Origin of the sequence: Nocardia amamiensis, from assembly GCF_015477605.1 — a bacterium.
Taxonomy (GTDB): domain Bacteria; phylum Actinomycetota; class Actinomycetes; order Mycobacteriales; family Mycobacteriaceae; genus Nocardia; species Nocardia amamiensis_A.
In genome coordinates, this window is sequence record NZ_JADLQX010000026.1 from 1 (window position 1) to 84310 (window position 84310).

The 84310-nt window shown below is 69.0% G+C and carries 70 protein-coding genes and 4 pseudogenes; 56 read left to right on the forward strand and 18 right to left on the reverse strand.

Translation table 11 applies throughout. The features are described 5' to 3' along the window. From IU459_RS38775 to IU459_RS27965, 7 genes and pseudogenes are all read left to right on the forward strand, one after another. Positions 1-374 (forward strand): annotated as a pseudogene (locus IU459_RS38775) (lytic transglycosylase); the annotation flags it as partial. 625 nt (positions 375-999) lie between these two features. Then, the gene (locus IU459_RS27940; RefSeq protein WP_195132568.1) at positions 1000-2289 is read left to right on the forward strand and encodes a hypothetical protein; all 1290 of its coding nucleotides are present in this window, start codon (positions 1000-1002) and stop codon (positions 2287-2289) included. 265 nt (positions 2290-2554) lie between these two features. Beyond that, positions 2555-4027: a serine/threonine-protein kinase gene (locus IU459_RS27945; protein ID WP_195132632.1), complete on the forward strand. Its 1473-nt coding sequence runs from the start codon at positions 2555-2557 to the stop codon at positions 4025-4027. Positions 4028-4046: 19 nt separating this feature from the next. Beyond that, positions 4047-5537: a serine/threonine-protein kinase gene (locus IU459_RS27950; protein WP_195132569.1), complete on the forward strand. Its 1491-nt coding sequence runs from the start codon at positions 4047-4049 to the stop codon at positions 5535-5537. 46 nt (positions 5538-5583) lie between these two features. Continuing rightward, positions 5584-6807 carry a serine hydrolase gene (locus IU459_RS27955; RefSeq protein WP_195132570.1) on the forward strand — a complete coding sequence of 408 codons (1224 nt, stop codon included), beginning with the start codon at positions 5584-5586 and terminating at the stop codon, positions 6805-6807. A 167-nt stretch (positions 6808-6974) separates the two neighbouring features. Further along, entirely contained in the window at positions 6975-8216 is a 1242-nt protein-coding gene (gene trpB, locus IU459_RS27960) for a tryptophan synthase subunit beta (RefSeq protein WP_195132571.1), read from the forward strand. Between the two features lie 77 nt (positions 8217-8293). Then, positions 8294-9421: a metallophosphoesterase gene (locus tag IU459_RS27965; protein ID WP_195132572.1), complete on the forward strand. Its 1128-nt coding sequence runs from the start codon at positions 8294-8296 to the stop codon at positions 9419-9421. A 43-nt stretch (positions 9422-9464) separates the two neighbouring features. On the opposite strand, the gene IU459_RS27970 is transcribed toward IU459_RS27965, so the two are convergent. After that, positions 9465-11120 carry an alkaline phosphatase D family protein gene (locus IU459_RS27970; protein WP_195132573.1) on the reverse strand — a complete coding sequence of 552 codons (1656 nt, stop codon included), beginning with the start codon at positions 11118-11120 and terminating at the stop codon, positions 9465-9467. A gap of 53 nt (positions 11121-11173) precedes the next feature. Then, positions 11174-13792 carry a LuxR C-terminal-related transcriptional regulator gene (locus tag IU459_RS27975; protein WP_195132574.1) on the reverse strand — a complete coding sequence of 873 codons (2619 nt, stop codon included), beginning with the start codon at positions 13790-13792 and terminating at the stop codon, positions 11174-11176. A 236-nt stretch (positions 13793-14028) separates the two neighbouring features. On the opposite strand from IU459_RS27975, the gene IU459_RS27980 reads away from it, so the two are divergent. The 3 genes from IU459_RS27980 to IU459_RS27990 all read left to right on the forward strand — a co-directional run bounded on the left by IU459_RS27980 (position 14029) and on the right by IU459_RS27990 (position 16275). Next, positions 14029-14505 carry a DUF7144 family membrane protein gene (locus tag IU459_RS27980; RefSeq protein ID WP_228838635.1) on the forward strand — a complete coding sequence of 159 codons (477 nt, stop codon included), beginning with the start codon at positions 14029-14031 and terminating at the stop codon, positions 14503-14505. Positions 14506-14984: 479 nt separating this feature from the next. Next, on the forward strand, positions 14985-15407 hold the full coding sequence (locus tag IU459_RS27985; protein WP_195132575.1) for a low affinity iron permease family protein: 423 nt from the start codon (positions 14985-14987) through the stop codon (positions 15405-15407). An 88-nt stretch (positions 15408-15495) separates the two neighbouring features. Next, the gene (locus tag IU459_RS27990) at positions 15496-16275 is read left to right on the forward strand and encodes an alpha/beta fold hydrolase (protein WP_195132576.1); all 780 of its coding nucleotides are present in this window, start codon (positions 15496-15498) and stop codon (positions 16273-16275) included. Positions 16276-16659: 384 nt separating this feature from the next. Here IU459_RS27990 and IU459_RS27995 read toward each other — a convergent pair whose 3' ends face one another. Further along, positions 16660-17409: a Mut7-C RNAse domain-containing protein gene (locus IU459_RS27995; protein WP_195132577.1), complete on the reverse strand. Its 750-nt coding sequence runs from the start codon at positions 17407-17409 to the stop codon at positions 16660-16662. Beyond that, a complete protein-coding gene (locus tag IU459_RS28000; RefSeq protein ID WP_195132578.1) occupies positions 17406-18557 on the reverse strand; it encodes an FIST signal transduction protein in 1152 nt (383 codons plus the stop codon). The genes IU459_RS27995 and IU459_RS28000 overlap by 4 nt, the downstream gene beginning before the upstream one ends. A gap of 2156 nt (positions 18558-20713) precedes the next feature. Here IU459_RS28000 and IU459_RS28005 point away from each other — a divergent pair. From IU459_RS28005 to IU459_RS28030, 6 genes are all read left to right on the forward strand, one after another. Beyond that, positions 20714-21295, forward strand: a complete 582-nt coding sequence (locus IU459_RS28005; protein WP_195132579.1) for a hypothetical protein — start codon at positions 20714-20716, stop codon at positions 21293-21295. 300 nt (positions 21296-21595) lie between these two features. Further along, positions 21596-21931, forward strand: a complete 336-nt coding sequence (locus IU459_RS28010) for a histone-like nucleoid-structuring protein Lsr2 (RefSeq protein ID WP_195132580.1) — start codon at positions 21596-21598, stop codon at positions 21929-21931. Between the two features lie 28 nt (positions 21932-21959). Further along, the gene (locus IU459_RS28015; protein WP_195132581.1) at positions 21960-22976 is read left to right on the forward strand and encodes an iron-containing redox enzyme family protein; all 1017 of its coding nucleotides are present in this window, start codon (positions 21960-21962) and stop codon (positions 22974-22976) included. A 31-nt stretch (positions 22977-23007) separates the two neighbouring features. Next, the gene (locus tag IU459_RS28020) at positions 23008-23661 is read left to right on the forward strand and encodes a HemK2/MTQ2 family protein methyltransferase (protein WP_195132633.1); all 654 of its coding nucleotides are present in this window, start codon (positions 23008-23010) and stop codon (positions 23659-23661) included. Continuing rightward, complete coding sequence (locus tag IU459_RS28025; protein ID WP_067474437.1) at positions 23639-23845, forward strand: CDGSH iron-sulfur domain-containing protein; 207 nt, start codon at positions 23639-23641, stop codon at positions 23843-23845. Before IU459_RS28020 ends, IU459_RS28025 begins: the two co-directional genes overlap by 23 nt. 267 nt (positions 23846-24112) lie before the next feature. Next, the gene (locus tag IU459_RS28030; RefSeq protein WP_195132582.1) at positions 24113-24607 is read left to right on the forward strand and encodes a hemerythrin domain-containing protein; all 495 of its coding nucleotides are present in this window, start codon (positions 24113-24115) and stop codon (positions 24605-24607) included. A gap of 41 nt (positions 24608-24648) precedes the next feature. Here the strand turns inward: IU459_RS28030 and IU459_RS28035 are convergent, their stop codons facing one another. Both IU459_RS28035 and IU459_RS28040 read right to left on the reverse strand, forming a co-directional pair. Next, complete coding sequence (locus IU459_RS28035; RefSeq protein WP_195132583.1) at positions 24649-25260, reverse strand: flavodoxin family protein; 612 nt, start codon at positions 25258-25260, stop codon at positions 24649-24651. A 33-nt stretch (positions 25261-25293) separates the two neighbouring features. Then, a complete protein-coding gene (locus IU459_RS28040; protein WP_195132584.1) occupies positions 25294-26757 on the reverse strand; it encodes an aminotransferase class I/II-fold pyridoxal phosphate-dependent enzyme in 1464 nt (487 codons plus the stop codon). 145 nt (positions 26758-26902) lie between these two features. Between IU459_RS28040 and IU459_RS28045 the strand changes: the two genes are divergently transcribed. From IU459_RS28045 to IU459_RS28065, 5 genes are all read left to right on the forward strand, one after another. Next, positions 26903-28096: an alcohol dehydrogenase catalytic domain-containing protein gene (locus tag IU459_RS28045; RefSeq protein ID WP_195132585.1), complete on the forward strand. Its 1194-nt coding sequence runs from the start codon at positions 26903-26905 to the stop codon at positions 28094-28096. An 87-nt stretch (positions 28097-28183) separates the two neighbouring features. Beyond that, positions 28184-32788: a cation-translocating P-type ATPase gene (locus IU459_RS28050; protein WP_195132586.1), complete on the forward strand. Its 4605-nt coding sequence runs from the start codon at positions 28184-28186 to the stop codon at positions 32786-32788. A gap of 102 nt (positions 32789-32890) precedes the next feature. After that, positions 32891-34672, forward strand: a complete 1782-nt coding sequence (locus IU459_RS28055; protein WP_195132587.1) for a thiamine pyrophosphate-requiring protein — start codon at positions 32891-32893, stop codon at positions 34670-34672. A 20-nt stretch (positions 34673-34692) separates the two neighbouring features. Continuing rightward, positions 34693-35253 (forward strand): hemerythrin domain-containing protein, encoded by a 561-nt coding sequence (locus IU459_RS28060; RefSeq protein WP_195132588.1) that lies wholly within the window; start codon positions 34693-34695, stop codon positions 35251-35253. Positions 35254-35309: 56 nt separating this feature from the next. Continuing rightward, the gene (locus IU459_RS28065) at positions 35310-36149 is read left to right on the forward strand and encodes an SDR family oxidoreductase (RefSeq protein ID WP_195132589.1); all 840 of its coding nucleotides are present in this window, start codon (positions 35310-35312) and stop codon (positions 36147-36149) included. Positions 36150-36204: 55 nt separating this feature from the next. Here IU459_RS28065 and IU459_RS28070 read toward each other — a convergent pair whose 3' ends face one another. Next, positions 36205-36435 (reverse strand): DUF6480 family protein, encoded by a 231-nt coding sequence (locus tag IU459_RS28070; RefSeq protein ID WP_195132590.1) that lies wholly within the window; start codon positions 36433-36435, stop codon positions 36205-36207. 136 nt (positions 36436-36571) lie between these two features. Next, positions 36572-37420 carry an ABC transporter permease gene (locus IU459_RS28075; protein WP_195132591.1) on the reverse strand — a complete coding sequence of 283 codons (849 nt, stop codon included), beginning with the start codon at positions 37418-37420 and terminating at the stop codon, positions 36572-36574. A gap of 113 nt (positions 37421-37533) precedes the next feature. Between IU459_RS28075 and IU459_RS28080 the strand changes: the two genes are divergently transcribed. From IU459_RS28080 to IU459_RS28140, 13 genes are all read left to right on the forward strand, one after another. Next, positions 37534-38475 carry an esterase/lipase family protein gene (locus IU459_RS28080; RefSeq protein WP_324199060.1) on the forward strand — a complete coding sequence of 314 codons (942 nt, stop codon included), beginning with the start codon at positions 37534-37536 and terminating at the stop codon, positions 38473-38475. After that, a complete protein-coding gene (locus IU459_RS28085) occupies positions 38472-39047 on the forward strand; it encodes a TetR/AcrR family transcriptional regulator (protein WP_195132592.1) in 576 nt (191 codons plus the stop codon). Before IU459_RS28080 ends, IU459_RS28085 begins: the two co-directional genes overlap by 4 nt. A 278-nt stretch (positions 39048-39325) precedes the next feature. Continuing rightward, positions 39326-39949 (forward strand): hypothetical protein, encoded by a 624-nt coding sequence (locus IU459_RS28090; RefSeq protein ID WP_195132593.1) that lies wholly within the window; start codon positions 39326-39328, stop codon positions 39947-39949. A 543-nt stretch (positions 39950-40492) separates the two neighbouring features. After that, entirely contained in the window at positions 40493-41146 is a 654-nt protein-coding gene (locus tag IU459_RS28095; RefSeq protein ID WP_195132594.1) for a fasciclin domain-containing protein, read from the forward strand. Positions 41147-41394: 248 nt separating this feature from the next. Further along, positions 41395-42711 carry a nucleotide disphospho-sugar-binding domain-containing protein gene (locus tag IU459_RS28100; RefSeq protein WP_195132595.1) on the forward strand — a complete coding sequence of 439 codons (1317 nt, stop codon included), beginning with the start codon at positions 41395-41397 and terminating at the stop codon, positions 42709-42711. A 56-nt stretch (positions 42712-42767) separates the two neighbouring features. Beyond that, positions 42768-43835 carry a polyprenyl synthetase family protein gene (locus IU459_RS28105; protein WP_228838643.1) on the forward strand — a complete coding sequence of 356 codons (1068 nt, stop codon included), beginning with the start codon at positions 42768-42770 and terminating at the stop codon, positions 43833-43835. A gap of 151 nt (positions 43836-43986) precedes the next feature. Beyond that, complete coding sequence (locus tag IU459_RS28110; RefSeq protein WP_195132597.1) at positions 43987-44970, forward strand: phytoene/squalene synthase family protein; 984 nt, start codon at positions 43987-43989, stop codon at positions 44968-44970. A 1-nt stretch (position 44971) separates the two neighbouring features. Next, on the forward strand, positions 44972-45304 hold the full coding sequence (locus tag IU459_RS28115) for a lycopene cyclase domain-containing protein (protein ID WP_195132598.1): 333 nt from the start codon (positions 44972-44974) through the stop codon (positions 45302-45304). Beyond that, positions 45301-45630, forward strand: coding sequence for a lycopene cyclase domain-containing protein (locus IU459_RS28120; RefSeq protein ID WP_195132599.1), 330 nt, complete (start codon positions 45301-45303; stop codon positions 45628-45630). Before IU459_RS28115 ends, IU459_RS28120 begins: the two co-directional genes overlap by 4 nt. Continuing rightward, complete coding sequence (locus tag IU459_RS28125) at positions 45627-47216, forward strand: FAD-dependent oxidoreductase (protein ID WP_195132600.1); 1590 nt, start codon at positions 45627-45629, stop codon at positions 47214-47216. The genes IU459_RS28120 and IU459_RS28125 overlap by 4 nt, the downstream gene beginning before the upstream one ends. Continuing rightward, positions 47213-48259, forward strand: a complete 1047-nt coding sequence (locus IU459_RS28130; protein ID WP_195132601.1) for a DUF5914 domain-containing protein — start codon at positions 47213-47215, stop codon at positions 48257-48259. Before IU459_RS28125 ends, IU459_RS28130 begins: the two co-directional genes overlap by 4 nt. Before the next feature lie 238 nt (positions 48260-48497). Continuing rightward, positions 48498-49277 carry a helix-turn-helix domain-containing protein gene (locus IU459_RS28135; RefSeq protein WP_195132602.1) on the forward strand — a complete coding sequence of 260 codons (780 nt, stop codon included), beginning with the start codon at positions 48498-48500 and terminating at the stop codon, positions 49275-49277. Beyond that, positions 49274-50122 carry a fructosamine kinase family protein gene (locus IU459_RS28140; protein WP_195132603.1) on the forward strand — a complete coding sequence of 283 codons (849 nt, stop codon included), beginning with the start codon at positions 49274-49276 and terminating at the stop codon, positions 50120-50122. Before IU459_RS28135 ends, IU459_RS28140 begins: the two co-directional genes overlap by 4 nt. 4 nt (positions 50123-50126) lie before the next feature. Here IU459_RS28140 and IU459_RS28145 read toward each other — a convergent pair whose 3' ends face one another. From IU459_RS28145 to IU459_RS28155, 3 genes are all read right to left on the reverse strand, one after another. Continuing rightward, positions 50127-51002, reverse strand: coding sequence for a TIGR03619 family F420-dependent LLM class oxidoreductase (locus IU459_RS28145; RefSeq protein WP_195132635.1), 876 nt, complete (start codon positions 51000-51002; stop codon positions 50127-50129). A gap of 149 nt (positions 51003-51151) precedes the next feature. Beyond that, on the reverse strand, positions 51152-51655 hold the full coding sequence (locus tag IU459_RS28150) for a VOC family protein (RefSeq protein ID WP_195132604.1): 504 nt from the start codon (positions 51653-51655) through the stop codon (positions 51152-51154). Next, a complete protein-coding gene (locus IU459_RS28155; RefSeq protein ID WP_195132605.1) occupies positions 51652-52416 on the reverse strand; it encodes an SDR family NAD(P)-dependent oxidoreductase in 765 nt (254 codons plus the stop codon). Before IU459_RS28155 ends, IU459_RS28150 begins: the two co-directional genes overlap by 4 nt. Positions 52417-52477: 61 nt before the next feature. Between IU459_RS28155 and IU459_RS28160 the strand changes: the two genes are divergently transcribed. Then, the gene (locus IU459_RS28160; protein ID WP_195132606.1) at positions 52478-53116 is read left to right on the forward strand and encodes a TetR/AcrR family transcriptional regulator; all 639 of its coding nucleotides are present in this window, start codon (positions 52478-52480) and stop codon (positions 53114-53116) included. 127 nt (positions 53117-53243) lie between these two features. Here IU459_RS28160 and IU459_RS28165 read toward each other — a convergent pair whose 3' ends face one another. Beyond that, positions 53244-53507 carry a hypothetical protein gene (locus IU459_RS28165; RefSeq protein ID WP_195132607.1) on the reverse strand — a complete coding sequence of 88 codons (264 nt, stop codon included), beginning with the start codon at positions 53505-53507 and terminating at the stop codon, positions 53244-53246. Between the two features lie 192 nt (positions 53508-53699). Between IU459_RS28165 and IU459_RS28170 the strand changes: the two genes are divergently transcribed. The 3 genes and pseudogenes from IU459_RS28170 to IU459_RS28180 form a co-directional block, all read left to right on the forward strand. Further along, entirely contained in the window at positions 53700-53870 is a 171-nt protein-coding gene (locus IU459_RS28170; protein ID WP_195132608.1) for a hypothetical protein, read from the forward strand. A 151-nt stretch (positions 53871-54021) separates the two neighbouring features. Next, a pseudogene (locus tag IU459_RS28175) lies at positions 54022-54252 on the forward strand (LLM class flavin-dependent oxidoreductase); the annotation flags it as partial. A gap of 241 nt (positions 54253-54493) precedes the next feature. Then, positions 54494-54655 (forward strand): annotated as a pseudogene (locus tag IU459_RS28180) (TetR/AcrR family transcriptional regulator); the annotation flags it as partial. A gap of 7 nt (positions 54656-54662) precedes the next feature. Here IU459_RS28180 and IU459_RS28185 read toward each other — a convergent pair. Both IU459_RS28185 and IU459_RS28190 read right to left on the reverse strand, forming a co-directional pair. Further along, positions 54663-55727 (reverse strand): alkene reductase, encoded by a 1065-nt coding sequence (locus tag IU459_RS28185; protein WP_195132609.1) that lies wholly within the window; start codon positions 55725-55727, stop codon positions 54663-54665. Between the two features lie 39 nt (positions 55728-55766). Continuing rightward, positions 55767-56702 carry an NADP-dependent oxidoreductase gene (locus IU459_RS28190; protein ID WP_195132610.1) on the reverse strand — a complete coding sequence of 312 codons (936 nt, stop codon included), beginning with the start codon at positions 56700-56702 and terminating at the stop codon, positions 55767-55769. Between the two features lie 107 nt (positions 56703-56809). On the opposite strand from IU459_RS28190, the gene IU459_RS28195 reads away from it, so the two are divergent. From IU459_RS28195 to IU459_RS28205, 3 genes are all read left to right on the forward strand, one after another. Then, complete coding sequence (locus tag IU459_RS28195) at positions 56810-57289, forward strand: MarR family winged helix-turn-helix transcriptional regulator (RefSeq protein ID WP_195132611.1); 480 nt, start codon at positions 56810-56812, stop codon at positions 57287-57289. A 102-nt stretch (positions 57290-57391) separates the two neighbouring features. After that, positions 57392-57976, forward strand: a complete 585-nt coding sequence (locus tag IU459_RS28200) for a TetR/AcrR family transcriptional regulator (RefSeq protein ID WP_195132612.1) — start codon at positions 57392-57394, stop codon at positions 57974-57976. Beyond that, the gene (locus IU459_RS28205; RefSeq protein ID WP_195132613.1) at positions 57973-59199 is read left to right on the forward strand and encodes an NADH:flavin oxidoreductase; all 1227 of its coding nucleotides are present in this window, start codon (positions 57973-57975) and stop codon (positions 59197-59199) included. Before IU459_RS28200 ends, IU459_RS28205 begins: the two co-directional genes overlap by 4 nt. Positions 59200-59233: 34 nt before the next feature. On the opposite strand, the gene yczR is transcribed toward IU459_RS28205, so the two are convergent. After that, a complete protein-coding gene (gene yczR, locus IU459_RS28210; RefSeq protein ID WP_228838636.1) occupies positions 59234-60637 on the reverse strand; it encodes a MocR-like transcription factor YczR in 1404 nt (467 codons plus the stop codon). Positions 60638-60719: 82 nt separating this feature from the next. Here yczR and IU459_RS28215 point away from each other — a divergent pair, with 82 nt between their 5' ends. The 15 genes from IU459_RS28215 to IU459_RS28285 all read left to right on the forward strand — a co-directional run bounded on the left by IU459_RS28215 (position 60720) and on the right by IU459_RS28285 (position 81410). Further along, the gene (locus tag IU459_RS28215; protein ID WP_195132615.1) at positions 60720-61067 is read left to right on the forward strand and encodes a cupin domain-containing protein; all 348 of its coding nucleotides are present in this window, start codon (positions 60720-60722) and stop codon (positions 61065-61067) included. A 717-nt stretch (positions 61068-61784) separates the two neighbouring features. Further along, complete coding sequence (locus IU459_RS28220) at positions 61785-62054, forward strand: acyl carrier protein (protein WP_195132616.1); 270 nt, start codon at positions 61785-61787, stop codon at positions 62052-62054. Then, a complete protein-coding gene (locus IU459_RS28225; RefSeq protein WP_195132617.1) occupies positions 62051-67972 on the forward strand; it encodes an aminotransferase class III-fold pyridoxal phosphate-dependent enzyme in 5922 nt (1973 codons plus the stop codon). The genes IU459_RS28220 and IU459_RS28225 overlap by 4 nt, the downstream gene beginning before the upstream one ends. After that, positions 67969-68826, forward strand: coding sequence for a hypothetical protein (locus IU459_RS28230; protein ID WP_195132618.1), 858 nt, complete (start codon positions 67969-67971; stop codon positions 68824-68826). Before IU459_RS28225 ends, IU459_RS28230 begins: the two co-directional genes overlap by 4 nt. After that, complete coding sequence (locus IU459_RS28235; protein WP_195132619.1) at positions 68823-69077, forward strand: acyl carrier protein; 255 nt, start codon at positions 68823-68825, stop codon at positions 69075-69077. The genes IU459_RS28230 and IU459_RS28235 overlap by 4 nt, the downstream gene beginning before the upstream one ends. Continuing rightward, positions 69074-70822, forward strand: coding sequence for a fatty acyl-AMP ligase (locus IU459_RS28240; protein ID WP_195132620.1), 1749 nt, complete (start codon positions 69074-69076; stop codon positions 70820-70822). Before IU459_RS28235 ends, IU459_RS28240 begins: the two co-directional genes overlap by 4 nt. Beyond that, positions 70819-72228, forward strand: a complete 1410-nt coding sequence (locus tag IU459_RS28245; RefSeq protein ID WP_195132621.1) for a cytochrome P450 — start codon at positions 70819-70821, stop codon at positions 72226-72228. Before IU459_RS28240 ends, IU459_RS28245 begins: the two co-directional genes overlap by 4 nt. After that, positions 72225-74969, forward strand: a complete 2745-nt coding sequence (locus IU459_RS28250) for a PEP/pyruvate-binding domain-containing protein (RefSeq protein ID WP_195132622.1) — start codon at positions 72225-72227, stop codon at positions 74967-74969. Before IU459_RS28245 ends, IU459_RS28250 begins: the two co-directional genes overlap by 4 nt. Then, positions 74966-76258, forward strand: coding sequence for an aminotransferase class I/II-fold pyridoxal phosphate-dependent enzyme (locus IU459_RS28255; RefSeq protein WP_195132623.1), 1293 nt, complete (start codon positions 74966-74968; stop codon positions 76256-76258). The genes IU459_RS28250 and IU459_RS28255 overlap by 4 nt, the downstream gene beginning before the upstream one ends. A 1-nt stretch (position 76259) precedes the next feature. Beyond that, positions 76260-77666, forward strand: coding sequence for a nucleotidyltransferase domain-containing protein (locus IU459_RS28260; protein ID WP_195132624.1), 1407 nt, complete (start codon positions 76260-76262; stop codon positions 77664-77666). Further along, positions 77663-78397, forward strand: coding sequence for an HAD family hydrolase (locus IU459_RS28265; RefSeq protein WP_195132625.1), 735 nt, complete (start codon positions 77663-77665; stop codon positions 78395-78397). Before IU459_RS28260 ends, IU459_RS28265 begins: the two co-directional genes overlap by 4 nt. Continuing rightward, on the forward strand, positions 78382-79323 hold the full coding sequence (locus IU459_RS28270; protein WP_195132626.1) for a diacylglycerol/lipid kinase family protein: 942 nt from the start codon (positions 78382-78384) through the stop codon (positions 79321-79323). The genes IU459_RS28265 and IU459_RS28270 overlap by 16 nt, the downstream gene beginning before the upstream one ends. Then, positions 79320-80099 carry an SDR family NAD(P)-dependent oxidoreductase gene (locus IU459_RS28275; protein ID WP_195132627.1) on the forward strand — a complete coding sequence of 260 codons (780 nt, stop codon included), beginning with the start codon at positions 79320-79322 and terminating at the stop codon, positions 80097-80099. Before IU459_RS28270 ends, IU459_RS28275 begins: the two co-directional genes overlap by 4 nt. Positions 80100-80281: 182 nt before the next feature. Beyond that, a complete protein-coding gene (locus tag IU459_RS28280; RefSeq protein WP_195132628.1) occupies positions 80282-80806 on the forward strand; it encodes a hypothetical protein in 525 nt (174 codons plus the stop codon). A gap of 157 nt (positions 80807-80963) precedes the next feature. Beyond that, positions 80964-81410 (forward strand): DUF6294 family protein, encoded by a 447-nt coding sequence (locus tag IU459_RS28285; RefSeq protein ID WP_195132629.1) that lies wholly within the window; start codon positions 80964-80966, stop codon positions 81408-81410. A gap of 93 nt (positions 81411-81503) precedes the next feature. Here the strand turns inward: IU459_RS28285 and katG are convergent, their stop codons facing one another. The 3 genes and pseudogenes from katG to IU459_RS28300 all read right to left on the reverse strand — a co-directional run. Beyond that, positions 81504-83735 carry a catalase/peroxidase HPI gene (gene katG / locus IU459_RS28290; protein ID WP_195132630.1) on the reverse strand — a complete coding sequence of 744 codons (2232 nt, stop codon included), beginning with the start codon at positions 83733-83735 and terminating at the stop codon, positions 81504-81506. Between the two features lie 40 nt (positions 83736-83775). Continuing rightward, positions 83776-83952 (reverse strand): annotated as a pseudogene (locus tag IU459_RS28295) (transcriptional repressor); the annotation flags it as partial. A 21-nt stretch (positions 83953-83973) separates the two neighbouring features. After that, the coding region (locus IU459_RS28300) for a hypothetical protein (protein ID WP_228838637.1) at positions 83974-84310 on the reverse strand (337 nt) is incomplete at its 5' end.

An 84310-nucleotide genomic window follows, 5' to 3' on the forward strand; every position in this document is an offset into this window, starting at 1 on the left:
GTGCCGGGGCCGGGCAGGCGGCTGGGGGTGACCCGCAGGCGGCTGGGTGCATCCCACCGGGCACCGGCGCACCCGGCGCACCCGGAGTTCCCGCACCCGGCGCACCCGCACCACCCGCACCCGCCGCGCCCGGCGCACCCGCACCCGCCGCGCCGGGCGCATCTACACCCGCGGCGCCGGGCTCGCCTGGACACGAGGCGGCGCCCGGCGGCGATCCCGAATCCGGGATCGGCCCCGAACCCGAACCGGCTACCGAACCCCAGCCCGAACCCGCCGCCGAATCCGCTCCCGCCCCGCCACCGGGCATCACCCTGCCCTTCGGCATCGTCATCCCCATCCCCGGACCACCACCTCCGCCTGCGCCGGCGGGTTGATCGGGTCCGGGCGCAAACCTGCCGACCGCCCGGCTCGCCGAATGCGGGATAGGTGACGTCGCCCGCCACTCGGGAGCACGGATGCGGGTCGATAGCGAATCGTCTGTCCTGTGTTATCTCCGCCTGCGTCGGCGGGTTGGTCGAGGTGAGGCGCGCACCTGCCGACCGCCCGGCTTGCCTGAATGCCGGGTGGGTGACGTCGCGCCGCTGGGCGGCACGGATGCGGGTGGATCCAAATTGTCTTTCCTGTGTTATCTCCGCCTGCGTCGGCGGGTTGGTCGAGCTGAGGCGCGCACCTGCCGACGGCCCGGCTTGCCTGAATGCCGGGTGGGTGACGTCGCGCCGCTGGGCGGCACGGATGCGGGTGGATAGAGAATCGTCTTTCCTGCGTTACTTGCGCCTGCACTGGTGGTTTGATGGAGTCAGGGCGCATACCTGCCGACGGCCCGGCTTGCCCGAATGCGGGATGGGTGATGTGGCGCCGCTCGGCGGATACGGGTGTATAGAGACACCCGCACCAACCATGACGCGTGCCCCCCAATTGGTATACGCGGGGCGACTGGGCCAATCGTTGGCTAACCCCGTAACGAACCTTTATTAAGAGCATTCGATTCGAGGTGAACTCATGGCCACAGTCGGAATATCACCGGAGCAGACCGTGGTGCGGGGGGTCGTGCTCTCGGTGCAGCAAGGTAGGCCGCCGGCCGTGCTGCGGGAGATGGAACGGCCGGTCGAGCAGTCGGCCGCCGCGTCGGTCGCCGCCACCCTCGAGGCGTTGACGGGCACGGACGCCGATATCGAGATCGATGACGTCGCCATCGCGTACCGAACCGTTCCCGAGCGCCGGGCGATCGTGTCGCACCTGTCGTCGGCATCGTGGCATTCGTCGTCACTCGTATCGACCAAAACGGCTCTGCGCGCATTGCTCGACGACTTACCGGAATTGGCGGAGCACAGCACCGTGCTGGTGTTGGAGGTCCTCGGCTACCACACGGCATACCTGGTGGTCGGACCGCGGCGCGACGAGATCCTGGCCTCGGGCTCCTGGTCGTCCGGCGTCGTCGACGCCGATACCGCGAGCCAGGCGATCGGCCGGATTCGGTCGGCGTTGGAGGCGGCCGGATCGCTGCCCGACGTCGTCGTACTCTGCGGCACGTCGGCGGGTAAGCCGGATGTGGTGTCCGCGGTGCGGCTCGGGCTTGCCGCACCCGTGACCATCGCGCCCCACTTCGCCAACGCGGCCGCGTACGGCGCCGCCCTGGTGGCAGCCGCCCCCTTCCGCAGCGTTCCAGCGGTAGCGGTTCCGGCTGGCCGGCGTCAAACCGGGCGAGCGATCCTGGTCGCGGCGGCCATCGCCGCCTTGGCGGGCGGAGCCGCGGCCGCGGTCGTTCAGGCGCCCGAAGACCGACCGGCGAACACCGAAATTCGCGGCCCCGTGGCGGGCCCGGCTCTCGCGCAGGAACCCATGCCGCAGGCCCAGCCGGTCATCCAGATCCCGGCGGCCCCGCCTCCTGCGGTCGATCCCATGCCCGTGGCGACGACGCTTCCGTATCCCGAACCGTCTTTGCCGCCCGCGCCGCCTCCTGTGTCAGCCGAGGCCCAACTGCCCGGTCAGCCCGAGCCGCCCCCGCCGCCCATGCCTCCCGACCTGCTGCCTGGTCAGCCCTATCCGGGGCAGCCCCCGACGCACAGGCCGCACCCGACGACGTCGGCACCCGAATATGCTCGGGCTCCCGCCGAGGCCCAACGACCTGGTGAGCCCGGGCCGCCCCCGCCCATGCCTCCCGACCTGCTGCCGGGTCAGCCCTATCCGGGGCAGCCCCCGACACAACGGCCACATCCGACGACGTCGGCACCCGAACATGCTCCGGCTCCCGCCGGTGCACCCAACGACAGTTTCCGCCTTCCGGGTTAGTCCCGCCGCCCTCGAGGCGCCGACCCAGCGGTCGTACAGGCGGGGTGGGGACAACCACTGGAAGCTGAAGGAACGGTCGCTCGATGGCGGCTGAGCCGAGCCGGAAACGCACCCTGGGGAGCGACCACCGCGTAGCGCTTGGTGGGGGTGGTCGGCCCTGCGCTACACGGGGGCAGGCGGGGCGGCGAGGTGCGCATAACCTACGTCGGCGGACGGCGTGAACCCCGGTATTCTCCTCCGTCAGGGAGGAGGGCGCGTCGTGTCCATGCAGCCTGGCGACGTCTTCGCTGGTTATCGAATCGTGCGCCGGATCGGTGCGGGCGGGATGGGGGCGGTGTATCTCGCCGAGCATCCGCGATTACCACGCAGGGACGCGGTGAAGATCCTCGATCCGGAACTCGGTGCCGACGCGGAGTTCCGCGCCCGGTTCGAGCGGGAGGCCGAACTCGCTGCCCGGCTCGAGCATCCGAACGTGGTCTCCATCTACGACCGCGGCGCGGAAGGCGAGCTGCTCTGGATCGCCATGCGGTACGTCGACGGGCTCGACGCGGCCGAATTGGTGCGCCGCGGCCCCGCCGTGCTGCCCGCCCAGCGGGCGGTGCGGATCGTCGCCGCGGCGGCCCGTGGGCTGGACGCGGCGCATCGCAGCGGACTGCTGCACCGCGACGTGAAACCGGCGAACATCCTGGTTTCGACGGCCGATGACGGCTCGGACGCGGTCCGCATCACCGACTTCGGCATCGCGCGCTCCCTGGACGCCGCCGCGACGCTGACCACGACGGGAGCCGTGCTGGCCAGCTTCGCCTACGCCGCACCCGAGCAGCTGACCGGCGCACCGCTCGACCACCGCGCCGACATCTACTCCCTCGGCTGCACCCTCTACGAAATGCTGACCGGGACAGTCCCTTTCGGTCGGCGCACGCCCGCGGCGACCTTGCAGGCGCATCTCTACGAGCCGCCGCCGCGGCCCTCACAGGCGAACCCGAGGCTGCCCCCGGCGATCGACGAGGTCGTCGCCCGCGCGATGGCGAAGAATCCGGCGTCGCGGTACGCCAGCTGCGGCGAAATGGCGGACGCGGCACTGCGCGCACTGGATGCGCCGTCGAATACCCCGGTCGCCACGGTATTTCAGCAGGCCCCGCCACCGCGAGCGCACAGCGGACTTCTGGCGTTCAGCACGGGGATGGTCGCCCTCGTCATGATCGCGGTGCTCGCCGTGGTGCTGGTCCGTAGCGGCGGACGAACCGGGCAGCCGGTCGCCGCCCCGTCGTCGACCATGTCGCCATCCACGACCGGCCCGGTGCCCACCACACCGACCGCGTCCGCGTGGGGAGCCGCCGCCTACATCGTCGACGCGTTCCCGAATCTGCTTCCGGCGGATCCGGAAGGCGCTGGCTACCAAGGGATGCGCTGCGCCCTCAACGACGACCGCGGCGCGTGGCTGCACTGCCCGGCCGCCACCGCCGACGGGATCAACGTCAACATCCGTTGTGACCCGTCCCGTCGTCCGGTGACCTATACGTCCGACACGCTCGGCCGCACCGATCTGCACGAACAGCCATGGACGCGGCCGTCGGGCAGCGGCACCGTCCGGTGGGCCACCGACGACCTCGCCGGCTTCGGCCTGCTCGACGTGGCCTTCACCGACCCGCACCGCAATTTCTGCACGGTCAGCGCGTCCGGCGGGAACGGCGGCCGGGATGTGTACGACAGATGGTGGATCGGCGCGCCGATCTGAGCTGCAGAACGGGACGGGTATGGCGTTGCGTGTGGGGTCGGTAGTCGCCGGGTATCGGATCGAGCGCACGCTCGGCGCCGGTGGCATGGGGACGGTGTACCTGGCGCGCCATCCCCGGCTGCCGCGCTCGGTGGCGTTGAAGGTGCTCGACGCGTCCGCGGGCTCGGATCCCGAATTCCGCGCTCGGTTCCAGCGTGAAGCCGAACTGGCGGCGCGACTGGATCATCCGAACATCGTGGAGATCTACGACCGCGGCAGCGAGGACGGGCAGCTGTGGATGTCGATGCGCTACGTGGCCGGTTCGGACGTGGCGCGGTTGATCGCGGGGCACGCGCTGCCGCCGAGCCGGGTGGTGGAGATCCTCACTCAGGCCGCGGACGGGCTCGACGCCGCCCATCGGCGCGGCCTGCTGCACCGGGACGTCAAACCGGCGAATCTCCTGGTCGCCCCTGGCGACGACGGTCGCGACCAGGTGTTCGTCACCGATTTCGGCATCGCGCGCAGCCGCGAGGACACCACCGGCTTGACTGCCGCCGGTGCGCTGATCGCCACGCTCGGTTACGTCGCGCCCGAACAGATCAGGGGCGAGCCGCTCGACCACCGCTGCGACGTGTACGCCTTGGGCGCCACGCTGTACCAGATGCTGACCGGCGCCATGCCTTTCGTGCGCAGCACGCCCGCGGCGGTGCTGCGGGCGCATCTGGCCGAACCGCCGCCGCGGCCCTCGGCGGCCGATCCGGCTCTGCCCGTCGCGCTCGACGCCGTCATTGCCACCGCGATGGCGAAGCGCCCCGCCGACCGCTACGACACTTGCGGGGCACTAGCCGCCGCCACGGTCCGGGCACTCGCCCCGCCTCCCGCGCCATCGCGCCAGGAACGCGCCGGCACATCAGAGCCGCCCACACGCCCGGCTCGGCGCCTGCTGGTGGCGGCAGCCGGAGTGCTGCTGCTGGTCACCGCGCTCGCCGTGGCCCTCACCATGGGCGGCAGCACCGTGACGGGCAAGGGAATTCCCGGCAGCGCAACGCTATCCGCTTCCCCGCAGCCCACAACGCCCTCGAGTACCACCGCGGCCGCACCCGCGTGGGGCCGCAATGCCGACCTCGTCGCGCTGTTCCCCGGACTGCTCCCGGAGACTCCGCAAGGGGTGGGCTATCAAGGCGCGCGCTGCACCGACATCAATGTCGTCAACAATGGTGGCGCACCCGCGCTCGAATGCCGGCAGGACAACGGAATCCATTGGTACGTCTGGTCCTTCCGTCGCGGCGACCCCCGACGCGACTCGACCTTCGAGACCAACATCGACAACGACACCACGCGCCAGGACACCTGGCGCAGGACATCCGGATCCGGACGAGTGCGCTGGAGTTATTACCCGGGCGGCAACACGGGACTGCTCACGGTCGGCTTCGACGACCCAGCCCGGGCCTGGGTGGTGCTCGACGTCTCCTGGGATCACCACACCGGCCAGGACCTGGTCGACCAGTGGTGGCAATCGGCGCCGCTGTGAGACATCGCGCACCGGCGGCCCGGCTCGGGGCCGATAAGCTGGCCGGGTGAGCGCACTAACGGCCGGATCGGTGGCGATCGCGGAGGACCTGGACGCCGTGACGAGCCGCGGCCCGGAGGACGATCCCGCGGACGCCGGGCTCACCCGCGCGGACGTCGAGTCGGTGTGGGAATCGGTGCGCGCGTGGTACCGGCTGGGCACCACCCCGGCCATTCAGGTGTGCCTGCGCCGCAACGGCAGAATCGTTGTGAACCGGACCATTGGCCATGGCTGGGGCAACGCCCCCGGCGACGGGCCGGACGCGGTCCGGGTGCTCGCCACGCCGGACACGCCGTTCTGCGGTTTCTCCACGGCGAAGGGCGTCGCCGGTGCGCTGATGTTCATGCTCATCGAACAGGGCGCGTTCGGCCTGGACGATCGGGTGTCCGACCACATCCCCGAGTTCGCGGCGAATGGCAAGGCCGCCATCACGATCGGTGACGTGCTGTCGCACTCCGCTGGGATCCCCTTCGTCACGCCGCCCTATCAGGGCGTCGACCTGGTGCTCGACGAGGACCTGGCCGTGCGCGCGCTGGCCGAGCTGGTCCCGAGCTGGAAGCCGGGACGCTTCCGCGTGTACCACGCGTTGACCAGCGGACTGGTCCTGCGTCTGCTGGTGCGGCGGGCGACGGGAAAGCGCCTGCGGGAGCATCTGGCCGAACAGGTGCTGGAGCCGTTCGGATTCCGCTGGACCAGCTTCGGCGTGCGTGCCGAGGACGTGGACAAGGTGGTGCCGAGCGTCAAGATCGGTCCGGCTCCGTCGCGGGTGGCGACGTACCTGGCCGGCAAGGCGATCGGTGGACGCATGGACCGCGCGTCCCGCTCGGCGACCGACGCCTTCCTGACCGCCGAGCTGCCCTCGGGCAATCTGATCACCACCGCGTCCGAGCTCTCGCGGTTCTACGAGATTCTCACCCGCGGCGCGCCGGACGGCCGCCGGATCATCCGGCCGGAGACGCTGCAGGAGGCGGTGCGGCCGGCGCGGTGGATTCCGGGCGTGGCCGGGCGGGTGAGCCGAGCGGGTTTCGAACTCGGCGGGCGCAGGTCGAAGTTCGGCCGCGACACCGGATCGCACTTCGGGCGCAGCGGATTGACCACCCAGTACGGCTGGGCTGACCCGGCGCGCGGGCTGTCCGGAGCGATCCTCACCAGCGGCAAGGCGACCACCGACACCAAGCGGCCGTGGCAGCTGGTCGCGCAGATCTCCGCGACAGTGCCCGCCGACCAGTAGCACGCGGTACCGGCACGGGCGTCTCGAACGCCTCCACCAGTGAGAAGACCTTAGCCACCCGAAAGATCTAGTCTGTTAACTCGCTTGTTGCCGACCCGTGGGGTCGCGCTAGCGCGAGCGGAACAGACTGACCCGTCGGCTCTGTGGCGGTGAAAGCGTTGGTGGCGATGAGGATTGATCACGACGTGGCGGCGAGCGGGTTCCGGCACGAGCTGCTTCCTGATGAGCACGGACGATTCGGCGTTTTCGGCGGCAGATTCGTGCCCGAAGGACTGATGGCCGCGCTGCTGGATCTCGAGGCGGCCTACCGCCTGGCGCAAGCCGATTCGAGCTTCGTGGTGGAGTACCGGGAACTGCTGCGCGATCGGGTCGGCCGCCCCACGCTGCTGCATCAGGTGCGGCGGTTCGGCGAGTTGCTGGGCGTGCCGGGCGTGCGGGTTTATCTCAAGCGCGAGGACATGGCCCACACCGGCGCTCACAAGATCAACAATGCGCTCGGGCAGGCGCTGCTGGCCCGGCGGATGGGCAAGGGACGGATCGTCGCCGAGACCGGCGCGGGCCAGCACGGCGTGGCAGTGGCGACGGTATGCGCGATGCTCGGCCTGACCTGTGTGGTCTACATGGGTACCGACGACATGCGGCGCCAGGCGTCGAACGTGATCCGGATGAACCTGCTCGGTGCCGAGGTGCGGCCGGTCGACAGCGGATCGCGCCGGCTCAAAGACGCCATCAGCGAGTCGGTCCGCGACTGGGTGGCGAACCTGGACACCACCCACTACTTGTTCGGCACCGCGGCGGGGCCCGCGCCGTACCCGCGGATCGTGCGGGACTTCCAGACGGTGATCGGCGCGGAGACCAGACACCAGATCGCGCGGGTCGAAGGCCGACTGCCCGATTACGTCCTCGCCTGCGTGGGTGGCGGCAGCAACGCGATCGGTGTCTTCCACCCGTTCACCGACGATTCGCAGGTGCGGTTGATCGGTGTCGAGGCCGCCGGGCTCGGGGTCGACACCGGCGCGCACGCGGCGACGCTGAGCATGGGCAGCCCGGGCGAGATCGACGGCTCCTACAGCTACCTGCTGCAGGACGAGGACGGCCAGATCGCGCGGACCCACAGCATCGCGGCCGGACTCGATTATCCAGGCGTCGGCCCCGAACTCAGTCACCTGAAAGACAGTGGCCGGGTGAGCTATCGCGCGGCCACCGACGCCGTGGCGCTGCGCGGGATGCAGGCGCTCAGTCACACCGAAGGCATCCTCGCCGCGCTCGAATCGGCCCACGCCGTCGGGCATCTGCTGGAGATGGCCGACCGCGGCGAGGTTCCCGAGGACTCCGTGGTCGTGCTGTGCCTGTCCGGCCGCGGCGACAAGGATCTCGCCGTCGCCGCCGATCGGCTCGGCGTGGCATAACCGCTGCTATCGTCGAAGGTGTTCATGGCGCCGGGGGAGGGACCGCGCGCTTCACCCGCGCACGAGGACGAGCCCTCTTGAAGTATGTGTCCCGCCTGGTCCTGTTCCTGGCGATTCCCGCCGTGTTGTTCCTGCTGCCGTGGTGGACTTTGGTGGCGGCGCCCACCCAAGGAACCGGTTCGCTGTTCTGGCTCGGTACAGCGCTGTTCGCGGTGGCGTTCGGTTGCCTGCCCGCGTCGATGTATCTCGGCCACGGGCCCGCGCAATCGGATGCCGCCTCGATCGTCGGCGACACGCTGCTCGGCGTGATGTGGGTGGTGTTCAGCTGGTCGGTGCTCGGCAACCTCGCGCGCCTCGGGCTCGCCGTCGCCGGGGTCGGCGATCCGGCCCGCTCCCGGATCGTCGCGGCGGGCGTGCTCGCCGCCGCGGCCGTGCTGGTGGTGTGGGGCGTGGTCGAAGCGCGGCGGGTCCCGCGGGTTCGCGCCGTGGAGGTATCCATCCCCGGACTCGGCCCTGCGCTGGACGGCCTGCGCTTGGTGGTCGTCACCGACACCCATTTCGCCGCACTCGATCGACTGCGCTGGTCGGAGCGCGTGGTCGAGGTGGTCAACGCGCAACGCCCGGATATCGCCTGCCACGCCGGCGACCTGGCGGACGGCTCGGTGGCGAAGCGTCACGCGCAGGTCGATCCGCTCGGCAAGGTCGAGGCCGAACTCGGCCGGTTCTACATCACCGGCAACCACGAGTACTTCGGCGACGCGCCGGGCTGGATCGACCACATGAGGTCCCTGGGCTGGCAACCGCTGCGCAATCAGCACCTGACGGTGCGCCGCGGCGACGATCAACTGGTGATCGCGGGCATCGACGACCCGACGGGCGTCGGCCTGGACGGTCATGGCCCGGACCTTCCCGCAGCACTCGCGGGTGCGGACCCCGGCGCGCCGGTCGTCCTGCTCGCCCACCAACCCAAGCAGATCGCCGATGCCGCGGCCGCCGGTGTCGCACTACAGATCTCCGGCCACACCCACGGCGGCCAGATCTGGCCGTTCCACTATCTCGTTCGGCTCGATCAGCCCGTCGTCGCGGGATTGAGCCGCCACGGCGGTACCCAGCTCTACACCAGCCGGGGAACCGGCTTCTGGGGACCGCAACTGCGGGTCTTCGCGCCGAGCGAAATCACCGTGCTGATCCTGCGTCCGCAGTAGCCGAGCGCTGGGTTCGCCACGGCATACGGCAGCGAACGCCTGGTCAGCGGCCGCCGCGGGTGCCTTCCGCCCGGCTGGTGGCATCGGCCTCGGGCGCGGGCGAGACCGGACCGCCGGGACTCCATGCCTCGGTGACGCCCGGAATCCCGTCTTGGACGACGTAACTGGCGCGGGTGTGGATCGGCGCGCCGGGACGGCGGACATAGGGCACCACGCGGAAGTCGTTGCGCCAGATCCGATGATCGAGTTCCACGCGGACATACCCGCGCTGCGCGTTGAAGAACTTGAGGTCGGGGTTCGCCGCGAGCAGCAGGCGGCCTTTGGCGGTGAGGTCGGCGCCGTCGCCGTTGCTCGTGATCGAGGTTCCGGTGAATTCCGCCGCCACCACCGGTGAGCCGGGATCGGTGTAGTCACGCCGCAGATCGGCGGCATGGTTCTCGTGGCGGTCGCCGGTGATCACCACCAGATTGCCCGCACCGCGGTCCGCGGCGGCGCCGAGCACGGCGTTGCGATCGGCGACGTAGCCGTCCCACGAATCGGTGGACACTCTGACCTCAGGGCCCGGGTCGGTGTCGTTCTGGCTCATGCCAACCTGGTTGCCGATGATCTGCCAGCGGGCGGGCGAGTGGGTGAAGCCCTCGATCAGCCAATCCCGTTGCCGCGCACCCAGAATGGTGCGGCCAGCGGAGAACCGGTCGGCGCAGTCGGCGACCACCGCGCCGTCGCACGCCTGCGCAGTACGGTACTGCCGGGTGTCGAGCATCGTGATGTCCGCGAGATCGCCGAAGCGGAAGCGGCGGTGCAGGCGTATGCCCTGCCCGGACGGCAATGCGGTGCTGCGCAGCGGCTGATGCTCGTACATGGCCTGCAAGGCGGCGGCGCGACGGCGGCGGAACAGGGCAGGGACGCGCCAGATGTCGAGCCCGATGCCGGGCGTGTCGGCCGCCCAGTTGTTGTCGACCTCGTGATCGTCCATCGTGACCAGCCACGGGAACGCGGCATGCGCGGCGCGCAATGGTCGCTCGGCCTTGTACAGCGCGTACCGCAGCCGGTAGCCCGGTAGATCGACGGCTTCGTCGCGCAAGTCCGGACCGATCGCGACGCCTTGGCGTCCGTTCACCCAGGCGCGCTCGTAGATGTAATCGCCCAGATGCACGACCAGGTCCAGGTCTTCCTGGCTCAGGTGTTCGTAGGCGTTGTAGTAGCCCGAACTCCAGGACTGGCACGAGGCGAACGCGAAGCGCAGCCGTGCGAACGGCTGCCCCGGCGGCGGGGCCGTACGGGTCCGCCCGACCGGGGATATGGCCGAGCCGGCCCGAAACCGGTAGAAATACCAGCGATCCGGTGCCAACCCGTGGACCTCCGGATGCACGCTGTGGGCGAGGGCGCGGGTGGCGAGCGCTGTTCCGCGGGCCACCACCTGTCGGAAGTGTTCGTCGTCGGCGACTTCGTACTCGACGGTGACCGGGTCCAGCGGCATGCCGCCGAGCCCGTCGGGCGCCAGCGGATCCGGCGCCAATCGCGTCCACAGCACCACACTGTCGGGAGCGGGATCCCCGGACGCGACGCCCAGCGCGAAGGGATCACCCAGCCAGCGCGGCGCCGGGAACCGGGCACTGCCGGCAGCCGCCGTTCCCACCAGCACCGCGACCGATCCCGCTGCGCCTGCTCGTAACACTTCCCGACGAGAGAGGGCCATACATCAGCGTACGGCCGCTCCGGGTGACGAGACGGATCCGAACCCGGAGCGGGTCAGAGCAGCCCGCCGCGACGGGCGTGCTCGAGCGCGTCGACCCGGGAATTCGATCCCAACTTGCCGTAGATACCGCGCAGGTGGGTTTTCACCGTGTTGACCGAGACGCCGAGGTCGGTGGCGATTTGCTGGGCGGTGCGGCCGGACGGCAACTGTTTGAGCACGGTCATCTCGGTGCGCGTCAGCGCGGGGTAGGCCGACCTGCGGTGTACCGCGGGGTGGCGCCGGATGCCAGCGGCGAAGTTCTCCGACCGGCCGAAACGGCCCGCGTAGCTGTCCAGCAGCGGCATGGCGGCAGGGATGTCGAGGAACGGCCTGATCAGGCGCTGCGGCGCTGCGGCGTTCAGTGCGTTCTCCAGTGCGGCCAAGGCCTTGGCCGCAGCGCCGGCCTCGTGCTGGGCCGAGGAGTACAGCAGCCATCCGGTGATCGCGCTGACCGGACGCAGATGGACGGCATTGTCGAGCAGGGGTTCGAGCATGGCGCAGGTCGTCTTGGGACGATCGGCAGCGGCGCTCAGGGCGGCGTGGGCCATGCGGATCTCGGCCAGGTCGCCGACAATGCCGCGGGCTCGCTCGACCAGCAGTTGCGCGGTTCTGTGATCGTGCACGCGCAGCAGGGCCCAGACCACCGGAAGGATCAGGCTGCCGGTCACCGATGGCCGGGTCCGGTTTTCCACCAGCGTGAGCAGGCTCCGGCGCAGCGCCTCGACCGCGGCCGACGGCTCCTCGGTCCGCTCGAGGTCGAGCAGCCGCCCGATCACGTGGCCGTGCCACCCGGCGACCGGACCGGACGACCCGTCGTGCTCGACGTGCTCGGCGAGGACGGCGCTCACCTGGGCCGGATCGGGCGTTTCGCCTTGCAGGTAGGCGCCGTAGGCGGCGACGGCGGTCGCCTGGACGGCGTCGGTCGCCTCCAGCAGTCCGTGCGCGCCTGCGATGGTCAGGGCGTGGGCGGCGCGGTCACGCATCGCGGTGGCGGCGTCGACGGCGTTCGCGGCGAGCGCGAGCCGGGTGAGCGCCCGCAGCACCAGCCGCGGCCGCCCGGCGTGCTCGGCCAAGGCCAGACCCGCATGCAGCAACTGTTCGCCGCGCGCGACCTCGCCGGAGGCGACCAGGCCGCTGGCGACCTGGATCGCGGTGTACGCGTCGAGATCGGGGTCGCCGGTCGGCGCTATCTCGTCCTGGAATACGCCGAGTGCGATCTCGGTGGTCGCCGCGACATCGATGGTCGCGGCGAGGGCGAGGGTGTCCACCCGTTCGGCGGAGGCGAAGGAAGCCTTGCCCGCACGGCGCGCCATCGCCGTGTCCAGGCACGCGACCGCGGCGGCGGTGCTGCCGTGTACGAGCGCGTCGACAACCCGCACCAACCACAGGAAGGGGTCGTCGAGCAAGGTGGGCGCCGACTGGGCGAGCCCGTCGAACAACGTGTCGCCGGCTCCGTCGAGGACGATCCGCAGCGCATAGTCGGACAGGAACTCGTAAAGGTTCTCCCGATCGGGGTCGGCGAGAAAGTGGGGGAGCGCGGTCGCGGGCAGGCCCGCGGAACGCAGCCAACGGGCGGATTGGCCGTGCAGATCCGCACACAGCTGTGACCCGAGCCGGTGGGCCTCGGCGCGGAAGTACGCGCGAACCATGGGGTGGCAGGAGTACCACACCTGCTCACTACGCGAATCGGCGCTGATCGGAAAATTGATCCGGTCGAGTTCGTGCAGATAGTGTCCCGCGCCGCCGCCGACGAGTTCGTCGGCGAGTTGCTCGGTGAACGACACCGGGATGCTTGTGTAAGTGAGGAATTGGCGCAGCGCGGGCGGCAGGCCCCCGACGAGCTCGCCGACCAGGAACTCCGCGACCGCGCGCGGTGGTCGCGCGAGGATGGCCAGGGCCGCGGCCCGGTCGTCGGCCCGGGCCGCCAGATGGGCCGCGGCGATGCGCACCAGCGCCGCCCAGCCGCGGGTCAGTGTGCCGAGGGTGTCCAGCTCGGTCTCGGTGAGCTCGCAGCCGTGGTCGCGGCACAACGCGTCGATCTGGCCCGGTGTGAAGGCCAGGTCGTCCATGCTCCAGCGGGTCAGGCGCGACTGGAGATCGAGGACATGCCACCGGATCGGAGGAGCGAAGCGGCCGCACAGCACCGTCGTGACGGTCGGCGGCGCATGGTGCAGGAAGTATTCGACTCCGGCGAGCGCGAGTGGATCGGCGATCAGATGAGCGTCGTCGAGTACGACTACCGTCGGCGTCGCCCGTGTCGCCAGCGCGTCGACCAGCGCCGCCGCTCCCGCGCTCGGCGGGCCGCCGTGCTGCGCGGTAGCGACGCCGAATCGGGTGTGCAGTGCGGGCCACAGCGACGCGGGATCGTCGAGTTCATCGGTGATGGTCAGCCACGCCACGTCCGGTTCGCCCGCTGCGTGGCGAGTGGCCCAGTCGGCCAGCAGGACAGTCTTTCCGGTCCCCGCGGGTGCGCAAACCAGGAGCACGCCCCCGTTGTCGGCGTTCGAGACCGCGTCCACGGCGGCGAGCAGATCCGTTCGCGGAATCGGCGTGAAGGGCAACGCCGGTATCTCGGCCGCTGTCTCCGCTGCGGAAGGGATGCGGCGTAGAGCGGGGACGTGCGATGTGGTCACCGTGCCTCCCAGGCCGTGTGCTGACAAATCACTACCGCGCCTAGCTCCCGGAACTTACCCGGCGGAAAGTCCGCTCGATCCGATCGTGTGTGGTCGTTATGGAAAGTTCATCCCGGGCGGGTGTGCCATATCGGAGCCACCCGAAACGGGTGAAGTGCCGAACGGTGTCCGTGGTGGAGATTCGACATGCGTCCATTAATTCCGAGAAAGTCCATGCTTCCCGAAAGGGGCGACCGATGACGCATATGACCGCACCGGAACAACACCCCGTGCGCCGTGGCATCGCGGCGGGCACGTCGATAGCGGCCGCGATTCTGCTGCTGACCGTCGGTGTGCTGTCGATCTTCGAAGGTATTTCCGCCGTCGCCGAGGACGAGCTGTACATCGTGGGCACGGAATACGTCTACAAGTTCGACACCACGGCATGGGGCTGGATCCATATCGTGCTCGGGATCCTGCTGATCATCGCCGCACTGGGCTTGATGACCGGCGCGACCTGGGCCCGGGTTACGGCGATCTGCTTGGCCGCCTTGTCGATCATCGCAAACTTCATGTGGCTGCCGTACTACCCGGCCTGGTCCATTCTCGTCATCGCCATCAACGTCGTGGTGATCTGGGCGATCGCCACCTGGAGGCCGGAAGGCCCGACCGGGCCGGAAGGCCTGTCTGGGCGAGAAGGCGTGGCCGGGCGAACCGCGGCACCGCCCCAGTAGCTGGGCACCCACGGCGCGGGACGCGGTCGAGGTCGGCTCGGTGCAAGTCGAGTCCGACGTCGACCGCGTCGTTGTCTGCCGACGTGCGCCGTCCGGGCTGCCGAGGATTCCTGCCCGGCTCAGGACGGCCGGCGGTACGGAGATCGCCGCATTCGACATCGCCCTGAGCACACCCGCGGCACCGCCGCAGCGAGGAAGACCTGCCGGACACCGGCGAAGGCGGGGGAACGAATCTGAAGCGCCCACGGCTCAGTGAAGTTCGGCGAGCGTCGCCGGGACGGCCGCGCGATTCGCCTGCGAGGGGGACCCAGCCTGCCGCGGCGCGGCACCGAATGTCTTGTGGCGCTTGCCGGAACCCGGCAGGCGCGATCGGGTGCGCGTGCGTGGCGATCGCCCGCGGCTCGGTCGGTTATCGGTGCGGGTGCGGGTGCGAGACAGTGCGGAGATACCGCGGCGTGGCGATGGGAAGGGGTTCTGCGGTGGGCAACCATACCAAGCAGTCCGCGATGCGAGTGGTGATGATCCCGACGGAGGTGGTGCGACCGGCCTCGGTGTTCGATGATGTCGCCGCGGCGGCGGGCACGGTGGTGTCGAAGGGGTTGTTCTTCGTGCTGATCGTCGGGTTGGTGCTGACGGCGGCGGTGAGTCTCCTGTTCGGCCGCGACGTCGACGGCTGGCCGCGGCTGCTCACCACCGCGACGACGATCGTCACATTCGTGCTGGTCGCGCTGCTGCACAACATGCACAGCCGGGCCACCTACGCGATGCAGGTCAAACTCAACGCTCTCGCCCAGGCGCTGTCGGATGTCAAGGTCGAACTGAGCGCCGAGGCCGCCGTGAGCTGTCGCGGTGAGCAGCGCTGTGGGGTGCACGGATTCGCGCACAGCGACAGACCCGCGTGATCCCCCGGCCGAGTCGGGGTTTCCGCTGTCGCGGCTGACTCGGTTGTGGTATCCACCCTTCGTCATCCCTACGAACCGAAGGACGCCAATGGCCGGCAAACCCCCGCTCGTACTTCTGCACGGTGTCACCATGTCGGAGCGGGTGTGGGAGGACGTCACACCTCTGCTGGCAGCACGGCACGAGGTGATCACCCCGACCGCCGTCGGTCATCGGGGTGGACCGCCTGCGTTGCGGCGTCCGGCGCGGGTCGAGCACTTGGTGGACGACATCGAGCGGCGTATGGACGCGCTGGGCCTGCGCCGCGCGCACATCGCGGGCAATTCGCTGGGTGGCTGGATGGCGATCGAACTGGCTCGCCGTGGCCGCGCGGAAACCGTCTGCGCACTGTCGCCCGCGGGATTCTGGGATTCCGGCGCCGAAAGCCAGTCGGTGGCGACCCGTCGGATCGCCCGAGAAGCGGCTACCGGCAGGCTGCTGGGGTTCCTCGCACCGATGGGACTGCGCAGTGCCGTGATCCGGCGAGTGGCGTTGCGCAACATCGCGGTACACGGCGATCGCATCACCCCGGCGCAAGCCATGACCGTCTTACGCGATCTGCTGGGATGCACCGTGACCGCCGACCTGCTCGGCACCGACGAATACGTCGCCTCCCTCGACCCGCTGCCGTGCCCGATCACCGTGGCCTGGTCGGAGAACGACCGAGTCCTTCCCGCGCAGATCCACGCGGCGATCGCCCGAACTCGGTTGCCCGAGGCCGTCTTCTCGCTCCTGCCCGGGGTGGGTCACGTCCCGATGATCGATGACCCTGAGCTGGTCGCTCGCACCATCCTCGCCGCCACGCACACCACAGCAGCCGAGGCGTCATAGCTCATCTCGGGTCTCGAAAGCCAAGCCCGGCCGCGGGATCTCTTGCCGCCGGAACCGCTCGCCGACAGTGATTCCAGCAGGCAGCTCCAATGCGGGGCGCCGCCGGGGCAGCCAGGGCTGGCGACCTGTTCCGACTGCCCGACCGGTTCGGCCGGCTGCAGTGGGATGCCGACGGCCGACGCCGGTGCCGCTGTGACCAAGGGAGCCAGCAGGATTGCGCCGGCCAGCAGTCCGGCGCGAAGGTGCGTATGCACCGAGTTTCCTTTCCAGCGGTGAGGGGAGCCGCCACCAGAGACGCTATTGGGATGGATGACATCGCGAACAGACCTGGGAAGGTGCGCCACTGAAACCGAGGGCTTCCGTCGAAGCGCCCCGCCGCACCTGTCAGACGTGGCCCAGTTCGGCGCGGATCCGCTCCACGGTCGCGCTGAGGCGGGCCTGGTGTGAACCCCGCCAGTAGACCCGCCCGCAGTCGCGGCACTGGCGGAAGGTGTCGTAGTAGCGGCGGGTGAGCGGTTGCAGCCGATCTTCGACATCGGTTTTGGCCACCTCGGCGACCGGCCCGCCGCAGCGCAGGCACCGGGTGAACGGCGCCAGGAACGTGCGGAGATCCAGCCGCCGGACCACCTCGACGATTTGATCGATCGGCTGGTCGGACCGGATGTACACGCCGTGAGTGACGTTGCGCCGCTTCAGCAGCCCGCGGTCGCGGGTCAGCAGGATCCGGTGCTCGGCGGCGGACACCTCGGCGAGCTCGGCGTCCCCGGCGTTCCACCGGCAGTGCACGTCGAGGCCCATCAGCCGCATCAGCTTCGCCAGTCCGCCGAGATTGACGTCGGCGACGAAACGCGGCTCACGCAGCGGGTGCGGGCGGACCCTCGTCACCGCGCCGATGTCGAGGGTCTCGAACACCGGGTACGCGCTGACCCGGTCACCGACCCGCGGGTGATGACCGAAGTCCACCGGCTGCCCGTTGACCAGGACCAGGTCGACCTCGGTGTGTGGGATGCCCGCGGCCTCGATGAGGTCCTTCACGGTCTGGTGGGGTCGGAACGGCCGCCGCAGCACCGCGTATTGCTCGTCGGGCCGGAGGAAGTCGTTCAGCTCGGCGTAGACACGGATCTCGACGCTCATTCGACGAACAGCGCCAGCGAGGCAGTGAAGCCGTGCAGTGCGTTGCGGCCCGCGATCGGTCCGATCTCGCCCGCGGCGAAGAAACCCGCGAGCGGGATTCCGCCCAGCAAATCCTCGATCGTCGCGGCATCATGATCCGCGACCCCGAACATCCGCCGGCCGCGCCCATTGCAGGTGAACAGCAACGCACCGGCCGCAGGCCCGGGCAGGTCCGCGCTGGCCCGCGCCAGGGCGGCTCGCAGGTCCTTGTCCGCTCCGATCGCGTCCCGGACCTGGAACTGGACGGTCGTGCCGACCTCGACGGCCTCGCCGATCTCGATCGCGCCGCTGGACGGGTCGGCGCCGAGGATGCCGCGGATCAGGAAATCGCCCTGCCCGGGCGCGGCCAGATGCTCGTCCACCACGATGCCGATCTGCAAGCCGTTGGCCAGCAGCTCCTGCTGATCCGGAGGCAGCACGTCGACGATCTCCCGCAATCGCACGATCGGCGGCCTGCCGCCGAGCTCGGTGACCAGGTCGCCCTGGGCGGCGGTGACGATGTAGGGGTACCCGATGGGCCGGCAGCCCTGCGACACGATCGGGACTCCGCGCAGGCCGGGCAGCCGCACACCGACCGCGCCGGAGGTCACCACGTCACGGTCGAGGAACAGCCTGCTGCCCGCAGGCAACTGCCCGCCGCTGACCAGCCCGCCCATCACGACGGTGCCGGGCAGGTCGGCGTTCAAGTGCTCGAGCAGCGCGTCGGCCGGGAACGAGTACGGGTCCGGCAGCAGCAGGTGGAAGTCGCGTGCGTCCTTGTCGAAGCGGTAGCCGGCGAGCAGTCCGCCGGTCGCGGTGCGGACGAAGTCCAGCCGGAATGTCTCGGCGGGCAGACCGGAGGCCAGCCACACCGCCACCGCGGGCTCGTCCTCGATCTCGCGGCGCCCCGCGACCACCGCCTGCGCCACGCATCCGACCAGTGCGGGCACCCGGACCGTGCGGTGGACACCGGCCAGCACGGCCGAGGCGTCGTCGGCATGCGCCCGCGACGCGAGCAGCACGGCGAGCGCCGGGGCCTCGCCCGCGAGCTGCTCGCGCGCGTCCGCGGCGGCTTCCACGCCCGCCTGCCGCGCCTCGGGCGCGGTGGAGAGCCCGACTCCGATCCGCACCCTTCCATCGTAGCCAACCTGCGGCGAAGTGTGTTCCCTTGTGGCACAACATTTTTCATATAAGTCCGGAACGTGCCCACGGCTGCGGGATGGTCGGTGGCGGTTGCAGCCCGCTGGCGCAGGCAGTGGAGTGGCTGAGTGCCTGCTGACACCGGGGATTACACCTGTCGGCAGCCCGCTGTGCCCGGCGGAGGCTGTCCTGGGCGCTGCCTTCGAGTAGCAGGGGCCGTTTGACGGTAGCGACTCGGTAGCTGTCAGTGCGTGCACGCCTGGCCCCGCTCGAATCGGGCCTTCCCAATCCGGGGAGGCTCGGCGGATCCGAGCGAAAATAGAACGCACCACACTCCGCCGCACGGCAATCCGAGATCCGGAGTGTCGGCGCAGGCCAGCGCACCGCGACAGGACCTGACCGGTGTAACGACAAGCAGGAGACATCGGTGAGTCAGCCGTCGCGGATCGATACGGGCGAACTCCGCGCGATGGTGTCGACGCTGGAGGAACTCATCGCCGATGCTTCCCGAGTAGTCGGCCAGTTGAAGGCCGCCATCGCATCCGCGGAAGCGTATTCGAGCGAGCTGTACGCCGGGACCACTCACGGGCGCAGCGGCGCGGAGCCCACCCCCACACTAACGCCGGGCCGGATGGACACCAGACAGCCGCTGAGTGGGCCCAGCGGGGCGGAGTCCGTCCTCGATCCTGCCGCGGGGCGAGTCGAGGTGAGTCAGCCGCTGCGCCCGGCGCCGGACGGTGTGGTGGTGGAGGCGGCCGCAGAAGGGGCGCAGCCGGGCGAAGTCCGCCCGCAGATTGCGCCGGGTGATGTGGGGGTGGAGGCGGCCACAGAGAGCACCCGGCGGGACGAGGTCCGCCCTCGGCCTGCGCCGGGCCGATTGGTAGACGCGGCCGCAGATAGGGCGCGGCCGGGCGAAGTCGGGCCCCGGCCCGCGCCGGGCCGAGCGGAGGCGAGGCAGCCGCCAATCTCGACCGATAGGACGGATCACGACCCGCACACCGTGTCAGAACAGCGCTCGGTCTCCGTCCAAAGGGGGACGTCCACCCCATGGTCTCGAAGACCGGCGGACACGCCCTGGTCACAGCGCACCATCAGGCCGCGCCCATCGGCACCCAGCACACCGGTGCGAGTATCCGCGCCCCATATACCCGATTTCAGTCCTTCCACCGCGGTTCCGCCGATCGCTGCCGGTCCACAGCCCGAACCTCAGCCCGCGGACTCGGGGCCTGCTTCGCGGCCCAGCACGGTTCTGGGGCCGGGGTCTGTCCCACAGCCCAGTGCCGTAGTCGAGCCGGGGTCGGTTCTGCCGCCCAGCAGCGTTGTCGATTCAGGGCCTGTTTCCCGGCCTAGCGCCGTGGTGGGGTCGGAACCTGTTTCGCCGCCGAGCCCTGCTGTGGAGTTGGGGTCTGTTCCGCTGCCTGGCAAGGCTGTGGAGTCGGCGTCTGTTTCGCGGCCGCGCACGGTTGTGGGGTCGGGATCTGTTCCACAGCCCGGCGTCGTTGTCGGGTCGGGGTCGGATTTGCCGCCGGGCAGTGTTGTGGGTTCGGGTTCTGTTTCCGGGCCTGGCGCTGTGGTGGGGTCGGAACCTGTTTCGCCGCCGAGCCCTGCTGTGGAGTTGGGGTCTGTTCCGCTGCCTGGCACGGTTGTGGAGTCGGCGTCTGTTTCGCGGCCGAGCGCGTTTGTGGAGTCGGGATCTGTTCCACAGCGCAGCGTCGATGTCGAGTCGGGACCTGTTTCGCGGCCGAACATTGCTGTGGAGTCGGCGTCTGTTCCACCACCTGGCATGGTTGTGGAGGCAGCGTTGGTTCTGCCGCCCGGCAGTCTTGTCGATTCAGGGTCCGTTTCCGGGCCTGGCGCTGTGGTGGGGTCGGGCCTTGTTTCGCGGCCGAGCGCGGTTGTGGAGGGGGGATCTGTTCCACAGCCCGGCGTCGTTGCCGGGTCGGGGTCGGATTTGCCGCCAGCCAGTGTTGTCGATTCGGGTTCTGTTTCCGGGCCTGGCGCTGTGGTGGGGTCGGGGTCTGTTTCGCGGCCGAGCATTGCTGTGGAGTCGGCATCTGTTCCACCGCCCAGCACGGTTGTGGAGTCGGCGTCCGTTTCACCGCCCAGCACCGATTCCGAGTCGGAGGCTGTGCGGGTTGCCCAGGAAATGGCGACCCGGCACGGCCTGGAGGTCATCGGGTTCGAGACGGCGAGTATCGAGGCGCAGGCTGTTCGCGAGGTCGCCTCCGCTCTGGACGAATTGCTCGTGAAGTACCCGATTCCGTTACGCGGCATCGAGATCGCCGAACGACGCGATGAGGCGGACCCTCGCTCGGTGCGGAATCAACCCTCGCAAACCGAGCCACCGGGGGAACCGGCACTGTGGATCGTGCTCGACAGATCCTCCTTGGTCCCGCCGGCAGGATCGGTCCCGAAGGAAGGGCGGCGCCGAGGACTCAGACGTCGGTCCGCCGAGCGGCCGATATACGTGGCGGTCGTGCGTGAATTCGCCGGTGCGCTCGATATCGCGGGCGGCTTCCGGGCTCGTCAAGAGGCTATGCGGGCACTGGTCGCCGAGTCGCTGCGCGGGGGTGGCGGTGGCCAGGGTCTGCTGGACCCGGGCCGGGCGCTGGTCGAGGGCTTCACCGAGGTGGTGTTGCGCGGGGAGCGCGCAGGCGAGCTGGCGAAGGCGCTGCACGGGGCACTGGTGAAAATGGCCCGAGCCGAGTCGGCGGACCTATCGGCTTGACCGTGTGAATGCGGGCACGGCCGTTTTCACCTCGGGGCGTCCGAACCGCAGAGGCTTTGCCGGCCAATGACCCTGAGCGGGTAACCGGAGCTGCACTGCGAACGGGGCTGTTTTGCGGCCGTGCGGGGTAGGCGTGCAATATGAGGAGGCTCGACGGCCATGACGAGGAACTATCGGCTTCGATGTGTCCCTCACCGTGGCGGGGGACCCCGCTGTTCCGGGGCCGGAACTGATCTGTTATCTACTGGCTACGATTATTTTCGACTACACGCGCTCGGTAACCGTGAAGGGATTATCTCTATGGCACGCAAGGTCGTCGTGACACTGGTCGATGACTACGACGGCAAGTCTCAGGCCGAGGAAACGGTGTCTTTCGCCTTGGATGGCGTGGCCTACGAGATGGACTTGTCGGGCGACAATGCCGGTCAGTTGCGCGAATTCTTCGAGCAGTGGGTCCCATACGCGCGCAAGGTGGGTCGTGCGCGCCGCGGCCGCGGGGGTACGCCACGGTCGGCAACCGATCGGGAACAGGCCACGGTCATCCGGGAATGGGCGCGCAAAAACGGCATTGATGTGTCGGCCCGCGGTCGGATAGCCGCCGAAGTGGTCGAGGCCTACAAAAAGGCCAACGCGTAGCTGCGCCGAACCGGGGTACGCGACCACCATGACGGTCACCACGGATGCCCCGTCGCAGGAACTGCCCCGGCCGCGCGGCGAGTTGTCGCACGCGGTCGTGGAGTTGCTGCGCGGGACACCGGGCCGGTCGGTGCCCCGGCTGGGTTCGGCGGACCCGTACGGCGAGGACCTGCACCTGGCCCTGCACACCTGTTACGAGCTGCACTATCACGGCTTCACGGCGGTGGATCCAGGGTGGGAGTGGGACACGGGCCTGCTGGGTTTGCGCGCCGCGATGGAACAGCGGTTCCAGCGCACGCTGAAGGACGATGTGCCCGGCGGGGCGGATCTCGACGCGGAACTCGATCACCTGCTCGTGACACCGGCCGACCCCGCCGGACCCACCCGCTTCCTGCGCGATGAAGGCGATTGGTGGCAGATGCGCGAGTACTTCGTGCACCGCTCGATCTATCACCACAAGGAAGCCGATCCGTACGCGTGGGTGATCCCGCGATTGCGCGGCCAAGCCAAGGCATCGCTGGTGGCGGTCGAATTCGACGAGTTCGGCGGCGGGCGCGGCGAACGCGTGCACGCGCGGCTGTACGCCGATCTGCTGGACGGCGCAGGCTTGAACCCCGGATATCTGCACTACCTGGACGTGGTGCCGGCCCCGATGCTCGCTCTGGTGAACATGATGTCGCTGTTCGGTCTGCATCGATCGCTGCGTGGCGCGTTGGTCGGTCACTTCGCCACTGTGGAGATCACCTCGCCGCCGGGGGCGCAGTACATGGTGGAGGCGTTGCGGCGCCTGGACGCCGACCCGGCGTGCGTGCTGTTCTATCGCGAGCATGTGGAAGCCGACGCCGTGCACGAGCAGGTCATGCGCACCGGCGTGATCGGCAGCCTGCTCGCGGACGAGCCCGGTCTGACCGAGTCGGTGGTGTTCGGTATCCAGGCGACGAATCTGCTCGAGGACCGCTTCGCCGACCACGTTCTGGACTCCTGGCGCGCGAGCCGCACCTCGTTGCGGAATATCGAGGGTGAGCCGCGCGGCTCCCGGGATTAGCCGGCCTGATCCGGGCTATCCGTCGACTGTGATGTTGTTCCGGCCCCCTGGGGTCTATCGGCCGCAGCTGGACACGTGGCTGCTGGTCCGTGCGCTCTCCGAGGCGGGTGTCCCGCGCGGTGCGGAGGCGTTGGACGTGTGCACCGGTACCGGGGCTTTGGCCGTCGCGGCCGCGCGGGCGGGAGCGGCGACGGTGACGGCGGTGGACGTCTCCCGTGCCGCGGTGGTGTCGGCGTGGTTGAACTGCCGCGTCCGCGGGATCGACGTCGAGGTGCTGCGCGGTGATTTCGCCGCGGTACTCGGTCGGCGCAGTTTCGATCTGGTGGTGGCCAACCCGCCCTATGTGCCCGCTCCCGAAAACGCCGCCTACCGCGGCTCGGCGCGGGCGTGGAACGCCGGGGCCCGGGGCCGGGCCGTGCTCGACCAGCTGTGCACGGCGTTGCCTGCGCTGCTGAAACCGCGCGGCATGGCGCTGATCGTGCATTCGGTGCTGTGTGACCCGGATGCGACGCTCGCCCAGTTGCGCGAGAACGAGTTGAAGGCCGCCATCGTGGCCCGGGCGACCGTGCCCTTCGGTCCTGTCCTGCGCCGCCGCGCGGACTGGCTGGCCTCGGCCGGGCTGATCGAGCCCGGCCAGAGAATGGAAGATCTGGTGGTGATCCGTGCCGATCGAATCCGACCATGAGCGGCGGCGGGTGACGCTCACCGCCGACGGCCCCGCGTTGATCGAGGGTCCGGTCGAAGTGGTCACCGCGGACGGTCGAACGATCCGCTCCGACCGGTTCGCGGTCGCGCTGTGCCTGTGCCGGCGTTCGAAGAATTATCCGTTCTGCGACACCAGCCATCGCAAGCACTGCCGTCCGTCGTGACCGGACTGCGGATCCGGTCCCCGACCCCGGTAACGCCCCGCCGCAACGGAGTTCGGCCACGGTGATCCCGGTCTGTCGCGCGAGTTGAGCCAGTTCGTGTACGCACTCCTCGGAGTGTGCCATTGCCGTCCCTGCCGCGGCGGGGTCCAGCGCACGATACGACCCGACCGGGCGACAACCGTAGGACTCGGGCGCGTTTCGCCGCCGCGGCGGCGGGAATGTCGCAGAAGCCAACCCGGAAATCATCCCCACGCAAGGAGAAAGACGATGAGCACCGACGCGATCGTGCTGTTGCGCGACGATCACAAGGCGATTCGCAAGCTTTTCCGCGAGTTCGGGAAGACCGGTTCCGAGGCCGCCAAGGGGCGTGTGGTGGACAAGATCATCGAGGCACTCACGGTGCACACGTATCTGGAGAACGAGTGCATGTACCCCGAGGTCCGCAAACTCGTCCCGGAACTGGAAGAAGACATCCTCCAGTCGTTCGAGGAGCATCATGTCGCCGACCTGCTCGCGGCGGAACTCGCGACGATGAAGCCCGAAGACGAGCATTTCACCGCGAAAGCCACCGTCCTGATCGAGAATGTCGACCACCACATCGATGAGGAAGAGAACGAGTGGTTCCCGACGGTGCGAGAGCGTCTGGGGCGCAAGCAACTACAGGAACTCGGGGCGCGGATGCAAGAACTCAGGAAGAAGGCGCCGACCTCGCCCGCGCAGCCCTCGGCGCTGAAGAAGGCCGTCGACGCGGTCCTGGCCTGAACCGGGCGATCGCGCGCCTGGCACCCGCCGGCTGGAGTGTTTCAGTCGGCGGGCGGATACTGCTGCGCACGCAGAACCCGGGCCAGGTGGGCAGCGTTCCTGGCCAGCGTCGCGGTCGCCGAGGCCACCGCCTTGGGCACCGAGTCGAGTTCTCGGTAGTCGGTGCCACCCATGGCTTGGTCGTTCCAGTAGGTGCAGCCCTGCGCCGGGATGGTGAATCCGATGTCGTTGAGCCCCTGATACAGGTCGGCGACGATCTTGTGCGCGCCGTCCTCGTTGCCGACCACCGCGACCGTGCCGACCTTGCCGGTCATCGCGGGCCTGCCCTGCTCATCGGTCTCGGACAACTCGGCGTCCAACCGCTCCAGCACGCGCTGCGCCACCGAGGACATGTGCCCCAGCCAGGTCGGCGTCGAGACCAGCAGGATGTCGGCCGCGGCGACGCGCTCACGGATCTGCGGCCACTGGTCGCCGGGTCCCTCGTCGGCACGGATTCCGGGAAGCACATCGTGATCCACCACGCGCAGTACCGTGCCCCGCACGCCGTGCTCGGCCAGCGCGTCGAGCACTTGCCGGGCGATCAGGTCGCTGCTGGATTCGGCGGGGGACTTCTTCAACGTGCACACGAGTGCGACGGCGACCGGATCGGCCATGGCGGAACCTCCTGAGAACAGAGCTGATTCGGATCACGCGCGGGCAACGACACGAATCGTGCGCAACCGCGCATCGGCGGCGTCCGGCACGTTCATCCCCGCGTCCAGTCCGGTGCGCAGATAGTCGACGACGGCGCGGTCGATCACCTCGCCGGGAACAACCACCGGAACGCCCGGCGGGTACGGCGTCAGCTGCTCGGCCGCGATCCGGCCCACCGCGTTGTCGGCGGGCACCGTCTCGACGGGCCCGAAGAACGCGTCGCGCGGCAGCATCGCACTCTCCAATTGCAGATCTGCGGGGGAAGGCAATGCGATGCGCGCAGGCGTGGGCTCGGTCAACTGTTCTCGCCAAGCCCTGATTCCGTCGACCAAGGTGTCGATGGTGCCTTTGTCGTCGCCGAGCGACAGCGTGGCGAGCAACCGGCGGTGATCGGCGAGGCCCATGTCGAGGCGGCGGTGTTGCCGCAGCCAGTCCGCCGCCTGATAGCCGCTGGCCCCGGTGCCGGCCAGGTCCATCAGGACCTGCAGGCGATCGAGATCATGGGAAGCTTCGACACCGAGCAGCTCGTCGTCGAGCACCGCGATTCCGGGGATCTCCTCCAGCTGCCGCCTGGCGTGCTCGGCGACCCGCAGGGCTTCGCCGAGCAACTCGTGCCCGTGTTCGACCATCTGCCTGCGCCAGCCGTCCATCGCCGCGTAGATCAGCACGTTCGGGCTGGTGGTCATCAGCAGGTCGGCGCATTCGCTGAGCCGGATCGGATCGACGAGGTCGCCTTGGAGGTGGAACACCGAGCCCTGTTCGAATCCGGCGCCCATCTTATGCACGCTGACCACGCAGACATCCGCGCCGGCGTCCATCGCCCAGGTCGGCAGGTCCTCGTGGAACGGCAGATGCGCGCCCCATGCCTCGTCGACGATCAGTGGCTTACCGCGTTCATGGCAGAGGTCGGCGATGGCCGCGATATCCGCGCAGGTGCCATACGGGCTCGGAGTCACGATCAGCGCGCCCGCGGCGTCGGGGTGTTCCTCCCACGCATTGCGCACCTGCTGCGGCGACGGCGGATGCGAGAAGTGCTGCTCGGCATCCCATCGGGGGGTGATCCAGTGCGGTTGCACACCGGAGAAGATGAGTCCCGCGACGATGGATTTGTGACTGTCCCGCGGCACGAGGAGGCCGCCGTCGTGGCCGCCCGCGACCGCCATCATCGCCGCCTTGACCGACAGCGAACTGCCGCAGGTGGAGAAGAACGCCGTTTCGGCCCGTACCGCGTCGGCCATCAGCGCCTCGGCCCGCGCGAGGTAGCCGTGGCGGGACAAGCGGTCGTCGAGACCGGCGTTGGCCAGCACGTCGGATCCGAAGGCGTCCCGTCCGATCACCTCCAGGACGCGTGCGTCGGTGCCGCGTCCTTGCCGGTGTCCGGGTGGCGTGAACCCGTACCGGCCCAACCGGTGATAGTCGGCCAGCGCTTCCAGCAGTGGAGCTCGTGAATGATCCACGGCTACCGGCTACCCGGAATCGGTGGCGGCACACGTCGGCTGCCCCGCCGACCCGAAACTGTCGCGGCACCCTGGACTGGTCGTTTCGCGCGCGGGCGCGCGGGTAGGTCCGGGAAGATACCGACCCCCGACCGGAGGAGCGCGGATGAAGGCAGTGACATGGCAAGGACGACGCAAAGTCGCCGTGGAAACGGTGCCCGATCCGCGGATCGAGGCGCCGACGGACGCGATCATCGAAGTCACCTCCAGCGGCATCTGCGGATCCGATCTGCATCTGTACGAGGTGATGGGCGCCTACATGAGCAGCGGCGACGTGCTGGGCCACGAAGCGATGGGCCGGGTCGTGGAGACCGGTTCCGACGTCACCGACCTGAAGCGCGGCGACCGTGTCGTGATCCCGTTCCAGATCACCTGCGGAGACTGCTACATGTGCCGGACCGGCCTGACCAGTCAGTGCGAGACCACGCAGGTCCGCAAATACGGCTGCGGCGCAGCCCTATTCGGCTATTCCAAGCTCTACGGGCAGGTACCCGGCGGTCAGGCCGAGTTTCTGCGCGTGCCCTACGCCGACGCCACCCACATCACGGTGCCCGACGGCCCGGACGACGCTCGATTCCTCTACTTGTCCGACGTGCTGCCGACCGCCTGGCAGGCGGTGGAATACGCCGCGGTCCCCGACGGCGGCTCGGTGACGGTACTGGGCCTCGGCCCGATCGGGGACATGGCCTGCCGCATCGCCGCGCAGCGCGGATTGCGTGTGATCGGGGTCGACCGGGTGCCCGAACGCCTCGCCAGGGTGGCCGAGCGTGGCGTCGAGGTCATCGATCTGGACGCCGTGGACGAGCCGATCGGCGACATCATCCGGGGCTGGACCGATGGTCGCGGCACCGACTCGGTGATCGATGCGGTCGGCATGGAGGCCCACGGGTCGCCGTTCGCGTCGGCCGCCCAGCGGTCGGCGGCGTTCCTGCCGGATATCGTCGCGCAGCGGGTGATGGACACCGCAGGCGTCGACCGGCTCGCGGCGCTCAACTCCGCGATCGACATCGTCCGCCGCGGGGGCACGATCTCGGTGAGCGGCGTCTACGGCGGCATGCTCGACCCGCTGCCGATGCGGGTGCTGTTCGACAAGCAGATCCAGGTGCGCATGGGACAGGCCAACGTCCGGCGATGGGTCGACGACATCATGCCGCTGCTGCAGAACGGCGATCCACTGGGCGTGGAAACCTTTGCCACCCATCGGCTTCCGCTGTCGAATGCCGCGCAGGCGTATGACATCTTCCAGCACAAGTCGGACGGAGCGGTGAAGATCGTCCTGGATCCGACTGCCACGAGCTGACCGCACAACCCGCACCGGCCTCGATCACAGTGGTTTCCACCGCGATCGAGGCCGTTTGTCGGTTCCGACCTTGGGTAGCTGCCGAGTATGACTGTTTCACTACGCGGAGTCGTGTCGTCGTGGTGGCTCGAGGCGCCGACCGCCGTGGCGGCGGAGGCGGCACGCGCCGGCGTGGAGATGGCTGTCGATCTGGGTGTCAAGGTGGCGCAGGCGCCCGCGCAGGCGGTCGCCGCGGGCGCCAGGGCGGGCGCGTCACTGCTGAATCTGGGACGCGAGGAGGAACTGCGCGACGAGCTCGCGGCCTTGGTCGACCCGCACGCGCTGCGGTCCCGGCGCCGGGTGGCGGTGCACGACGACCGCGCCACCGTCGAGGTTCGCGGCCTGGACTCCGGCCAGAGCGAGGCCGTCGCGCAGGCACTGCGGCGCACCCTCGATCGCAGCCGCGATGTGCGCTGGTGGCGGGTGAACGCGGTGACCGGACGTGTGGTCGCCGCCCTCGCCCACGGCGCGGCGGACCTGCCCGCCCTCGTCGCTGCCATCGAGTCGGCCGAGGCCGACACGGCGGTCGAGGACATCGGCTGGGGCCGCCACTGCGAATACCCCGACGATCGGGAACCGCTGCTGGCGGCGGGAATTCAGTTCGCGGGCGACGTGTGCGCGATCGGACTGTCGGCGGCGGGTGCGGTGTTGCCGCTGCGCGCACCGGCCCGGCTGTTGCGCGCGGGGTCCGTGCTCGTCGACACCCAGCCCCGGCTGCGCGGACTGCTGGAGGATCGCCTCGGCCGCCCGCGCACGGACATGGTGCTGGTCGCGGCCAACGCCGTCGGCAATGCGCTGGGCAACCGCGCCGCCGAGGGCATCGCGAATCTCGCAGTGGACGCCGTGTACCGCGGCTTCACCCTGGCCGAGGCGCTGACCAGGTATGCGCAATGGCAGCGCTGGGAGCCCGAGGTCGACCGCCGCCCCGCCGAGGTGTGCGATCCGCTGCCGCCGCCTTCCCGGGTAGTCGAGATGCCGCGGGGACCGATCGAACGAGTCGCCGACGAAACCGCCGCGGGTGCGGTCGCGGGTGCGGTCAGCGCCGTCCTGGGCGGGCGTGGCCTGCTCGGCGCGGCCGACGCGCTGGAACTCGGTGCTCCGAAGGCGGCGCGGGCCAGCCGCGAGGCATACGGCGCCATGGTTTCCACACTTCTCGGCCGGGCGGGCGCGCTCACCCTCCACCCCGGGGCCTGGCGGCGGCTGGACCGATTGTCCGCGCTGGTCGTGGACGGGCAGGCGCTGCTGACCTCGCGCCGCATGGTGCTCGACGCCGAGGCCACCGACGAGCGATGGTCGATAGCCGAGGTCTGGAGCGCGAGTCAGCGTTTGCTCTGGGCCGAGGACACCGAGGAAAGCTCGGCCGGCGGCACACGGTCGGCGGACACGGAGCATCGACCGCCGGGCGAGGGGCAACGACTGGTGCACGCCGGAACCGGGAAGCCGGATCGCGGTGTCGCGCGCCGCCCGGTATGGCGGGAACTCCAGGACAACGGCAGGACGGTGGGCCGGGTCCTGATCGGACGCGAACTCGATCGCCGCGCGCACGCGGTACTCGGCCGAGCCCGCAGTGCGGGTTTGCGCGTGATCCTGGTCGCCGACGCCGACGCCGCCGAGTTGCGGTCGATGTCCGACGACTTCTTCGACCCCGCCCGCTCGCTGAGCAAGCTGGTGGGTGATCTGCAGCAGGACGGGCACGTGGTCGCCGTGCTGAGTTCGCGCGCGCACAAGGCACTGGCGACGGCCGACGTGGCGATCGGGTTGGCGGGGCGGGAAGACGGTGTGGTTCGGCTGCCGTGGACCGCGGACGTGGTCTGCCGCGACCTCGCGCAGGTGGACCGGATCCTGGCCACCGTCGCTCCGGCTCGTCAGGTGAGCGAACGCGGCCGCTCGCTGGCTTTGTCGGCGGCCGCCTTGGGCGGCCTGCTGCTCGCCGTCGCCCCGGACGCGCGCGGTACCGCTTCGCCGATGGCCGCCGCGCACTACACGGGATTCTTCACCGGCGCCTACAGCGGGTGGCGCGCGGCGCGGGCCGAGCCACCCGCCGCGCTGGCCCCCCTTTTGCCCTGGCACGCGCTCGAACACGGCGAGGTACTCAGCCGGTTGCCAGAGCCCGTTTCGGTGCAGGAGCGCACCGAGCCGAGCCGAGCGGCCCGCATCCCTGGCATGACCGTCGTCGCATCGGCGGCGTCGTTCGCGCGGCAGCTGCGCCGCGAGCTGGCCGATCCGCTCACCCCGATTCTCGGGGTCGGCGCCGTTGCCACCGCGGTACTCGGCTCGCCGTCGGACGCGGTGCTCCTGTCGTCGGTGCTCGCGGTGAACGCGCTCGTGTCGGCGTGGCAGCGCCAGCGCGCGGAGGGTGCGCTGCACCAGCTGTTCGAGAGCGAGCAGCTCACCGGCCGCGTGATCGATCGCGCCGAACTGGACGCCGATGAGCCGCGGGAACGCCGTCTGCCCGCGAACCTGCTCAGCCTCGGCGACGTGATCGTGTTGCGGGCAGGGGACGTGGTGCCCGCCGACGCACGCCTGCTGCACGCCGACGACTTGGAGATGGACGAATCCGGCCTCACCGGCGAGTCGGTGACCGTCGAAAAGCAGGTCGCCGCGACGCCCGGCGCGGCGGTGGGCGATCGCGCGTGCATGGTCTTCGAAGGCAGCACCGTGGTCAACGGAACGGGTCGCGCGGTGGTCGTCGCGGTCGGCGCCGACACCCAGGCCGGACGCGCCACCGCCGGTGCCATCCCACCCGAAAAGGGCGGCGTGCAAGCGCAATTGCGCCGGTTGACCGACCGCGCGCTACCGCTGACCTTGACCGGCGGCGGCATCGTGACCGGGTTGGGCATGCTGCGCGGCAGGTCGCTGCGGACCGCGATCGCCGACGGCGTGGCCGTCGCGGTCGCCGCGGTGCCCGAGGGGCTGCCGCTGGTGGCCACGGTGGCCCAGCTCGCGGCCGCTCGCAGGCTCTCCCGGCACGGCGTGCTGGTCCGCGCCAGCCGGACCGTCGAGGCGCTGGGCCGGGTGGACACACTGTGCTTCGACAAGACCGGCACCCTCACCGAGGGCCGACTGCGCCTGACCACCCTGGCCGGCCTCGACGAGCAGTGGCCACCGGACGCGGACTCCGAGGCCGCCCGCACGTTGCTGCGTGCGGCGGCCCGCGCCTGCCCCGATCCCGCCGAAGGCCCGATCCTGCATGCCACCGACCGCGCGGTGGTCGAGACCGCGGAGGAGGTACTCGGCGAGGACGCCCACCGCTGGGATCCGATCGAGGAGATCCCGTTCGAGTCCAACCGCGGCTACGCCGCCGCCCTCGGCCACACCTCGCGCAAATTGCGACTGATCGTGAAGGGCGCGCCCGAGGTGGTTCTGTCCCGATGCACCAGCGTGCGGCTGGACGGCACCGACAGCCCCTTGGACGACCGCTTCCACGAGCACGCCGAACAGGCGGTGCGTGATCTCGCCGAGCAGGGCCTGCGCGTGCTGGTGGTGGCGCGCCGCGACCTGCACACCACACCCGAGGACGTCGAAGCCGCCGTCGAACGGCTCACTCTGCTCGGTTTCCTGGGCTTGGCCGACACCCCACGCCCGCAGACCTTTCCGCTCGTCACCGCGCTGCGGCACAACGACATCAGCGTCCGCATGATCACCGGCGACCACCCGGTGACCGCGGCGGCGGTGGCCCGGCAGCTGGGCATCGATGCGGGCGAGGTGGTCACCGGCGCCGATCTGGACGGCTTGGACGAGACCGGGCAGGCCGAGCTGATCGAACGCGGAACCGTCTTCGCCCGTGTCGCCCCGGAACAGAAGGTGCGCATCATCGCCGCGCTGCGCAAGGCGGGCCATGTCGTCGGCATGACCGGCGACGGCAGCAACGACGCCGCCGCGATCCGCACCGCCGACGTCGGAATCGGTTTGGCCGCACAGGGTTCCGCGGCCGCCCGCAACGCCGCCGACATGGTGCTCACCCACCCCGACCCGCTGGCGTTGCTGCACGCCCTCATCGAAGGGCGCGGCATGTGGCAGCGCGTCACCGACGCGGTCGGCGTGCTGGTCGGCGGCAACGCGGGCGAGGTGGCCTTCACGCTGTACGGCACCGCCGTCAGTGGCCACGCCCCGCTGCGCACCCGGCAATTCCTGCTGGTGAACATGCTCACCGATATGTTCCCGGCCATGGCGCTGGCGCTGTCGCGCGATCGGGACACCGCCGATCCGGAGGACGCGGACGATCCGCAGGCTCGAGCGCGGCGGGCGTCCGAGCAGCTCGCCGAGCTCCCGGTCGCGCATCTGGGCCCGGATCTGCTGCGCACCCTGGCCGTCCGCGGCGTCACGACGGCCACCAGCGCATCCGTCGCCTGGACGCTGGGCCGGATGACCGGCACGCAACGCCGCGCCGCCACCATCGGCCTGGTCGCACTCATCGGCACCCAGCTCGGGCAGACGCTGGTATCCGGCTACCGCAGCCCGCTGGTCTGGCTGACCACGGCGGCGAGCGGAGCGGTGCTCGGCGCCGTCGTGATGACTCCAGGATTGTGCACCTACTTCGGATGCCGTCCGCTGGGCCCGGTCGGATGGGGTCTCGCGACAACCTGCGCTGCGACAGCCACCGCCGCGGCCGCGATCCTGCCCCGGCTGCTCCCCGAACCGTTGGCCGAGTAGACGGGCCGTGTCCGGCGCCGGTACGCCCGCTGATTGGCCGGTGACCGCCCGGGTACCCGGCTGGCGACGGAATCCCGCCACCGCCACCCGGAGGAGGAACCCATGGCTCAACAGGTCGGTGACTATGTCGTGCGGCGTCTGCGGGAGTGGGGCGTCGAGCAGGTCTTCGGCTATCCCGGCGACGGGATCAACGGCCTGATCGCCGCATTCGGCCGCGCGGACGACGACCCGGCGTTCATCCAGGCCCGCCACGAAGAGATGGCAGCCTTCCAAGCCACCGGGTACGCCAAGTTCAGCGGCAAGGTCGGCGTGTGCACCGCGACATCCGGGCCGGGGGCGATCCATCTGCTCAATGGTTTGTACGACGCGAAACTCGACCACGTGCCGGTGGTCGCGATCGTCGGGCAGACCGCGCGCAGCGCGATGGGCGGCAGCTACCAGCAGGAAGTCGACCTGCAGAACCTGTTCAAAGACGTCGCCTCCGACTACCTGGTCGAGGTCAACGTGGCGAGCCAGCTACCCAACGCGCTGGACCGAGCGTTCCGTATCGCGGCCGCACGCCGGGCCCCGACGGCGGTGATCCTGCCATCGGATCTGCAGGAGGAGCAGTATCAGCCGCCGCAGCACGCGTTCAAACAAGTGCCCTCCAGCCCGCCGGGGCTGACCTCGCCGGCTGTCGTCCCCGCGCACGAGGACATCCAGCGCGCCGCTGACCTGCTCGACGCCGGATCGCGGGTGGCGATCCTGATCGGTCAGGGCGCCCGCTCGGCCGCCGCGGAAGTCGTCGAGATCGCCGAGCGCACCGGCGCGGGCGTGGCGAAAGCTTTGCTGGGCAAGGACGTCCTATCCGACGACCTGCCCTTCGTCACCGGGCCGATCGGGTTGCTGGGCAGCAGGCCCAGTTACGAGTTGATGCGCGACTGCGACACGCTGCTGATCGTCGGATCGAACTTCCCCTATTCCCAGTTCCTGCCCGAACCGGGGCAGGCGCGTGCGGTGCAGATCGATATCGACGGCACCATGATCGGGATGCGCTATCCGACCGAGGTGAATCTCGTCGGCGACGCCAAATCCACTCTGGCCGAACTGCTTCCGCTGGTCAAACGCAAGGACGACCGAGCATGGCGGGAGACGATCGAGAAGAACGTGGCCCGCTGGTGGCAGACCGTCGAACGGCAATCCATGCTGGCGGCGAGGCCGGTCAATCCGATGCGGGTGGTCTGGGAGCTGTCCGAATGCATCCCCGACAACGCCATCGTGACGGCGGATTCCGGGTCCTCCACCAACTGGTATGCCCGCTGCCTGCGCTTCCGCGGACAGATGCGCGGCTCGCTGTCGGGCACGCTGGCCACCATGGGCCCCGGCGTCCCCTACGCCATCGGCGCGAAGTTCGCCCACCCGGACCGCCCGGTGATCGCGTTGGTCGGCGACGGCGCGATGCAGATGAACGGCTTGGCCGAACTGCTCACCATCGCCCGCTACCGCCGGCGGTGGGCGGATCAGCGACTGGTCGTCTGTGTCTTCCACAACAACGACCTCAACCAGGTCACCTGGGAGTTGCGCGCCATGGGTGGCGCACCGAAATTCGAGGAATCGCAGACACTGCCCGACGTCTCCTACGCCGACATCGCCCGCAGCGCGGGACTGAGCGGGATCACTGTGCGGTCACCCGACGACCTGGCCTCGGCGTGGGACTGCGCCCTGCACGCCGACAGCCCGGTGCTGCTCGACGTCCACTGCGATCCCGAGGTGCCGCCCATCCCGCCGCATGCCACCTGGGACGAGATGAAGGACACCGCCGAAGCGGTGCTGCGCGGTGATCCCGACGCCTGGCACCTGCTGGTCCAAGGCGCCAAAGCCAAAGCTCAGGAGTTCATCCCGTAACGACAGAAACGAGTGCAGTGATGCCCGATCAGGATGTCGTCGACCTGCTCACCGCCCAGCACGAGGAGATCACCTCGCTGTTCGCGCAGTTGAGAGCGGGCCATGAAGCGAAACAAGACGTGTTCACCGACCTGGTGCGGCTGCTGGTGGTGCACGAAAGCGCCGAGGAGGAGGTCGTGCACCCGGTTGCCGGACGTGCCCGGTTCGGAGCCGACGACGAGGTGGTGAAACCGCGGCTTGCGGAGGAGAACGAGGCCAAACGCACGCTCTCGGAACTCTACGACCTCGGCGTGGATCACCCGGACTTCGATGCCAAGCTCGCCGCCTTCGCCGACGCCGTGGCCGAGCACGCCGCACACGAGGAGGCCGAGGAGTTCACCCTGCTGCGCGCTCAGTACTCGTCCACGCAGCTGCGGCGCATGGCCGGTTCGGTGCGAGCCGCCGAGGCCGTCGCGCCCACCCGCCCGCACCCGCACGCGGGGGAGTCCGCGGTCGCGAATCTGCTGGCGGGACCGCCATTGGCGCTGTTCGACCGGGCCCGTGACGCGGTGCGGGACTGGCGGAGCAAACAAGACCTGTAACCGCACGACGCGCCGCCGCCCGCGCAATCCGAGAATCGCAGAAGAGGAGCTCGACCATGGGATTTCCCGAGCAGCAGCAAGAAGTACCAGGTACGCAGACCCGCATGAATCCGGTTCCGGACTGTGGTGAGGACAGCTACCGCGGATCCGGCAAATTGACCGGCAAAGCCGCCGTTATCACCGGCGCCGACAGCGGGATCGGCCGGGCGGTGGCGATCGCCTATGCGCGCGAAGGCGCCGACGTGCTGATCTCCTATCTGAACGAGGACGAGGACGCGAAAGAGGTCGCCGATCTCGTCACGCAAGCCGGGCGGAAGGCGGTGCTCGTGCCCGGCGACCTCGCCGACGCCGACCACTGCCGCGCCGTCATCGATCGGGCGGTCCGCGAATTCGGCAAAATCGACGTTCTGGTGAGCAACGCTGCTTTTCAGATGACGCACGACACTCTGGAAGAGATCAGCGACGAAGAATTCGAGCACACCGTCAAACTGAACATCAACGCCTATTTCTATCTTGTGAAAGCGGCTCTGCCACACATGCCGCCCGGATCCTCGATCATCGGGAGCTCGTCGGTCAACTCCGATATGCCCTCGCCGACTTTGGCGCCTTACGCGGCGACCAAGGCGGCCATCGCGAACTTCTCCGCCAGCCTCGCCCAGTTGCTGGGGGACCGTGGCATCCGGGTCAACAGCGTGGCTCCTGGACCGATTTGGACACCGCTGATCCCCTCGACCATGCCGGTCGAGAAGGTCACCCATTTCGGGGACGACACACCGCTGGGGCGCGCCGGTCAACCGGCCGAACTCGCCGGGACATATGTGTTGCTGGCTTCCGACGACGGCAGCTACATTTCCGGCGCCCGCATCGCCGTCACCGGCGGCAGGCCCATCCTCTGAGCGCGCCCAAACGCGGCCGGTCGTTCCAGTGAGCGTCCGGCCGTTTCGCCGTGAATCACAGCATCGACACGACGATCGCGACCGCCGCCGCCAGGAAAACCAAGACGAGCACGACCGTGATGACCATCGCCAAGACCCCGGTGATGGGGAAGTGGTGCCTGGTCGTGGGCTCCGGCGCCGACAGACCGGACGTCTGCGGAGTATCCGGCGGTGTCGAGCCGGGCGGTACGCCGCCGCCAGGTTCCAGATCCGGCGTCCTCCCGGGATCGGGATCCATCGCACTCATGCGCTGCTCCCTATTCGCCATCGTTTCCGGGCACTTCGGGTGCGTCAGGTCGCTTGCCGGACCTCTTGCGAGACAGAATCACCGCGCCGACCAGCACCGCGAGACCTAGGATCACCAACAGTTCCATGTCTGGGACCTACCCGGTCCTTCGGCACCCAATCGAGATGCGCGATATTCCGCGGTCACCTGACGTCGTTGGGCATCCCGATCTCAGCGCCAGTCCCCGCGGAACTCGAGCAGGGTAGCCGGCCCGATGCACACTGCCTCGCGCGACGAGTTCGATGGTGACCGCGACGGCGCAGGATTGGGCCAGGAGCAATCCGGTCAGCACCATGATCTGGACGGCCGCGGCCTGCGCGGCGGAGCCGGTGGCGAGCAGGACGCCCACGAATGCCCCGGGTAGGGTGACCAGCCCGACGGTGCGGGTCTGGTCGACGCCGGGCAGCAAGGCGTCGGTCGCCGTGGGCCGGATGATCTCCAGACGCGCGGCACGGTCGCTGAAACCGAGACCGAGGGCGGCTTCGACTTCGCCCCAGCGCTGGTCGAGCGCGTCCAAGGCGCGCCGCGCCGCGAGGGATGTCGCGGTCATGGTGCCGCCGAGGATGATCCCGCCGATCGGCACCAGCGCGACGCCGGTAAACGGCACGACGCCGCTGAGCAGCAGGATCGGCAGTACCACGCCCAGTCCGGCGCCGAGCGCCGCGGTCAGCCACAGCGCCGATCCGCCCGCCTCGGCACGCCGCGCCGAGGTCGCTGCGGCCGCGGCGAACATGACCGCCAGCACCAGCAACGACGACCACAGCTGCGTCAGCGCCGCGGCCAAGATCAGTGCGACCGCGGCGAGCTGGGCGGCGCCACGCACCGCCGCGCGCGGAGCCACCGACACCGGCCCGAGCCCGGCAACCCCGTACACCACCGCAGCCCCCGCGATCATGACCGTGCACAACACCACCAAACCCACGCCGGGCGTCACGGCTGTATTCATGCCCGCATTTTCTCGCGACAGCGGAAGTGGATCTCCTCCTTCCCACCGGCATCCGCCCCGAGTACGCTATGACCGACCGGTCGGTCATAGCGAGCTAGTGTGAGGAGTCGCAGGTGAGGACCTTGCTTCGGATTGCCGCGTCGACCGCCACCGCCGTGGTGTGCGCGATGGGAGCGCCGTCTTGGGCGTCGGCGGAGGAGGCGTCGGATGTTCCGTACAGCTATCTGGCGGGGTTGGCCGCCCAGATGGCGACTCCAGGTGCGCCGCCGGAAGGCGCCAACGATTGGGACTGTCGTCCAGATGCGGCGCATCCCAATCCGGTGGTGCTGTTGCACGGGTTGGGTAACGAGACGGTGAGCTGGCAGACGTTGTCGCCGCTGCTCGCGCGCACCGGCTTTTGCGTGTTCACAACGACTTACGGCACCGGAGCGTTCGGTCCGGCACTGGGCGCGGTGGCCCCGGTTCCCGACAGTGCCCGCCAGATCGGCGGGTTCATCGACCGTGTCCTGGCCGCCACCGGCGCGGTGAAGGTGGACATCGTCGGGCATTCGATGGGTGCGGCGGTGCCGTTCTATTACTTCCACTACCTCGACGGCGCCGGGAAGGTCGGCCGGCATATCGGGCTCGGCGCGCCTTATCATGGATCGACGCTCAGCGGTGCCGACCCCGCGGCCCGGCCGCTGCGGGAGCTGCCGGTCGCGGTAGAAGCCATCGCGGACTGCGGGCCGTGCCAGATGTCGCCGGATTCCTCGTTCCTGCAGGTGCTGAAAGCCGATGCCCGGCTGGTGCCCGGTGTGCAGTTCATCAGCATCGTCAGCCGCTACGACGAAATCGCGACGCCCTACACCACCGGCCTCCTGGAAGGGCCGAACGCTCGCAACATCGTCCTGCAGGACGTATGCGCCACCGACTACACCGAACATTATGGGCTCACCTCCGATCCGGTTGCGGTCCGTGAAGTCCGCAACGCTCTCGATCCCGCGCACGCACAGCCCGCTGATTGCACCTTGGTCGCGCCGATCGTCGGACCGCTCACACCGGTGGCGGGGTCATGAGGCGGGCCGAACCCGGTCGCAAGGCGCTGCTGCAAGCCGGGCACGTCTTGCTGGGCGATGCCGATCTGGGCAAGCTGTCGGTGAATTCGATCGTCGCGCGGGCCAACATGGCCAAAGGCAGCTTCTACCAGCATTGGTCCAGCCGCACCGACTACATCCGGGCACTGCACCACGCCTTCCACGAAGATCTCTTCGCCCACGTGCTCGACACGGTCTCGGGCATGCCGCCGGGCATCGAGCGGCTCACCGCGGGCATGCACGCTTATCTCGACGGATGTTCGGCGCAGCCCGCAACCAAGGCCCTGCTGATCCAGGCACGCGCGGAGGCCGGTCTCGGCGATCAGGTCGCCGCCCGCAATCAGCAAGCCGCGCAGCTCATCACCGTGGATCTCGCTGCCGCCGGATGGAGTGAGCCCGAACCGGTCGCCGCGCTGATCGTCGCTGCCATCGCCGATATCGCGCTGGCCGAACTCACCGCGTCCGGTCCCCGCGAGGACCTGCGCGACGCCCTCGTGCGCCTGGCCGACCCGAACCACGAATCCCGCTCCACCACCACAACACCGACACGGTAAGGGGGCGTCGCACCGCATCGGACATTGCCTTGCGATCCTTCCCACGTCGAATAATCGCACGCGGCAGTATGTCCGGTGACGGGCGTCGAACTCGAGGGCGGCTATCCGGACGGCTTTCTGTAATGGACGCATTCTCGACAAAGATTTCCGCGTGTGCCTCGGTCGGCCGAAGAATTCGCGCACGAGCGGGGCATTGCGCGCAAGCGCAGGGTGGAGGAAGGTGAATATGTCCGGTGGCGCCACCGGGGCGCCGCCCTGACCAGGGCAGGAGGTGGCCCGTGTACGCACGCTCCAGCACAATTACGGCCAAGCCGTCGTCGATCGACGGCGGGATCACCTACCTCCGCGATGAAGTGATGCCGAAACTGCCCGAGATCGACGGATGGGTCGGCCTGTCGCTGCTGGCCGATCGGTCGACGGGACGCTGCATCGCCACGACCGCGTGGGAATCCGACGCCGCGATGCACGGCAGCCGCGGGCGGGTCCAACCGTTGCGCGACGGTATGGCCCGAGCGCTCGACGGTCGGGTCGATCTGGTCGAAGAATGGGAAATCGCGGCCCTGCACCGCGACCATCCGGCCGGTGACAGCGCCTGCGCTCGGTGCACGTGGGTTCAGCTCGACCCGGAGCGGCTCGACCGCATGATCGACACCTTCAAGATGGAAGTGCTGCCGCAAACCGAGATGATCGATGGATTCTGCAGCGCCAGCCTGTTCGTCGACCGGTCCACCGGTCGCGGAGTAGGCGCGACCGTCTGGTCCAGCCGCGACGCGATGGAAGCCAACCGGGAACAGGCCAACCGGATCAGGGCGGGGGCGACCCAGCGAGTCGGCGCCAACGTGCTCGAGGTAGCGGAGTTCGATCTGGCGTTCGCGCACCTGCGCGTCCCCGAGATGGCCTGATCATCCGACGTCCGGCCGGAGTGTGGCTTTCCCGGCCGGATACTCCGTCCTGCGGTTGGTGCGACCGCGTTGCCGGAATTCCCTTTACGCGCGGCCTATGCCGCGGCAGAACGTCGGCCATCCGTGACGCTGCGGTACAGGCTCTAATGATTCACGAGCGATGCACACCTCTGCAGCGTTGCTCCAATGTGGCCTCACCCCTGCATAGCGCCAGGGCACCTGCGCTGCCGTAGCGGGTGTGGCCGCCGTTTTGTCCTGTGGCAAGCGACAGCCTGGTCGGTGCGGCATCTGCGCTGGCAATTCCGTGTCTATCCCGTGGGCGGCTGCGGGGGCTCCTGGGGCGTTGGCGTGCCGAACGTTACGACTTAACGATCCATGACGGGGTTCACATCGCTCATCAAATGATGCATAATCGACGCATGTGACAGAGCGCCGGGCCGCTTGCTCCGACCAGGTTCCGTGGCGGTGAACTGCTCGATGGGTCGGCCGAGCCCGGCGCCTATCGGTGCACAGCACCCGGTTCATCAGAAGGAGCGCAACCACATGCTGATACGGAAATGTTCGATCGTCATACCGGCGATCTTGTCGATGGCGTTGGTCGGGGCGGGCTGCGGCGACGGCTCCTCGGATTCGGGGGATCCCATGCCGATGACAACGGTGGGCACCCCGATGACCTCGGCGTCGGAGATGACCAAACCCGCCGCGGCGCCGGTCGGGCCTGGATGTTCGAGCTATGCTGCCCAGGTACCCAGCGGGCCGGGCTCGCTCGAGGAAATGGCGCGGGAGCCGGTGACAGTGGCCGCGTCGAACAGCCCGCAGTTGACCACGTTCACCGCGGCTGTGTCCGGAAAGCTCAATCCGCAGGTGAATCTGGTCGACACACTCGACGGAGGCGAGTTCACGGTTTTCGCGCCGCTCGATTCGGCCTTCGCCGCGATCGACCCCGCGACGATCGATGCGCTGAAGGCGGATCCGGCGACCTTGACCAAGATACTGACCTACCACGTAGTGCCCGGCCGGACGGCTCCCGACGCGGTCGCGGGCACCCACGAGACCGTGGAGGGATCCGAAGTCACCGTCCAGCGATCCGGCGACGAACTGACGGTGAACGACAAGAAAGTGGTCTGTGGCGGTGTCGAGACCGCCAATGCGACGGTGTATCTGATCGATGGTGTCCTCATACCGCCTGCGGGGTAGCGGAATGTTGTGCCTACCGCGTAGGGAGTGGGCGTCGCGCGGCCGTGTCGTTGTCCCGGGCAGCGAGTCGGCCGGCAACCATTCTCGATTCGCCGCCGGGCATCAGATTACGACGCGCTATCGCTTCATGTTGGTCCGCCTTTGCGCTGTTCGATCCGCAGCGAGTGTGCTGTTGAATCTGCGGTGAGGTGGTCTCTACGGCTTCGATTCGCGGCCGTCGATCATGCCAAGGAAGGAACCATGCACGCATGGGCCGATACCTGCTCGCCGCCAGCCCGATACCGGGCCATGTGCTGCCGATATTGAGCATCGGAGCCGACATGGTCCGGCGGGGGCATAGTGTCCGGCTGCTCACCGGGCGGGAGTTCATCACTCCGGCTGCCGTACGAGGTATGCGGGCAGTGGCTTTGCCGGGCCGGGCGGAGACTACTCGCCTGTCGGCCGGGCGAGGCTATCCGGCGATTCTCCGGCGGTGGCGTGCCGGGCGGGCGGAGTTGCTGTCGGTTTTCTTGGCCCCGATGGTCGCCCAGTATGCGGCGCTTCGCGCGGAACTCGAGCGTGAGCCCGCTGAGGCGATCATGGTCGATCTCGCTTTCACCGGCGCGATCCCGCTGCTGCTATCGGGTCGCCCACGTCCGGCGATCGTGGTGTGCGGAGTCGGGCCGCTGACGGTGTCCAGCATCGACACAGCGCCGTTCGGTACCGGATGGCAACCGCGCCCGGGCGTCACATACGCGCGTATGAACCGGTTTACCCACGGGGTCCTGTTTCGGGACGTGCAGGCCAGGCTGGACAGGATCCTGAATTCTGTTCAAGCCGCCCGTATGCCGGTGTTCCTCACCGACTGGCCCGTGCTTGCCGACCGTATTCTCCAACTCACCGTGCCCACGTTCGAATACCCGCGTCGCGACCTTCCGCATGGGGTGCTGTTCACCGGCCCGCTGCCTGCCGCCGACGACGCGGCCGAGTGGAAGGCGCCGCCAGCGGCCCGAAGCCGCATTCGGGTGCACGTCACCCAGGGCACCTGGGACAACACAGATCCGACTCAGCTGATCGTGCCCACCCTCGAGGGACTCGCCGAACGTGACGATCTCGAGGTGATCGCGACGACCGGGCGGTCCGTGTCACTGCCGATCGCACCGCCGGGCAACGCCCACGTCATGGAGTTCTGCGCGTACTCCGCGCTGCTGCCCACAGTCGAGGTGATGATCACCAACGGCGGCTACGGCGGCGTCCACGCGGCGCTGGCTCACGGTGTGCCGCTCGTCGTAGCCGGTGACAGCGCCGACAAGCCCGAGGTGGCTGCTCGCGTCGCGCACTTCGGTGTGGGTATCGATCTGCGCACGGCCCGGCCGACCGCACATATGGTCGCCACGGCGGTCGACCGGGTGCTGGCCACGCAGTCCTACCGGCGCGCAGCCGCAGGTATTGCCAGTGACATCGCCGCCACCCGTCCGTACGAGGTAATCGAGCAAGCGCTGGCCGAGCACGCCGCTCGCGGTCCGCGCCCGATCTGGATCCCACGCCACGACTCGCCGTTTCTCCCGACCGAGGAGCTCCCGTGAGCATCGCCACCTCCCGATCCGACCGAACACCCGGCCCCGCCGCAGAGCTCGGGGGTCTGCTGCCGAGCGCTACCGAACCGGTCGGCCGATGGAGCGCCGCCGTGCGTTCGCGCGTGCTCGGCGAACTCGAGGTGTTTCTGGATTGCAACCGCATCGGCCCCGTGCACGGCATCGCCGTCGACGACATCGCCCGCCAGTACATCGGTGGTGGAAAGTGCCTGCGCTCGACTTTCATGTATCTGGGTTGGTTGTGCGGCGCGGCACCCGAGGCGGCCGCAGTGCGCGCCGCCGCCGGGCTGGAACTACTGCACGCGTTCGCCCTGTTGCAAGACGATGTAATGGATGCAGCGGAGGTCCGTCGCGGCGAACCGGCCGCACACATTCGCTTCACCGCGCGGCACCGGCGTATCCGCATGCCCAGCGCCGCCGCCCGTTTCGGTGAATCTGCCGCCACCTTGCTGGCCGATATCTGCCTTGTGTGGGCGGAAAAGATGCTGCGCGAGAGCGGAATCACACGCGACGCCCTCGACCGTGTCTGGCCCCGCTATGACGCCATGCGGGTGGAACTGGCGCTTGGGCAGTTCGCCGATCTGCTCAACGACGCCCGCACCGAGCCGGAGCTCGGTGCGGTCCTGGCGGTCGCGCGCGCGAAGTCGGGCAACTACACCGTGCGGCGGCCCCTGGAGCTCGGCGCTGCCATGGCCGGCTGCGACGACGGCGTCTTCGCGGCACTGAGCCGATACGGGCACATGGTGGGGGAGGCGTTCCAATTGCGCGACGACATCCTCGGTGTCTTCGGGACCACCGCTGTCACCGGCAAGACCAGCGACAGCGACCTGGGACAGCACAAAGCCACCACCGTGGTGGTCGCCGCTCGCCGGCTGGCCGATTCCGCCGCAGGGCGCGAGCTGACCGAGTTGCTGTCCGCACCAGACATCGACGCCACCGCGGTCGAGCGCCTGCGGACGCTGATCGCCGCGACCGGCGCCCGCGACTACATCGAACGAATGATCACCGACCGCGTCGCCCAGGCGCGCCGCATCACCGGCGCCGCGTCGCTACCCGAGTCGCAGCGGCGTCTGCTCGACGGCATGGCAGGCATCTGCACCATCCGGGAAACGTGAGCGAAGGAGCGCCGTGCGCCAAATCAGCGGTCGCAACCGCCAATCCCTCAGCAGCGTCACCGGCCACACGACATGAGCACGGGCCGGTAGACGCCGGTTACCGCCGCGCCTGCGCACCCTACCGACCACCCCCACAGCTGATCGGAGTTTTATGTCGAACAACATATCTGCCGCCGATCGCCGAAACGGCGCACGTCTGCGCGACTCCTACCGAGCCTGCCGAGCGCTCAACGCCCGCCACGGCAGAACCTTCTTCCTGGCGACTCGGCTACTGGCGGCCGACCAGCGGCCCGCGATCCACGCGCTCTACGGCTTCGCGCGCCGCGCCGACGATATCCTCGACGAGATCGATCCCACCCGCGATACCGCCGAACGCGCGGCGCGACTGGATACGCTGGCCGAGCAGTTGCGCACCGGTGATTCCCAGGGTGAGGTCATACTTCCCGCCGTCCTGCACACCGCACGCGCCTACCGAATTCCCTACGCGCTTTTCGAGTCGTTCCTGGATTCCATGCGGATGGATCTGACCATCACCGACTATCCCGACCGGCGCGCGCTCGACCGCTACATCCACGGGTCCGCCGAAGTCATCGGTCTGCAGGTGCTGCCGGTGCTGGGCACGGTGTCAGCGATGGAGGACGCTGCGCCGTACGCGGCGGCGCTGGGCAAGGCGTTCCAGTTGACGAACTTCCTCCGCGACGTCGATGAGGATCTCGCTCGTGACCGCGTGTATCTGCCCGCCGACGAACTCGCCGCGTACGGCGTGGACCGCGACCTGCTGCACTGGTGCCAGGCGCACCGCCGCACCGATCCGCGCGTCCGCCGTGCTCTCGCGGCCCAGCACGCGCTCACCCGTGAGATCTACACCTACGCCCGAGACGGAGTCGCGCTGCTCGAGCCGCGCTCGCGGCCCTGCGTGGCCGCCGCGCACACTCTCTACAGCGAGATTCTCCACCGCATCGAGGATCTCGACTTCGAAATCTTCGTGCACCGCGCCCGCGTAGGCATCCCTCGCCGGGCAGCGGTGGGCGCCTCCGGTTTCCTGCGGGCCTGGCGGGCCCGTCGCAACGTGCCGCGCCGAGACAACACGATCGCACCTGCGGCGCTCCGCTCCGCCGCCGACAGGGAGGCGTGAGATGGGGCACTGGCACTACGTTGCGATACTGACCGCGTGCCTCGTCGTGACCGCGCCGCTGGAGTTCATCGGTGCGGGAGTCTACCGGCGCCCGCGCCGCACACTGGCCGCAGTCACGCCTGTCGCCATCCTGTTCCTGGCCTGGGACGTCGCCGCCACCGCGCACGGAATCTGGAGCTTCGACCCACGCTTCCTGATCGGAGTCACCCTTCCCGGCGGGCTGCCGATCGAAGAAGTGCTGTTCTTTCTGGTAATCCCACTGTGTGGCCTGCTGACCTACGAGGCCGTCACAGCCCTGGCCGCCTACTACCGCCGCACCCGGGGCGCGGCATGACCGGGTTCGGGCTGGGCTACACACTGCCCGCGATCGTCGCCGCGGCCGCCACTTGTGCCGCCGAAATCGGCATACTCCGCACTGGATTATTCCATCGCACTGAATACTGGATCTGCTTGGCGATCGTGCTCGCCTTCCAGATCCCGGTCGACGGATGGCTCACCCACGGCGACACGCCGACCGTCGTCTACAACCCGACGCACATTACGGGTATCCGCGCGCCGCTGAACATCCCGATCGAGGACTTCCTTTTCGGGTTCGCGCTGGTGACACTCGTGTTGCTGCTCTGGGAACACCGGCGCCGAAGCGAAAGCGGTCAACGATGAACACCGCAACCCGCGACGAGCCGGGATTGATCGGCGCCGATCCACGCCGGGTCCTTCATCCCGCCGCGCCCGGCGCGCACGACCTCACCGCGCTGGGCGCCCCGCCCCGGGTGGCTGTCATCGGCGCGGGCATCGCCGGGCTGGCCGCGGCGACCGGGCTGGCCGAGCGCGGCGTCACGGTCGAACTCGTCGAGCGGGAAACCTACCTCGGTGGACGCGTCGGCGGCTGGACCGATCGACTCGATGACGGCACCGCGGTCGGTATGAACCGCGGCTTCCACGCCTTCTTCCGCCAGTACTACAACCTGCGCAGACTGCTGTCCCGCAGCGATCCCCGCCTGAACATGCTGCGGCCGCTGGACGACTACCCGCTACTCGACGCCGACGGGCGCCGTGACAGTTTCCGCCGCCTGCCCCGCACCCCGCCATGGAACGCGCTCGCCTTCGCCTTGCGCAGCCCGACCTTTCGCCTGCGCGATCTGGGACGCATCGATCCGCGGGCCGCGGCGCCGCTGGCGGCGGTTTCGGTCCCAGAGATCTACTACGCCCTCGACCACGTCGACGCGGAGACCTTCCTGCACGCGATCCGATTTCCGGCCGCGGCCCGGCACCTGGCCTTCGAGGTGTTCTCTCGCAGCTTCTTCGCCCTCCCACATCGCATGTCGGCCGCGGAGTTGGCTGCGATGTTCCATATCTACTTCCTCGGCTCCAGCGAGGGACTGATCTTCGACGTGGCCGACGACAACTTCGATGCCGCGCTCTGGACACCGCTGCGCGAGCACCTCACCAGGTCGCAGGTCCCCGGCACCGTTACTGTCCACACCGGCGTCCGCGTCACCGACATCCAGCGCCGTGGATCGTCGGGCTTCCTGGTGCGCGATGACACCGGCGCCGCGCTGGACGTCGACGCGGTTGTCCTCTCCACCGATGTCGCCGCACTACGCGACATCGTCGACGCCTCGCCCGAACTCGGCGACCCCATCTGGCGAGCGGCCGTCGCCGCACTCGCCACCGCGCCACCGTTTCTGGTCTACCGTTTGTGGCTCGACCGCGCTGTCGCCGCGCACCGGCCGGCGTTTCTGGCGGCCGGCGGTCTGAACCCCCTGGATAACGTAAGCATCCTGGACCGCTACGAACACTGCGCCGCCAATTGGGCGCGGCGCCATGGCGGCAGCGTGGTCGAACTGCACGCGTATGCGGTCCAGACCGACGGGCGGTCCGCACCGCCGAACGATCTACGGGCCCGGTTGCTGGCACGGCTGCGCCAGATCTATCCCGAGACCGCTCGGGCGAGCATTGTCGGGGAGGCAACGCTCTGGCGGCAGGACTGTCCACGCTTCGCTCCCGGCGATTTCGCCCATCGTCCCGGCATCCACACCCCCGATCCGGGTCTCGTCCTCGCTGGTGACGGCATCCGCGTCGACCTGCCCGTCGCCCTGATGGAACGCGCCGCCACCACCGGCTGGGCCGCGGCCAACGCGCTGCTGGCCCGCTGGGGCGCGGCCGGGCACGTACTGCAGACCGTCCCGGTCCAGGGTCGCTCACGACTACTGCGCAGGCTCGCGACACGAAAGGCGCACTCGTGAAGGCAATCAGAGCAATCCCCGCACACTGGTGGAAGACCTCGCCGCTGCGACCGATCGCCCCGCAGGTCTGGTCCGAACAGCGCCCCACCTACGGGCAAGCTCGACCTCAGCTCATCGAAGCCGCACTACGCTCAGCGAGCCAACGCCCCTCTGGAAACTGGTTCGTGCTCGCCGCCAGCCGCGACATCACCGCGAAGCGACCATTCGGCACCACCGTCGCCGGTGTGGAAATCGTCGCATGGCGCGACACGCGCGGCCTCCTACACGCCGGACCGGGTGCCTGCCCGCACCTGGGCGCGGACCTGGCCACCGCCCGAGTGCACGATGGGGCGCTGCTGTGCCGCTGGCACGGCCTGCGCATCGATGGCCGTTGCACACCCCGATGGGCACCGTTCCCGGCCCACGACGACGGCGTCCTGACCTGGGTTCGACTCGATACGATCGGCCGAGAGCAACCCACCGACACTCCAATCCTCACCGCGCGTCCCGCCGACACCCGCGTCCACGCGGTCATCACACTGACCGGAATCTGCGAACCAGCAGACATCATCGCCAACCGGCTCGACCCATGGCACGGTTCGTGGTTCCACCCCTACTCGTTCGCCCACCTCGACGTCACCCGAACACCGCGCCAAGACGACGATCGCTTCCTGGTGACAGTCACCTTCCGTGTCACCCGTCATCTCGGGGTACCCGTCGAAGCCGAATTCACCTGCCCCGACCCGCGCACCATCGTCATGCGCATCCTGTCCGGCGAAGGCGCGGGAAGCATCGTCGAAACCCACGCCACACCAGCCGGGATCGACGGCGATGGGCGGGCGCGCACCACCGTCGTCGAAGCGATCATCGCTGACTCGGCGCGACCGGGATTCCGCCATGCGCCCCGCACCTTACCGCTGCTGCGCCCACTCATGCGCCGCGCCGCCCAGCGGTTGTGGCGCGACGACTTCTCCTACGCTGAACGCCGCTATCACCTGCGTACCCAGGGTAATCGGACACCCGTACATCCGAACCGCACACCACGCACCAACGAAGTCTGTTGACCGGCCCTGACCAACAGCATCATCGATCACGAGTCCGGCTGGAGTACTGAGCCGGTGCCGCGCCTGTGCCTGACCACCCGATCTGTCGTTGCGATCTCAACGGCCATCGCCGGACTGCACCTCGGTGCCCGGCCACGCATCACGGTGGATGACGCACCATGGCAACCCAGCCGGATATCGGGGTCGATTACCCGATGGGTAATGGCCTGGCCGGGTGGTCGTTCGTAGGATCGGCGGAGTGCGTACCCCAACGGCTGGTGACTTGCTGCGGCATTGGCGACTGGAACGCCGACTGAGCCAGCTGGAGCTGGCCGGACGGGCCGAGACCTCGGCGCGGCACCTGAGTTTCATCGAGACCGGACGCGCGACGCCGAGCCGGACGATGATCGTGCACTTGTCCGAGCACTTGGAGATTCCGCTGCGCGAACGCAATCGTCTACTGCTCGCCGCGGGCTATGCGCCCGCCTATGCGCAACCGGCTCTCGACACACCCGCCATGGACGCCGTCCGCGGCGCCATGCGCCAGATCCTCGCCGGTCATGAGCCGTATCCGGCGCTGGCCATCGACCAGAACTGGACCATGATCGACGCCAACAGCGGGGTAGCGGTGCTGATCGCGGGCATCGACCCCGCTCTGGCGACGCCACCGGTGAACGCGCTGCGATTGAGCCTGCACCCGGACGGCATGGCGGGCCGCATCCGCAACCTCGCCGAATGGCGCGGCCATATCTTCGCGCGGCTGGCGCGACAGGCCGAGGTCACCGGCTCGAAGGACTTGGCCGATCTGCTCGAGGAGTTGCGGTCCTATCCGGGCGGCGAGGTGGAGCTCGCGCTCCCCGAACCCGATCAGGCGGTGGTCCCGCTGCGGATCGAGCACCAGGGCGACGAGCTGTCACTGCTCAGCGTGACGACGGTGTTCGGAACCCCGATGAACGTCACCGTCGCCGAACTGGCCATCGAATCGTTCTTCCCCGCCGACGAGGACACCATGAAGCGCCTCACCGCGCACGCCCGATGACCCGCATCGAGCGGCTGTGCGCCTTGCTCGGCGCACCGGTCCGCGCGATCACCGAACTCGGCTCCAGCCACGCGTGGACGCTGCACCGGGCCGAATTGGCCGACGGCCGCCGGGTCTTCGTCAAGCATTCGGCCGAGCCGACGCCGGTCTTCGCGGCCGAAGCGGCGGGGCTGGCCTGGCTGGGGAGCGCGGACACCGGCGCATTGGTGCCGCCGGTGCTGGCCGCCGATGACCGGATGCTGGTGCTGCCCTGGCTGGACGAGACCCGTCCCACCCCTGCGGCCGCCGAGCGGTTCGGCCGCGAACTGGCCGCGCTGCACGCCGACCGGCCCGAACTGTTCGGCGCGCCGTGGGCGGGCTGGATCGCGAGCCTCCCGCTGCCGAACGCCCCCGCGGACGGTGCGTGGTCGCGGTGGTACGCCGAGCACCGCCTCGTGCCCTACCTGCCGCGCGCGGCCGCACACCTCGGCGCCGACGGAATCCGCTTGGTGGAGCGCGTCATCGACCGTATCGACGATCTCGCCGGGCCCGCCGAACCCCCGGCTCGCATCCACGGCGACCTGTGGTCGGGCAACATCCTGTGGACCCGGGAACGCGCGATGCTCATCGATCCCGCCGCTCACGGCGGTCACCGCGAGACCGACCTGGCCATGCTGGCCCTCTTCGGCGCCCCGCACCTGGATCGCATCCGCGCCGCCTACCACGAGACCCATCCGCTCGCCCCCGGGTGGCAAGCCCGCACTCCGCTGCACCAGTTGCATCCCCTGCTGGTGCACGTCGCGCTGTTCGGCGCCGGTTATCGTGCGCAGACGCTCGCCGCGGCCACCGCGGCGCTCGGGTCCTGACAGCTCACCCGTTCACCCGCGCGATGACTTTCTCCGCGAAACGGGACAGATGGGCGATCTTCGTCGCCAGCGGCTCGGTGTCCTGCTCGGTGGTGTAGGGCAACCGGAATCCGACGATCACGTCCGTGACCCCTTTGTCCTCGAGGCGCTTGACTCCGTCGACGGTGAAGCCGTCCAGCGAGATGACATGCACCTCGAAATCCTTGCGCGTGCCGTACTCGGCCCGCAGAGTGCCGAGTTCGGCAAGCAGCCGGTCGAGTTCCGCGCCGTCGCCCCCGGCGTGCATCCATCCGTCTCCGCGCTGCGCGGCCCGCCGCAGTGCGGGCTTGCTGTGCCCGCCCACGAGTATCGGAACCGGTTCGGTCGGCACCGGGCTGATCTTGATCGGCGCAATGTCGTAGAACTCCCCGTGGTACTCGAAATACCCGCCCGCCGAGAGGCCGCGCACGATGTCGATGCATTCGTCCATGCGTGCGCCGCGCTTGTCGAACGGCACGCCCATCATGTCGAAATCGTCCGGCCACGGGCTGATTCCGACGCCGAGACCGAACCGGTTGCCGCTGAGCGCGGCGACCGAGGCGGCTTGTTTGGCCACCAGCACCGGCGGCCGGATCGGCAGCTTCAGCACGAACGGGGTGAAACGCAGCGTGGTGGTCACCGCCGCCATCGCCGCACTCAGCACGAATGCCTCGATGAACGGCTTGTCCTCCAGGAACTCCCGGCTTCCATCCGGCGTATACGGATACTTCGCATCGGATTCCTTCGGGTACGCCACACTGTCGGCCACCGCCATGGACGTATAGCCCGCGTCTTCGGCGGCTTTGGCGAGGGGGAGGTAATACGACGGATCCGTCATCGTCTCGGCATAGGTGAAGCGCATGTCGGTCGCCTTCCTGGCGCGTCGAGCGCGCCGCACGAGTCCCGGCGAGATACCCGCGGACCGAGCCATCGCCGGGACGAGAGGGAAAAGCCGCAGACGGACCCGGGCCACCTCGGTCGTACCGAGGCTTGCCGGGGGGAGAGCACCGCCTACCGCCATGGATTGGTGAAGCCTTCCGGTATCAACTGGTCGAACATCGCCTTCATCTCCTCCGACAGCCGCAGCAACTCGAAACACGAACCGATCGGCCCGCCGTCGAGATAGGCGAACTCCATTCCGGCACCCTCGAACCTGCCGCGCCCGACGACCTCGATACCCGCGGCCCGGGCCTCAGCGAGCGCGGCGTCGAAATCGCCGGGCACCCAGGCAGCGTGATGTAGTCCGGGTCCGACGCGTTCGAGATGCTCGGAGTACAGGCTCACACCGCCGCGCGGCTCGATCAGCTCCACCTGTTGGCCGCCCGCGTAACCGAGCGCCACACTGATCGTGTAATCGGCTGGCACACCACGTAATTCGGCCGATGCGGGGCCGAAGTGCACGTCGGCAACAGTGAGCCACTGCCCGACCCCGTACCGCGTGGTGAACTCCTGCCGCGCCGCGGCCAGGTCGCTCACCACCCAGCACAGCTGAAAGATCGGGCCACCAGCGATCATCGGCGTCCCCCGATACGGCTCATCAGGCTCGGGAACCACCGGTAGGCGGCGACCACCACCCGGTTGTAGCGCGGAAACACGATGAACGGCTTGTTCTTGCGCATGCCATGCAGCACGTACTCGGCGGCCCGCTCGGAGCTGATCATCCCGATCGGCATGCGGCGCGACGGCCCCCGATACGAATAGCCCGGCAGGTCGATCCCGGAATCGACGATGTCGGTCGCGACCCGCCCCGGTACGGCGACACTCACCTTCACCCCTGCCGCGGCCGCCTCGGCGCGCAGCGAGGTACTCAATCCGACCACCGCGTGCTCGGTCATCGCGTACGCCGCCGACGGCGTCACCGGTGTCAGTCCCGCGAGCGACGCCATGTTCACGATGTGCCCGAAACCCTGAGCCCGCATCACCGGGTAGGCGTGCCGGGTCCCGTGCACCACGCCCCACAGGTTCACATCCACGATCCGCTGCCACTGCGGCAACGGAATCTGGTCCGCGGCGCCGCCGAGGCGGATGCCAGCGTTGTTGAACAAGTAGTCGATGCGTCCCAGTTCGGTCGCTGCCCCGTTGATCAGCCTGCGCACCTGCTCGTCGTCGGAGACGTCGACGACCTGCGTGTGGATCCCGGTGTCCGCGGCCAGCGCCACCAGCCCGGCGGCGTCGATATCGGCAGCCACGACCGCGACGCCCTGCGCGGCCAGGCTGCGGCACAAGGCGGCGCCCAGACCGGACGCGGCGCCGGTGACCACCGCCACAGTATCCACGTCGTACAATTAAGCATCTGTGTTTAACATCGTCAATACTCGTGTTTAGTACAGTGCGGATATGCCGAGCGACGATTCGCGCACCGCTTTGCTCGACGCCGGAGAACGCCTCATCGCCGAGCGCGGCGTCGACGTGCCGCTGCGCGACATCGCCGCCGCCGCGGGCCAGCGCAACAACTCGGCCGTGCACTACTACTTCGATTCCCGCAACGGACTGATCGAAGCGATCGTCGAGCGGCGGATGAACTGGCTCGAGCAGCGGCGCATGCAATTGCTGGCCGCACACGAAGCCAACGGTGGCGCCAACAACCTGCCCACGCTCGTCGCCCTGCTCGCGACACCGATCCTCGAGCTGCTCGGCGATGACCGGGTAACCCACCTGGGCCGGTTCCTGGAAGTGGTGCGAACCCATCCGGTGGTGGCGGACGCGCGCCGCCTCGCAGGGGCCGACCGCGCGGCGCTCCGGATCATCGCCACCCGGCTCGACGCGGCACTGCAGGGCCTGCCCCGCCGCCTGCGCAGACAGCGCCTGGAGACCATGGCCACGGTAATGTTCGCCTTGATCGCCGACTACGAGCGCACCCTCGAATCCGGCGTCCGCACCGCCAGCCCCGAGGACGCGGCGGAGATCGTGGACATGATCGTCGCCATGCTCACCGTGCCCGCCCGCGCCCACACAGGGTCCACGCCGCGACACTGAACAGCGCCGTGAGCAGGACACGGTCGCCGCTGCCCACGGCCAGCGGCGCGGCACAAGCGGCCGACGAGCCGCGGCGTCCGCGTGCCGCTCCGTACCCGGCACCGGCGATCCCTGGTCGCGGCTGTGTTCAGCCCGTTGTCCGCGGCACCGGGATGCCGTACCCGTGAGCTGCGGTGAGCGGTCGATTGCCTTGCGTCCCGGTTGTTTCCGGGAATCTGCGGTGCAAACGGTCGATATAGCGACGCACGGCGGACAGTTCGGTCTGCAGTTGCTGTCGCACGGCGGGATCACCGCGATGCGCGAATCCGATCTCCCGCGTCAGCGTCTGGGCTCGCACGGCGAGCAACTCCAGGAACACCCGAGCCTGGGCGAGGTTGGCGTCTTCTTCCATCCGGTAGGCCGATCTGTCGTTCGGTTCATACTGTGTCGCCCGGTGCTCCCCGCGCCGTGGTCCTCGGTCGATCGGGAGTAGGTCACGATGCTAGCCGAGCGGACGCCCGGCGGTGCCGAAAACAAAACCGGCCCTTCGGCCCGGGGTTGGATGCTCGGCGTACGGGCACCCGCCGGGGCGTATCGTGACGGTATGGGCGTCATCGGGGAACTGTTTCCGGGCAAGAAACTGACCCACGAGGGCAGTGAAGCCGGCGACGGACAGACACACACTCCCCGGTTCGACATCGATCTCGACACCGGGGTGGTGCGGGTGCCGCGCGCGGCCGATCCGGCCGTCGCCGAGCGACCCGACGAAACGTAAGTCCGTCCCTGGTTCCCGCCCGCCGCGTTCAACGCTCCGGCGCGATCCTTTGGCAATCCAGACCCTGTGCGGGCCGATTCCCCTCGGGCAGAAAACATCTCGTTGATCGCAACCCGTGGCCGCAGCGGTTCGGGCCGGTAGCGTCGCCGCAATGGACACTGCGAACGGGCGGCGACGGCCCTGGAAGACCCTGGCCCGCCTGTTCGGCACGCTCCACCACATCAGCAACGGCCGCGCGGCCTGGAACGCGGTGACCTCCTCGGTCGGCGAGAAGAACTACGGCGACCAGGAACTGCCCAGCCCCGAAGAGCGCTACACGCGCGCGACCGAATCCATCGAAGTCGTCAACGCCCTGTTCGACTTCCTCGTCAACGGGCCGCTACCCGAACTGCGCCGCCGCGGCATCATCGGCTCGGACTACCTCGGCGCGACCTTCCGCGAGAACTTCGAGCTACCGCCACTACCGGACTGACCGCGCGCGCATCGAACGCTCCTCGACACCTCGACCTCCGCGAACTGCCGACGCGCACCAGAGGCGGCAACTCGCCACCCACGGTGGTGAGCGACACCGAACTCCGCCTCCGGCAGCTCCCAATGCCTCACTGGGTGGCAGGACCGACCAGATCTCCGTCTCGGCGGGCACCCGCGAGCGGCTCCTCGCAGCAACTGAACGACTGTTGCTGACCGGCCGATACGACGACGTGTCGGTGCGGAGTATCTGCGCCGAGGCCGGTGCGAATCCGGCCGCGGTGCGCTACCACTTCGGGTCGAAGGACGCACTGCTGTGGCCGGTCAGTCGGCGAGTGCCGGGTAATCGGTGTATCCGTGGTGATCTCCGCCGTAGAACGTTGCCGGATCGGGCTCGTTGAACGCCGCCCTGGCTCGGATGCGCGCGGGCAGATCAGGGTTGGCCAGGGCGAGCGCGCCGACGGCGACGACATCGGCCGATCCGTTGTCGAGGTCGGCGATGCGGGCGGCCAGGTCCGCCCCAGCGCGGTTGACGACCAGGCGATCCGGCCAGATGCGGCGGATCGTCGGCAGCAGTTCCTCGTCGCCGGCGTGGACCAGATGCAGGTAGGCCAGATCCAGTCGGGCCAGCTCACCGGCCAGGTGCCCGTAGAGCTGGTGGGTGTCGGTCTCGGTGATGTCGTTGAACGGATTGGCCGGGGAGATCCGGAATCCCGTTCGGTCCGCCCCGATTTCGGCGGCCACGGCTGCCGCGACCTCGAGCGGGAACCGCGTGCGCCCGGCGATCGAACCGCCATACTCGTCGTCACGCTGATTGGTGTTCGCGGCGAGGAACTGGTGCAGCAGATAGCCGTTGGCGCCGTGGATCTCGACACCGTCGGCCCCGGCATCGAGGGCCATGGCCGCCGCGCGACGGAACTCGTCGACGGTCCGCGCGATGCCCGCGGTGTCCAGTGCCACCGGCGGGGCCATGGGGTGCGGCCCGGTCGCGGTGTACATCATCGCGTTCGCCGCGATCGCCGACGGCGCGACCGGCGGGCGGTGGTGTGGAGTGTTCGAGGGATGCGAGATGCGGCCGACGTGCATCAGCTGGATGACGAACGCGGCTCCGGTGGCGTGCACCGCGGCGGCGACCGACTTCCAGGCATCGACGTGCGCGGGCTCGTGGATGCCGGGCGTGTTGAGGTAGCCCTGTCCGTCCGCCGATGGCTGGGTGCCCTCGGTGACCAGCATCGCGAACGAGTTCCGCTGCTCGTAGTAGGCGGCGGTGAGATCGGTGACCGTACCGTCGGCGTTGGCTCGGCTGCGGGTCATGGGAGCCATGGCCAGCCGGTGCGGCAGCGCGATAGCACCGAGACGGGTTGGCGTCCAAAGGATCTGATCGTTCATGATGGTGCTCCTGGCGGTAAATAGGTCGGGGTCAAGGGTTCAGACGGCGATCTGGACGACGGTCTTGCCGCGCAATTGACCGCGCTCGCCGAGGGCGTGGACCTGCGGGAGTTCCGCCAGCGGGTAGCGGGCGCTGACATCCAGGCGCAGCACGCCGCGGTCGAGCAGCGACACCAGATTCCTGAGCTGCTGCGCGTCGCTGCGGACGAAGACGTTCTCGCCCCGCACGTTCCGGCTCGCATCGGCCACGGCCGGGGTCGTGGTCGACACCAGGGCACCCCGGTCAGTGATGCGGTCACGCAGCGCGGCCAGCTCGGCGGGCGAGGTGCGGACCAGGTTGACGACGAAATCGACCGGCTCGGTAAGCGCGTCGATGACCGGGATCCGGGTGTAGTCGATGATCTCGTCGGCACCCGCGGCACGGACGGCGTCGCTGCTTCGTGGGCTGGCTGTCGCGATCACATGTGCGCCGAGATGTTTGGCGAGACCGATGGTGAATCCGCCGACGCCGCCACCGGCTCCGTTGACGAGCACGCGGGAACCCGCGTACACCCCGGCGTGGTCGATCAGCGCCTGCCAGGCCGTCAACCCGGACGAGGGGAGCGCGGCGGCGTCGCTCAACGGCACCGGGACCGGTGCGGTCGCGAGCAGGTTCGCGGGCGCGGTGACGTACTCGGCGGCGGCCCCGTTTGCGGCCATCGGCAGAAACGCGACGACGGAGGAGCCCACGAGCGAGCGGTCGACATCGGCTCCGACCGCGGTGACGACACCGCTGACGTCGATTCCGGGGATGTGCGGCAGCGTCAGTGGGAACTGCTGCTGCAGGACCCCGGCTCGGATGGCCGCGTCGACCGGGTTGAACGTGGTCGCGGCGACCCGGATCAGGGCTTCGCCGCTGTGCGGTATCGGCTTCTGGACCTCGGCGAGTTCGAGGACGCTGGGGTCCCCGTAAGTGGTGAAGCGGATGGCTTTCATAGCTACCTCGAGTTGGTTGATTCGAATTCGAAACGAGTCCTTCGAATTCGAACCGTAGCACCATCTGGCAATCACTTCAACTTCGAAGCAACTGCTACTGTTGGCGCATGCTCCCACCGCCACTCGCCGAGTTCGACGCCTACTTCGCCCTGCTCGAGGTGGGCTCCCTGGTGCAGCACGGCGTCGAGCAGCAATTGCGTGCCGAGGGCGGACTCAGCTTCGTCCAGTTCCAGATCTTGGCAATCCTCGGCGAATCCGAGGACCGAACCCAAACCATGACCACCGTCGCGGACCGGCTCGTCCACAGCCGCAGCGGCCTGACCTACCAGGCGCAGAAACTCGAATCCGCCGGTCTGATCACCCGCACCACTGGGCCCGACGACGACCGCACCACCATCCTCACCCTCAGCCCCGCGGGAGCCGCCCTCCTCGCACGCGTGCTGCCCGGCCACATGGACGTCGTTCGCGACATCCTGCTCGACGCCCTCGGCGAGGCCGACCGCACCGAACTCACACGAATCCTGGACAAAGTCCGAGTCCACATGCGCAGCCGCCCACCCCGATCCGCGCGCCGCAAACGCTCCTGAAAGACCCCGTCACGCCCAGCCCCCCGCACACGACAGTCTTCGCCAGCGCGGCCCTTTCAATCAATGATTGAAACATTGTTTGAACAGTGCTTCACTGGTGACATGACCGACCAAGTCGCCGCATCGGCGGGCACCCGCGAGCGGCTCCTTTCCGCCGCCGAACGACTGTTGCTGACCGGCCGATACGACGACGTGTCGGTGCGGAGTATCTGCGCCGAGGCCGGAGCGAATCCGGCCGCGGTGCACTACCACTTCGGGTCGAAGGACGCACTGGTCGCCGCGCTGCTCGAGGACCGGCTCGGGCCACTGTGGGCGACTCGGTTGTCGGCCGTGGCCGCCGAACACGGTTCGGTGGCCGAGGTCGTCGATGCCGTCATCGAGCCCTTCGTCGAGTTGGCCGCCGATCCGGTGGGCCGGTTGCACCTGCGTTTGCTGGCCCAGTTCGTGCTGGGGCGGCATGTGACGGAGTGGCGACAGCCGTGGTTCCGGATGGACTCCTGGGTCGCTCTGCTACCAGACGTCGACGAGCACGAGAGCCGACGGCGCTGGATGTTGGCCTTCGACTTGATCATCACGCGATTCGGTGGCGCCGGGACCAGCCAGCGGGAGATGCCGGACGAAGTGGTGACCACCTTGCGTGACTTCGTCGTCGCCGGGCTGACCGCGGGCAAGGGAGAGCGGAAATGAACGAGATATTCGCACCGGCCGAATTGGGGCCGATCACGTTGCGCAACAGGGTGATCAAGGCGGCCACTTTCGAGGGCCGTACACCCGACGCACTGGTCACCCAGGATCTGATCGAGTTCCACCGAGAGACGGCAGCGGGCGGAGTCGGAATGACGACGGTCGCCTACTGCGCAGTCGCGCCCGGCGGACGAACCGACCGGCATCAGATTTGGATGCGCCCGGAGGCGGTTCCGGGGTTGCGCAAGTTGACCGACGCCGTCCATAGCGAGGGCGCGGCGGCGAGCGCGCAGATCGGGCACGCCGGCCCGGTCGCCAACGCGAGATCCAATGGCGTTCCCGCGCTCGCTCCCAGCAGGATGATCAGCCCGCTCTCGATGCGCTTCATGAAGGTGCCCGATCAGGATGAGATCCGCGAGGTCGTCGCCGCGCACGCGAACGCGGCGAAACTGGCCGAGCAAGCGGGTTTCGACGCGGTGGAAATCCACTTCGGGCACAACTACCTGGTGAGTTCCTTTCTGAGCCCGAGACTGAACCGGCGCGCCGACGGGTACGGCGGCTCCACCGCAAACCGTGCCCGGCTGGCGCGTGAAATCGCCTGGGCGGTACGGAAAGCCGTGGGTGGCCGGCTCGCGGTGACCGCGAAGCTCAACATGGAAGACGGCGTGCCGGGCGGACTCACGGTACCGGAGTCGTTGCAAGTGGCGGCGTGGCTGGAAGCGGACGGCACCCTCGACGCGCTGGAACTGACAGCTGGAAGTTCCCTGCTCAACCCGATGTTGTTGTTCCACGGCAGTGCCCCGCGAAAGGAATTCGCGAATGTCCTTCCCATACCGGCACGCTGGGGCTTCCGCCTGGTGGGCCGGGCTTTCCTGAAGGAGTATCCCTATCAGGACGGGTATCTGCTCGAGCGGGCGCGCCACTTCCGCCGGGAGCTGTCGATGCCACTGGTCCTGTTGGGCGGAATCACCAATCTGCACACCATGCAGCAGGCGATGACCGAGGGGTTCGACTTCGTCGCGATGGGCCGGGCGCTGCTGCGGGAACCGAACCTCCTGCACCGCATCCGGTCCGACGCCACCACGCAGTCGGCCTGCATCCACTGCAACGAATGCATGCCGACCATCTATACCCGCACTCGCTGCGTCTACCGCCCCGATCGAACCGGCGCCCCGATTCCGTTGACGCTATCCGGCACGGAGGGCGGACCGAAGGACCCGGCATGACCTTGCCGAGCACCGACACACCCGGGTCGGCGGGTCAGACCGCCAGCGGCGGTGGTGCGATCGCCGGTTGCGCAGGTGGGCGGTAATTCTCCCAGGCGGTGGCGAGCCGCGCGACCGCCGCGGTGAGAGTGCTTTCCGGGTGGCGGAAGTGCAGGCGTATGTATTCGCCGCTGCCGCCGCTCACGTCGAGACCGCTGCCCGCGAGCACGGCGACACCATGGCGGAGTGCGGTCTGAGCGAACGAATTACCGTCGCCGTAAGGCAGCGCCACCCACAATGTCTGGCCACCGCGGACCGCCGACACCGACCAGTCGGGGAGGTGTGCGGCCAGCGCACCCAAGAGCGCGTTGTGGCACGACTGCCGTTGTGCCGCATGGTTCGCACACAGCAGATCCAACTGCGGGAGCAACTTGGCCGCGGCCAGCTGTGTCGGTAGATTTCCGCCGAGGTCGTGCACCGCCCGCAGGCGGGTGACGCGGTCGATGACCGGGACCGGCGCGCGGATCCAGCCGATGCGCAAGCCGCCCCAAATGCTCTTGCTCAACGACCCGATGGAGATGGCGTCGTCCGAGTCGGCCGCGTACGGCGGCATCACCTCGCCCGGGAACCCGAGTTCGGCGAGTACCTCGTCGGCGATGAGCGGGACGCCTGCGGCAGCGGCCACTTCGGCGATTCTGCGTCGGACCAGCCGGGGAAGGACTGTGCCGGTGGGGTTGTGGAACGTGGGAGTGAGGTAGGCGAGGGCTGGACGGTGTGCCCGGACAGCCGCCTCGAACCCCGGGAATCCGACCGACAGCGCATCCAGAACGGCCGCTTGTTCGCGGAATGCCTCCAGCGCACCCGGATAAGTCGGCGTCTCGAGCAGAACCCGATCGCCAGGGGCGATGAACGCGCGAGCCAACAGTGACAGCGCTTGCTGCCCGCCGTTGGTGACGAGAATCCGATCGGCGTGCGTCGGCGCTCCCAGCCGGGTGTAGCGCTGGGCAATGGCCTCGCGGAGTGTCGGACAACCGGCAGGGTGATAGCCGATGTCAGCGGTTATCGACGCCAATTCGGGCAGTATGGCGGCGAACGCCGCGGTCATCTCCGGGGGCGGGGTGTCGGGCGCGGCGCAAGCCAGCGAGATCACCTCGGGGTCCGGTTCCAGCAGATGCAGGAACATGGGCGCGCTGGTGGTCGTCGGTGCCGCCGTCGGCGCACCACCCGCGACGCGGGTACCGCTGCCTCGGCGTCGCACGATCCGCCCTTCGCCCTCCAGCAGCCCGTAAGCGGCGACCACCGTACTGCGCCCGACGGAGAGAATCCGCGCGAAGACCCGGTCCGGCGGCAGCCCGGTTCCGGGCGGGAGTTCACCCGCATCGATCAACTGCCGCAGCCGTGCGGCGAGCAGCAGATACAACGGACCGCGCCCCGTCGACCAGCGACCGAGACGATGCATTACCTCAATTGGCTCCATCAGCAGACCAATTTTGCCGGATTGGACCTGGGCGCACCGAGCTGGGCCGACCACCATGACTTCCATGAGCGAAGAAACGACCACTTCATCCGGCCGGACCGTCTCCATCCCCGACACCATCGCCGCGCTGCCAGGCCCTTTCCGGCAACGCGAGTTGGCACAGGTCAACGACACCGTGGTCCGCGCCGCCCGGATCGAGGGCGAGTTCCCCTGGCACCACCACGACGAGGACGAACTGTTCCTGTGCTGGGACGGCTCCTTCCGCATCGAACTCGAAGGCCGCGCACCGGTCACCCTCGCAGCCGGAGACATCTTCGTCGTCCCCAAAGGAATTCGGCACCGACCGGTCGCGGAGACGCGCGCCCACGTCCTGCTCATCGAACGACCGGAGACCAAGCAGTACGGAAGCTGAATCATGCTCGCTCGTACGCCGACGCGAGCGTGCCGGTGCATGGTTGTGGCCAGTCACAGCAATTCCGCATACTTCTTGCCGGTAATGAAAGCCGTCACATGCGCCCGCGACCCGAGAAGTTAGCTGGTCCTCCGAGAGGGCGGACGGGCTTGGTGCATGCGTGAAGAGGCCGTTACGTGACTTCACATTCTCGTGGGAGAGCGGTAGGGATGAATTAAGACGAAAATACCTATTGGTCGGTATTGATCGCTACTTGTCCAGCCGATGAATGGGGCATGAACAGCAAAGTCTCCACCGTGGCCACATTTCTGTGCCGCACGGTCACAGCTGATTCTTTTGCCAGCCCGTCGAACCCGCTGTCAAATCGTCTGAGACAGCACTGCCGTACTATCGGTCTCCGCGACATTCTCATTTGTCGCGGAAACCAAATCGGGTGAAATTAGCCCAATATTTGCGACCGGTGGAAACTGGCTGCGCAGCACGGGTTTTCACATTGCAGCTCGCATAGTGCGGGTGTACAGATGTGAGAACGCGTGGCGGTGCGGCTGCACCCTCGCGCGGTATGGCGGGACAGCGGGATACGGCGGTCCCGTTCGCGGATATCGGAGGGCATGTGATCACGGACTCTGCGGGGGTTGAACCCTGCGCTGAGCGTCGAGGGAGCCATATATCGCGCAGGGCTGGAAAAGCCTGCGGCACCGGGGAGGGAGACGCTCGATGAATGTGTCCGACGCCGTTGGCGAACGGGTGCGGGCGTTGTTCTCACGCGGTTTGCACGTGACCGAAATAGATGTGGACACGCCATTGCTGGATTATGGCTTGGACTCCGTGCGGTCGGTGGAGTTGGTGATCGAGCTGGAGCGGGAGTTCGGTATCACGATCTCCGACGAGGAGGCCGCGATGCTGCATACCACGCGCGACGTGATCGATTGTGTGACGACGAAGACGACGCGCGACCGGCGCGCGGAGGCCGGAGCGCGAACGTGACCGCACATTCCGAGCGGCGCGAACAAGCGCCGCCCGCCACCTCCGAGCTCTTCACCGATTTCGCCGAGTACAACCGGCCCGGCCTGGCCCAGTTGCTGCGGGCCTGTCACCTGGACATGGTGTACAGCGCGGCGGAAGGCGACCACCTCGTCCGCGCCGACGGCACCCGGGTCCTGGATCTGGTCGGCGGGTTCGGCGCCGCGCTGTTCGGACACAACCACCCAGCGCTGGTACGCGCGGCGACGGCGCTGCTGAATCAGCAGGTCCCGTTCGTGGCGCAGGGCAGCGTCCGGCCGGGCGCGGCGCGGCTGGCGCGGCGGCTGTCCGAGGCGATCGGCGCGAGCACCGGCCGGGAGTACGTCGTCACCTTCGGATCCACCGGGGCGGATGCGGTCGAAGCGGCGATCAGGCACGCCGCGGTCGCGCACGCGCGCGCTCTGTCCGACTTGGACGCCGACATACGGCGCACGCTGCGGCGGCTGCGCCGCGACGGCCTGCACGACGTGCGCCCATCCGCGCCCGCGGACGACGCCGAGCCGCGAACGGCCGCGGCGGTGCTCACCGAGACGCTCCAGCACATCGCGCGGCTACGCGAACGCGGGCCGGTGTTCGTCTCGCTGGCGGGCGCGTTCCACGGCAAGAGCGCCGGGGCCTTCGCGCTCACCGAACAGGCCGACACCCCGGCCGACCTGGTGGTACCCGGCCCGGAGCGGCGCAGGCTCGATACCTGGACGCCGGACGAGGTCGCCGGCGCGTTCGCGGACGAGCTGTGCACGGTGGGCGTCATCGGCTTCGACGCCACCGGTGCGCCCGTTCGCACCTGGCGGCGTCTGTCGCCCGTCGCCGCGGTGTTCGCCGAGCCCGTGCAGGGCGAGGGCGGTGTGCGCGAGGTCCCCGCCGCCACGCTGCGAGCCCTGCGTGAACTGGCGGACCGGCACGCTGCGGCACTGGTTTTCGACGAGATCCAGTGCGGCATGGGACGCACCGGCACGTTCCTGGCCTCGACCCCGTCCGGGGTGCGCGCGGACTACTACCTGATGTCGAAATCGCTCGGCGGGGGACTGGTCAAGATCGCCGCGCTACTGGTCGACCGGCAGCACTCGGTCGCCGATTTCGGGCGCTACCACACCTCCACCTTCGCCGATGACGAACTGTCCGCCACGGTGGCGGACGTCGCACTGGATCTGTTGCGCGAGAACAAGATCCGGATCAGCGAAGCGGGGGCGCGGCTGAGGTCGCGACTGGACGCGGTGGCCCGCCGCTGGCCGAAGGAGATCGTGGCCGTGCGCGGGCGCGGTCTTCTCCAAGGAGTCCAGCTGCGGGTACCAGAGCCGGAATCCGCGCTGCTGCGCGAGATCTGCGCACCCGACCTCTTCGGCTACGTGGTGGCCGGATACCTGTTGCACCGCCATGCGATCCGCATGCTGCCCACGCTGTCGGCGCCGACCACGCTGCGCGTCCAGCCCTCGGCCTTCGTCGGCGACAGCGACCTCGACCGGCTGGCCGCGGCCCTGGACGACGTCGCCGCGCTGCTGCACCGCGGCGAGTACGCCCGGCTGCTGGCGCACTTGGCCGCACCGGTCACGACCGAATCCGCGGCGTTGGACCGCGCACCGCTACCGCGGCGCGACGACGCACCGGCACGAGACCCGCGCGACCCGATCAGGGTGGCTTTCCTGGCGAACCTGCCCGAGGTCGCCGATCTGCGCCGGCTCGCCCCCGAGTTGGCGGAATGGACGGATGCGCAGTTCGCCGCGCTGTTCGAGCGTCTGCGCGCGGTGGCCGATCCGTTCGAACTGACCAGGCAGACGGTTACCTCGCCGACCGGCGCCGAGGTCGAAATGCTGCTGATCGCGGTGCCGCTGACGGCCGAGCAGATCGTCGCGCACCAGCGCGCCGGTGAGCGCACCCACGTGCGGGATCTGGTGTGGCTCGCGGTCGAACAGGCGATAGCAGCCGGAGCCAGAGTGATCGGCCTCGGCGGCTACACATCGATCGTCACCGACGCCGCGCGCGAGGTGGCGGAGGACACCGTCACCGTGACCTCCGGCAATTCGCTCACGGCGGCCTGCGCCTATGCGGTACTGCACGCCGAACTGGCCGCACTCGCGCCGGGGCAGCGGCGGGTCGGCGTCCTCGGGGCGCTCGGCAACATCGGCGCGGTCATGGCCGAACTCCTTGCGCCGCTGGCCGATTCACTGGTCCTGGTGGGCAGGCCCGGCGCCGGAACACGGCTGCGCCGGGTGGCCGCCGGACTACCGGGCGAGGTCGCCGTGAGCGAGGATCTCGCCGCACTGCGCGACTGCCGGGTCGTGGTGACCGCGACCAACGCGGCCGCGCCGCTGGTCACGACACAGCATCTCGCCACCGATCATCCCGTGCTGATCTTCGATCTGGCCGTGCCCGGCGATGTGGACCCGGCGGTAGCCGAGCACCCACACATCACCTTGCTCGACGGCGGCCGCATGGCGCTGCCACTCGGCCAGACCCCGTCCCTTCCGGAAACCGGGCTGCCCGCCGGAATCGTGTACGCGTGCATGGCCGAGACGCTGCTGCTCGGCTTCGAGCCGCGCACCGCGAGCCCGTCCTACGGCGCGCTCACCGCCGCGGGCGTACGCGAAGCGCGGGAACTGGCCGCCCGCCACGATGTTCGCCCGGTTCTGCTGCCGACAGGAGCCACCACCGTGATCACCCCCGCCACCGCGTCCGGTCCGACACCGATGTTCCTCGGTGCGGCCGACTTCATCCCGTCCCGGGCGGGCGCCAAGGCCGCCACCCTGCACGAGCTGCGCTCCAACGGATTCGCCGTCCCACCCGGCTTCGTCGTACCGGCCGACCTGGACATGGACGCCGTCTCCGACGACGAACTCACCGGCTGGGTGCGGGCGATCGGCGGTTTCCCGGTGGCCGCGCGCTCCAGCGGCGTGCTCGAGGATCTCGACGACGCCAGTTTCGCGGGGCAGTACGAGTCCTATCTGGACATCACCGACGCGGCCGCACTCCGGACGCACATCGACGAGTGCCGGGCGTCGGTGCGCAATGAACGGGTGCGGGCCTATCTGTCCCGGCGCGGTCTGGCCGAGGCGGACGCGACGGTCGCCGTCCTGGTGCAGCGCATGGTCGAAGCTCGATGCGCCGGTGTCGGTTTCAGCATCGATGCGCTGTCGGGCATCGAGGAGCACGCGGTGGTGGAGACCTGCCACGGCGTGGGCGAGCGGCTGGTCTCCGGACAGGTCGCACCTACTCGCTACACCCTGCGGCTGGCCGACGGAGGCGTGGTGGCACGCGACGCGGGGCAGGAGGACGTCCACCTGAACGCCGCCGACACCGCGGCGCTGGCTGCGCTGCTGCTTACCGTGCAGGCGCGCCGGCACCGACCGCAGGACATCGAGTGGGCGATCGACGGCGACGGCACCCTGTGGTTGCTGCAGTCACGCGCGATCACCGCGATCAGCTGGCGCACCGACATCGAGCAATTCTCCGATGCGGATCTCCGGGACGGCGGCGTCTCGGCACGCGTGTGCACACCGATGATGTTCTCGTTGTACGACAACGCCTTCCAGTACTCGATGCAGCGATTCTTCGACGGGCTCGGGCTGGCCGAGCCGGGCGAGGAGCCGGACTGGATGGCCATGTACTACGGCCGGGCCTACTGGAACGTCAGCGCGGTGAAGCAGTGCTTCCGGCGCATCCCCGGCTTCGACGAGCAGCATTTCGACGACGATCTGGGCGTCCTCAACGAATACGGCCCGCAGGGACCGATTCGCACCCCGAACACGCCGTTGACGATCGCCCGCGCGCTGCCCGTCGCCCTGGCCGTGCAGCGCAGCTACCGCCGGCAGCTCGACGCGGTCGACGCGTTCGCCGCGAGCTGGCCCGCCAAGTACCAGGCCTGGCGCGAACGGGTACGCGCGCTGCCGCGGACCGACGAGGCGACTTTCGCCGCAGACCTGGCCGACTGCCTGCTCACCGTGCACGCCGCCACCGAGCGCACCTACTTCACCACCATTTACCACAACTCCAGCCTGCAAACCGATTTCAAACAGCTGCTGGACAAAGTGGACGCCGCCACCGGCGCGACCACCTCGGCCATCGCCCTCATGGGCGGTCTGGCCGAGATCAGCCACATGGCGCTGCAACGCGGCATCGTCGAATTGCATCGAGTGGCAGCGGAATCCGGGCTCGACAGCCCGGCGTGGAACGAGGCGCTCGCGGCGTTTCTCGACGAGCAAGGCTTCCATGCCGACGCCGAACTCGACCTGACCTGCCCGCGCTGGTCGGAGGACCCGCAGCGAGTGCGGTCGATGATCGCGGTGATGCTCGACAACGGGACCGTGCCCGCCGATCCCGCGGCCACCTTGGTAGAGCAGCGCAAACGCTACGAGTCCGAGCTCGCGGCGGTGCGCGCCAGGGTGCGCGCGCGGCCGACGGCGCGGGTGCGGTATGCCAAGGCGCTGGACAAGCAGATCGACCGGATGCGGCGGTATCTGGTCGCCCGCGAGCGAATGCGCGAATTCTCCTCGCAGTGCTACGCCGTGGTCCGCGCGTACGTGGTGGAAGCGGGTACCCGGCTGGCCGCCGCAGGCGTGCTGGAAGACGCAGATGACGCGTTCCAGCTGACCATCCAGGAACTGACCGATCTGGTCGCGGGCCGAGTGGCCGTCGCCGACCTCGCGCCGGTGATCGCCTACCGCCGTGCCATGTACGCGGGCTACCGCGATCTGACGCCGCCGCATGAACTCGGCGGCGGGGTGACCGTCGCGGCGGTGCGCGTGGTGGGCGATGGCGACCTGTCCGGCCTCGGGTGCAGTCCAGGCGTGGCCGAGGGCACGGCCCGGGTGATCACCTCGCTCGACCACATCGACCAGCTGCGCGAGGGGGACATCCTCGTCACGCGGTTCACCGATCCGGGCTGGACACCCGCGCTGGGGTTGGTGGCGGGCGTGGTCACCGAGGTGGGCGGCATGCTCTCGCACGCGGCCGTGATCGGACGCGAGTACGGCATTCCGGCCGTGCTGAACGTGGCGGGGGCGACGACGGCGCTGCGATCGGGTCAGCGCATCCGGGTCGACGGCGGCGCGGGTCTGGTGCAGGTCCTGGACGCCGGCGATCCGGCGGACGAGGCCGCCCTGGTCGAGTCGGTCTCCGGCGCAACGCGACCGGACGCCGCTACGCGACAGGCACCGGAACCGGACCCGCCGCCGAACCCGGCGGAACCGGAATCACTCACGCCTACAACGACTCTCGTCAAACCGCCCCGCATTCTGCGCGGCTCGGGAAAGGAAACGACACTGACCGCACGCAAACGTCTCATCTGCCTCGCGGGTGGCGACGGTTCGGGCAAGACAACGCAGGTGGCCAGGATCGCCGCCGAGTTCGAGGCGCAGGGGCACAGCGTTGCCGCGGTGACGATCTGGGACGCGTTCCTCGACCCCAAGGTCTCCTCGAAACTGCCCTGGGGCAGTCCGGCCGAGATCTACGGCTATCTCCAGCTGCTCACCCCGCTCAGCCGCGCGCACTTCCTGTTCCACGCCATGCAGCTCTCGATGGACCTGGCCGCCGATCGCGACGCGGACATCGTGCTCGCCAACGCCTATTGGTACAAGTACTACGCCACCGAGGTCGCGCACGGCGGTGATCCGGCCGTGCTGCGGAGCCTGGCGGCGGGCTTCCCGGAACCCGACCGCACCTTCTACCTCGCGGTACGGCCGCAGGAAGCACTGGCGCGAAAACGATTGCGCAGTGACTACGAGAGCGGCTACGGCGACGAGGAGTCGTTCCTGACCTTCCAGCAACGCAGCCACGAGGCGCTCGACGCGCTGTCGGACGAGCTCGGCTGGATCCGCCTCGACGGCGCCGCGGCGCCCGCTGAGGTCACCCGCGCCGTGCTCACCCAGCTGCGCGAGGACGACCGATGAGCACACCGCACACCCGCCGGGTGGCCCTGGTGGGCATCGACGGCGCGGGCAAGTCCTCGGTGCTGGCCGGGCTGCGCGCGCTGGCCGAGCCCGCCGGGGCCGGCCGATTCGCCTCGATGACCTGCCCCGACTTCCACGACACCAGGGATGTCCCGCTCGCGGATCTGTCCCGGCAGCTCAGGGCCTTCAGCGTCGGCTGCGACGAGATCGGTGACGTGGCGATGAAGGCCACCGCGATGTACCTGCAGATGACCCTGTTCGGCCCGGTCGAGCAGCACTTCCTGCGCACCTGGTCACCGGATGTGCTGGTCTGCGAGCGGCATCCGCTGATCGAACTGCTGGTGTACGGCCCGCTGTACGTGGCGCTGGCCGGCACCGACGGACGCTGCCGCGAGCGGGAGGACGAGATCGCCGCGGTGCTGGAACGGCATCGCCCCGGCACCTTCGCCGACATCCTGGCCTGGCAGCACGCCCAAGCGGCACGGCTGGGCAGTTCGCCGGACCCGTGGCTGCTGCTGTCGGAGATCGCCGAGCTGGTGGAACGCGACATCTCCGGCGCGGTGTCCGGTTTCGCCGAACGGTTCCGCACCACGCTGCCCGACGCGGTGCTGTGGCTGGACGCGCCGCCCGAGCAGGCCGCGGCCCGCTGCGTGCAGCGGTCGGCGCACGGGCCCGTCGAGGCCCATGAGACAGCGGAGCGGCTGGCCGCTCTGCGCACCGGCTACGAGCGGGTGCGCGAAACCCTCGCGACCGCGTTCCCCGAGGTGGGGTTTCACCGCATCGACACCGCCGACGGCGTCGATCTCGCGGAATCGGTGCGCGCCTGCGTGACGGAAGGGAAGTTGCTGGGATGAGCACGCGCGGTGATCTCGGCGCGGCCGATCTGGAGGCGCGGGTACGCGCGATCGTCGGGGATGTGTTGTGGGTGTCCGCCGCCGACCTGGACCCGGCGACGCCGTTGATCGACTACGGACTCGACTCGCCGACCGCCATCGAACTGACCATCCAGCTGGAACAGGCCTTCGCCGTGACCATTCCGGAGGACGTCGCCGTCCGGCTCACCACGGTCGCCACGATCGTGCGATACGTCGAGGACCAGGCATGACCACACCATCCGATGAGCTGCGCCCCGCACACGCGAGCATCGTGCACGCACTGCTGGCAGGCGGTGAGCGGGGCGCCGCGGCGGCGTCCACGATCATCATGGCCGAGCGTGCCTCGGCGCACGACGCCGACGAGATCGCTCGGCGCCACGACGATCTCGTGCACGTGGCGAGCCGGGCGGCGGCCGGGCTGGCCGAGGCCGGGGTGCGCAAGGGTGACCGAGTGCTGCTGTGCCTGCCCACGTCAGCGGAGTTCGTCACGGCGTTCTTCGGCGCACTGCTGCTCGGCGCGGTGCCCACCGCGATCGCCACCCCGGGCGGATTCGGTGCGGCGGAGATCTTCCTGGACCGTTTCTCCCGGCTGCTGGCCTATCTGGAACCCGCGGCCGTGGTGGCCACCGGATCGGTGCTGCACGCGCTGCCCCTGTCTGCTTCGGTGTCGGCGATCGACGCCACGGTGTTGCACGCGCTGGCCGGCGCGGCGGATACGCCCGCGCTCGAACCCCGTCTGCCCGCACCGGACGATCTCGCGTTCATCCAGGCAACTTCCGGTTCGACCGGCACACCGAAGGGCGTCCAGGTCACCCACGCGAATCTGGCCGCCAATTGCGAGCAGATCGCCCGCGCCGCCGCGATCGGTCCCGGCGACACCTGGGTGGGCTGGCTGCCGCTACACCACGACATGGGCCTGATCGGGGGATTCCTGACGCCGCTGTTCCGCGGCGTCGACGCGGTGCTGATCCCACCGAACCGCTTCCTGCGCCACCCCGCCGACTGGCTGCGCGCCGTGCACCGGCATCGGGGAACGCTCACCGCGGCCCCGAATTTCGCCTACGGTTATGCCGCGGCGCGGATCGCCGACAGCGAACTCGATGGGCTGGACCTGTCCACGTGGCGGTTCCTGTTCTGCGGTGCGGAACCGATCCATCCCGCGACGGTGCGGCGGTTCGTCGACCGGTTCCGTGCCTGGGGACTTCCGGCCGACGCACTCGTGCCGTGCTATGGGTTGGCCGAGGCGTCCCTCGCGGTGACGGTCTCACGGCCGCGGGCGCCGATCGCATACGACTCGGTCTCTCGCCGGGCGCTCGCCGAAGACGGTATGGCCATGGATGTTCCGGCCGGCGATGGAGACGCGCTCGACATCGTCGACTGTGGTGCGCCCGTGGCGGGCACCGAGGTCCGGATCCTGGACGAGAACGGTGCTCCGCGCGGCCCGGATCTGGTCGGCCGCGTGCAATTCCGCGGACCATCCACCACGCCGGGCTACTTCCGGATGCCCGAGGCCACCGCGGCCACGCGCGAAGACGGCTGGTGGGATACCGGCGATATGGGCTATCTGCGGGATGGACGACTGCGAGTCACCGGGCGGCGCAAGGATCTGATCATCATCCGCGGCGCGAACTACCTGCCCACCGACTTCGAGATCGCCGCCGAGCAGGTGCCGGGCGTGCGGCCCGGCGGTGTGGTCGCGGTGGGACGGACCGACAACGACGGCATGTCGGAGGAACTGCATCTGATCGTCGAAACTTCCCTTGCACCGCAGGAATACGATGCGCTGGCCCGCGCCGTACGCGCCGCGGTCAGCAAACGCACCGGGGTGCTGGCGGCCGGCGTACGAGTTGTCGCACCGCGCAGCATCCCCAAAACCACCAGCGGCAAAGTGCAGCGCACCACGGCGCGGCACCTGCTCGAGGACGATCCGGACGCGTTGGTCGGCGCCGGGCACGGGGGAGGCGCGGCGCGATGACACTGCTGACCCGAAACGGCGACCGCCGCTTGGACGGTCCCGTCCTGCGACATCCACTCGGCGCCTACCCCGACTATCGGACCGACCCGCTCACCCTGTTCTACGAGTCCGCGCTCGCCCACGGCAGCGTGCGGCTGCGGCTGGCGCACCAGCACGTGCACCTGCTGGTCGAGCCGGAGCACATCGAACAGGTGCTGGTCACCCACGCGGCACGATACGAGAAGGGAATCAGCTACCGGAGCCTGAACCATCTGCTCGGCCCCGGCCTGCTGACCAGCGGCGGCGAACTGTGGAAACGCCAGCGCGCCTTGATCAAACCCGCCTTCGCCCGCCGCCACGTGGAGACCGAGATCCCGCTCATGGTCGAGTGCGGACAACGGATGCGTGCTCGCTTGGACGCACGCGCCGCGGAGGGTGCGGCGTTCGACCTGGTGCCCGAGGTGATGGGGTTCGCCGCCGACGTGGTGTGCCGCGCGGTGCTCGGCGCGGACATCGACGGCGTGCTGCCACAGATCGAGGACGACGTGCGCCAGGGTGTTTCCTGGGTGATGCGGCACATGGCCGCACCCATCCAGGTGCCGCCGCGGGTGCCGACGCCGGGCAATCGGCGACTGCACGGCGTGCGGCGGCGGCTGCACCATGTGGTGGACGAGGTGATACAGCGGCATCGGCACACCGACGGTGACGCCCACTCGCTGCTGGCCCGGCTGCTCGCCGCGCGGGACGACGCCGGGCATGCGATGGACGACGCGCAACTGCGGCACGAGGTCCTGACTTTCCTGCTGGCCGGTCACGAGACCACCGGAGGGGCGCTGGCCTGGACGGTCTACGAGCTGTGCCGCAACCCCGTCGCGCTCGACCAGGTACGCGCCGAGATCGACATGCTGCCGGACAGTCTGGACGATCCGGACGCCATGCGGGCCGCGCTGCCCGAGCTGGAGTACACCGGCCGCGCGATCGACGAGGCGATGCGCCTGCACCCTCCCGCGTGGGCATTCAGCCGCACCGCACTGGAGCCGGACAGCTTCGACCAGTTCGACCTGCGTCCCGGCGCGATCGTGGTGATCAGTCCGTTCGTCAACCATCGGCTGCCCTCGTTCTGGGACTCGCCGCTGACCTTCGACCCCGCCCGGTTCACCAAAGAGCGGAACCGGGCACGCCCGCCGTTCCGGTACTTCCCTTTCGGCTGGGGTGCGCATCTGTGCGTCGGTCAGCAGATGGCGCTGATCGAGATCCGCGTGGGTCTGGCAATGCTGCTGTCCCGCTATGACATCGAACTGGTGAACGGGATGCGGGTGCGCGAGCGCCCCGAGATCTCGAACACCCCCGACCCGGTCCTGGTCCGGCTGACCCGGCGCGAGCGAGCCGCCGCGGCAACCCCGACCAGACAGGAGGCCGCCCGATGACCAGTACGACCACCGGCGCGATACTGCGCGCCGAAACCCTCGCCACGGACCCGGCAGCCGACGAGCATGCGGGCGCCAAGGCCGCCAACCTCGCCAGGCTGCACGCCGCGGGGCATCGTGTACCACCGTTCGCGGTGGTGAGCACGGACGCGTGCACGCGGGTGCTTGCCCCGGCGGCCGATTCCATCGCCGACCTGCTGGCCGGTCTCGATCCGGACGATCCCGCGGCGCTACGGGCCGTCTCGACGCGGATCCGCGCGCTCGTCGAGGGACTGGCATTGCCCGCGGACATTGCGGCCGAGCTCGATGCCGTGGTCGCCGAACTGTGCAGGGACGGATCGTCCACGGCGGACGTGCGATTCGCCGTCCGCTCGTCGGTCCGCGGTGAGGATTCGGCCACCGATTCCTTCGCCGGGCAGCTCGACACGGTGCTCAACGTCGCCGCGGCGGGCGTGCCTGCCGCGATCGGCACCGTCTTGGCCTCCGCCTGGTCGGAGCGTGCGCTCTTCTACCGGGCGCGCCGTGGTCTCGATGGAACGCCGATCGCCTGCGCCGTCGTGGTCCAAGTGCTGCTCGACAGCGCCGTGTCCGGTGTGGTGTTCAGCTGCAATCCGCAGACCGGCGATACGTCCGAGGCGGTCGTCGCCGCGGCACTCGGGCTGGGCGAGGGCGTGGTGGCGGGAACGGTCGACTGCGACACCTACTTCGTCGATCGCACCACCCGCGCCATCACGTCGCGAGTCGTCGTCGACAAGCACAGCCGCGTGACGCCGTCGCATGCCGGTACCGGCACCGCCGTCGAAGATCTCGGCGACCCGGTGACCACCGCCGCGCTGTCCGACGCGCAGATCCTCGAACTGGCCGAGATAGCAGGCGAACTCGCCGACCACTTCGGCACACCCCAGGACGTCGAATTCGCCTACACATCCGAGGGGCGACTGCATCTGTTGCAGGCCAGGCCGGTCACCGTTACCGGTGCGGGGGAGACCATCTTCGACAACGTCAACGTCGCCGAATCGTATCCGGGACTGTCGAGCCCGCTCACGTTCTCCGTCCTGCGGGCGGCCTACGAGCAGGTCTTCCGCGCGTGCCACCGGGATTTCGGCGCCACCGCGCGGATCGTGGAGCGCAACGCCGCCGATCTGTACCCCTATCTGGTGGGGACGGCGCGCGGCCGGATCTACTACAACATCAGCAACTGGTACCGGCTGTTCCTCGAGATCCCCGGCATGGACTTCGCCATCGAGGGCTGGGAGGCCGCTCTCAACATCGAGAACCGATACCGTCGACCGGACGCGCCGGCCCGTGGCATCGCCCGGGTGCGCGCGACCGCGCTGCGGCTACGGGTGTTCGCGATCATCTCGCTCGGCTGGCTGCGGCTGCCCCGGCGGCTGCGCGCGTTCTTCACCGAACTGGCGGCGGCCACGGCCGACCTCGATCGCCGCCTGAGCCCGGACACGCCGGAGCGCGAACGCGACGCACAGGCGTTGCTGGCCTGGTTGGAGCGCTTCTTCGCCGAGCTCGTGCCCGCGTACTCGGTGCAGATCTTCAACGACTTCCTCGCCCAGCAGATGTTCCATGTGGTCGGTCTGCAGCTGCGCCGCGTGGGCCTGGCCGAGGACGCGGCGCTCACCTTGCGCAACGAGCTGTTCTGCGGTGAGGACGGTGTCGACAGCGTCGACCCGGTGCGCTCGGCGCTCGCGCTCACCGCCCGGGTGCGCACCGATCCGGCGCTGCGCGCGCTGTTCGACGGCCCCGGCACCGCACGCGAGGTGTGGAAGGCGTTGTCGGAGGAGCGGTTCGCGGACTTCCGCGCCGCTTGCCTGCGCCACATCGCGGAGTTCGGCGACCGCACCGTGGACGAGCTCAAGCTGGAGACCGATCCGCTGGGTGAGCACCCCGAGCGCCTGGTGCCGATGCTGCGCAACTATCTGCGCGGCGGGCAGAACGCCGACGACATGATCGCCAGAGAACAGGCCATCCGCCGCGCGGCGGAGCAAACGGCAGCCGATCTGTTCGCGGGTAAAGCACTCGAGGGCAGAGCTTTTCGGCTCACGCTCCGCTTGGCCCGCGAACACGTGAAGCAGCGGGAGAACATGCGGCTGGGCCGCAGCCGCTCTTTCGGCTTGGTGAAGCGGGTGTTCCGCGAATACGGCAGACAGCTGCATACCGCAGGGCTGCTGGACGATCCGCGTGATGTCTTCTGGCTCACCTACGAGGAGATCACCGCCCTCACCCGCGGCACCGCGGTGGACACCGACGCAGCCAGGACCGTGGCTCTGCGTAAGGCCGACCACGATCGCTGGCGCGGGCAACGACTGCCCTCCCGCATCGTCACCACGGGGATCGCCGCGGCAGGCATCGTCGACCCTACGTTGGAAGAACCGGACGACGGCGCGGTGGCCGGCGCCCGGGTTCTGCGCGGAATCGGCTGCGCGCCGGGACGTGTCGAAGCTCCAGCGCTGGTGCTGCGCACGCCCGACCCGGACGTGGCAATCGATGGACAGGTGCTGGTGGCCGCCACCACCGACCCGGGTTGGGTGTTCCTCATGGTCGCCGCGGGCGGCTTGGTGAGCGAACGCGGCAGCCTCCTCTCGCACACGGCCATCATCGGACGCGAACTCGGCATTCCCACGGTCGTCGGCGTGCAGGGCGTCACCCAGCTGGTCGCCAGCGGCGACGTACTGGTGCTGGACGGCCGGGCCGGAACCGTGACGCTCGGACAGGAGCAGCGAGCATGACCGCTCCCGATCTCGCCCATGGCGAGAATTTCAGCCTCGAACATTATCTCGACCCTGCGGCACACACCTTCGAACAGCGATTCGCGGAGTTCCGCCCCTATGTGGAGCACGCCCGCGGCAGCGGATTCGTGCTGCGCGAGGTGGCCGGTCCGTCCGGCGCGCTCGTGCCGGTGCGCGACCCGTCGACCGGCGGGACCGACGAGTTGATCATGCTCGGGTCCAACAATTACCTCGGCCTCGGCAATGAACCTCGGATCGCCGAGGCAGCCATCGCCGCGATCCGGGAATACGGTGTGGGGCACGGCGGCCCGCCGCTGCTCAACGGCACCACGACCCTGCACCGCCTGCTCGAGGAACGGCTGGCCGAGCTGAAGGGCAGCGAGGCGGCGATGGTGTTCTCGTCCGGATACGCCGCGAACGTCGGCTGGGTGACCGGTCTGCTGCGCAAGGGCGACGTGCTGCTCTACGACGAACAGAGCCACGCGAGCCTGTACGACGGCATTCAGCTCGGCCGCGTGCGGTCGATGGCCTTCGCGCACAATGATTTACGGCACTTGCGGCATCGGCTGATGCAGATCCGGTGGCGCAATCCTGGCGCCAACGTCGTGGTGGCCGTCGAGGGCGTGTACTCGATGGACGGCGACATCGCCCCGCTGCCGGAGATCCGTGCGCTGTGCGACGCGTTCGGCGCGTGGCTGGCGGTCGACGACGCGCACGGCACCGGGGTGCTCGGCGCGCGCGGGCACGGCACCGCCGAGCACTTCGGGCTCGGACCAGGCGCCGTGGAGCTGTCCATGGGCACATTCTCGAAGGTCTTCGCGGGCACCGGCGGCTTCGTGACCGGCTCCAGGGACATGGTGGACACGCTGCGCTTCTTCGCGCGTTCCTACATGTTCTCCGCCGCGCTCGCGCCGCCGGTCGTCGCGGCGGTGCTCGCCGGGATCGACTTCCTGGCCGAGCATCCCGAGCGGGTACGGCAATTGCACGACAACGTGGCGTATTTCGTGCGCGGGTTGCGCGCCATGGGCTTCGCGGTGGATCCGCAGACCGCGATCATTCCGATCCTGGTTCCGCAGCGCCTCGCCGTCGCGGACGTGGTCACCGCCCTGCACCGCGAGGGCGTGTTCGTCAACGGCGTCGAATTCCCGGCGGTGCCCCGCGATCAGCAGCGCCTGCGGATCAGCATGATGGCCACCCTCACCCAGGATCACCTCGATCGCGCGCTGGACCGGATCGACACCGTCGCCCGCCGCTTCGGCTTCCATCCCGAGCAGGAAGGGATCGCCTGATATGACCGACACGATGATCGCCACGGGCGGGACGGACGCCGAGCGCCTGCTGGTGCACGCCGCGCTGGCCGCGCCGACGGAATCCGAACGCGCCGAGCTGACCGAGCTGGCGCACCGGGTCACGGACTGGACGGCCTTCTTCGAGCTGGCGCAATTGAACGCGACGGTTCCGCTGGTGCGGCACTCGCTGCTCGCCGCCGGGGTGTATTCGCTCGTCCCGCCGTTGACTCGCGTACGGTTCGACGCGGTCACGGAGCGGATCGGTGCCGCGAACGACCGTCGTCTGGCCGGTGCGGTGGACCTGTTGCGCCGGTTCGAGGAGCGCGGTGTGCGCTGCGTGGTGCTCAAAGGCATGCTCTTCGCCACCGAGATCTACCACGACCCGCGCTACAAGCGGATGAACGATCTGGACATCCTGGTGGAACCGGAGCAGGTCGACGCCGTCATCGAGATCTATCGTGAACTGGGGCTGTTCGCGACCTCGGAACTGCTGGGCAAGGAGCCCAAGGTGCGGACCGAGCGCTCGCACCACCTGCCGTCGTTCGTCTCCCGCGACGGCTCGCTCGTGGTGGGCACCCACTGGGGACTGATCACGCCGCTGGCGCCCTACACGGTCGACTATGCCGCGATCTGGAAACGCGTGCGGCGCATCGACTTCCACGGTGTTCCCGCATGGGCGATGGCACACGAGGACAATCTGCATCACCTGGGCATCCACCTGCCCTACTACAAGACCGGCGTCCGCGAACTGGGCGACATCTGGAACCTGGCCCGGTACGCGGGCGCGGATCTCGACTACGACCTGCTCGCCGCCGAGATCGCGGCCGCGGGCAGCGAAAGGCTGATGTACCACGCCCTTTCGCTCGCCCACCGGCTGGTGCCCGACTCCAGCTTCGCCGTGCTGCTGGACCGTATCGCGCCGCGTGTGGACCGGTTCACCCGCGGCGACACGGCGCGCAAGATCGCCGATGTGCACACGCTGCTCCGCAGCCGTTCCACGCACACCTCCCGCATCGAGAAGGCCTACACCGAGTTCAACATGACCGCCGACGCACGGGAGAAGCTGGACGGCTTCGGTCGGCTGTGGTCGGGGCTCCTGCTCGTTCCCGGCGCGGAGGCGGCCCGGATGAGCTCGCTTCGCGAGCCGGGCCCGCTGGCCGCCCTCGGTGCGCGCGTGATCGCGCCATACCGCCTGACCCGGGTATTCCAGCGCGACCTCGGCCGATGGCTGTTTCCCGCCGCACTCGCCAAGACGGTCTACGACCTCGGCGCGGCATACGCCGGAGAGCTACGGTCGCGCAGCGGGCTCGGCGGTGCGCGGCCCACACCGCCCGGCATCGAGGAATACGCCGCCCGGCTCGGGCTGACCAGGGCGGATCTGCAAGCTGTACTGGACAGCCAGGAATGAGCGCGCGACGTACCGTGCTGTGGGACCTGGACGGCACCCTGATCGGACTGCGGCGGCGCACCTTCGCGACGCTGATGCCCACTGGGGCGGCCTGGGTATTCCGCGATCTCATGCCACCGCACCGTTTCCTGCCGATGCTGCGCCGCACGCTGCGGGATGTCCGCGCCAACGACACCGACCACACCAATACGGAGCTGATGCTGCGACTGCTCGCAGAACGCGTCGGTACCACCCGCGACGTGGCCGCATCCCGGCTGGCCCGGCTGTCGGAGGTCGAATTCGTCCGGCTGCGTGCGTGTTTCCCGCCGAGCCCGGCCGCGGTCGCGACGGTGCGCCGACTGACGGCGGCGGGTGTGCGCCAGGTGGTCGCGACCAATCCGTTGTGGCCGCGCAGCACTGTGGAGACCAGGATCCGTTGGGGCGGACACGATCTCGCGTCGTTCGCGTTCACCACCAGCGGTGAGACCATGCGCCGCGCCAAGCCGCGGCTCGATTTCTATCGCGAAGTGCTCGACCACCTCGGCGCGGCGGCGGGGGAGTGCGTGATGGTCGGCAACGATCCCGGAAGCGACGGACCCGCCGCGCACCTGGGGATTCCGGTGTTCCTGCTGGGCGCGCGGAGCACCGACATACCACCGGCCGTGGCCCGCACCGGATTGGTAACCACGGGCGACCACCGCGCGCTGCGCGGGTGGCTCGGCATCGAGGAGGATTTGTGCTCGTCGTCCTGAATCCGCGATCGAACGCGGGTACCGCGCTGCGGCGCTGGCGGTCGGTGGAATCCGAGCTGCGGACACGGCATCCGGACCTGTCCGTGGAACTGCCCGCCGGCCCACAGCACGCCACCGCGATCGTGCGCGCGGCCGTCACCCGGCCGGAACCTCCGCGGGTGCTGGTCGCCGCCGGTGGCGACGGCATGGTGAACCTGGTGCTGAACGCCCTCATGGACCCCGCGACCGACCGTCCCCGAGCAGCCGATTCGGCGCTCGGCGCGGTAGGACTGGGCAGCTCCAACGACTTCCACAAGCCGGTGTCGTCGAGCACACGCGTCGGCGCCGTCCCGGTGCGGCTCGACGCCGCGCGCGCCGACCTCGTCGACGTCGGCAAAGCAAGTGTGCTGCTGACCGACGGCACGCAGTCCGTCCGCTACTTCTTGCTCAACGCCAGCATGGGACTGGTCGCGGCGGGCAATCATTCGTTCAACCACGCCGCCGGTGTGGTCGGCTGGCTCAAGTCGCGCAGCGTCGAAGCCGCCATCCTCGCCACGGCGCTGGCCACCATCGCCACCCACCGGCCGCTGCCGGTCGCGGTGCGCGGTGGTACCTGGATCCACACCGCCCCGATCACGAACATCGGAGTACTCAAGAGCGTGCACTTCGCTGGCGGCATGCATTACGACACCGAGGTCACCTGCGACGACGGCCAGTTCGACGTGAACATCTGGTCCGCGGCGGGAAGGCTGCGGACCCTCGGCCTGATCGCCGGACTGTACGCCGGGCGGTTCCGGCGGTCCCGGCTGGCGGTGTGCTATCGGGACGCGGCGGTGGAGCTGCGGCCCGACCGTCCGGCGCCGCTGGAACTGGACGGTGAGATCACGATGGTGGAATCGGCGCGACTGGAAGTTCTGCCGCGGGTACTGAAGGTGTGCGCCGCATGACCGTCGTGCTCGTCACCGGAGCCGCGAACGGGATGGGCGCGGCCACCATGGAACACCTTGTGGCGCTGGGATACACCGTCGAAGGATGCGACCGGTTGGCAGCGCCGGGTGTCGCCCGAGTGGACGTGCGCGACGCGGAAGCGGTGGACCGCTGGGTGCGCGACGCGCACACGCGGCACGGCCGGGTCGACGCGGTCGTCACCTTCGCCGCCTACGGCGTGGTCGGGGCGGTCGAGGAGACCACGCCCGAGGAAGCCGCGGCGCTGTTCGACACCAACGTGCTCGGCACGCATCGGGTGCTGCGAGCCGTGCTGCCCTTACTGCGGGACCAAGGCGCGGGCCGGGTGATCGTGGTGAGTTCGGGAGCGGGCGCCATCGCCGAGCCGTACGGCGGTTGGTACTCGGCCACGAAGGCGGCTGTCGAGCGGATCGGCGAGGCCGCGCGAATGGAGGCTGCCGAGTTCGGCGTGCGCGTGTCGGTGCTCATACCTGGATGGACCGTCACCCCGATCATCGACACGGCAGAGCACGTGGCCGCCCCGATCGCCGCATACGACCGCGACCGCGCGGCCGTGCTGGACCTGGTGCGCGGCTACCTGGCGGCGGGACAGCCCGCTGCCTCGGTCGCCAGGAAGGTCGCGGCGATCCTCGCGGCCGACCGGCCACGGCAGGCTTACCTGTGCGGCCGGGACGTCCGGTTGTCCTTCTGGACCCGCAGACTGGTCCCGGCCTTCGTGTACGAGCGACTGGTACAGCGTTACTACGGTTTCCGATAGTCGCGGTAGCCCGGACCGGCCCGTCGCCTGCGGGGCCCTGGCCGGCGACCCCACGCTTCTCGTGGCACCGACCGCGCGATGACCCGAGGGCCGGTTGAGCGGCAAGGGAATTCGTCGACTTGTAGGGTTCATGCCGAGCCGGAAGATGTCCGGTCGGATGCGCGGAGGAAGGATCGGCGGGGATGTCGGACGCATCGGTCGAGGTGCTCTTGGACGACTTCGAGAACAAGGACAAATGGGAGCTCGCGGGGGACGGAGCGAAACGGACACACCTCACCACGTTCGCCGAGGGCGCACCGAGCAAGACGCCGGGCATCTATGCCGACGGAGTGGCCGGCGCCGACCACCGCGCGCTCGTGCTGCTGATCCGCTCGGCGACCGACAATCTCGAGGTCGATCTCGTGGCGAAGCCGGGACAATTGTCCTCGATCGCAGGACGGTTGGCGGCCGTGCACCTGTGGGTGCGCTCCCCGCACGCATCGATCCAGGTGTCGGCGCGCCTCGGCGGCACCGAACAGGGCGAACGCGAACTGGTGCTGGGGAACGTCTCCGCCAATGGCGAATGGCAGCGCCTCGGATACGAACCGGCCGATCCGATCGCCGACGCGGAACTCCTCGCCCTGACGATCCGGCTCACCGAGGTGGTCAAGCGGGAAGGCGAAGTCATGATCTTGCTCGACGACCTGACCGCCCGTACCACGGAGTGACCGAGTAGCACTCGAGTAGTGCCTCCGCTGCCGCAACGCAGCGATTCCAGCCACTCCTGCGTACGCCGATACTCGTGAGCACCGACGAGCCGGCCTCCACACTGAATCCTGCACGAGCCGTCCGGAATACGGCGGCGGCAACTGGCGGGAGGAAGCCATGATCAGATCAATTCGAGGGGCAGCCGTTGCTCGCATCGCCTCCGCGGCGCTTCTCGCCGGAGCGCTGCTCGGCATGGCGCCGAGCCAGGCGCATGCCGATACCTGGGAGCGCACGTTCGTCTGGAACCGGGACCTCCATGCGGGGGACTGCACCATGTTCGCGGGCGCCAAGTGGACGCTGCAACGAGATGGCTGGGCGCATTTCACCGGATGGGTGACGAGTGGGGACGACAACGACGCCTGGCTGATGCACGCCGAACTCTTCACCAGAAGCGAAGGTTACAAAGGCAACATCGTCGCGCAGCAACCGGGCGTCGACGACATCACCAGGTTCGTGATCAACCTGCCCGACTCGGACCAACGGTATTGGTGGGATGTCTGGGGTACGTATAACCCAGCGTGGTTCAACGACCTCGACCGGATCAACCTGCGGTCGCACTGCTGAGGAATGTCGGAGCACCCCGTGAGCCGACCCTACCCGCGGGGTGTCGCATGAAGTGCGAATGTCCGGCTCGCGAGCTGGACATTCGCACCATGATCAGGCCAGCTCGAACCGGTCCAGGTTCATCACCTTGTCCCACGCGGCGACGAAGTCCTGGACGAACTTCTGCTTCGCGTCGTCGGCCGCGTAGACCTCCGCCAGAGCGCGCAGCTGCGAGTTCGATCCGAAGACCAAGTCCACGCGGCTGCCGGTCCACCGGAGTTCACCGGTGACGCGGTCCTTGCCCACGTAGGTCCCGTCGTCGGCCGGCGACGGCTCCCACTTCGTGCCCATGTCGAGCAGGTTCACGAAGAAGTCGTTGGTCAACGACTCCGGGGCTGAGGTGAACGCGCCCAGCGGCGACTGCTTGTAGTTGGCACCCAACACGCGCAGACCCCCGACGAGCACCGTCATCTCCGGACCGCTCAGGGTCAGCAGATTCGCCTTATCGATCAGCAGGTACTCGGCCGGGAGCCGGTTGCCCTTCCCCAGATAATTGCGGAAGCCGTCGGCATTCGGCTCGAGCGCGGAGAAAGACTCCACATCGGTCTGCTCCTGCGTGGCGTCCGTGCGTCCGGGCGTGAACGGCACCCCGACGTCGAATCCGGCATTCTTCGCGGCCTGTTCGACTGCCGCGCAACCGCCGAGCACGACGAGATCGGCGAACGACACCCTCGTGTTCCCGGTCTGGGCGGAGTTGAAGGCCTCCTGGATCTCCTCCAGGGTGCGCACCACCTTCACGAGCTCGTCGGGGTTGTTGACCTCCCACCCGCTCTGCGGCTCGAGGCGAATACGCCCACCGTTGGCGCCGCCACGCTTGTCGCTGCCGCGGAACGACGACGCGGCCGCCCACGCGGTGGAAACGAGCTGTGCCACAGTCAGACCCGACCCGAGGATCCGGCCTTTGAGAGCGGCGATGTCGGCCGAGCCGATGAGATCGTGCGTCACCGGGGGGACCGGGTCCTGCCACAGCAGCGTCTCCTCCGGGACCAGTGGCCCGAGGTAACGGACGATGGGACCCATGTCGCGGTGGGTCAGCTTGTACCACGCCTTGGCGAACTCGTCGGCGAGTTCGTCGGGGTGGTCGAGCCAGCGGCGGGTGATCTGCTCATAGACCGGGTCGAACCGCAGCGAGAGGTCCGTCGTCAGCATCACCGGGGTGTGGGTCTTCGACGTGTCGTGGGCATCGGGCACCAGGCCCGCCCCAGCGCCTTCCTTGGGAACCCACTGCCACGCACCAGCAGGGCTCTTGGTCTTCTCCCATTCGTAGCCATACAGGGTCTCGAGGAAGCTGTTGTCCCACTTCGTCGGAGTTGGCGTCCAGGCGCCCTCCAGGCCGCTGGTGATCGCGTCCTTGCCGACGCCGGTGCCGAAGGAGCTCTTCCAGCCGAGGCCCTGCTCCTCCAGCGGGGCCGCCTCGGGCTCGGGACCGACGTGGTCGGCCGGTCCGGCGCCGTGCGTCTTGCCGAAGGTGTGGCCGCCGACGATGAGCGCCGCTGTCTCGACGTCGTTCATCGCCATGCGGCGGAATGTTTCGCGGATGTCGACCGCGGCGGCGAGCGGGTCCGGGTTGCCGTTGGGGCCTTCGGGATTCACATAGATCAGGCCCATCTGCACCGCGGCCAGCGGCTTCTCGAGGTCCCGTTCGCCGGTGTACCGCTCGTTACCGAGCCACGTCTGCTCCGGGCCCCAGTAGACGTCCTCCTCCGGCTCCCACTGGTCGACGCGGCCGCCGCCGAAGCCGAAAGTCTTGAAGCCCATCGACTCCAGCGCGACATTTCCGGCGTAGACGATCAGGTCGGCCCACGAAAGCTTCTTGCCGTACTTCTTCTTGACCGGCCACAGCAGGCGCCGAGCCTTGTCGAGGCTCGCATTGTCGGGCCAGCTGTTGAGCGGCGCGAACCGCTGCATACCGGCCCCCGCGCCGCCGCGGCCGTCGTTGATGCGGTAGGTGCCCGCGGCATGCCAGGCCATCCGGATGAAGAACGGCCCGTAGTGGCCGTAGTCGGCGGGCCACCACTCCTGCGAGGTCGTCATCACCTCCTCGATGTCGCGCTTCACCGCGGCCAGATCGACGGTCTCGAATTCCGCGGCGTAGTCGAAATCCTCGTCCATGGGATTCGCGACAGCGGGGTTCTTCTGCAGGATCTTCACGTTGAGCTGGTTCGGCCACCAGTCACGGTTGCCACCGCCCTCGGTCGGATACTTCAGACGACCGGCCGCAACGGGACACCCGGTTTCCACGGGTTCCGTTTGGGCCTCTGCGATGGGCGGATGTTCCTGAGGCACAGGCGTTTTCCTTTCGAGAATGGAGTGAATCGAGCTGTGATCACCGGTGTGATCGGGACGTCTCCGATGTCGAGCAATCGGGGCAGAGGCCCCAGTAGATGACTTCGGCCTCTTCGAGGACGAAACCGTTGTGGTCCGACGCGTCGAGGCAGGGCGCCTCGCCCACCGCGCAATCGACGTCGGCGATGACGCCGCACGACCGGCACACGGCGCAATGCCGTTGCTTGACCTGTCACACCTACTGAGCTGTTACGGGGTGTAATGCAATGACCTTGCTGGTGGTTCTGCGGGTTGTCCTGCGTGCTTGGCTTTTTTGGCGGAATGAGTACTTCGAGTCCGGCCGCTTGAGTAACCGGTCGGACTCACGCAGACGCCGAGGTCCGCTGTCGAGTTTGCGCCGCACTTTCGACGCCAGCATGTTCATGAACAGCCTGGTCTTCCTCGCGGTGTTCGCGGTCTGTCCGATGATGCTGCGGCGCACGTGCTTGAGCACCTTCAGGAACGAGATGCGGTCGGGATCGATTTCCTCTGCGTCGGCCAGCTCCATGATGATCCGGGTCAGGCAGTGATGGACG

Coding starts and splice junctions, on each gene's coding strand:
- IU459_RS28050 (WP_195132586.1), top strand. CDS start 28,184: ATGACTGTTTCACTACGCGGAGTCGTGTCGTCGTGGTGGCTCGAGGCG.
- IU459_RS28260 (WP_195132624.1), top strand. CDS start 76,260: ATGACCGACACGATGATCGCCACGGGCGGGACGGACGCCGAGCGCCTG.
- IU459_RS28085 (WP_195132592.1), top strand. CDS start 38,472: ATGAGGCGGGCCGAACCCGGTCGCAAGGCGCTGCTGCAAGCCGGGCAC.
- IU459_RS28235 (WP_195132619.1), top strand. CDS start 68,823: ATGAGCACGCGCGGTGATCTCGGCGCGGCCGATCTGGAGGCGCGGGTA.
- IU459_RS28170 (WP_195132608.1), top strand. CDS start 53,700: ATGGGCGTCATCGGGGAACTGTTTCCGGGCAAGAAACTGACCCACGAG.
- IU459_RS28265 (WP_195132625.1), top strand. CDS start 77,663: ATGAGCGCGCGACGTACCGTGCTGTGGGACCTGGACGGCACCCTGATC.
- IU459_RS28275 (WP_195132627.1), top strand. CDS start 79,320: ATGACCGTCGTGCTCGTCACCGGAGCCGCGAACGGGATGGGCGCGGCC.
- IU459_RS28200 (WP_195132612.1), top strand. CDS start 57,392: ATGACCGACCAAGTCGCCGCATCGGCGGGCACCCGCGAGCGGCTCCTT.
- IU459_RS27940 (WP_195132568.1), top strand. CDS start 1,000: ATGGCCACAGTCGGAATATCACCGGAGCAGACCGTGGTGCGGGGGGTC.
- trpB (WP_195132571.1), top strand. CDS start 6,975: ATGAGGATTGATCACGACGTGGCGGCGAGCGGGTTCCGGCACGAGCTG.
- IU459_RS28160 (WP_195132606.1), top strand. CDS start 52,478: ATGCCGAGCGACGATTCGCGCACCGCTTTGCTCGACGCCGGAGAACGC.
- IU459_RS28095 (WP_195132594.1), top strand. CDS start 40,493: ATGCTGATACGGAAATGTTCGATCGTCATACCGGCGATCTTGTCGATG.
- IU459_RS28055 (WP_195132587.1), top strand. CDS start 32,891: ATGGCTCAACAGGTCGGTGACTATGTCGTGCGGCGTCTGCGGGAGTGG.
- IU459_RS28030 (WP_195132582.1), top strand. CDS start 24,113: ATGAGCACCGACGCGATCGTGCTGTTGCGCGACGATCACAAGGCGATT.
- IU459_RS28145 (WP_195132635.1), bottom strand. CDS start 51,002: ATGCGCTTCACCTATGCCGAGACGATGACGGATCCGTCGTATTACCTC.
- IU459_RS27945 (WP_195132632.1), top strand. CDS start 2,555: ATGCAGCCTGGCGACGTCTTCGCTGGTTATCGAATCGTGCGCCGGATC.
- IU459_RS28240 (WP_195132620.1), top strand. CDS start 69,074: ATGACCACACCATCCGATGAGCTGCGCCCCGCACACGCGAGCATCGTG.
- IU459_RS28255 (WP_195132623.1), top strand. CDS start 74,966: ATGACCGCTCCCGATCTCGCCCATGGCGAGAATTTCAGCCTCGAACAT.
- IU459_RS28165 (WP_195132607.1), bottom strand. CDS start 53,507: ATGGAAGAAGACGCCAACCTCGCCCAGGCTCGGGTGTTCCTGGAGTTG.
- IU459_RS27995 (WP_195132577.1), bottom strand. CDS start 17,409: ATGAGCGTCGAGATCCGTGTCTACGCCGAGCTGAACGACTTCCTCCGG.
- IU459_RS28070 (WP_195132590.1), bottom strand. CDS start 36,435: ATGAGTGCGATGGATCCCGATCCCGGGAGGACGCCGGATCTGGAACCT.
- IU459_RS28215 (WP_195132615.1), top strand. CDS start 60,720: ATGAGCGAAGAAACGACCACTTCATCCGGCCGGACCGTCTCCATCCCC.
- IU459_RS28010 (WP_195132580.1), top strand. CDS start 21,596: ATGGCACGCAAGGTCGTCGTGACACTGGTCGATGACTACGACGGCAAG.
- IU459_RS28140 (WP_195132603.1), top strand. CDS start 49,274: ATGACCCGCATCGAGCGGCTGTGCGCCTTGCTCGGCGCACCGGTCCGC.
- IU459_RS27950 (WP_195132569.1), top strand. CDS start 4,047: ATGGCGTTGCGTGTGGGGTCGGTAGTCGCCGGGTATCGGATCGAGCGC.
- IU459_RS28250 (WP_195132622.1), top strand. CDS start 72,225: ATGACCAGTACGACCACCGGCGCGATACTGCGCGCCGAAACCCTCGCC.
- IU459_RS28195 (WP_195132611.1), top strand. CDS start 56,810: ATGCTCCCACCGCCACTCGCCGAGTTCGACGCCTACTTCGCCCTGCTC.
- IU459_RS28100 (WP_195132595.1), top strand. CDS start 41,395: ATGGGCCGATACCTGCTCGCCGCCAGCCCGATACCGGGCCATGTGCTG.
- IU459_RS28015 (WP_195132581.1), top strand. CDS start 21,960: ATGACGGTCACCACGGATGCCCCGTCGCAGGAACTGCCCCGGCCGCGC.
- IU459_RS28230 (WP_195132618.1), top strand. CDS start 67,969: ATGAGCACACCGCACACCCGCCGGGTGGCCCTGGTGGGCATCGACGGC.
- IU459_RS28185 (WP_195132609.1), bottom strand. CDS start 55,727: ATGAACGATCAGATCCTTTGGACGCCAACCCGTCTCGGTGCTATCGCG.
- IU459_RS28120 (WP_195132599.1), top strand. CDS start 45,301: ATGACCGGGTTCGGGCTGGGCTACACACTGCCCGCGATCGTCGCCGCG.
- IU459_RS27980 (WP_228838635.1), top strand. CDS start 14,029: ATGACGCATATGACCGCACCGGAACAACACCCCGTGCGCCGTGGCATC.
- IU459_RS28060 (WP_195132588.1), top strand. CDS start 34,693: ATGCCCGATCAGGATGTCGTCGACCTGCTCACCGCCCAGCACGAGGAG.
- yczR (WP_228838636.1), bottom strand. CDS start 60,637: ATGCATCGTCTCGGTCGCTGGTCGACGGGGCGCGGTCCGTTGTATCTG.
- IU459_RS28115 (WP_195132598.1), top strand. CDS start 44,972: ATGGGGCACTGGCACTACGTTGCGATACTGACCGCGTGCCTCGTCGTG.
- IU459_RS28245 (WP_195132621.1), top strand. CDS start 70,819: ATGACACTGCTGACCCGAAACGGCGACCGCCGCTTGGACGGTCCCGTC.
- IU459_RS28150 (WP_195132604.1), bottom strand. CDS start 51,655: ATGATCGCTGGTGGCCCGATCTTTCAGCTGTGCTGGGTGGTGAGCGAC.
- IU459_RS28005 (WP_195132579.1), top strand. CDS start 20,714: ATGGCGACCCGGCACGGCCTGGAGGTCATCGGGTTCGAGACGGCGAGT.
- IU459_RS28285 (WP_195132629.1), top strand. CDS start 80,964: ATGATCAGATCAATTCGAGGGGCAGCCGTTGCTCGCATCGCCTCCGCG.
- IU459_RS28220 (WP_195132616.1), top strand. CDS start 61,785: ATGAATGTGTCCGACGCCGTTGGCGAACGGGTGCGGGCGTTGTTCTCA.
- IU459_RS28075 (WP_195132591.1), bottom strand. CDS start 37,420: ATGAATACAGCCGTGACGCCCGGCGTGGGTTTGGTGGTGTTGTGCACG.
- IU459_RS28020 (WP_195132633.1), top strand. CDS start 23,008: ATGTTGTTCCGGCCCCCTGGGGTCTATCGGCCGCAGCTGGACACGTGG.
- IU459_RS28065 (WP_195132589.1), top strand. CDS start 35,310: ATGGGATTTCCCGAGCAGCAGCAAGAAGTACCAGGTACGCAGACCCGC.
- IU459_RS28190 (WP_195132610.1), bottom strand. CDS start 56,702: ATGAAAGCCATCCGCTTCACCACTTACGGGGACCCCAGCGTCCTCGAA.
- IU459_RS28125 (WP_195132600.1), top strand. CDS start 45,627: ATGAACACCGCAACCCGCGACGAGCCGGGATTGATCGGCGCCGATCCA.
- IU459_RS28045 (WP_195132585.1), top strand. CDS start 26,903: ATGAAGGCAGTGACATGGCAAGGACGACGCAAAGTCGCCGTGGAAACG.
- IU459_RS28110 (WP_195132597.1), top strand. CDS start 43,987: ATGTCGAACAACATATCTGCCGCCGATCGCCGAAACGGCGCACGTCTG.
- IU459_RS28280 (WP_195132628.1), top strand. CDS start 80,282: ATGTCGGACGCATCGGTCGAGGTGCTCTTGGACGACTTCGAGAACAAG.
- IU459_RS27990 (WP_195132576.1), top strand. CDS start 15,496: ATGGCCGGCAAACCCCCGCTCGTACTTCTGCACGGTGTCACCATGTCG.
- IU459_RS28205 (WP_195132613.1), top strand. CDS start 57,973: ATGAACGAGATATTCGCACCGGCCGAATTGGGGCCGATCACGTTGCGC.
- IU459_RS27970 (WP_195132573.1), bottom strand. CDS start 11,120: ATGGCCCTCTCTCGTCGGGAAGTGTTACGAGCAGGCGCAGCGGGATCG.
- IU459_RS28035 (WP_195132583.1), bottom strand. CDS start 25,260: ATGGCCGATCCGGTCGCCGTCGCACTCGTGTGCACGTTGAAGAAGTCC.